The sequence below is a fragment of the Desulfonatronum sp. SC1 genome, assembly GCF_003046795.1.
Classification (GTDB): Bacteria; Desulfobacterota; Desulfovibrionia; order Desulfovibrionales; family Desulfonatronaceae; genus Desulfonatronum.
The window spans coordinates 1-94992 of the sequence record NZ_PZKN01000016.1; the positions used below are offsets into that span (position 1 = coordinate 1).

Annotated in this window: 82 protein-coding genes; 47 read left to right on the forward strand and 35 right to left on the reverse strand. The window is 58.5% G+C overall.

Going from position 1 to position 94992, the window contains the following annotated elements; all coding sequences use genetic code 11:
- Nucleotides 1-456 precede the first annotated feature (456 nt).
- The 8 genes from C6366_RS09985 to glpA form a co-directional block, all read right to left on the reverse strand.
- The gene (locus C6366_RS09985; RefSeq protein WP_107737555.1) at nucleotides 457-696 is read right to left on the reverse strand and encodes a hypothetical protein; all 240 of its coding nucleotides are present in this window, start codon (nucleotides 694-696) and stop codon (nucleotides 457-459) included.
- Nucleotides 696-1262, reverse strand: a complete 567-nt coding sequence (locus C6366_RS09990; RefSeq protein ID WP_107737557.1) for a winged helix-turn-helix transcriptional regulator — start codon at nucleotides 1260-1262, stop codon at nucleotides 696-698. The genes C6366_RS09985 and C6366_RS09990 overlap by 1 nt, the downstream gene beginning before the upstream one ends.
- Before the next feature lie 32 nt (nucleotides 1263-1294).
- Nucleotides 1295-2464, reverse strand: a complete 1170-nt coding sequence (locus C6366_RS09995; protein WP_107737560.1) for a Fic family protein — start codon at nucleotides 2462-2464, stop codon at nucleotides 1295-1297.
- A gap of 255 nt (nucleotides 2465-2719) precedes the next feature.
- The gene (glpK, locus tag C6366_RS10000; RefSeq protein ID WP_107737562.1) at nucleotides 2720-4231 is read right to left on the reverse strand and encodes a glycerol kinase GlpK; all 1512 of its coding nucleotides are present in this window, start codon (nucleotides 4229-4231) and stop codon (nucleotides 2720-2722) included.
- Nucleotides 4232-4324: 93 nt separating this feature from the next.
- A complete protein-coding gene (locus C6366_RS10005; protein WP_107737687.1) occupies nucleotides 4325-5170 on the reverse strand; it encodes a CoB--CoM heterodisulfide reductase iron-sulfur subunit B family protein in 846 nt (281 codons plus the stop codon).
- A 48-nt stretch (nucleotides 5171-5218) separates the two neighbouring features.
- Nucleotides 5219-6898 (reverse strand): 4Fe-4S dicluster domain-containing protein, encoded by a 1680-nt coding sequence (locus tag C6366_RS10010; protein WP_107737564.1) that lies wholly within the window; start codon nucleotides 6896-6898, stop codon nucleotides 5219-5221.
- 67 nt (nucleotides 6899-6965) lie between these two features.
- On the reverse strand, nucleotides 6966-8231 hold the full coding sequence (glpB, locus tag C6366_RS10015) for a glycerol-3-phosphate dehydrogenase subunit GlpB (RefSeq protein ID WP_107737566.1): 1266 nt from the start codon (nucleotides 8229-8231) through the stop codon (nucleotides 6966-6968).
- Nucleotides 8232-8235: 4 nt separating this feature from the next.
- Complete coding sequence (gene glpA, locus C6366_RS10020) at nucleotides 8236-9804, reverse strand: anaerobic glycerol-3-phosphate dehydrogenase subunit A (RefSeq protein ID WP_107737567.1); 1569 nt, start codon at nucleotides 9802-9804, stop codon at nucleotides 8236-8238.
- A 513-nt stretch (nucleotides 9805-10317) separates the two neighbouring features.
- Between glpA and C6366_RS10025 the strand changes: the two genes are divergently transcribed.
- The 7 genes from C6366_RS10025 (at nucleotide 10318) to C6366_RS10055 (ending at nucleotide 17424) form a co-directional block, all read left to right on the forward strand.
- A complete protein-coding gene (locus C6366_RS10025; RefSeq protein WP_233248453.1) occupies nucleotides 10318-11073 on the forward strand; it encodes a DeoR/GlpR family transcriptional regulator in 756 nt (251 codons plus the stop codon).
- Nucleotides 11074-11208: 135 nt separating this feature from the next.
- Nucleotides 11209-12294, forward strand: a complete 1086-nt coding sequence (locus tag C6366_RS10030; protein ID WP_107737571.1) for an ABC transporter ATP-binding protein — start codon at nucleotides 11209-11211, stop codon at nucleotides 12292-12294.
- A 17-nt stretch (nucleotides 12295-12311) separates the two neighbouring features.
- On the forward strand, nucleotides 12312-13406 hold the full coding sequence (locus C6366_RS10035; protein WP_107737573.1) for an ABC transporter ATP-binding protein: 1095 nt from the start codon (nucleotides 12312-12314) through the stop codon (nucleotides 13404-13406).
- Nucleotides 13407-13408: 2 nt separating this feature from the next.
- Nucleotides 13409-14281: a carbohydrate ABC transporter permease gene (locus C6366_RS10040; protein ID WP_107737575.1), complete on the forward strand. Its 873-nt coding sequence runs from the start codon at nucleotides 13409-13411 to the stop codon at nucleotides 14279-14281.
- Nucleotides 14278-15081 carry a carbohydrate ABC transporter permease gene (locus C6366_RS10045; protein WP_107737577.1) on the forward strand — a complete coding sequence of 268 codons (804 nt, stop codon included), beginning with the start codon at nucleotides 14278-14280 and terminating at the stop codon, nucleotides 15079-15081. The genes C6366_RS10040 and C6366_RS10045 overlap by 4 nt, the downstream gene beginning before the upstream one ends.
- Before the next feature lie 168 nt (nucleotides 15082-15249).
- A complete protein-coding gene (locus C6366_RS10050; protein ID WP_233248454.1) occupies nucleotides 15250-15525 on the forward strand; it encodes a DUF2160 domain-containing protein in 276 nt (91 codons plus the stop codon).
- A gap of 144 nt (nucleotides 15526-15669) precedes the next feature.
- Entirely contained in the window at nucleotides 15670-17424 is a 1755-nt protein-coding gene (locus tag C6366_RS10055; RefSeq protein ID WP_107737579.1) for an ABC transporter substrate-binding protein, read from the forward strand.
- A gap of 119 nt (nucleotides 17425-17543) precedes the next feature.
- Here the strand turns inward: C6366_RS10055 and C6366_RS19295 are convergent, their stop codons facing one another.
- The 4 genes from C6366_RS19295 to C6366_RS10075 all read right to left on the reverse strand — a co-directional run bounded on the left by C6366_RS19295 (nucleotide 17544) and on the right by C6366_RS10075 (nucleotide 20282).
- Nucleotides 17544-17768, reverse strand: a complete 225-nt coding sequence (locus C6366_RS19295; RefSeq protein WP_146164819.1) for a hypothetical protein — start codon at nucleotides 17766-17768, stop codon at nucleotides 17544-17546.
- 93 nt (nucleotides 17769-17861) lie between these two features.
- Nucleotides 17862-18359 (reverse strand): DUF523 domain-containing protein, encoded by a 498-nt coding sequence (locus C6366_RS10060; protein WP_107737691.1) that lies wholly within the window; start codon nucleotides 18357-18359, stop codon nucleotides 17862-17864.
- A 283-nt stretch (nucleotides 18360-18642) separates the two neighbouring features.
- A complete protein-coding gene (locus tag C6366_RS10070) occupies nucleotides 18643-19413 on the reverse strand; it encodes a hypothetical protein (protein WP_146164820.1) in 771 nt (256 codons plus the stop codon).
- Nucleotides 19414-19520: 107 nt separating this feature from the next.
- Nucleotides 19521-20282 carry an FKBP-type peptidyl-prolyl cis-trans isomerase gene (locus tag C6366_RS10075; protein WP_107737582.1) on the reverse strand — a complete coding sequence of 254 codons (762 nt, stop codon included), beginning with the start codon at nucleotides 20280-20282 and terminating at the stop codon, nucleotides 19521-19523.
- A 426-nt stretch (nucleotides 20283-20708) separates the two neighbouring features.
- Here C6366_RS10075 and C6366_RS10080 point away from each other — a divergent pair, with 426 nt between their 5' ends.
- From C6366_RS10080 to C6366_RS10165, 17 genes are all read left to right on the forward strand, one after another.
- A complete protein-coding gene (locus C6366_RS10080; RefSeq protein WP_107737584.1) occupies nucleotides 20709-21863 on the forward strand; it encodes an ABC transporter substrate-binding protein in 1155 nt (384 codons plus the stop codon).
- 96 nt (nucleotides 21864-21959) lie between these two features.
- Nucleotides 21960-22847 (forward strand): branched-chain amino acid ABC transporter permease, encoded by an 888-nt coding sequence (locus C6366_RS10085; RefSeq protein WP_107737586.1) that lies wholly within the window; start codon nucleotides 21960-21962, stop codon nucleotides 22845-22847.
- Nucleotides 22848-23068: 221 nt separating this feature from the next.
- A complete protein-coding gene (locus tag C6366_RS10095) occupies nucleotides 23069-24121 on the forward strand; it encodes a branched-chain amino acid ABC transporter permease (protein ID WP_233248455.1) in 1053 nt (350 codons plus the stop codon).
- Nucleotides 24105-24890: an ABC transporter ATP-binding protein gene (locus C6366_RS10100; protein ID WP_107737590.1), complete on the forward strand. Its 786-nt coding sequence runs from the start codon at nucleotides 24105-24107 to the stop codon at nucleotides 24888-24890. The genes C6366_RS10095 and C6366_RS10100 overlap by 17 nt, the downstream gene beginning before the upstream one ends.
- On the forward strand, nucleotides 24883-25590 hold the full coding sequence (locus tag C6366_RS10105; protein WP_107737592.1) for an ABC transporter ATP-binding protein: 708 nt from the start codon (nucleotides 24883-24885) through the stop codon (nucleotides 25588-25590). The genes C6366_RS10100 and C6366_RS10105 overlap by 8 nt, the downstream gene beginning before the upstream one ends.
- 61 nt (nucleotides 25591-25651) lie before the next feature.
- Nucleotides 25652-27118, forward strand: a complete 1467-nt coding sequence (gene guaB, locus C6366_RS10110) for an IMP dehydrogenase (protein ID WP_107737593.1) — start codon at nucleotides 25652-25654, stop codon at nucleotides 27116-27118.
- Nucleotides 27118-28665, forward strand: coding sequence for a glutamine-hydrolyzing GMP synthase (gene guaA / locus C6366_RS10115; protein WP_107737595.1), 1548 nt, complete (start codon nucleotides 27118-27120; stop codon nucleotides 28663-28665). The genes guaB and guaA overlap by 1 nt, the downstream gene beginning before the upstream one ends.
- A gap of 4 nt (nucleotides 28666-28669) precedes the next feature.
- Nucleotides 28670-29191: a Sec-independent protein translocase protein TatB gene (gene tatB / locus C6366_RS10120; RefSeq protein ID WP_107737597.1), complete on the forward strand. Its 522-nt coding sequence runs from the start codon at nucleotides 28670-28672 to the stop codon at nucleotides 29189-29191.
- Nucleotides 29188-29994, forward strand: a complete 807-nt coding sequence (gene tatC, locus C6366_RS10125; protein WP_107737599.1) for a twin-arginine translocase subunit TatC — start codon at nucleotides 29188-29190, stop codon at nucleotides 29992-29994. Before tatB ends, tatC begins: the two co-directional genes overlap by 4 nt.
- A complete protein-coding gene (locus tag C6366_RS10130) occupies nucleotides 29991-30908 on the forward strand; it encodes a YicC/YloC family endoribonuclease (protein WP_107737601.1) in 918 nt (305 codons plus the stop codon). Before tatC ends, C6366_RS10130 begins: the two co-directional genes overlap by 4 nt.
- A gap of 37 nt (nucleotides 30909-30945) precedes the next feature.
- Nucleotides 30946-31215 carry a DUF370 domain-containing protein gene (locus tag C6366_RS10135; RefSeq protein WP_107737603.1) on the forward strand — a complete coding sequence of 90 codons (270 nt, stop codon included), beginning with the start codon at nucleotides 30946-30948 and terminating at the stop codon, nucleotides 31213-31215.
- 1 nt (nucleotide 31216) lies between these two features.
- The gene (gmk, locus tag C6366_RS10140; RefSeq protein WP_107737605.1) at nucleotides 31217-31843 is read left to right on the forward strand and encodes a guanylate kinase; all 627 of its coding nucleotides are present in this window, start codon (nucleotides 31217-31219) and stop codon (nucleotides 31841-31843) included.
- 62 nt (nucleotides 31844-31905) lie between these two features.
- Nucleotides 31906-32673 (forward strand): orotidine-5'-phosphate decarboxylase, encoded by a 768-nt coding sequence (gene pyrF / locus C6366_RS10145; protein ID WP_107737607.1) that lies wholly within the window; start codon nucleotides 31906-31908, stop codon nucleotides 32671-32673.
- Nucleotides 32655-33437: a lipopolysaccharide assembly protein LapB gene (locus C6366_RS10150; protein WP_107737608.1), complete on the forward strand. Its 783-nt coding sequence runs from the start codon at nucleotides 32655-32657 to the stop codon at nucleotides 33435-33437. Before pyrF ends, C6366_RS10150 begins: the two co-directional genes overlap by 19 nt.
- A gap of 68 nt (nucleotides 33438-33505) precedes the next feature.
- Nucleotides 33506-34384 (forward strand): HDOD domain-containing protein, encoded by an 879-nt coding sequence (locus tag C6366_RS10155; RefSeq protein ID WP_158269730.1) that lies wholly within the window; start codon nucleotides 33506-33508, stop codon nucleotides 34382-34384.
- A gap of 95 nt (nucleotides 34385-34479) precedes the next feature.
- Nucleotides 34480-36150, forward strand: a complete 1671-nt coding sequence (recJ, locus tag C6366_RS10160) for a single-stranded-DNA-specific exonuclease RecJ (protein WP_233248456.1) — start codon at nucleotides 34480-34482, stop codon at nucleotides 36148-36150.
- A gap of 4 nt (nucleotides 36151-36154) precedes the next feature.
- Nucleotides 36155-37324: a glycosyltransferase gene (locus C6366_RS10165; protein ID WP_107737614.1), complete on the forward strand. Its 1170-nt coding sequence runs from the start codon at nucleotides 36155-36157 to the stop codon at nucleotides 37322-37324.
- Here the strand turns inward: C6366_RS10165 and C6366_RS10170 are convergent.
- The 3 genes from C6366_RS10170 to C6366_RS10180 are packed head-to-tail and all read right to left on the reverse strand — an operon-like array spanning nucleotide 37261 to nucleotide 42309.
- Entirely contained in the window at nucleotides 37261-38526 is a 1266-nt protein-coding gene (locus tag C6366_RS10170) for a M48 family metallopeptidase (protein ID WP_107737616.1), read from the reverse strand. The genes C6366_RS10165 and C6366_RS10170 overlap by 64 nt on opposite strands.
- A 40-nt stretch (nucleotides 38527-38566) precedes the next feature.
- On the reverse strand, nucleotides 38567-40459 hold the full coding sequence (locus tag C6366_RS10175; RefSeq protein ID WP_107737618.1) for a GTPase: 1893 nt from the start codon (nucleotides 40457-40459) through the stop codon (nucleotides 38567-38569).
- Entirely contained in the window at nucleotides 40456-42309 is a 1854-nt protein-coding gene (locus C6366_RS10180) for a hypothetical protein (RefSeq protein WP_107737620.1), read from the reverse strand. The genes C6366_RS10175 and C6366_RS10180 overlap by 4 nt, the downstream gene beginning before the upstream one ends.
- A gap of 539 nt (nucleotides 42310-42848) precedes the next feature.
- On the opposite strand from C6366_RS10180, the gene C6366_RS10185 reads away from it, so the two are divergent.
- Entirely contained in the window at nucleotides 42849-43469 is a 621-nt protein-coding gene (locus tag C6366_RS10185; RefSeq protein WP_107737622.1) for a PilZ domain-containing protein, read from the forward strand.
- A gap of 14 nt (nucleotides 43470-43483) precedes the next feature.
- Nucleotides 43484-44770: an EAL and HDOD domain-containing protein gene (locus tag C6366_RS10190; RefSeq protein ID WP_107737624.1), complete on the forward strand. Its 1287-nt coding sequence runs from the start codon at nucleotides 43484-43486 to the stop codon at nucleotides 44768-44770.
- A 21-nt stretch (nucleotides 44771-44791) separates the two neighbouring features.
- Here C6366_RS10190 and C6366_RS10195 read toward each other — a convergent pair whose 3' ends face one another.
- On the reverse strand, nucleotides 44792-45955 hold the full coding sequence (locus C6366_RS10195; RefSeq protein ID WP_107737626.1) for a pyridoxal phosphate-dependent aminotransferase: 1164 nt from the start codon (nucleotides 45953-45955) through the stop codon (nucleotides 44792-44794).
- Between the two features lie 809 nt (nucleotides 45956-46764).
- Between C6366_RS10195 and dnaN the strand changes: the two genes are divergently transcribed.
- From dnaN to gyrA, 3 genes are all read left to right on the forward strand, one after another.
- Nucleotides 46765-47928 carry a DNA polymerase III subunit beta gene (gene dnaN / locus C6366_RS10200; protein WP_107737628.1) on the forward strand — a complete coding sequence of 388 codons (1164 nt, stop codon included), beginning with the start codon at nucleotides 46765-46767 and terminating at the stop codon, nucleotides 47926-47928.
- Between the two features lie 61 nt (nucleotides 47929-47989).
- Nucleotides 47990-50368, forward strand: a complete 2379-nt coding sequence (gene gyrB / locus C6366_RS10205) for a DNA topoisomerase (ATP-hydrolyzing) subunit B (RefSeq protein ID WP_107737630.1) — start codon at nucleotides 47990-47992, stop codon at nucleotides 50366-50368.
- 76 nt (nucleotides 50369-50444) lie between these two features.
- Complete coding sequence (gene gyrA, locus C6366_RS10210; RefSeq protein WP_107737631.1) at nucleotides 50445-52898, forward strand: DNA gyrase subunit A; 2454 nt, start codon at nucleotides 50445-50447, stop codon at nucleotides 52896-52898.
- A gap of 229 nt (nucleotides 52899-53127) precedes the next feature.
- Here gyrA and ilvD read toward each other — a convergent pair whose 3' ends face one another.
- The 6 genes from ilvD to thiL form a co-directional block, all read right to left on the reverse strand.
- Nucleotides 53128-54795, reverse strand: coding sequence for a dihydroxy-acid dehydratase (ilvD, locus tag C6366_RS10215; RefSeq protein ID WP_107737633.1), 1668 nt, complete (start codon nucleotides 54793-54795; stop codon nucleotides 53128-53130).
- 75 nt (nucleotides 54796-54870) lie between these two features.
- Entirely contained in the window at nucleotides 54871-55749 is an 879-nt protein-coding gene (locus C6366_RS10220; protein ID WP_107737634.1) for an ABC transporter permease, read from the reverse strand.
- A 19-nt stretch (nucleotides 55750-55768) separates the two neighbouring features.
- A complete protein-coding gene (gene ftsE / locus C6366_RS10225) occupies nucleotides 55769-56449 on the reverse strand; it encodes a cell division ATP-binding protein FtsE (protein ID WP_107737695.1) in 681 nt (226 codons plus the stop codon).
- Between the two features lie 13 nt (nucleotides 56450-56462).
- Entirely contained in the window at nucleotides 56463-58727 is a 2265-nt protein-coding gene (locus C6366_RS10230) for a vitamin B12-dependent ribonucleotide reductase (RefSeq protein ID WP_233248457.1), read from the reverse strand.
- A gap of 133 nt (nucleotides 58728-58860) precedes the next feature.
- Nucleotides 58861-60024, reverse strand: coding sequence for an ABC transporter substrate-binding protein (locus C6366_RS10235; RefSeq protein WP_107737636.1), 1164 nt, complete (start codon nucleotides 60022-60024; stop codon nucleotides 58861-58863).
- A gap of 114 nt (nucleotides 60025-60138) precedes the next feature.
- A complete protein-coding gene (thiL, locus tag C6366_RS10240; protein ID WP_107737638.1) occupies nucleotides 60139-61158 on the reverse strand; it encodes a thiamine-phosphate kinase in 1020 nt (339 codons plus the stop codon).
- 239 nt (nucleotides 61159-61397) lie between these two features.
- Between thiL and C6366_RS10245 the strand changes: the two genes are divergently transcribed.
- From C6366_RS10245 to C6366_RS10270, 7 genes are all read left to right on the forward strand, one after another.
- Nucleotides 61398-64130 (forward strand): UPF0182 family protein, encoded by a 2733-nt coding sequence (locus C6366_RS10245; RefSeq protein ID WP_107737640.1) that lies wholly within the window; start codon nucleotides 61398-61400, stop codon nucleotides 64128-64130.
- 358 nt (nucleotides 64131-64488) lie between these two features.
- On the forward strand, nucleotides 64489-65010 hold the full coding sequence (locus C6366_RS10250; protein WP_107737642.1) for a Spy/CpxP family protein refolding chaperone: 522 nt from the start codon (nucleotides 64489-64491) through the stop codon (nucleotides 65008-65010).
- Nucleotides 65011-65102: 92 nt separating this feature from the next.
- Nucleotides 65103-66857, forward strand: coding sequence for a nitrogen regulation protein NR(II) (locus C6366_RS10255; RefSeq protein ID WP_158269731.1), 1755 nt, complete (start codon nucleotides 65103-65105; stop codon nucleotides 66855-66857).
- Nucleotides 66858-67295: 438 nt separating this feature from the next.
- The gene (locus tag C6366_RS10260) at nucleotides 67296-67679 is read left to right on the forward strand and encodes a DUF1538 family protein (RefSeq protein WP_158269732.1); all 384 of its coding nucleotides are present in this window, start codon (nucleotides 67296-67298) and stop codon (nucleotides 67677-67679) included.
- Nucleotides 67680-67718: 39 nt separating this feature from the next.
- Nucleotides 67719-67883: a hypothetical protein gene (locus tag C6366_RS20255; RefSeq protein WP_233248458.1), complete on the forward strand. Its 165-nt coding sequence runs from the start codon at nucleotides 67719-67721 to the stop codon at nucleotides 67881-67883.
- 17 nt (nucleotides 67884-67900) lie between these two features.
- Nucleotides 67901-68044 carry a hypothetical protein gene (locus tag C6366_RS20260; RefSeq protein WP_233248459.1) on the forward strand — a complete coding sequence of 48 codons (144 nt, stop codon included), beginning with the start codon at nucleotides 67901-67903 and terminating at the stop codon, nucleotides 68042-68044.
- A gap of 100 nt (nucleotides 68045-68144) precedes the next feature.
- Nucleotides 68145-68495 carry a hypothetical protein gene (locus C6366_RS10270; protein ID WP_107737647.1) on the forward strand — a complete coding sequence of 117 codons (351 nt, stop codon included), beginning with the start codon at nucleotides 68145-68147 and terminating at the stop codon, nucleotides 68493-68495.
- A 98-nt stretch (nucleotides 68496-68593) separates the two neighbouring features.
- Here C6366_RS10270 and C6366_RS10275 read toward each other — a convergent pair whose 3' ends face one another.
- A complete protein-coding gene (locus tag C6366_RS10275) occupies nucleotides 68594-69826 on the reverse strand; it encodes a Xaa-Pro peptidase family protein (protein ID WP_107737649.1) in 1233 nt (410 codons plus the stop codon).
- A 173-nt stretch (nucleotides 69827-69999) separates the two neighbouring features.
- Here C6366_RS10275 and C6366_RS10280 point away from each other — a divergent pair, with 173 nt between their 5' ends.
- The gene (locus C6366_RS10280) at nucleotides 70000-70302 is read left to right on the forward strand and encodes a type II toxin-antitoxin system HigB family toxin (RefSeq protein ID WP_107737651.1); all 303 of its coding nucleotides are present in this window, start codon (nucleotides 70000-70002) and stop codon (nucleotides 70300-70302) included.
- A 10-nt stretch (nucleotides 70303-70312) separates the two neighbouring features.
- Nucleotides 70313-70687, forward strand: a complete 375-nt coding sequence (locus tag C6366_RS10285; RefSeq protein ID WP_107737653.1) for a type II toxin-antitoxin system HigA family antitoxin — start codon at nucleotides 70313-70315, stop codon at nucleotides 70685-70687.
- A 43-nt stretch (nucleotides 70688-70730) separates the two neighbouring features.
- Here the strand turns inward: C6366_RS10285 and mqnC are convergent, their stop codons facing one another.
- On the reverse strand, nucleotides 70731-71759 hold the full coding sequence (mqnC, locus tag C6366_RS10290; RefSeq protein WP_107737655.1) for a cyclic dehypoxanthinyl futalosine synthase: 1029 nt from the start codon (nucleotides 71757-71759) through the stop codon (nucleotides 70731-70733).
- A 124-nt stretch (nucleotides 71760-71883) separates the two neighbouring features.
- Here mqnC and C6366_RS10295 point away from each other — a divergent pair, with 124 nt between their 5' ends.
- Genes C6366_RS10295 through C6366_RS10305 form a run of 3 tightly spaced genes read left to right on the forward strand, consistent with a single transcriptional unit; the run spans nucleotide 71884 to nucleotide 73601 of the window.
- The gene (locus C6366_RS10295) at nucleotides 71884-72300 is read left to right on the forward strand and encodes a CoA-binding protein (RefSeq protein WP_107737657.1); all 417 of its coding nucleotides are present in this window, start codon (nucleotides 71884-71886) and stop codon (nucleotides 72298-72300) included.
- Entirely contained in the window at nucleotides 72293-72754 is a 462-nt protein-coding gene (locus C6366_RS10300; protein ID WP_107737659.1) for a YkgJ family cysteine cluster protein, read from the forward strand. The genes C6366_RS10295 and C6366_RS10300 overlap by 8 nt, the downstream gene beginning before the upstream one ends.
- Nucleotides 72755-72794: 40 nt before the next feature.
- A complete protein-coding gene (locus tag C6366_RS10305) occupies nucleotides 72795-73601 on the forward strand; it encodes a DnaJ domain-containing protein (protein ID WP_107737661.1) in 807 nt (268 codons plus the stop codon).
- Between the two features lie 22 nt (nucleotides 73602-73623).
- Here the strand turns inward: C6366_RS10305 and C6366_RS10310 are convergent, their stop codons facing one another.
- The 4 genes from C6366_RS10310 to C6366_RS10325 form a co-directional block, all read right to left on the reverse strand.
- Nucleotides 73624-75192 (reverse strand): sigma 54-interacting transcriptional regulator, encoded by a 1569-nt coding sequence (locus C6366_RS10310; RefSeq protein WP_107737662.1) that lies wholly within the window; start codon nucleotides 75190-75192, stop codon nucleotides 73624-73626.
- A 100-nt stretch (nucleotides 75193-75292) separates the two neighbouring features.
- Nucleotides 75293-75880, reverse strand: a complete 588-nt coding sequence (locus C6366_RS10315) for an indolepyruvate oxidoreductase subunit beta (RefSeq protein ID WP_107737664.1) — start codon at nucleotides 75878-75880, stop codon at nucleotides 75293-75295.
- 2 nt (nucleotides 75881-75882) lie between these two features.
- On the reverse strand, nucleotides 75883-77718 hold the full coding sequence (gene iorA, locus C6366_RS10320) for an indolepyruvate ferredoxin oxidoreductase subunit alpha (protein ID WP_107737666.1): 1836 nt from the start codon (nucleotides 77716-77718) through the stop codon (nucleotides 75883-75885).
- A 92-nt stretch (nucleotides 77719-77810) separates the two neighbouring features.
- Nucleotides 77811-78521 (reverse strand): tetratricopeptide repeat protein, encoded by a 711-nt coding sequence (locus C6366_RS10325; RefSeq protein WP_107737668.1) that lies wholly within the window; start codon nucleotides 78519-78521, stop codon nucleotides 77811-77813.
- Nucleotides 78522-78960: 439 nt separating this feature from the next.
- Between C6366_RS10325 and C6366_RS10330 the strand changes: the two genes are divergently transcribed.
- Entirely contained in the window at nucleotides 78961-80157 is a 1197-nt protein-coding gene (locus C6366_RS10330; RefSeq protein ID WP_146164821.1) for a hypothetical protein, read from the forward strand.
- Nucleotides 80158-80295: 138 nt separating this feature from the next.
- Here the strand turns inward: C6366_RS10330 and ygeW are convergent, their stop codons facing one another.
- The 5 genes from ygeW to C6366_RS10355 form a co-directional block, all read right to left on the reverse strand.
- Nucleotides 80296-81495: a knotted carbamoyltransferase YgeW gene (gene ygeW / locus C6366_RS10335; RefSeq protein ID WP_107737672.1), complete on the reverse strand. Its 1200-nt coding sequence runs from the start codon at nucleotides 81493-81495 to the stop codon at nucleotides 80296-80298.
- A 131-nt stretch (nucleotides 81496-81626) separates the two neighbouring features.
- Nucleotides 81627-82841: a YgeY family selenium metabolism-linked hydrolase gene (locus tag C6366_RS10340; RefSeq protein WP_107737674.1), complete on the reverse strand. Its 1215-nt coding sequence runs from the start codon at nucleotides 82839-82841 to the stop codon at nucleotides 81627-81629.
- Between the two features lie 96 nt (nucleotides 82842-82937).
- The gene (locus C6366_RS10345) at nucleotides 82938-83984 is read right to left on the reverse strand and encodes a DctP family TRAP transporter solute-binding subunit (RefSeq protein WP_107737676.1); all 1047 of its coding nucleotides are present in this window, start codon (nucleotides 83982-83984) and stop codon (nucleotides 82938-82940) included.
- Between the two features lie 113 nt (nucleotides 83985-84097).
- Nucleotides 84098-85381 carry a TRAP transporter large permease gene (locus tag C6366_RS10350; protein WP_199221481.1) on the reverse strand — a complete coding sequence of 428 codons (1284 nt, stop codon included), beginning with the start codon at nucleotides 85379-85381 and terminating at the stop codon, nucleotides 84098-84100.
- A complete protein-coding gene (locus C6366_RS10355) occupies nucleotides 85378-85920 on the reverse strand; it encodes a TRAP transporter small permease (protein WP_233248460.1) in 543 nt (180 codons plus the stop codon). The genes C6366_RS10350 and C6366_RS10355 overlap by 4 nt, the downstream gene beginning before the upstream one ends.
- Before the next feature lie 384 nt (nucleotides 85921-86304).
- Here C6366_RS10355 and C6366_RS10360 point away from each other — a divergent pair, with 384 nt between their 5' ends.
- Together C6366_RS10360 and C6366_RS10365 are read left to right on the forward strand one after the other, a co-directional pair.
- Complete coding sequence (locus tag C6366_RS10360; protein WP_107737679.1) at nucleotides 86305-87330, forward strand: trypsin-like serine protease; 1026 nt, start codon at nucleotides 86305-86307, stop codon at nucleotides 87328-87330.
- A gap of 36 nt (nucleotides 87331-87366) precedes the next feature.
- Nucleotides 87367-89217 carry a RiPP maturation radical SAM C-methyltransferase gene (locus C6366_RS10365; protein ID WP_146164822.1) on the forward strand — a complete coding sequence of 617 codons (1851 nt, stop codon included), beginning with the start codon at nucleotides 87367-87369 and terminating at the stop codon, nucleotides 89215-89217.
- Between the two features lie 344 nt (nucleotides 89218-89561).
- Here C6366_RS10365 and C6366_RS10370 read toward each other — a convergent pair whose 3' ends face one another.
- Together C6366_RS10370 and corA are read right to left on the reverse strand one after the other, a co-directional pair.
- Nucleotides 89562-90581: a hypothetical protein gene (locus tag C6366_RS10370; RefSeq protein WP_107737683.1), complete on the reverse strand. Its 1020-nt coding sequence runs from the start codon at nucleotides 90579-90581 to the stop codon at nucleotides 89562-89564.
- A gap of 152 nt (nucleotides 90582-90733) precedes the next feature.
- Nucleotides 90734-91786: a magnesium/cobalt transporter CorA gene (corA, locus tag C6366_RS10375; RefSeq protein WP_107737701.1), complete on the reverse strand. Its 1053-nt coding sequence runs from the start codon at nucleotides 91784-91786 to the stop codon at nucleotides 90734-90736.
- 152 nt (nucleotides 91787-91938) lie between these two features.
- Here corA and C6366_RS20040 point away from each other — a divergent pair, with 152 nt between their 5' ends.
- From C6366_RS20040 to C6366_RS19300, 3 genes are all read left to right on the forward strand, one after another.
- Nucleotides 91939-92370, forward strand: coding sequence for a hypothetical protein (locus C6366_RS20040; protein WP_199221482.1), 432 nt, complete (start codon nucleotides 91939-91941; stop codon nucleotides 92368-92370).
- A 695-nt stretch (nucleotides 92371-93065) separates the two neighbouring features.
- Entirely contained in the window at nucleotides 93066-94040 is a 975-nt protein-coding gene (locus C6366_RS10385; RefSeq protein ID WP_107737685.1) for a hypothetical protein, read from the forward strand.
- A 250-nt stretch (nucleotides 94041-94290) separates the two neighbouring features.
- Nucleotides 94291-94911, forward strand: coding sequence for a hypothetical protein (locus C6366_RS19300; RefSeq protein ID WP_146164823.1), 621 nt, complete (start codon nucleotides 94291-94293; stop codon nucleotides 94909-94911).
- The last annotated feature ends 81 nt before the right edge of the window (nucleotides 94912-94992 follow it).

The window sequence follows — 94992 nt, forward strand, 5'->3', positions numbered from 1 at the left end:
ACAATGCAGCAGATGCGCACACTCCATTCATGTCTTTGTTGGAATGCCGGGGCACGAAAAGCGACCCGCAAGCTTGAGGAACCAAGCGACGCCCAGGCCCAGATACTGAAGGCCATGGGCTACGGAGTGAGCAGTGGGGTCTTACAGGAATTGGCGACTTAACACACCGAAATCACTTGCGTTTCCAAAAAAAAATGACGTTCAATCTGTTAAACTCCTGATTAACTGAAACCACCAGCTCTACGACGTCTTCCTTTCAGGCAGGATGACAAACTGCCGACAAAGGTCGCCGTCGCCCCTTCCAAGCTGATAATGCCTTCTTCCGCGGAAGGATCGTCAACCGATCGCCCAAAAACCTGGATCTGGGTGAGCGCGAAGAATATCATGCTCATCCTCAATAGAGGATCGGCAGGATCGGGGTCAGGTCTTGTAGGGATCGGGGTCAGGTCTTGTATTTTAGTATTTTCCCTTCAAGATACTGCTCACTGTGCTTTTGTGCAGCCCAAGGCAGCCGATGATTTCCTTCCGGCTGCGTCCATGTCCCAAGTGAGCGGCCCGCTTGGCCTCGATCACGCCGACCGGCTCGTCCCGGAGTATCTTCGCGACCTGTTTCATGCCCTGCTCGGTATCGCTGTAACCGAGCAGGCTGAACAGCCATTCATTGAGTACCAGTCGTTTATCAAGTCGTTCCGCCATCAGTCCAGTACCTCCCAGTGGCCACCCTTGTCTGAGCCCACGCGGGCCAGCCGTCCACCGTCCTGTAGTTTCCTGATATTTCGCTCGACAGAACGGGTCGAAACGCCGATGGATACAGCCAACTCTGCGATTGTGATGCCAGGATTTTCCCGCGCTGCTCGTAAAATCTTCTCCGACGTTTTCTCCGACGTTTTTCCGGTTTCACCCGCTTCGGGAACGCTGACTATCATCCGGAAAGCATCTCCCTCGACAAGTTGCGGATCGGCTCCGCCGTACAACTTGCCGTATTTCATCATGTTGCGCATGCCGGAGCCGAGTTCGTCCGCCCGGTCGATTTCGCGAAAAAAGGCGCCGATCACCGGGTTCTTGGGATATGGAGCGAAGGTGTCGGGATCAAGGGTGCCAAAGCCATGAGCATGGTTGGCATTGTAGGTTGTCACCTTTCCGCGCTCGATGACAAGCCGGGCGGGAACGCCGCTGGCATATTCCCGATGGATCAGCAGAGTTGGATGCCACTTCCAGGAAGATAGCATCCCGGACTTGACGAAATAAATCAGCCCGTACAAATTTGCGGTCGAATAGGCGTTAGCGCGGTCAACTACCTCTCAGGCAATTCCGTACCACGACTCATGATCTCAATATACCCCGCATAGCTGAACAGGCGGTTGCGTTTTTGGGCGGTCAGCTCCTGGACGATGCCGAGCTGTTCCAGGTGGGCGAGCGCTTTGTTGACGGTGGCCGGGGTGATGCGAGTTTTCTTCACCAGTGAACCCGAGGTGGCGATGGGATGTTCCATCAGCTCCCGGTGAACCCGCAGGGTTGATGTCGCGGCCCGACCGAGGCCGCTGATTCTGCCGCGATCCCTGTTTGACAGGTCGAGGAGCTGCCGGGCGGTTTCCACGGCCTGGGTAGCGGTGACGATCACCGCCTCGGCGAAGAAGTCGAGCCAGGCTTCCCAGTCGCCGGTCAGGCGCACGGTGTTCAGCAGCTCGTAGTAATACCGACGGTGCGTCTTGAAGTAGAGGCTGAGATAGAGCATCGGCGTCTTCAGCACCTTCTGTTCACATAACAGCAAAGTGATCAACAAACGTCCCAGACGGCCGTTCCCATCCAAAAACGGGTGGATCGTTTCGAACTGGACATGGGCCAGCGCCGCCTTGAGCAGCACTGGGGTCGGCTCCGGCTGGTCGTGGAGGAAGAGTTCCAGCTTGCTCATGCAATCCAGGACCTCCGCGGCCGGAGGCGGAACAAAGGCCGCATTGCCCGGTCTCGTGCCGCCGATCCAGTTCTGGCTGCGCCTGAACTCACCAGGGGCTTGGCTGTCGCCGCGCCCCTTGGCCAGCAGAACGGCATGGATTTCGCGAAACAGCCGAAGCGAAAGAGGCAACCCTTTTTCCAGCAGGTGCAGGCCGCGATCCAGGGCGGCGACATAGTTGCTGACCTCCCGCACGTCATCCAGTGGGACGCCGGGCACTTGATCCAGCTCGTACAAAAGAAGGTCGGACAGGGACGACTGCGTGCCCTCGATCATGGAGGAGAGCACCGCCTCCTTACGGACGTACATGTAGAGGAAAAGTGATGTGTCCGGAAGCAAGGTCGATACGCTGTCCAGCCGCCCGAGTGCCAGTAGCGCCTGATCGAACTTGCCGCGCAGCTCTGGCGTCCAGTCGATGGGCGGACGCGGTGGCAGCGGCGCGGGTACGAAGGCCTGAGCCTTCTCACCCACCGTCGAAATGGTCACGTATCTGCCTTGAAGTTCTCGCTGCATCCGCCTGCCTCAAACCTAAAACACAATCCGTCTTTATTTTAACTTAATGATATATTCTAAAATAAAGTCCCTGGAAGAAATAATCAAGACAACTTGGCTTCCTCGCTATACAGCGAATAGCCCCTTGAAATCCGTCGCGTGCCTTGCGTGATCAGTATACTGTCCCCAAGGTTGCTTCAAGAGCATTCTAATGGTCACTATCTGGAGCACTGCGTCCTATCAAACCACAGTGCAATGGGTCGTGGCTTACCGGGTTCATTCCACCCAATTATAGGTCCGCTCCACGGCTTTCAGCCAGCCTTTATACCCGGCTTCGCGGTCCGTTGCCGACATCCCGGGCTCCCAGACCTTGTCCACGGACCAGTTCCGGCACAGCTCCTCCTTGCTCTGCCAGTAGCCCACGGCCAATCCGGCGGCGTAGGCCGCGCCGAGGCAGGTGGTTTCCGTGACCATGGGCCTGACCACCGGGACGTCCAGGACGTCGGCCTGGAACTGCATGAGCTGCTCGTTGGCGACCATGCCGCCGTCCACCTTGAGTTTTTTCAGGTCCACCCCGGAGTCCTTGTTCATGGCCTGGACGATGTCCTTGGTCTGGTAGGCGCAGGCTTCAAGCACGGCCCGGGCCAGGTGATTCTTGTTCACGTATCGGGTCAGGCCAACGATGGCTCCCCGGGCGTCGGGCCGCCAATAGGGAGCGAACAGGCCGGAAAAGGCCGGGACGATGTACACCCCGCCGTTGTCCACGGCGAGCTTGGCCAGCCGCTCGATATCCCGGGCCTGCTCGATCAGCCCCAGATTGTCCCGAAACCACTGGACCAGGGATCCGGCCACGGCAATAGAGCCTTCCAGGCAGTACACCGGCTTCTCCGCGCCGATCTGGTAGGCCAGGGTCGTCACCAGGCCGTGCTTGGACGGCATGGGGGTCTGTCCGGTATTCAGCAGCAAAAAGCACCCCGTGCCGTAGGTGTTCTTGGCCTCGCCGATTTCAAAGCAGGCCTGTCCCACCAGGGCGGCCTGCTGATCCCCCAGGGCCCCGCAGACCGGCACCCTGTCCCCCAACGGCCCGTCTTCCATGGTCGGCCCCCAGGACTCGGCCGCGCTGCTGGGCACGATCCTGGGCAGGCCCCGGCGGGGAATGCCCAGGATGCTCAGGATTTCGTCGTCCCATTCCAAGGTGGCCAGGTCCATGAGCATGGTCCGGGAGGCATTGGTCACGTCGGTGACGTGCGCCCCGCCCATGGGCCCCCCGGTCAACCACCAGATGACCCAGGTCTCCATGGTTCCGAACATGATCCGGTCATGATCCGCTGCCTCGCGGGCCTCGGGCACGTTGTCCAGGATCCATTTGATCTTCGGGCCGCTGAAATACGTGGCCACGGGCAAACCGGTCTTGCTCCGAAACCGATCCACGCCGCCGTCCGCGGAGAGTTCCTTGCAGATCTCGTGCGACCTGGTGCACTGCCAGACAATGGCGTTGGAAAAGGGCTTGCCGGTTCGTCGATCCCAGGCCACCACGGTTTCGCGTTGATTGGTGATGCCCAGGCCGGCAAGATCCCTGCCCCGGATTCCGGCCTTGCGCAGCGCCCCGGCGATAACTTCCTGGGTATTGGTCCAGATCTCCAGGGGATCATGCTCCACCCATCCCGGCTTGGGAAAAATTTGGGCGTGCTCCTTCTGATCCATGGCCACGATTTCCCCATTCCTGTTGAAAATGATGAACCTGGATGACGTGGTCCCCTGATCCACGGCGCCGATGTATGTGCTCATTGCGGACTCCTTTTGCCGTTGGCAACGTTCGCCGTCATTCGTCCCCGAATTCCGTGCTCCGGAACGGATCCAGGGCCGTACCTTGTTAAACCCCTACCCCATTTGGTCGAGAAACCATCTCTCCCGGTTAGCGTCAAGCCCGAGGGATTCCGGCGGGCAGCCCAGGGCCAGGCCCAGCAACTGGGTAAAAAGCACGGCTGGAACGCGCCTTCCCGGAAGCATGCGCTGCTCGTCCCGGAACTGCGTCTGGCAATAGGTGCAGGCCGTACACAGGACATCCGCCCCGGACTCGCGGACGCTTTGGATCTTCTTGTGCATCAAGGCGTCCGAGACCCTGTCGTTGCGCCCTCGCAGCGGCGCCCCGCAGCACTCCAGGCGCAAGGGCCAGGCAACGGGCTCGGCCCCCAGGGCCAACAGCAGATCCTCGAAAACGCGGGGCGACCCGGGATCGTCGAACCCGGTCACCGCGGACGGTCGCAGGGCGTGGCAGCCGTAGTGGGCCGCCACCTTCAGCCCGGACAGGGGCCTGGTCACCGCGCGACGGATCGCTTCCGGCCCGATCTCCCGTTTCAAGGCGGACAGAATGTGATCAACACTGATCGTCCCGGAAAAGGCCAGCCCTTCTTCGGCCAGCAGCGCGTTGGCCCTGTCCAGGAGCACTGGACTGCGCTGAAAAACATGCAGCGCGTGTTTCAATGCCCCGAAGCAGCATTTGCACGGAGTCAGGATGTCCAGTCCGGCATTTTGGGCCAGGGCGAAATTCCTGGCCGCCGAGACCAGGGCCGCTTCCGCGTCGTGATGGCGGATCGGGTATCCGCAGCAGTTGAACTCCACGTCCCGCACGGCCATGCCCAAAGCCCGCAGCGCCGCACGCGACGAACTCAAGTATTCAGGCAAATGAAACGGCGCCTTGCACCCCGGAAACCACGCATACTGCATCACAGCCCTCCACCGCAAAAACGAAAACCCCAAAACCCCCATCAGGTTTCATCCCTCATCCTTCTCTTTCGCCTCCCGGTGGGCCAAATCCCGCAGCTCATACAGAATATCCGCCACCTTGATCCCGTCGGGGCAGTGCTCCTGGCACTGGTAACAGGTCGTGCAGTTCCAGAGCATCCTGGATGCGCAGGCTTCGCGGATCATGCCCTGACGGACGAGGTTCATGAGCTGGTGCGGGGAGACGTCTCGGTCCCGGTCCGGAATGTCCAGGGCCGAGACCACGGGGCAGACTCCGGTGCAGACGGAACAATTCAGGCAGGCCTGAAAGGTCCGGGACCGGTCCGACAACAGGGGGTGGCGCGGGGAGGAGATGGGCGGGGTCCAGGCCGGCTCGCCCGACGGTTTCAATTGGTGACCGGTCTCGCTCAAGGAACGGCGCAAACGCACGTAGCGTTCCGGTTGTCCCTGATCCGCCGCGAACTGCTTGGACACCAGCCAGAGATCCTGCAGATTGATCCGTGCGGGGCAAACTTCGGTGCAGCGCATGCACTCGGTGCAGATGAACCCGCCTTCGGAAAAGGCCTCCAGATCCGGCCCAGCCGCGTTTCGCGCCGCGAGTAAACGCCGCATGGCCCCCACCTTTTCCGACGGCAGGATGTTCGGGTTGCCCATGGCCAGGTAGGCCGGGAGCACGCTGCAATGGCGGCTGCAAATTCCGCAATGCACGCAGGCGTCCAACCCCACGGCGCGCTTCACTCCGGAGACGGGTCGCGGCGCGGCGGCCTCTCGGGCCGGATCAGGAGAGCGGATCAGCAGCCCCAGGGGCGTGGAGACGATATGGAAAAGCTTGCCAAAGGGCAGCCAGGCCAGGGCCGCGAACACGGACAACACATGCACCCACCAGACGACCACGTCCCCGCTGTTCGTCTCAAGTGGCCGTCCCATCGGCCGCAACGCCCTGGACAAGGGATAGGAGACAAAGGCCGAAGCCGGGGGAGCGTGGCAATACATGCAGAAGAGTTCATGCACTTCTTTGCCCGGTTCGATCCGCTCGGCCGAGATTTCCCGGTCGGTGAAGACCACGCCGAAACGCAGCCCCCAGAAATCGCCAAGGGCGTCGATATCCTCCTGGTCGCGCAGGGGGTAGTACTGTTCGACCATCCGGTCGAATGACCGCGGGGACATGATCTTCAAGGCCTCATGGGCGAAGCCGGAAACAATGATCACGATCAGCAGCCCCAGGGTAAACACGTCTTCGAAGGTGGTTGTCCTGCGGATGTCCCGCAGAATTATCCGCCTGTAACAGGCAATGAGCAGCCCGCCCAGGGCCAGAGCTCCAAAGAGGTTGCGCAGCAAGCGGTACGGATTGAGGGTGGGCTGATAGTCCGGAAAAAACGGTTCGGAGATGAATCCCTCCAGGGCGTGCATCACGATCAGCCCCGTGAACCCGGCGAAGATGCAGAAATGCATGGCCCATCGTCTCGGGCTGCCTTCCCGGAGCAGGTGCCCCTGGAACAGGATGTCCAGGACCAGGGTCCGAATCATGCGCGCGGCGCCGGGCAGGATGGAAGCCGGAGCGGATCGCGAGGGCTTTTTGGCATGCGACCCGGACGGAGGCGGGAGGGGCCGCAGTCCGGCCCGCGGAACCACCCAGCGCGCCGCCTTGGCCAGAATCCCCCCGGCGCACAGCGCCAGGGCCGTAGAGAGCAGGAACAGGTAGAGGGTCATGGGCGCAAACCTCTTGTGGGTTTGGTATCGATCAAGGGCCAACGGGTCCGGACAAGACCACCGGCCGTCACTGTGCGAGCATGTCCCGGACAGCGGCGTAGGCGGTGGCGACGGCCAGGCCGGAACCGCATTTCTGGCGCGCCCAGTCCTGGCCCGCCAGGATGGAGCCCACGGCGTACAGGCGCTCATGCGCGGGGAGGCCATCGTTGTTCAGCGGTCTGAACCGGGAATCAACGCGCAGCCCGGCCCGGTTGATCGCATGGCCGTTGCCGGACAAAAACGCCTCGTCATGCCACGCCGTCCGGTCCCCGGGCTGCTCCACGGGCAGGCCGAACACCGTCTCAACGACGCCCGTGCGCCGCGCCAGCAAGCCTTTTCCAAAAAACCGCCCGGTGGCGAGAATGGCAAAACGTGCCCGGACGGACGTTTCCGACTCCCGGGTGCCGATGTCCGCCTGGAACCAGTCTTTGTCCCGGACAACATTCCGGACCAGTTTCTGGTTCATAACCCGGATTCCCAAGCCTGGCGCGGCTGCCTCGAAGGCCGCTTTCAGGCGCAAACCGGTCACGGACGGGGGCATTGTCGGCACTTCGAACACCCGCGCGCCCAGCAGGCGCTCCATGTCCTCATGGACGGTCCCGGGATCGGCAATGCCGAGTATCGCAGGAAAACCCACCATTTCAACGCCCCGGAGGCGCCTTGCCAGCATCCCGGCCAAGGTTGCCCGGTGCGCCCCGACCTCCAGGGCCGCGGCCATATGCTCCGGATACAGGGGGCCGGGCAGGGGGAAGGAGAGGCGGACAGGCGTAAGGTTCGGCCAGCGAGGGGCCAGGGTCTGGGTGATCCGCGCCGCGCTGAAGCCCTTGAGCCCGGTGAAATCGACCATCAGGGCTGCGGGGTTGTCCCGCAGACCGCGTTCCGCGTTCCACATCCAGGCCGGGACCCGGAAGGTCCTCTTGACCGTGCCCAAAGTGGTGATCACGGAGGCGTTGCGGTCGGCATGGCCTGTATAGGGCAGGCCCAGGTCCTTCAACATATCGCAGAATAAGGCAAAAGACCGACGAACGGTCTCCGAGCCCAGCAGGGCGTAGGGATGGTCCGGGTCGTCGCTGATCAAGGCTTCCAGGGCCTGAAACGGATCGTCCCAGACCTTGCCCTCGGCAACCGGATGCACGGCCAGCAAATCCAGCAGGCCGCTGGAAAAATGGGACTGACCGGACGAGCCCGCCAGCACGACCCGCAGCCCCTTCCGACCGGCAAAGGCCGCGGCGGCCATCCCGGCCATGCCCGAACCAATGACCAGGAGGTCGTACGCATCCACGGAAGACGTCATGGCTTCAGCCCCTCCCGGCCGTGTTCGTGTTCAGCTCCAGATCTAACAGACCGCAATGCAACGCTTCCTGAAACTCGGCCTGAATCTCCTGATACCCCCAGACAATGGGCCGAATGCCCCGCCAGCGCTCTTCCAGAAAGGCGCGCATTTCTTCCAGCCCTTGATCCCGCGCGAGCACGCCCCGGTCATATAAATACCCGGACAGCCTGATGGCGCAGAACCCGCCCTGGCAGGGCCCCTTGCCCACCCGGCTTCGCAATCCGACGGAAAGCAGCGTGGTTCCGGAAGACGCCGCGGGCATCCCGGCAAGGATTTCGTCGATCACGCTTTGCGGGACTATCTCGCATTCGCAAATCACCTTTTCGTCCGTATCCTTGCGGCGCATCCACTCCCGGGGAGCCGACCCCGGTTCGGTCCACTTCCCGCTGGAAAAGGACGGCAGGGCGACGTTTCTGGTTTGACAGGGGCCGCCCCGACCAAGTTTGGCGCAGAGCAGGTCGGCGGTTTTTTCGGCCATCAAGCGAAAGGTGCTCAGTTTCCCGCCGGTGATGGTCAGAAAATTGTCCAGCCCCTGGGCTTCGTGATCCAGCAGGGCGAATCCCCGGCTGACGCCCCGGTCGTCCTGGTTCGAGGAACTGCCGAAAAGCGGACGAATGCGGGCATAGGCCCGGATGTAGCGAGTCGTGTCCAGGACCGGGATCATGGCCTTGGCGTCGTCGATGATCGCGTCCACCTCCGCAACGGTGGGCCGAAAGTCTTCCGGATGCGCGGCCCGGAGCGAAGTAGTGCCCAGAATGGACACGGTTCCGCCGGGCACCAGGATGTCGGAATCCGCGGCGGGCCGCAGCCTGTTGATCACCCGGCGGCTGATCCTGTCGCTGGTCACCAGCAGCGTACCTTTGGAGAAGACCAAGTCGATCTCTCGGCCCACCAGGGCCAGAATTTCACCGGCCCAGGCCCCGGCGGCGTTGACCACCTGCTCCACCTTGATGTCCGCGACCTCCCCGGTGACGACATGTTGAACCTGGACCGAAACGATCCGGCCCTTTGCGACGCGAAGGGCGACGACTCGGGTCATGGGCATGAACCGGGCCCCCAGTTGTTCGGCATGGGCCATATTGTCCAGGGAGAGACGGAACGGGTCCACGGAAGCGTCCGGGACTTCAAAGGCGGCGATGATCCCGTCCGAGAGAACCGGTTCCATTTCCCTGGCCGTCCCGGCGTCCACTTCCCGGCAGGGCACTCCGGCCTTTCGGCAGTTCAAGGCGAAATCCGCGACGTATCGTTCATCATCTCCGGCCACGGCGACAAAAAGACCGCCGGTGTCCTCAATGCAATGCGGAGCCAGATTCTTCAGTATTCCGCCTTCTTCCCGGCACTCCACGGCAGCCATGACATCCCCGCCGACGTAGCGCGCCCCGCTGTGCAACAGGCCGTGATTCCCGCCCGAGGCTCCGGCATTGATGTCGGTTTTATCCACCACGATGGACGAAATTCCGCGCAAGGCCAGGTCCCGGGCCAAACCGGTCCCGGTGACGCCCGCCCCGATGATCAGCACGGTTGTTGCCGACATGGACTCTCCTGGGTTCAAGCCTCTGGAACCGGTTTTTCGCAAGAAACAAACCGACTCAAACCAAAGGCGTGCAGGTCATTTTTTCGGAAGAACAACTTGTATTGCCTCTTTCCTGGTGATACGAAAGACCGCACACTTGGAAACGATCACGACAACGAAAATATTCGTACTTTGTTTCAGCATGGCTTTTCTCATAAACACAGTGCCCCACAACAAAGAGACAACTCTTAGAATATTTTTGTTTTTTTATACAAGCCGTGCCCTGTGATCCTTCCTGACGGACACTTTTCAATCGTTACCCAGGTTAGCTTTCAGCCCTCACCATGCCACTTTGCAATTCAGAAAACAACATAATTTTAATTATTCTTTCAAAAACGAAAAAAAGCCATGTCCAATGCTCAAGAAAAAAAAAGTGCCGGGGATCGGCGAAACAGTTTCGCTGCGTGCTCCCAAACCCCACGGAAATCATCAGCGGTCGGCGATGCTGGGTTGAGCGAGGGGAAATCCAAGGGCGTGGCCGCTCGCCATCGAAAGATCCTGAAGGTTGTTCAGGGCAAAGGCTACGTCACCATCGACGACCTGGCCCGAGAGTTCAAGGTCACCCCCCAGACCATCCGCCGGGATATCAACGACCTGAGCGACGCCGGCCTGATCCACCGCTACCATGGCGGCGCGGGAACGCTCTCCAGCACGGAAAATTTCGCCTACTCGGATCGAAAAATCCTCTGCCTCCAAGAAAAGGAGCGGATAGCCGCCCTGGTTGCCAGACACATTCCCGATCATGCATCGCTGTTCATCAACATCGGCACGACCACCGAGGAGGTGGCCAAGGCCCTGTGCAACCACCAACGATTGCGCGTGATCACCAACAACCTCAATGTGGCCTCGATCCTCAGCAATTTCGACCACATCGACATCATCGTCGCCGGAGGGCTCATCCGCCACCGGGATTGCGGGATCATCGGCGAAGCGACCATCGACTTCATTCAGCAATTCAAGGTTGATTACGGGATCATCGGCATCAGCGGAATCGACATGGACGGGACCCTGCTGGATTTCGACTATCGCGAGGTTCGCGCGGCACGGGCCATCATCGACAACTCCCGCCGGACTTTTCTCGTGGCCGATCACACCAAGTTCGGACGCAACGCCATGGTCAGGCTGGGGGGGATCGCCGAAATCGACGCCCTGTTTACCGACCAAGCGCCCCCCGCGAGCCTGATGGAAATTCTGGCGACCCAGGACGTGAAACTCCATGTCGCCACATGATTCTTTTTCATTTCTTTCATTTCTACTTGTTTTTTTATTTCCTGGATGATAATTAAAACACTCATTTTTTTAACAAGCTGTGATTAATTGCTTTTTTTCTTAGCGCCGCGCGTACCGCCGGGATGGAGTCGACACATGGGATTTTCGATTTCGAATGTCGATAAATTTGTGGGCCAGGAAGTCCATCTGCAAGACATCAACCTTGATCTGCGTTCAGGAACGCAAAACATCATCCTGGGCCGGACCCTGGCCGGCAAGACCTCCCTGCTCCGGATCATGGCCGGGCTGGATCGCCCAACGAAAGGCGTCATCCGGGAAAACGACGTCGACGTGACCGGCGTCTCGGTCCGCAAGCGCAGCGTGGCCATGGTTTATCAGCAGTTCGTGAACTACCCCTCCCTGACGGTGTACGATAATATTGCCTCAGCGTTGCGCATCAGCGGCATGTCCAAGGCGGACGTGGACGCCAGGGTCATGGAGGCCGCGAAAATGCTCCACCTGGAACCCATGCTGACCAGGCTCCCCCAGGAACTCTCCGGCGGACAGCAGCAACGCACTGCCATAGCCAGGGCACTGGTCAAGGACGCAGCCCTGCTCCTGCTGGACGAACCGCTGGTCAACCTGGACTACAAGCTACGGGAGGAACTGCGGGCGGAACTCCAGGAAATCTTCCGACAGCGGGAATCCATCGTCCTCTACACCACCACCGAGCCCAGCGAAGCCCTGATGCTTGGCGGGAACATCGTGATCATGCATGAAGGTCGCGTACTCCAGACCGGCCCCACCGAAGAAGTTTACCGACGGCCTTCCACGATCCAGGTGGCGGATATTTTCAGCGACCCGCCCATCAACAAGATCAAGGCCGTGGTGGACGGAACGCACGCCCGTCTTGGCGAGGATCTGTCGACGCCTCTGGACGGCCATCTGACCGGCCTGCCCCTCGGCGAATACCTCTTCGGCATCCGCCCGCACCACCTGAACATGTCCCGGCTGCACGAGCGCGACCTGGAACTTACCTGTACCGTGGAGCTGTCCGAAATCAGCGGCTCGGAGACCTTTATCCACGTCGATTACGGCGGCTTGGCGCTTGTCGTCCAGGAGAGAGGCATCCACCGCTATCCGTTGGGCAGCCGCATCCCCGTTTTTGTCCGCCCACGGAAAATCTACATTTTCAGTATTGACGGTGAGCTGGTGCGCGCTCCCAATCTTCAGGAATCCTGATCCCGCGTGAGGAAACCATGGCCCGGATCGAACTGCGAGAAATTGCCCACAGCTATCTTCCCTCTCCTCGAAACGCCGAGGACTATGCTCTGAAGCGCGTCCAGACCGTGTGGGAAGATGGGGGGGCCTACGCCCTGCTTGGCCCTTCGGGGTGCGGAAAAACGACGCTTCTAAACATCATCTCCGGCCTGCTGACTCCCAGCGAGGGCCAAGTGCTTTACGACGGAAAAGATGTTACGGCCCTGCCGCCCGAGCAGCGGAATATCGCCCAGGTCTTTCAGTTTCCGGTTCTCTACGACACCATGACCGTCTACGACAACCTGGCCTTTCCCTTGCGCAACCGCGGCGTTCCCGCCGCGGAAGTCGACCAGCGGGTTCATGAAGTGGCTGAAGCCCTGGACCTGTCCATTTTTTTGAAAAAGCGCGCGGCCCGTCTGGATGCGGACGCAAAGCAGAAGATCTCCCTGGGTCGGGGGCTGGTCCGCAAGGACGTGGCCGCGATCCTGTTCGACGAACCCCTGACGGTCATCGACCCGCATCTGAAATGGCAATTGCGCCGGAAACTCAAGGAAATCCACGCCCAGTTTCACTTGACCCTGATCTATGTGACCCATGACCAGGTCGAGGCACTGACCTTCGCCGACCAGGTTGTGGTCATGTCCGACGGCGCCATCCTCCAGGCGGGCACCCCGGAAGATCTTTTCGAAAACCCCGAGCATGCCTATGTCGGCTATTTCATCGGCAGCCCGGGCATGAACATCCTGCCCGTGACCCTTGTCGGCAACGACATCCGCATCAACGACAACTCCATTTCCCTGCCACAGGAGTTGGCAAAGGCGGCACGGACAACGTCAAAACGCCTATCCCTGGGAATCAGGCCCTTGTATGTCCAGGTCCATGCCGAGCCCGGGCCGGATCGAGTCCAGGCCGAGGTGGTCCTGGTGGAGGACCAGGGCAGTTGCAAGGTGCTCACGCTCCGTCTTGGCGAGCATGTCCTCAAGGGTTTGCTTCGGGAGGACCGCGAAGCTCGCCGGGGTGCTTGCTGGCTGCACTTTCCGCCGGAACGGATCAAACTTTACGCCGACGACCAACTCATCAAGCTGGGGGATTGATCATGCAGAAATGGGAAAACAACAAGGCCTGGTTTCTGATCCTCCCGGTTTTCGCCGTGGTCGCCTTCAGCGCCATCATCCCTCTGATGACCGTGGTCAACTACTCGGTGCAGGACATCTTTGGACCGGGGCAAAGCATTTTCGTGGGCACGGAATGGTTCAAGGAAGTCCTGCACGACCAGCGTCTGCGCGACGCGCTGTGGCGACAGCTTCTGTTTTCCAGCCTGGTCCTGCTGATCGAGATTCCGTTGGGCGTACTCATCGCCCTGGCCCTGCCCAGAAAAGGGTGGACCGTTTCGGCCTGCCTGGTCTTGCTGGCCCTGCCTCTGCTCATTCCCTGGAACGTCATCGGCACGACCTGGGTGGTCTTCACCAGGCCGGACATCGGCCTGTTCGGTGCGACGCTGAACGCCCTGGGCATTGCCTTTGACCATACGTCCTCCCCGCTGCACGCCTGGATCACGGTGATGCTCATGGAGGTCTGGCACTGGACTCCGTTGGTGGTCCTGCTGGCCTATGCCGGGCTGCGCGCCATCCCGGACGCCTACTATCAGGCGGCCAAAATCGACGGAGCCACGAACTGGGCTATTTTTCGCTTCATCCAGCTGCCCAAGATGCGCGGCGTCCTGACCATTGCCGTCCTGTTGCGGTTCATGGACAGCTTTCTGATCTATGCCGAGCCGTTTGTGCTCACCGGCGGCGGACCGGGCAACTCGACCACCTTCTTGTCCATCTATCTGGTCAAGGTCGCGGTGGGCCAGTTCGATCTCGGTCCCGCGGCGGCCTTTTCCCTGATCTACTTTTTGATCGTGCTCCTCTTTTGTTACATCTTTTTCCAGGCCCTGCTCAACGTGGGCACGGGAGAAAAACGATGAAGATTCAAAAACGATACATCGGGCTGGCTTTTTACTTTCTCCTGCTGCTCCTGCCCATCTACTGGATGCTGAACATGTCCCTGCGGACCAACGCGGATATTCTGAGCACCTTTGCCCTGTATCCGCATAACCCGACCCTGGCCAACTACATCAAGATTTTCACTGATCCGGCCTGGTATTCGGGGTACATCAACTCCATTACCTACGTGACCATGAACACGGTCTTCTCCCTGCTGGTTGCCCTGCCCGCGGCTTACGCCTTTTCCAGGTATCGGTTCATCGGCGACAAGCACGTCTTTTTCTGGCTGTTGACCAACCGCATGGCCCCCCCGGCCGTGTTCCTGCTGCCGTTTTTCCAGCTCTATTCCACGTTCGGACTGATCGACACCCATCTGGCCGTGGCTTTGGCCCACTGTCTGTTCAACGTCCCTCTGGCGGTCTGGATCCTGGAAGGATTCATGTCCGGAGTGCCCAGGGAAATCGACGAAACCGCCTTTATTGACGGGTATAGCTTCCCCCGCTTCTTCATCACCATCTTCATCCCGCTAATCCGGGCCGGAATCGGCGTGACCGCCTTTTTCTGCTTCATGTTCTCCTGGGTCGAACTGCTTCTGGCCCGCACCCTGACCACGACCGTGGCCAAGCCCATCGCCGCGACGATGACCCGGACCGTCAGCGCCACGGGCCTGGATTGGGGGCTGCTGGCCGCCGCCGGGATTCTGACCATCATTCCCGGGGCCTTGGTGATCTGGTTTGTGCGCAACCACCTGGCCAAGGGTTTTGCCCTGGGCCGCGTATAACTGTTTACTGAGATAGTCTTAATTCGACAGTCCGTTCAAAAACCCCAAGTGCAAGGAGCATGAAAAGTTCAAGGTCGAAGCGTATTTCTTTATACGTGAGAATTTGAACTTTTTGTAGCGACGCAGCAATTGGGTGTTTTTCAACGGACTGTCAGGGAGGCATGCGTCATGATTGAATGGATGGCCTGGACCACCGTCACCGCCAGCTTTTTCCTGACCATTTTCCTGATCCTGGCGGGCATGCTCGTCTGGGAACTCAAGTCACCTTCCATGGAGCGCAAGGGCTTTTTGCCCATTGCCACTACCCGGGGTGACAGGCTGTTCATCGGACTTCTGGGAAGCGCCTACCTCACCTTGACGTGGGTCGGACTGACGGATTGGACGCTCTGGCTGGTATTGCCGGTCATCGTCGTCTTTATGTCCTTGGTGATGCGCTACGGTTGATCATGCTGATTCGTGTTCAGATCACATTTGAGGTCCATGCCCGGTGCTTCGTGCGCGGGGCATTTATCTGATTGGCAGTGGAGTTGGTGAGACTGTTGTCTGGTAAAAAGTGTGAATCTATCCCTGTAACAACACGGAGGAGTCATGAAGCGAACGGTCGGTAAACCCTTTTGGCAGCGAACCTTTTGTCTATGGTTCGTGCTTGCGGCGTTCCTTCTCGCCGCCCCGGCTTGGGCCACGTCAGCCTTTGAGCAGGCTGCGGAAAAATGGATCGAAACCGAGTTTCAGCCCTCAACCCTGTCCAAGGCTGAACAGCTGGAGGAGATGAAATGGTTCATCAAGGCCGCTGAACCCTTTCGGGGGATGTCCATCAAGGTGGTTTCCGAAACCATCCCCACGCACGAATATGAATCCAACGTGCTGGCCAAGGCCTTTGAAGAGATCACCGGCATCAAGGTCACCCACGACCTGATCCAGGAAGGAGACGTCATTGAAAAATTGCAGACCCAGTGGCAGTCCGGTGAAAACATCTATGATGCCTACATCAACGACGCCGACCTGATCGGCACCCACTGGCGGTATGATTTCGTCGTCAACCTGACCGACTGGATGGCCGGGGAAGGCCAGGACGTGACCCTGCCCACCCTGGATCTGGACGACTTTTTCGGCAAGGAGTTCGGCACCGGCCCGGACGGAAAGCTCTACCAGCTTCCGGCCCAGCAGTTCGCCAACCTGTACTGGTTCCGTTACGATTGGTTCAACCGTGAGGACTTCAAGAAGCAGTTCAAGGACATCTACGGTTACGAACTGGGCGTTCCGGTGAACTGGTCCGCCTACGAGGACATCGCCGAATTCTTCACGGAGCACGTCAAGGAAATCGACGGACAGAGAATCTACGGACACAACGACTACGGCAAGAAATCCCCGGATCTGGGCTGGCGCTTCACCGATGCCTGGTTGTCCATGGCCGGCGCCGGCGACAAGGGACTGCCCAACGGCAAGCCCGTGGACGAGTGGGGCATTCGCGTGGATGAGAATGACCGCCCGGTGGGCTCCTGCGTCAACCGCGGCGGCGCGACCAACAGCCCGGCGGCCAAGTATTCCCTGAACAAATACATGGAATGGCTGCGCAAATACGCCCCTCCGGGCGCCCTGGGCATGGACTTCTACCAGTACCTGCCCTTCCTGGCCAACGGCAACGTGGCCCAGCAGATCTTCTGGTACACGGCCTTCATCCCGGACATGGTCGCCCCCGGCCCCACGGTTAATGAGGACGGGACCCCCAAATGGCGCATGGCCCCATCCCCCCATGGTCCATACTGGGAAGAAGGCATGAAGGTCGGATACCAGGACTGCGGTTCCTGGACCCTGTTCAAAAGCACTCCGCTGGACCGGCGCAAGGCCGCCTGGCTCTACGCCCAGTTCACCGTGGCCAAGACCAGCTCGCTGAAAAAAGCCCATGTCGGTCTGACCCCGATCCGGGACAGCGACATCAACCACGTCTCCTTCACGGAGCGCGCGCCCAAGCTGGGCGGTCTGGTGGAATTCTACCGCAGCCCGGCCCGACACGTCTGGACCGATACCGGAACCAACGTCCCCGACTACCCCCGCCTGGCCCAGCTCTGGTGGCAGAATATCGGTGAGGCCGTTGCCGGCGAGGTCAGCGTGGACCAGGCCATGGACAACCTCTGCCGCGAGCAGGAGCGGATCATGGAACGCCTGGAACGCCAAGGCGTTCAGGGCGACAAGGGTCCGAAGCTGAATCCGGTTCAGGATGAAGCCTACTGGCTGAGCCAACCCGGCTCCCCCAAGCCCAAGCTGGAAAATGAAAAGCCCCAAGGCGTGACAGTGCCTTATGAGCAACTGCTCCAGGCCTGGGTCGAAGGCCGCGTGCGCTAACCACACCAATACCAAGCAGTAACGACAAAGGGGCCGGGAGAAGATTCTCCCGGCCCCTTTATTGTTACTAGCAGCAAAATTCGGGCTATGCAGACCGGAGGGGTTGGGGCCGGACCGAGCTAATATACTGAATTTTCTAAAGTTACGTTCAAAAACAGGCTGTTATTGTGGCTTAAAACCACAATTTCACTCTCAAAATGGGCATTGCAAGTGTCTGGTTCCTCACGCAACGCCGACTCAACGTTGGTGCTTTCCTCAATGATTTTCTCCCAACTGCCTTGAATTCCAGCTTCGCCTGAATGCTTTCCACAAATTTCCTGGTTCCCACGGCGATGCGGGAGCATGAGGTTGGCTCGGCCCGACCACGATCAACACCGATCAACCATCAAAGTATAGCACTGATCGTGACAGGCAATCGGCTTCGCTCCAGTGCTTTGTCAAGTAGAGTTTTCCGCACGTCTCAAGTATTCATCTGCATCTTCAATCTGAGAATCAGGAAAGACCTTAATGCCGTTCTTTTCGAGAAGCGCTGTTGTAACTCCTATTCCCTTCTTCTTTTTTCCTGTGAAGCTACCGTCATAAATATACGACGATCCGCATGAAGGGCTTCCATCAGTGAGCAGAGCAACTTTAACATTGTGCCTGACAGCGAGCTGCAAGGCCATCTCCGCGCCATGAATATAAAGCTTTGTAACATCGGCCTCAGTAGCCTCAATAACCATAGCGGCTTCTGACAGAACATCGACTCCGTCTCCATTCGTTATCTCAGCAGGTGGCCTCGGGGTGTTAAAACCAGCGGACACTTCAGGGCAAATATGAACGAGTCGGTCTTCATTACGCCAGCGTGAAACAATTTCCGCGTTCGTCGGTTTGTCTCTTCCGTTGTAGCGAATCGGTAATCCGACAAGGCAAGAACTGACTAGTATTTTATGCATTTGTATTTTCTGCCTAACAAAAAGCTGTCGAGCACATGGTCTTCGCCGTCCCGACCAGCGACAGGTCAAACCTGTGTGCATATAAGAATTTTGCCTGTCACGGAAAAATTTGAGGAGAAACACCCCGCTTATGAGACCGATGTGTAATGTGCCAGACATGGCCTGGAAAGAAGTATCGACTGGCTCTTGGCATTGGCAGCAATTTCAGTTTTCGAATTACCCGATGTTAAAGCGCCCTCCACCCCGTCAGGGCACAGCTCGGCAATCAATTGATCAATTCGGTTCATGGTTTTTCTGAATTTGTCAGCCGGACAAATTCAACACTTTTCCCCATGCGTCGATACGGCTCCAGGTCCGTAAGCTCGTAATCATCTGGAGCCAGCACATCCCGCACGCCAAACTTTGCCATGTCTTCAACGGAAAGCAGAAAAAAACTCCTGACACCGTACTCCTCGTTTCCCACTCGGCAGATATACTCGTCTACGTCGATTTTTTCAAAAAACCGAGCTTGATTGGCCTTGCTGTTCTCCATGTATTCGCGCAACTGTTGGATGCCTTGCGCGAGCAGTACTTCCAGATCGAGTTTGTTTCTCGCCTGTTCATCAAGCTGATCGTAGGCTTGGATTATCTCCGCCCGCACGTCCGCGTCGGTCATTCCTTTGTTCTGCAACGCATTGCCATGCCACCCCACAATGGCGTTCGCGCGGATGATTTTGCGCCGCCCTGCAGTGAAGACATAATTGGCGCAGGAAGACATACACATCGTCTCGACCACGACATCCGCCTGATTGTCGAAGACCCATTCTCCCAGCCGCATGCCCGCATTGATCTCGCCGCCCCCGGAAGCGACGACCAGCGTTTCCACCACGCGTCCTTCGACCGAATCCAAAAATTTCGTCACATTCAGGTCGGAAATACTTCCGGCAAAGGTCGCCGTCGTCCCTTCCAAGCTGATATAGGCTTCTTCCGCGGAAGGATCGTAAACCGATCGTCCAAAAACCTGGGTCTGGCTGAACGCGAATAAAATCAAGCTCATCGTCAAAATACTTCTCATGGTTCATATTCCTTCATTTGGATCAAATGAAAAAAGCCCTCGCCACGTACGTGGCGAGGGCTTTCTCGTTATCAGCTTGCGCGAACAGCCTACTCCGCGCCCTGCGCCTATTCGGAAGCCTCGGCCCGGATGACGTCCAGTAGTTCGATCTCAAAGACAAGCGTGGAGTTGGGCTCGATCATCGGTCCGGCCTGCTGTTGCCCATAGGCCAGTGCGGGAGGGATGACCACTTCCCATTTCGCGCCCTGGGGAATGAGTTGCAGGATTTCGGTCCACCCTGGAATCACGCCCTGCAAGGGAAAGGTGGCCGGTTCGCCGCGCTCCACGGAGCTGTCGAACACCGTCCCGTCCACCAGAGTGCCGGTATAGTGCACCGTGACGATGTCCTCGGCCTGCGGGTTTTCTCCCTCGCCGTCCGTGATGACTCGGTAGAGGATTCCGCTGTCCGTGGACTGGACACCGTCCCGCTCCCGGAACTCGGCCATGAAGGCCTCACCCTTGGCGATATTTTCAGCGGACTGCGCTTGGACCATTTCCATCTGTTTTTGCATCAGATCCTGCTGCAAGGTCATCAGCACCTGCTGCTGTTCCTCCTGGGTCATCAGCGGCTCGCCGCCCAAACCCAATCCGTCGCGCAGCCCCTGGGCCAGTGCGTCCACGTCCACCTCAAGCTCGCCCATGGCGATATTGGTCCCGATATCCAGACCAATGGCGTAACTGGTCTTTTGCACCTTCGTGTCCAAACTCCGCACGGCGGTGGGTTCGGAAGCAGTCTGGGGTGCCGGGGCCTGTTGCTGGCCGCAGCCCAGGATGACCAGAGTCAAACAAACACCAAGACAGGACGCGATTGTCGTTTTTCGGAAGCTCATGCAATCTCCTTGAATCAAAAGAAAGTTTGATGTTAAAAAGGCTACTATAGGACAGCCTTTCCTGGTTGTCCATGAATCCGACCAGGAATCCGGCTGATTTCGTTGGTGACGTAAGCATCGCCGACACCCTTCAAAATACGACAATTATTGCAATAAAATAAGGCTTTCCTTGCAAATTCCATTGACAGCGCCGTTTTGTTCATGGCATTGTTTTCTTTGTTCCATCCAAGGATTCGTTTTCTCCTCAAGGCGAATCCTTTCGCGGGCCACGTTTACCGAAAACGTCATTTCCGGTTTCATGATCAATCTAGAGGCTTGGTTGACTATGTCCGACATTCGGCAGGTGCTCGCGAACAGCTTTCTTGCTGTATTATCTCAAGGTGTCCGGCCCAAATCCCCAATTCAACGTCAACGTGGAGGAAAGCAATGAGTGCAAAAAATTGGATCAAGGCCGTCCTGGCCGCCTGTATGCTGACTCTCTTCTGCTCCCCGGCCTGGGCGCAGAAAATCAAGATCGCCGTGGCCGCTCCCCTGACCGGCCCCGCCGCCTCCTACGGCGAAAACATCAAGTCCGGCGTGGAAACCAAGATTGAGGAAATCAACGCCGCCGGCGGCATCAACGGCGTGATGGTCGAGGTCGCCTACTTCGACGAACTGTGCGAACCCCGCGAAGCCGCCGTCGTGGCCCCGCGGATCGTCGGGGACAAGGACATCGTCGGCGTGGTCGGCCACGTCTGCTCCTCGGCCCACCTGGCCGCCCTGCCCACCTACGTGCGCATGGGCATGCCGGTAATTTCCCCCACCGCCACCAACGTGACCATCAGCCAGCAGAACAAGGACAACGAGGGCCGGGTCTGGTCCTTCCGCAACGTCTATCTGGACGACTACCAGGGCTACTTCCTGGCCAACTACGTCAAGGACATCCTTGGCCTGGAACGCATCGCCGTGTTCTATGAAAACAACGACTACGGCATCGGCCTGAAGAACGCCTTCGTGGCCGAGGCCAAAAACATCGGCCTGACCCTGGTGGGCGAGGAAGGCTACGTCAAGGGCGCCACGGACTTCGCCCCGCAACTGACCCGCCTGCGTGGCGGCAACCCGGACGGCCTGTTCATCTCCGGGTACTACAATGAAGGGGCACTCATTGCGGCCCAAGCCGGAAATCTGGGCATGAACGTCGTCAAGTTTGGCGCCGATGGCCTGGACAACGTGGACTACATCAACCTGGGTGGGGACGCGGCAAACAACACTTACATGACCGTGCCCTTCCTGCCCGAGGCAGCTCCGGAACAGGCCCAGGACTTCATCAAGAAGTTCGAGGAGAAGTATCAGCGCGACCTGGATTGGATGAGCGCCAACGCCTATGACGCTGCAGGCAAATTTGTGGCCGCCGTAACCGCCGTGGGTACGGACCGGACAGCGATCCGCGACTACCTGGCCGGCATCAACTCCCTGGAAAACGCATACATCGGTATTACCGGAGCCACCTACTTCAGTGAAATCGGCGACCCGGAAAAGAGCGCCTTCGTGAAGATGGTCAAGGACGGCGCCTTCACCGCCGCCCCCAAGCAGATGCAATAAAGACCAAAACAACAACCAAACGGAAACAGGCCGGGGTGCTCCCGGCCTGTTTCCGTTTCATCCAGCCTTTCCCCATCCTGCCGGCAGGAGTCCCACTTGCTTGAACAACAACTGATCAACGGTTTGACACTGGGCCTGATTTATGCCCTGATCGCCGTAGGCTACACCATGGTCTACGGAGTGATTCAGCTCATCAATTTCGCCCACGGTGAAATCTACATGCTCGGGGCCTTTTTCTGCGTGACCTTCATCACCGCGGCCGGCCTGCCCTTTTACGCGGCCATCCTGATGGCCATCCTCTGCTGCATGCTCTGCGGCATCCTGCTGGACATCATCGCCTACCGTCCTCTGCGCAAGGCGCCCCGCCTAGCCGCGCTGATCACGGCCATCGGCATGTCCATCTTTCTCCAAAACGTGGCCCTGATCATCTGGGGCAGCCGTTCCCGCCCCTTTCCCCAGTCGGCCCTGCCGCCCTTTTTTCGGGAAAAGGCCCTGATCATGGGCGACGTCAGCCTGACTTGGCTGCAACTGTTCATCTTCGCCGTGGCCATCATCATGATGATCGGCCTGTACCTGACCATCAACAAGACCCGGATCGGCACGGCCATGCGCGCCCTGGCCCAGAACAAGACCGCGGCTTCCTTAATGGGCATCAACGTCAACTACGTCATCTCCTTCACCTTTGCCCTGGGTTCGGCCATGGGCGCGGTGGCCGGGATTCTCGTCTCGGTCTACTACAACACCCTCTACCCGACCATGGGCTACACCGCCGGAGTCAAGGCCTTTGCCGCGGCCGTGCTCGGCGGCATCGGCTCGGTTCCCGGAGCCATGGTCGGCGGGGTGGTCCTGGGGGTTGCCGAGGCCCTGGGCGCGGGCTACGTCTCCTCCCTGTACCGCGACGGGGTGGCTTACGCGGTGATGATCGCCGTGATCATCTTCCGTCCCTCCGGCATCCTGGGACGATCCGTGGTGGACAAGGCGTAACTGTCCGTTGAAAAACTCCCAATTGCCGCGTCGCCGCAAAAAGCTCAAACTCTCACGTATCAATAAATACTCTTCGACCTTGAGCTTTTTTTGCTCCTTGCACTTGGGGTTTTTGAACGGACTGTCGAATGAAGACTTTTTCAACACTCAGGTAACCCTTGCCAACGTGTTTCTTTTCGCCAACAACGAACACCAGCACAGTTAATATTTCGGGGAATTTCGTGAATATCGGAAAATCGCTCACCCTCCTGATCGTCGCCGCTGCACTGACCTACCCCTTGGTGCCGCAGTCCAGCGACTACATCATCCACGTGATGACCCTGGCCATGGTCTACATGATCCTGGCCATGGGCCTGAACATCGTGCCCGGATTCTGCGGCCTGCTGGACCTGGGCTACGTCGGCTTCTACGGGATCGGAGCCTACACCGCCGGCCTGCTGACCATTCACTACGACATGTCCTTCTGGGTGATCGTCCCCCTGGCCGCCCTGAACGGGGCACTGTGGGGCGCGCTGCTGGGCGCGCCGACCCTGCGCCTGACCGGGGACTACTTCGCCATCGTCACCTTCGGTTTTTCCGAACTGGTGGTTCTCTTCCTGACCAATGAAATCTGGCTGACCCGCGGCCCCTTGGGGTTGCCCGGGATTCAGCCCATCACCGTGAACCTGACCTGGCTCAACGAGGCCTGGTATTTTCAGTTCTACGACAAGACTCCCAACTTCTACGTCGTGGCTCTCCTGGTGGGCTTGGTCTTCTTCATCATGCGCCGGATGGAGGACTCCCGCCTGGGCCGGGCCTGGTACGCCATTCGCGAGGATCCCCTGGCCGCGGCCAGTTGCGGGGTGAACATCCTCAACTACAAGGTCATCGCCTTCGCCATTTCCGCGGCCATCGGCGCGGTAGGCGGTTGCTTCTACGCCCGCTGGTCCATGTTCCTCTCCCCGGACATGTTCAAGTTCTGGGAATCCTTCCTGGTCCTGTGCATGGTCGTGTTGGGAGGCTTGGGCAACATTAAGGGAGCCTTGCTCGGTGCGGTCATCCTGGTCTGTCTGGGTGAAGTGCTCCGGGAAGTACTCACCTCCCTCGGCCTGCCCCCGGAGACCCGGTTCATGGCCTACGGCCTGATCATGGTCCTGATCATGCGCTTCAAGCCGGCAGGTTTTTTTCCGGCCATCGCCTCCAGCGGCCGATCCAACCCGTTGCTGCTCGACCTGCAAAAGCGTCTGACCGCCCGAAACGCTCCCAAGGAAGAAACCCGTGACGCCGCTGCTTGAAATCGACGGAATCAGCAAACGCTTCGGCGGCCTTCTGGCCCTGACGGACGTTTCGTTCAACGTGATCGAAGGTGAAATCCTCGGTCTGATCGGTCCCAACGGGGCCGGAAAGACGACCATGTTCAACTGTATCGCCGGAGTGTACAAGCCCACGTCCGGCAATCTGGTCTTCACCCGGGATGAAAAATCCGTGCGCGTCAACGGCCGCAAACCGGAAAAAATGACGGAGCTGGGCATTGCCCGCACCTTCCAGAACATCCGTTTGTTCAGCGCACTGACAGTCCTGGACAACGTGCGCATCGCCCGCCACTGCCGGACCACGTCCAACTTTTTTCGCTCCGTATTACGGACAAAATTTCAACAAGCCGAAGAAAAGGAAATCGTCGACGCATCCATGCGCTGGCTGGATTTCGTCGGCCTGGGCCATCACGCCCTGGCCGATGCCAGCAGCCTGTCCTACGGGGATCAACGCCGCCTGGAAATCGCACGGGCCCTGGCCACGGAGCCGAAGCTGCTCCTGCTCGACGAACCTGCCGCGGGCATGAACCCCAGGGAAACCCGGATGCTCGTGGACCTGATCCATGCCATTCTGGACGTCGGGGTCACCGTGATGCTCATCGAGCACGACATGAGGCTGGTGATGACCATCTGTAAACGGCTTGTGGTCCTGGATCACGGCACCCTGATCGCCGAGGGCGGCCCCAAGGAAGTCCGGGAGAATCCCCAGGTCATCGAGGCGTATCTGGGAAGGGGGGCGGCCCATGCTTGAGTTGCGGGACGTACAGGCCTACTATGGCAACATCCAGGCCCTGAAAGGCATCAGCCTGAATGTCCAGGCCGGCGAGATCGTCACCCTGGTCGGGTCCAACGGCGCGGGAAAATCCACGACTCTGATGACCATTTCCTCTGTGGTGCCCGTGCGCTCCGGGAGCATCACCTTCCTGGGCAAGGACATCACCAAGACGGCCACGGACAAGGTCGTGGCCATGGGCATCACCCAGGTTCCGGAAGGCAGAATGATCTTTCCGGCCTTGACGGTCCTGGAAAATCTGCGCATGGGCGGCTACTTGCGCAAGGACAAGGCCGGACTGAAAGAGGATGAAGAGCGGGCTTTCAAGATGTTTCCAATCCTCAAAGAACGTCGCAAGCAATACGGAGGCACGCTTTCCGGAGGCGAGCAGCAGATGCTGGCCATCGCCCGCGCCTTGATGGCCCGGCCCAAACTGCTCCTGCTGGACGAGCCATCCCTGGGACTGGCACCCATCGTGGTGGAAAACATCTTCGACGTCATCGTCCAGATCAACAAGGAAGGCACCACGGTCCTCCTGGTTGAACAAAATGCCCAAATGGCCCTCCAAATCGCACATCGCGGCTACGTCCTGGAAACCGGCCTGGTTACCATGTCCGGAGAAGCCTCGGACCTTTTGGAGGATCCAAAGGTCCAGGCCGCGTACTTGGGGATGGATTGATTTTCAAGCATCAAATCGCACATAAAATGAGAATACGCCCAAAAACAAGGATACCTTTTCCATGGACCATGAATCAGAAATCCCTTTCGGCCTGACGTTTGACGACGTGTTGCTGGTTCCGAGCTATTCGGAAGTTTTGCCGGACAAGGCGGATGTGCGGACCCGGATCACGCCGGAGATTGAGTTGAATATTCCGTTGGTCAGCGCGGCCATGGACACGGTTACGGACGCGCGGATGGCCATCTCCATGGCCCGGTCCGGGGGCATGGGCATCATTCACAAGAACATGCCTATCGAGCGACAAAAGATCGAGGTGGAGAAGGTCAAGAAGTCCGAAAGCGGGATGATCATCGACCCGGTGACCATCCATCCGGAGGACAGCGTGGCCAAGGTTCTGGAAATGATGTCCGACTACCGGATCTCCGGCCTGCCGGTGGTGGAAAACGATCACCTAGTGGGTATCGTCACCAACCGGGACGTGCGGTTTGTCACGGACATGGAGACCAAGGCTCGGGAAATCATGACCAGCGAGGATCTGGTCACCGTGCCCGTGGGAACGACCCTGGACCAGGCCAAGAACCTGCTGCACGAAAACCGGATCGAGAAACTGCTGGTGGTGGACCACAACCAGAAGCTGCGCGGTCTCATCACCATCAAGGACATTGAGAAGGTCAAGAAATACCCCAATTCCTGCAAGGACTCCGTGGGACGGCTGCGAGTTGGCTGCGCCGTGGGCGTGGGCGCGGACGGCGAGGCCCGTGTGGCTGCCCTGCTCCAATCCGGGGCGGATCTGTTCGTCGTGGATTCGGCTCACGGGCACACGAAGAACATCCTTGAGGCCGTCCGGAGAATCAAGGGCAGCTTTCCCCATTGCCAGCTCGTGGCCGGCAACGTGGCCACCTACGAGGGCGCCCGGGATCTGATCCGGGCCGGGGCCGACGCGGTCAAAGTGGGCATTGGTCCGGGCTCCATCTGCACCACCCGGATCGTGGCCGGAGTGGGCGTGCCCCAGGTTACGGCGATCATGGAGGCGGTCCGGGCATGCCGTGAGGCTGACAAATGCCTGGTGGCGGACGGCGGGATCAAATTCTCCGGCGACATCGTCAAGGCCATTGCCGCCGGCGGGGACTGCGTGATGATCGGCAGCCTGTTTGCAGGGACAGAGGAAAGTCCGGGAGAGACCATCCTATACCAGGGCCGTTCCTACAAAATCTACCGAGGCATGGGCTCCATTGATGCCATGCGCGATGGCAGTTGCGACCGGTATTTCCAGGAAAAGTCCTCCAAGCTGGTTCCCGAAGGAATTGTCGGCAGAGTGCCGTACAAGGGCCCGGTCACGGAAAGCATCTACCAACTCGTGGGCGGCCTGCGCTCCGGCATGGGCTATCTGGGCAGCCCGGATCTGAAGGCCCTCCAAACCCAGGCCAAGTTCGTGCGCATCTCCCCGGCCGGGCTGCGGGAAAGCCATGTGCACGACGTGATCATCACCAAGGAAGCACCCAACTATCGCGTGGAGAATTTCTCATAATGCAAACAGACAACGTCATCATTCTGGATTTCGGCTCCCAGTATACCCAGTTGATCGCCCGCCGGGTGCGCGAGGCCGGGGTCTATTCGGAAATCCACCCCTGCACCATCACCACCGAGGAACTGCGGGCCCTGAACCCCAAGGCGCTGATTCTCTCCGGCGGCCCGGCCAGCGTGATCAACAACGAGGCCCCGTCCCTGGATCCGCGCATCCTGGATTGGGGCCTGCCTATTCTCGGCATCTGCTACGGCATGCAGCTTCTAGCGCATATCGGCGGCGGGGAGGTCGTTCCGTCCCAAGACAGGGAATACGGCCGGGCCGAGTTGTTCATCTCCGGGGAATGTCCTCTTTGGCAGGGATTGGCGATCACCGAGGGGCTCAAGGTCTGGATGTCCCACGGAGACAAGGTCTTGACCCCGCCGCCTGGATTCATTCCCCTGGCCCGGACCAGCCGGGTGGACGTGGCGGCCATGGCCGACGCTTCCCGTAAGATCTACGCCTTACAGTTCCACCCAGAAGTCGTCCATACCGAGGACGGCGACACGATTCTGCGCAACTTTTTGTTCCGGGTGGCCGGTCTGAACCCGAACTGGAACATGGCCTCCTTTCTGGAAGAAAACCTGGCCCGACTGCGCGACCAAATCGGGGAACAGGAGCAGGTGATCTGCGCACTGAGCGGCGGCGTGGACTCCACCGTGGTGGCCGTGATGCTGCACAAGGCCATCGGGCGCCGACTGCACTGCGTCTTGGTGGACAATGGCCTGCTGCGCCTGGGCGAAGGCGAGGAAATTGTAGCCTATCTGCGCCAGCATTTCGATCTGAACCTGCAGTACGCCCAATCCCAGGACCTGTTCCTCTCCCGGCTCAAGGGCGTTGAGGATCCGGAACAAAAACGCAAGATCATCGGCCACACCTTCATCGAAGTTTTTGAACAGGAAGCCAAATCCCTGACCGGCATCAAGTACCTGGCCCAGGGCACCCTGTACCCGGACGTCATTGAAAGCATCTCCTTCAAGGGCCCTTCCGCGGTGATCAAAAGCCACCACAACGTGGGCGGACTGCCGGAGACGATGGACCTGGACCTGATCGAACCCTTGCGGGAACTGTTCAAGGACGAAGTACGCAAAGTGGCTGTGGAACTCGGCCTGCCCGACTTCATCGTCTGGCGGCATCCGTTCCCGGGGCCGGGGTTGGCCATCCGCATCCTGGGAGAAGTCACCCCGGAGCGGCTGGACATCCTGCGCCAGGCCGACAAGATCGTCCACAGCGAACTCATGGCCGCCGGCTGGTACTACAAGGTCTGGCAGGGCTTCGCCGTGCTCCTGCCCCTGAAGACCGTGGGCGTGATGGGCGACGAACGGACCTACGAGCATGTCATCGCCCTGCGCATTGTGGACAGCATCGACGCCATGACCGCGGACTGGTCCCGGGTGCCCTCGGAAATCCTGGCCCAGATATCCAACCGGATCATAAATGAAGTCAAGGGCGTAAACAGGGTCGTCCTGGACATCTCCTCCAAACCGCCCAGCACAATTGAGTGGGAGTAGGCACATGTTCGGCATCGGCACAACGGAACTGCTCATCATCATGCTCGTGGCCCTGATCGTCCTGGGTCCAAAGCAGCTTCCCGGCATCGCCCGTTCCCTGGGCAAGGCCCTGGGAGAATTTCGGCGCGTGACCACGGATGTTCAGCGGACCTTGAATCTGGAAGCGGCGAAGATCGAAGAGGACGAGCGGGAGCAGAAAAAGGCCGCTGCGGTTGCCAAGAAGGCTGAGAAACCTCAACCCGCCGCGAAACCGGAACCTTCTTCACCGCCCCCTTCGGCTGCAGGCGAGGAGAGCGCCCCACCTCCGGAACACGCGGATTCAAATCCCTATGTCGCCGCGCAGGACGAAACTTCACCGGATGCAAGCCAACCCCAGCCAATGGCTTCGCACGCTCCGCCCCAGGAATCGACTGCCTTTACACAGGACTCCTCTTCTTCCGGAGCGAGGGACGCCTCCCCCGCCGAGGAACTTGAAAAAGAGACCTCCGATCCGTCCGAATCATCACAGTCCAGGGTCCAGACATGAACGAGACGACCCAGAATACGGATCAGCAAAAGGAAGACGCCGGAGAGCTGAAGGAAATGACCCTCATGGACCACCTGGGGGAATTGCGGTCCCGATTGACCCGGTCCGCGGTGGCCGTCGTAGTGGGTTTTCTGATCTGTTACGCATTTTCCAAACAGCTCTTCGGGATCATGATGCTGCCGCTGATGGAGGTCATGCCACCGGAAAGCACCCTGATTTTCACGGGTCTGCCCGAAGCTTTTTTCACCTACGTCAAGACCGCCTTCGTGGCCGGCCTGTTTTTGGTCAGTCCCTATATTTTCTATCAGATCTGGCAATTCATCGCCCCAGGACTGTACGAGAACGAGCGCAAGTACATGATCCCCATCGCCGCGATTTCCGCCTTGTTTTTCATCAGCGGCGCGTTGTTCGGGTATTACGTCGTTTTTCCCTTCGGCTTCGAATTCTTCATGGGTTATGCGGACGAAATGATCCGACCCATGCCCAGCCTTAAGGAATATTTCAGTTTTTCTCTGAAACTGCTTTTGGCCTTTGGGGTGATTTTCGAGCTGCCCCTGTTCATCTTCTTTCTGGCCCGGCTAGGCCTGGTCACTCCCGCGTGGCTGCGCAAGCAACGCAAATACGCAATCCTGCTCTCCTTCGTGGTGGCCGCGATCCTCACTCCTCCGGACGGAATCACCCAGATCCTGATGTCCGGCCCGTTGATCATTCTCTATGAGGTCAGCATCTACGTGGCGCATTTTTTCGGCAAGAAAAAGAAGCCCAAGCCCACGGACGACGAAGGGGAGGAGGCGAATCCATGACCGCCCCAGGGCAGGCCAGAAGCATGACCGGCTTTGGAACGAGCCAAGTCCATGACGACCATGGACGGCAAAGCTGGGAGATTCGCACGGTCAATTCCCGCTATCTGGAAGTGAAATGGCGGATTCCGGGTTATTGTCGCCGTCTGGAGGGCACTTGGGAAAGAATCGTCCGCGAGCATCTGGCCAGAGGCCGGGTGGAGATCAGCCTGGATCTTCGGCTCAACCGCCCGGACAGCGTTTGCCCAACCCTGGACATGGCCCAGGCCCAGGGCATGCTGGACCAGATGCACGCCTTGGCGGACCGGACCGGACTTGCTTTTGAGCCCGACCTGAATCAGTTGCTGCATCACGGCGGCCTGTGGCGGGAACCTTCCGGAGACTTGCCGGAACCCCTGGTCGGTTCTCTGGTCGCCGGACTGCGGACCGCGCTGAGGGATGTCCAGGAAACCCGCTCCAGGGAAGGGCGAACCTTGAGCGTGGACATTCTTGAACGCCTGGATCACCTGACACGGATTTCGGCCACCATCCGCGACAAGGTTTCCCTGCTCGCTCCGAAACGCATGGAAACGTTACGCGAGCGGGTCGATGCGCTGCTTCAAGGATGCAACCAGCACAAGAATTCGGCCCCGCTGGTGCTGGACGAACCCCGACTTTTGCAGGAGTTCGCCCAGCTTGCGGATCGACTGGACGTCAGCGAGGAACTCACCCGTTTGTCCGCGCATCTGGAAGAGGCGGTCAGAATTCTGACCACGCTCCCTGATCCCGGTCGGCGACTGGATTTTCTGTTTCAGGAATGTCTGCGGGAGATCACCACCTGCGGCAACAAGACCCAGGACGCGGATATCAGCCGCGACGTCGTGGCATTCAAGGCGGAACTGGAAAAGAGTCGAGAACAGGTCCAAAACCTGGAATAGCCGCTCCATCAACTTTCAGCCGAGGAGGAAGATTTCCATGTCCAAAACAAGCCTGTTGAACATCGGGTACGGCAATTTCGTCGTCAGCTCCAGAATCATCACCATCGTCAGCCCGACCTCCTCCCCCATGCGCCGACTGCGTGAAGAGGCCAAGGCAGACAAGCGGTTAATCGACGCCACACAGGGCCGCAAAACACGCTCCATCATCATCACGGACTCCAATCACGTCATTCTCTCCGCCATTCAAGCCGAAACCATCGGACAGCGCTACACCGTCCGCGACGACGGCCCGGACGAGGACAAGTAGCATGGACGGGGAACCAGAACGGTCCCGCCAGGGCATCCTTTTGGTAATCAGCGCCCCCTCGGGTACGGGTAAAAGCACGCTGATCAACCGGTTACGCGTCGAATTTCCCCGCCTGGCCTTTTCGGTGTCCTACACGACCCGCGCCCCCAGGGCCGGAGAACTAAACGGCCGGGAATATCATTTCGTCGATTCGGAGACATTCAACGGCCTCCGTGACTCGGGCAAGCTAGCCGAATGGGCGGAGGTCCACGGCAATTTCTACGGGACCTCCAGGCCGGCGGTCCAGGCGATGCTGGACCAGGGCCGGGACGTGCTCTTCGACATCGACGTCCAAGGTTCCCGACAATTGCGCCAGGCATTCGCCCAAGGCGCGTTCATCTTTCTCTTCCCCCCCTCCATGCGGGTTCTGGAACAACGGTTGCGAGGCAGAGGCACCGAAACCGAGGAATCCCTGGCCAAACGAATGGCCAACGCCCGCCGGGAGCTGGAACAGGCGGATTTTTTCGACTACTGGATCGTGAACGACGACCTTGACCGAGCCTACCAGAATCTGCGCGGCGTATATCAGGCCGAAGGTCTGCGCAAATCGTGCAACCCGGGACTCGTGGAGCAGATCTTGGCCGGGTGAGTCGCTTATTTTGAGCCGAACCGGCTCAAGCGATCCGAAAACCGACTTGTCGTGAAAATCTCATGGCCCAATTGATCATCGCCCTGGATACGCCGGACCTGGAATCGGCCCTGCTACTCGTCGACCGGTTGCATCAGCACACGCGTTGGTTCAAGGTCGGCTTGGAATTGTTCTCCGCGGTCGGCCCCCGAGTAGTGGAAGCCGTGCGATCCAGGGACTGCAATGTTTTTCTGGACCTGAAATTTCTGGACATCCCGAACACGGTCCAATCCGCGGTCCGGGCCGTATCGAGTCTGGGCGTGAACATGCTCACCGTCCACTTGTCCGGAGGCCGACGGATGGTCCAGGCAGCTCTGGAGGGTGTCCACCAGGGAACTCCCTCCGCCGTGTCCCCTCCCCTGGTTGTAGGGGTGACGATGCTCACCAGTTTGAACCAGGAAGACCTTTCCTGGATGACAAAACCCGGTGAAAAAGCCGTTCCCGACCCGGGCGACCTGGCCATTGTCCTGGCCGAACACGGACGCCGATGGGGCGTGGACGGCGTGGTCTGTTCGCCCTTGGAGGTCTCCAGGATCAAGTCCCTTACCGACCCCCTCTGCATCTGCGTCACCCCGGGCATCCGCATGCCGTCCGACGGGACTCCCGAACTCGCGAAGGACGATCAATCCCGGACCCTTACTCCGGCCGAAGCCGTAGCCGTCGGCAGTGACTATCTGGTGGTGGGCCGCCCCATTACCCGGGCGAGCGACCCGGCCCGTGCCGCGGAATTCTTTTTGCAATCCATGGCAGCGACTATCGCAAGGAGGCATCCATGGCCGAACGTTCCGTGACAACTCCACAGAAGGAACACGCCCAGAAAACCAAGGAACGGATCAAAGGCGTTTTTTCGTCCCAGGTGCTGACCAAAATCGGCACCGGCTCGACGCTGCGCAAAAGCATCCAGAAAAGTTATTTTTTCGTCAAGGAGTTGGATGACGGGAGCATTGAAGTCCAACCGCTGAACGTGAACTACGTGCCTTCCGGTCCGAAACAGGTTATTCTAATAGATGAGTTTCTGGAAAAATTTTCGCCGGAGCCGGAATTTTACACCATTACGGTCATGCCCAAAATGCGGGAGTTGGAGAAGACCATTGCCCGAGGCGACCGCCACCGCAAGCGCGGCGAGACGTTCAGCGCGGAAATGGAATACGGCAATGCCGTCAGGGTCGACGAGGAAAACGTTCGCGCCAATTTCGGACTGGGATTGACCTACCTTGAGCGTGGGGCCACGGACAAGGCCCAGGATATTTTCGAAAGGCTGGTCAAGATGGAGTCGGCTTACGAGGCGGAGCACAAACACCTGTTCAACGAGTTCGGCATCAACCTACGGAAAAACAAGATGATCGACCAAGCTTTGGATTACTATGCCCGGGCTCTGGAGCTTTCGGAGAACGATGAGAACCTTTGCTACAATATCGCTCGGGTCCATCTTGAACGCAAGGACATTCCAAAAACCGTCGAAATGCTGACCAAAGCCCTGGATATCAACCCGGAAATGCCGGAATCCATCAAATTTATGGATTTTCTCAAAAGCAAAGGCTTGGTCAAAACGTAACACGTCCGCGTATCGATGACCCGCTCCATCGGCGCGTCATATTTCGGAAAAACCTAAGGGAGTTATGGGTGGCTTTTCACGCCAGAGGGCAAGATTTTTTGAACGAACTACCGGAAATTCATCAAGATCTTCCGGTTTCCCCGCAACTTTTTCAGACGCTGTTTTCGCTGACCAGCGACCAATCCAGTTCGTCGCTGGTGGACATCGCCAAGGTCATCGAGAAAGATCAGGGATTGACCGTCCGTGTTCTGACCATGGCCAATTCGGCCTATTATGGATTGCAGTCCCAAGTCGGTTCCGTGCATCGGGCCGTGATGATCCTGGGGCTCCAGGAAGTCCGTAAACTGCTTCTGCTCTTGAACATCCGCTCCCTGGAGCAGCGCCTGGATGCGGATATCTTTGACGTTTCGAGCCACTGGCGACACCAGGTGGATGTGGCCCATGCCGTCAAAATCATGGCCGGCCACGCTCCGGGGACGGACCCCGAAGAACTGTTCACCATCGGCCTGCTCCATGACCTGGGCAAGATGATCACCGCCCTCTACCGCCCCGACGATTGGAAAGCCATCCTTGCTTTGTGCGCGGCCAAAAATGTTCCGCTCTTTGTCGCCGAAGACGCCTATTGGGGGCTGGATCACGCCCTGATAGGGGCGATGACCCTGAAATCCTGGTTTCTCCCGGCTTCCCTGACCGAACCCATCAATTGGCATCACGCCCCTGGGCTGGCCAAGGATTTCGAGGTACAAGCCAGGATGATCCGGCTGGCGGACGTTCTGGTTCGCCATCAGCTTGACCAGCATTCCCGCGATTGGCCCGAGAAAAACCTCCCCGCCAAGGACATCCGCGACCTTCGGCTTCCAGAAGACCTCGAACAGAATTTAATTCCCGAAATGCGGGCCTCGGGCCGGACCGACCAGTTTCTACGAAGCCTGGGAATCGCGGCATAAAGCCCAAAAATGTCCTTCTGATCAGCACCAGTCCTTTTCCCATCATGCACACACTCCCCACCTTCCCCGAAAAAACGTGGAGGTTTCGCTCCGCTTTGCCCGATCGGCATCATGTCCAAAACCTGGCCGCCAACCTGGATATTTCTCCGCTTCTGGTCACTCTTCTCTGGAGCCGCGGCGTGCGCACGGCCGAGGAAATGGATTTGTTCTTGTCTCCCGGACTGCGGCATCTGGCCCAACCGGAACAATGGTGCGGCCTGAACGCCGCCGGACAAACCATCGCCAAAGCCATCGCCCAGGGCAGGAAGCCGGCCGTCTGGGGCGACTACGACGTGGACGGCATCACCAGCACCGCGCTCCTGCTGCTTTTTTTCCAGGCCCGAGGCGTCGAAGCGGATCATCATATCCCCCATCGCCAGACCGAAGGCTACGGGTTGAACAATACCGGCATCGAGGACCTGGCCCGGCGGGGGATCGGCCTGCTGATCACCGTGGATTGCGGCATCAGCCACCTCCCGGAAGTGACCAGGGCAAAGGAACTGGGCATGACCGTGGTGATCTCCGACCACCATCTGCCCGGTCCCGACCTTCCGGCCGCGGACGCGATCATGAACCCCAAGATCGGCGACTGCCCGTGCCCCAACCTGGCCGGGGTGGGGGTGGCCTTTCTCCTGGCCGCGGTGCTCAACCGGATGCTCCCCGGCGACCCCCTGGACATGCGTCAATTCCTGGACTTGGTAGCCCTGGGCACGATAGCGGACATCGTCGAGCTGACCGGACAAAACCGGATACTGGCCAAGAACGGCCTGTCCATGCTCAAGGAAGGGAAACGTCCGGGCATCGTGGCCCTGAAGGAAGTCTGCGGATACAAACCGGGCGCGGTGCTGGACGAGGATCGGGTGGGGTTTGGTCTGGCCCCCCGGATCAATGCCGCCGGTCGACTGGGCCACGCCGAAACCGCCCTGCGCCTGTTACTGACCCGGGACATGACCGAGGCCAGGGAACTGGCCAAGGAACTGGACGGCTACAACACCCACAGGCGAGGCATTGGCAAGGAAATCCAGGAAGAAGCCCTGCGCCTGGCACTGGAGCAGAAAGGCCGCTTCGGGCTGGTGCTGCACGCCCCGCACTGGCACGAGGGTGTCATCGGGATCATTGCCTCCAAGGTTGCGGAAACCCATTACCGCCCGGCCATCATCCTCACGGACCACGAATCCGGCCACCTCAAGGGGTCCGGGCGAAGCATCCCGGAATTCTCGCTCTACGAGGGACTCACGGCCTGCCAGCATCTGCTCCAGGGGTTCGGCGGCCACAGCCAGGCCGCCGGACTGCGGCTACGCCGGGACGACTTCGCTGCCTTCCAGGAAGCCTTCAATACTGTGGTAGCCCAGGCCCTGAACAATACCCCTCCCACCCCCACCCTGATCCTGGACGCTCCCCTGGGTTTCGGGGAAATCGACTACGACCTGCTCAAAGAGCTGGAACTCCTGGCTCCTTTCGGCGCGGACAACCCAAAGCCGCTGTTTCTCTCCCCCCAGGTGGTCGTGCGCAACCGCAAACCGGTGGGCGCGGATCACGTGTTCCTGGACCTGCGCGACGACGAAGCCGAGGTGACCATGCGGGCCAAGGCCTGGAACCAGGCCGCAAACCTGCCCCGAAGCGTCACCGGAAAGTCCATGCTCCTGGCCTACACCCCGAAGTTCAACGAATTCAACGGCGTGACCAGCATCGAGCTGGCCTTGCGGGATTGGTCGGTTCAAGAGTGACGCCGTGCACGTTCATCACCACACAACCTTGCAATCCCAGGGCGGCACGGCCCAGTTCGCCCACAACCTCATGGCCTGGCTTGCGCGGCACGACGTCACCGGCTCCCACACCTACGAGATCCAGGATAACGCCTCCACCGGACAATGCCTTTCACCCTTTGCCGTGGCCGAGCATGTCCGCAACCCAGGTAACCTCGCGGACGACACAGCCATTGTACACCTCCACGGTTCAGCCGACTGGCCGACCTGCCTGGACGGATTCGCCGCCACGTCGCACCGGCTGGTGCTGACCCTCCACGACTGTCGCCTGCTCACCGGAGGCTGCGCCTATCCCCTGCATTGCGGGGCCTGGAAAACCGGTTGCCAACAGGACTGCCCCCAAAACCTAGCCGCTCACGCCGACCACAGCCGGGCAGTATTCCGGCTGCTGGAAACGCTCCGTCCGCTGCTGATCTCCCCCTCTGCCTGGCTGAGCCGCATGGTCCGGGAAATCCATCCCCAGGCCCGAATCCACACCATCCCCAACGCCGTGCCGGAGAGCCTTGGCCCCCCGGCAAGCAAATCTTCCGAGGAAAAACGGATCGTCAAACGGGAGCTGGGCATCGACGCGGCGGGGAAAGTCGTGCTTTTCGTGGCCCATGGCGGCAAGCAGGCCATGTACAAGGGCGGGCATCTGTGGGAGCGGCTCTGGAAGCGCGTCAAGCAGGGCGAACCCCGGGCCGTGGCCGTGGCCGTGGGCGGAAATGCGATCCACCGCAGCGGGGACTTCCTGGAGCTGCCCTATCTGGACCAGGAACGCCTCCTCCGCTGCATGGACGCCGCGGATGTGCTGGTCTATCCCAGCCTGGCGGACAACCATCCCCTGATCATTCTCGAAGCCATGTGCAGGGGCCTGCCCTGCGCGGCCTTTGCCAGCGGCGGCATTCCCGAGCAGGTCATCCATGAACAAAGCGGGTTGCTGTCGCCTCCGGGCGACATGGTCAGCCTGGCCGCCTCGGTCCTGGAGATCCTGGGCAACCCCCGCCTGGGCAGGCAGCTCGCCCAGGCGGGCCGAGACCGGTTTATCCGCCTGTTCCAAATGGACCACATGGGCCGCCGCCACCTTCGGCTTTACGCCGAATCGCCTCTATCTCGACCAGACAGGGCCGCCTCGCGTTCCAGCAACGTGGGATGAGAGTAGTGAAAAGCGCTGTACCGGGGATGGGGGGTCAGGTTGGAGAGATTTTTTTCACTGAGCTTGCGCAGGGCGCTGATCATCGGGCCCGCGCCCAGGCCGTTTTTCCGGGCGAAGCGATCCGCCTGATATTCATGTTTGCGGGAAAGGCGATTCATCAGCGGTGAAAGCCAGAACGTGAACAGACCGGCCAGCAGAGCAAAAAGCAGAAAGGCCGGGCCCGGGCCACTATCCGCGAAACGGAATCCAAACGCCTCGATGAACGTCGGGCTTTGCAGCAGCCAGGCCAGCAGCGCGAAGGAGGCCAGCCCGAAGCCGGCGGACAGAGTCAGCATTTTCGGAATATGGCCGAGCTTGTAGTGGCCGATTTCATGGGCCAGCACGGCTTCCAGCTCTTCCTCCGACAGCTGCTCGATCAGGGTGTCGAAGAGCACGATCCGCCGGAACCGCCCGAACCCGGTGAAAAAGGCGTTAGAATGGCCGGACCGCTTGCTGCCGTCCATGATCTGGATGGTCTTGGCCTTGAACCCGGTCCGATCCGCCAGGGCCATCAGCCGCTGCCGCAGTTCGCCCTCCGGCAGCGGAGTCAGCGTGTTGAACCAGGGCAGGATCAGCATGGGGTAGAGGACCATCATCACCAGTTGAAAGACGAAAAAGACCACGAAGGCCCAAACCCACCACCATGGTCCGATCCAGTCGATCAGGAACAGAATTGCGGCCAGCAGGGGCAGGGCGATGATCACGCCCAGAATCAGCCCCTTGATCTTGTCCGTGACCCACAGCCGCAAGGTGCTGTTGTTGAATCCAAACCGTTCTTCCAGCCGAAACTGGGCATGATGGTCCAAAGGCAAACCGGGCAGGGACAACAGGATCATCACGGCAACCAGATACAACCCTTCCCGCCAGACCGAAGCCGACAGCCCGCCGCCGAACAGATCGTACGCCCAGGGCAACATCCCGGAAAAAAGCACCACCGCCAGGACCACCGCTCCATACGCCTCCCCGAACAGCCCGAACCGGCTTTTGGCAAGGGTGTATTCCACGGACTTCCGATACGTCACCTCGTCCATCACCTCGCGCAAGGCTTTTGGCGGCGCATCCCGCCGCCTAACTTCGCGCATGTTCAAAAGAATCAGCCAGACTTCGGTGATGACCTTGGCGACCAGGGCGGCCACAACCACGATGAGAATCAAGGTTTGCATATTTTTTCAAACTTACATCAGGAGTTACAGTTATATATAATTATTTGTCGTTTTTCGCTTCGTGAACGACAGCCCCAAAACGCGACGGGTCCAATTCCTGTTGCAGAACTTCCGTGCTTACCCGCAACGCGTCTTCCATATCCCGAACCCGATCCAGCAACTCCTCGACATCCTGGCGCACCCGGCGCAGGGATTCGGTTTCCGCCGGAGCGTCCAGGGCCTGGACTAGTTGTTCCGGCGGGGGCAGATCGCCGGAGCGGGTCAAGGCGACGGAAACGAGCAGGTATCCTGGAAAAAGGCTGATCAGGAACACCGCCATAGCGGTCAGATAGAAATCAAAGGGCAGCCAGTCCCCGGCCAACCAGCCGGAAACCAAGCGCAGGGCGGCATGGCCAAAGACCAGCACTGGCAGAAGATTGCCTGCCAGGGTGTGCGCGAGGCCCAGGCGCCGGGCCGCCAGTTGGCCGGCACTGGCGAGCACGGCCTGTTCCAGACGCTCCTGAAAGAATTCCCGGGTGCGCTGATCCTGCTCGGAATGTTCCGACGTCCGGGGTAGCACGCCTTGGGAGCGCAGCACGTTCAGGCTTTGATGCAGAAGCCGGGTCGCCCAAAGCGCTTGCTCCGCTTCAGGAGTTGAAGCCGGTGGCTCAAAAGCTGATGGTTTCGCGCCGTCCAGCCGATCCAATCCGAGGTCTTGCAAGGTTCTTCGCGAATCCTGGACGATATCGGTCAACCGGCGTTCCTCTTCAGCGGAAAACCCTTGCAGGATGGTCCGTACGGGCAAAATCCCCTGCCAGGCGGCCTTTGCCGCGTGCCACCCGGCCCGGAGCATCCTGGTCAGGGACGGCCCGCCCGCGGACATCCTGGCCAGATGGTAGGCCAGGCCGGAAAAGGCCAGCCGCCCGCGCACCCAGACCGGCAGGGCCAAAAAGCCGCCCACACGGCCCGGAGCGGCCCGCCAGGCCTGTTCCCGAATGATCCGGCGCAGCATGTCTTGGCTGTGGGGCGTGGACAGGGCCTTGAGGAAAATTCCGCGCACTCGTCCGTCCAACTCCTGCTCATGGGCCGACAAGGTCCGGTGCAGGCTTTCCAGGTCTTGGCGGACCGAAACGGAAAGGGCATGGCGGACCTGATTGAAGACGTCCTCGGTTCGCAAGGCCTGGACCTGCTCCTTGGCCCGGTGGGCGAACAGGGCGGCGCGCAACCGTTCGAACCGCTCGTTCAATCCATCTTCTCCGTTTTGCGCCACAACCGCGCTGACCGCGAAAAAACCGCCCTGGTCCACGTCAAAACCCAAATCCCGAACCCGGCCCAGAAAATCCGCGCACACGGCCTCCCGGTCTTGGTCCGGAATCTGGTCCAGCTTGTTCAGGACGAAAAACCAGCGCTTGCGGGCCGCCCAGCGACGGACTTCATCTTGGATGCTGAAATTGGCCCTCTTGTCCGGACTGCCTACGTAAACCACAATGTCCGCCCGCTCCACCAATCGACGGGTGCGCTCTAGATGCACGGACTCCGTACTGTCCACATCCGGCGCGTCAATCAGGGCCGTTCCGGACAAGCGGTGATCGGTGATCACCACGTCCGCTTCGTCGAGAAATGTAAGATGCTGTTTATCCGCCGGGGCCACCGCGACATGGGCGCGGGTGGTCTTGGGACGAATAGTGGCCGAGGTTGGACTGAGGCCGGGCTTACCCAGCAGGGCGTTGAATAGCTCGGACTTGCCCACTCCGGTCCCACCCAAGAGCACGATGACGACCGGGCGGCCAAGACCGACATCCAAGCCTGTCCGGTCATCCAGAACGCCCAGAACCCGCTCCAGGCGCAGGGCCATGGCCTGGGCCGCGGGCAGGCGGTCGAAGCGCCGCGCCTTCTGGATCAATTCTTCAATCCTGGCGGTTATGCGATGGGGAAAAAATCGCGGAGCGGTCATGAGTGGACTCCTGAACCACTTTGTTTAGGCCACCTTGTCCGAATCGCCTCCACCGCGGCCAAGCAGGCCACAGGGTCGGCCTCATCCAAGGCGCGAATCCGTTTTCGCCAGTTTCTCCCAAAAAGTGGCTCCGCAAGATACTCACGCAAATGCGCCTCCAGTTCGTCCCGACGCTGGGCCCGCCATTTGGCATCGGCCTTTTCCAGGATATCCTTGAGTTTGAGTTCCTCGAACATTTTCAACACCGTTCCCGCGCCCAGACTCCCGGCTCCGGCGGCCCCGGCCACCCCAAGCTGGCCCACCGCGCCGAATACCCCTCCGGACACGGCCAAATCCAAAACCAGGGCCGCGCCGCCCAGTAACACCAGCATTTCCGACAACGTCCCCACCAGGGAGCCGTACCAGGGATGCTGTCGCGACCAATTCCGCACGTCGGCCCGCAGCGCTTCCTTCCAGTCGTCGCGCACCGGGGGGGGCTCATGCTCCTGAAGATGCCGGGTCGCTTCCCGGCATCTTTCAGCGGAAAACAATGTAGTCTCCGAGGAATTATCCCGCCGCCACGCCTCCAGGAGCACGACCACGGCTTCTTCCAATCGTCGCCGCTCCAGTTCCCGGCGATCCCGCAGCACGGCCCTTCGCTCGGTATCGCGAAATCTCGCGAATAACCCGCGCAAGGACAACAGCATGCCCGCGGCCCGGGCAACGGGCAGGGTGACCATCCGCAGCCACCCCGGACGACTTTCCTTGACCACGTCGATGATCAGCTCCACCAGTTCCCCGGCGGGAAACTGGGACCCGGCGATCCGTTCGCTGACCTCGACGATTCGCCGATCCGCGACAACCAATCGCTGGGTCAGCGACTCACGCAGGTCATGAGCTTCCCTTGCCACGGCCCCGGCAGAGGTCAATACTTGGTCCACGACCTCCAAAAGGTTGGACCAGTACACCTCAACGGCGTCTTGGCCCTTGATTAAGAACCAAAAATCCGGACCATTCGGGTTCAGCGGCCGGATATCCTCCAACTTCGGAGAAACGTCGCGCGGGGCATAGTACACCGCCGCCTGTTCCAGAAACGCGCCGATCCGCCGTCCATCCCATCGCAAATCCTGAAATTCCGGAGTCTGTCGGACATGCTTCAACACATCCTCCCAGATGTCCCGGGCCACTTCAGCCTCGTTGGGAGTGGACAGTTTGGTAATCACGTAGACCAGATGCCCGGCCCGTCTGGCCACGGCTCGGAGCTGCTCCATCACCGCGGCGTCCTTGTAGGCTTCGGGATAGACCATGAATATCACGGTCTCCGCCCGCCCGAGCATGGCTTCGGCCCGGGTCCGATTGCTCTGCTCCACGGTATTAAAGTCCGGTACGTCCACCAGGACCATCCAGGCTGACTCCGATTGCCGATCCGCTTGGTCATCCCGGTAATATTGAAAATAAAGGTTCTTCCCCGGTCGTCGTCCGTCCCGGAGCATGTCCATTTCCTGCAATGGATACAGCTCGTAGCCGGGAAAGATTTCTCCCAGGTCCAGAACGTCACGCAAGGGCTCCGGCACGGCAGCGGCGGGATTGGAGGTCATGGGCCGCCTCGTTTCACCGGCAGGAACGGGAATGCCGGTCAGTAGCCGAAAGACCGTGCTTTTCCCGGCCCCACTAGGACCGAAAAGTACACAGACCAAACAAATCCGTCCCTCATGGGCGATTATCCGCACCGGCTTGCCCACCAACTCGGACCATCCAGGCAGGTCGTTCAGTTCGCCATCATCCCGGTCCAAAGCCCGATGCAGCCTGGGCACCCATTCCAGAAGGCGGCTGATTTGTTGAATGATTGACGAAAAGTCGATTTTAGGCATGGATTATTTAGTGGATGGCGCAATATCGGATCAAAAATCGCAAAAGGAGCGAGAAAATGGAGCAAGGCTGCACTTCCGTGCTTGTTGATCTTGAAATTCAAGCTTGATAATTTTGTAATTTTTTGTCAATAAATCCAAAATTGAACTCCTCGTGGAGTTAATCGCTATTTTTGATATCTTCCCACAATATTGCTATTATATTTGAAAGGTGAAAAAGTATTCTTTGTAAAATTCCGCTTGTGACATCTATTTTACTCTTATATTTATTTACTTTATATTTCACTTCCAAAATATATTTCACTACAAATCTGCATCCATACTGTATTCTTCATAAAATCAATTCTTTCAAAATATATATTACATCGGAAAAGTTTTTTTAATATTTTTGCAAAGCAATTCTACTTTTTACATATTTAGAATTTTAAAATAATATTAGGAATAACTATAATGAGTGAAATTAATTCAAAAAAAAAAATAAGCAAAAACTTATCCAACCTATTAAGCCGCTTCCCATTCTGGAATGCGGATACAACCTATTAATGCGCGTAGGAGAGCGGCTTCATATAAAAATATGTAGTACAGGTGAGCGATTGTGGGGCGAATTAGTTGGATTTAAACAGGGTGAATTTCTTCTTGTTTGGTTGCATAATCTGATAACAAAACATAAAATTGTTACTGAAAATAACACTGTTACTGTAAGAGGAATGAATGTTGATTATCAGCTATGCGGATTCAAAACTACAGTATCTAAAATAATTATTAAACCTTATCCTCTTGTTTTTTTAAAATTCCCATCTTTTTTTGAGAAACTACACCTGAGACGTCACGACAGAATGGACTGCTTCCTCCCTGCTCAGATGTTACTCGATGGAAACGAATACAAAACCATGATCGTTAACCTTTCACAAGGTGGAGCGCGAATCGTTCTGGATCTGAATAATTCAGACATTTCCCCGGATCAATGCGAGGGACGCGAAGTATATCTTGTTTTCAAAACCGCAAATAATGACAAAGAGGTGTATGCTAAATCCTTCGTTCGCAGTGCCAATAACGAAGCAAGAATGGCCCTCGGACTTGAATTTATCGAACTTATCGGCGAATCACATGCAATTATCGATGAGTATGTCTCCAGCATCAAGGAATATTCCACCTTTAAATAGGAATTTCAAAACCAATGGATCAAGCTTCGTTGACACCTCCAAAGACAACATATCTGCCTATTTTTATCGGAAGACAGACAATTTACGATAATCGTTTGAATGTCTGGGGATATGAGCTTTTATTCAGATCCAGCGGAAACGATAATGTTGCTCAGTTTTCTGACCCGGAGCAGGCCACTGCCATGGTGATTACCGAAGGCTTCTCCATGGCGACCGAATCGATACCAAAAGGAAGGAAAATTTTCATAAACTACCCAACAGGATTACTTTTAAAAAACGCCCCTCTCGCCCTTCCTAAAGAAAATTGCGTCATCGAGGTCCTTGAAACCGTGAAACCCAATCCGGAGATCATCGCATCCTTGAGCACGCTCAAAGACAACGGATATACCATTGCTTTGGATGATTATGTCGGTCAGCCAGGATATGATCCCTTATTGGAGTTGGCGGATATCATCAAGGTTGAGTTTCTAGGTCGTCCCTGGACGGAACTCATTAAAATTGGACAAAAACTACATAAATATAGGTGTTTGCTTCTTGCAGAAAAAGTTGAAAACAGGCCGACTCTGGAACTGGCTGCCTCTCTGGGCTTTTCCTATTTTCAAGGTTTTTTCTTTTCTCGTCCTGAAATTATCACTGGAAGAACCATCCCAACAGCGGTCGTCAACAGAATCCGACTGATCCATGAAATAAACGCAAAAGACTTCGAAGTGTCCCAAGTGGCAAAAATAATCAGTCAAGATCCCGGGCTGAGTTTCCGGTTACTGAAACATATTAATTCCGTCTTTTATTCCTTTAGGCATAATGTTCGTTCCATTTCTCAAGCCGTAACATTGATGGGCTCTCGAGCCATTAAGCAATGGGCCATGTTGTCCATGCTTGCCGACATTGGCTCTGAGGGGAAAAATCAGGAACTCCTTTTCAGCAGTGTTCATCGAGCCCGTTTTCTTGAAATACTCGCCGTCGAGGCTAATCAACGTAAACATGACCCGGATACGATGTTCCTTCTTGGACTCTTTTCCAACCTCGATGCCATGCTCAATCTCCCTATGGAAGATATCCTCATTCATCTGCCGTTGGAAAAAGATATTGGAGCGGCATTACGTGGGGAAGATAACTTCATGCGCCAGTGGATCAAGATGACCATTGCAGTGGAAAGGGGTGATTGGACGAGTGTGGTTTCTATGATCGACTTCTTCCGGCTAGATGAACAAAAAACAGCCATGAATCACCTCCGTGCGGCTGATTGGGCTTATAAAATGCTCTTCGCTCAACAAGCTACGGAGAATCCTTCTTTGAAATGATTTTTTTATCAATAATAAAAATTACGCTGATAACTGCTCGATATACCCCTCCAATCGCCGCATACCCTCCTCTATATTTTCCAGGGAATTAGCGTAGGAAAAACGCAGGAAGCCCTCGGCGTTGGCGCCGAAGTCGATGCCTGGGGCCACGCCGATCTTGATCCTATCCAGGATGTCGAAGGCCAGTTTCAAGGAGTCCGTTCCCAAATGCCGGGCATTGGCCAGGACGTAGAAGGCGCCAGTGGGTTCCACGGCGACGCCCAGGCCGAGTTCCCGCAGTCGGCGGACCAAGTATTTACGTCGTTGATCGTAGACGGCCCGCATCCGGGCCACGTCCGGTCCGGCGGATTCCAAGGCCGCTATCCCGGCCCATTGGGCCATGGCGTTCGCGGAAATGAAAAAATTCTGATGCAGAATGCGCAGGGTGGGGATAAATTCCTTCGGGGCGATGACATAGCCAAGCCGCCATCCGGTCATTGCGTAGGCCTTGGAAAACCCGTTGAAGACGAAGGCCCGGTTCGTGAATTCGAGGATGCTTCGCTCCCGGCCCTCGTAGACCAAGCCGTGATATATCTCGTCGGAGAGAATCCAGGGATGCCCTTCCGATTCGGCGCAATTCCGGGCCAGGGTTTGCATCCGTTCAGCGGAGAGCAAGGTTCCGGTGGGATTGGACGGAGAATTGATCAGCAGCCCGCGGGTCTTGGGCGTTATTCTGGATCGCACGTCCTCGGGCCGGAACTGAAACCCGTCCTCTTCCAACGTGGGCACGCACACCGACACGCCGCCGACAAAGCGCACGAAATTCAGATAACAGGCATAATGAGGGTCCGAGACGATAATCTCCTCCCCCGCGGCCAGCAGGGCCGAAAAAACGAGAAACATAGCAGGTGAAGTACCGGCGGTGACAATGATCTGGTCCGGATGGACGTCGACTCCATAGGTCGCATGGTAGTGGCGGCAGATGGCCTCCCGAAGCTCAATAATCCCCTGGCTGTGGGTGTAGTGGGTGTGGCCGTCCATCAAGGCCTTGCAGGCGGCCTGTTTGATGCACTCCGGGGTGTCGAAGTCCGGTTCGCCGATCTGCATGTGGATCACGTCGTGCCCCTGGCAGGCGATGCTTTGACATTTCTCAAGAACTTCCATTACATAAAACGGCTTCATGCCGGTACAGCGATATCTACTCATAATGTGCGCTCCAATGCTATTTGATCGCGGGTTCCTATCGAGGATTCCGCCCGCGACCGCAATCCCAAACACTATGCCAGGACGAACGGAAAGAAAAGTTTGAGCGACCAGTTGCCCCTCCTTTCAGAATCCGATTTTGCCAGCCATCACCATCAGCACCTTTTCCACATCTCAGGAAAAGGATATTTCCTGACGTGGTTTGACCGAGATATGGAAATAATCCTGGATGAATCGTGGCGTTCTTCACCCAGCGTGGCTTTTGCCCTCCATCAACGGATAATCCAGCGGATAATGGAAAAGCTTGTCGTTCGAATTCCCCAGGTTCGCGAACACGGATGCGCTCCGCTGCCGCCCTGGACCCCGGTTTTAAATAGGGCCATGGTTCCGCTTGACGTCCGGTATCTTCCCGGCGGCCGATTCAACCTCACTTACGCGGTGTTGACCTTTTGGCCATGGCGAAACGGGTGTGCCGGATGTGCTTTGCGTCAAGGCGATCAAAGTTCTGGCCAGCGAGATTGTGAAGGAAGATTTTTCGATGTTCACAACTCCTTCTTAACATCGGGGTTTGAGCCCTATAATGGGGTCTAAAAATCTTATTATTTTAATATGATGACAAAGATAGAAAAAGCATGGTATATAACTCTGTTTTTTACGAACAGAAGATACCTCCAACCATGAGCCTCACCTAATAAAGAACAAAGGCCATCTTGTTCCGCACCCTTGAAGCAACTTTTTTTTCTTCTTAAAAATCATACAAATATATCAAATATCAACAAAGTGACAATGCTCATAACAAGAGGAGTATTCATATGAAATTTCTTATACAGAGAGAAGAAATTCTCCCCGCACTCCAACAAGCTGCCCAGATCACCAGCGTGAAGACAGGAGCCGTGTACCTCCGTTCAACGTGGCTCAAAGTGGAAAACGACCAATTGCGGATCATGGCCACGGATTCAAATATTGAGTTTTTCGGTGTCTTTTCCCCAGAGGTCAAAGAAGACGGGCTCGTGGGCGTCAATGGGCGCCATCTGTACGATTTGATCCGTAAACTGCACCCCGGAGAGCTGCAATTTCTCGTGGATGAAAAAGCCAATAATTTGGTGGTCAAGCAAAACAAGCGCAAATATGTCCTACCCATCAATGAGAACTACTGGTTTCAACCCCTCTCCGTGTTTCCTGAGGAGAACGCCATCTCCTTGTCCGGGGAGACTCTCTCGACGATCATCGACAAGGTTTCCTACTCCGTCAGCGACGACGACACGTTGCAGGCCTTCAACTGCATGCTCCTGAAGTACGCTGCCAAGGATCAAAAAGTCGACTTTTGTGGTCTGAACGGCCATCAGCTAGCCCTGTGCAAACTGGAGCACGAAGGACTGCAAAACCTGTTGCCGGAACAGGGCATTTTGATAAGCAAGAAGTATCTCCTCGAACTGAAGCGCATGATTCCCCTGAAGAAAATTGAACTGAATATCCAGAATAACAGATTATATTGCCGTTCCTGGGATTTCAAGGAGAACATCAGTCTTCCTCTTTCCTTGTACGACTACCCGGACTACAATCAGTTGCTGGCCAAACACGCCTCGTCGTATCCCAGCGGGATGGACGTGGATAGACGGGGTTTAGTGGACGCCTTGGACCGGATTCTGATCTTCAATACGGATAACAGTATGTGCACTTTTTTTGAGTTCAGTGAGGGCATGGTGCAGATGGATGTGCAATCCGAGGAAAAAGGCGAAGCTAAGGAATTTCTTGATGTCGTATTTCAGGGCAATTTGAAGAAGATCGCCTTTCCAACACGTGATCTGATAGGAATTCTCTCTCACTTCGATTCGGACCAAATCCATTTTCACTTTACCAGTTCGGATGGACCGTGCTTTATCGAAGACGTCAATGATCCGGATTACAAAGTTTTGATCATGCCGATGCAGATATCCGACGAAGTGATATACACGGATACTGACACGGAAGCATAGCGATCAGACTTAATCATGACCTGCTCGCCAGGAAAGAAAGCAACAGAAGGATTTTTCCGCAATGGAACATGAAAAAAAATATACCGCCAGCAACATAACGGTACTGGAGGGCCTTTCCGCAGTCCGGAAACGTCCGTCCATGTACATCGGAAGCACCAGCGCCCAGGGGTTGCACCATCTGGTTTATGAAGTCGTGGACAACAGTATCGACGAATCCATGGCCGGGTATTGCTCCAAGATTCAGGTGCAGCTCCATCTGGACAACAGCATCACGGTCAGCGACGACGGTCGAGGCATTCCGGTGGACATCCATCCCAAGGAGAAAAAGCCGGCTGTGGAAGTGGTCATGACCGTACTGCACGCTGGCGGCAAGTTCGACAAGGACACTTATAAGGTTTCAGGCGGCCTGCATGGCGTGGGCGTCTCCGTGGTCAACGCCCTGTCCTCCTCCCTGGAAGTGATAATTAAGCGCGACGGGAAAAAATATTTTCAGCGCTACGAGCGAGGCGTTCCGGTCACGCAACTAAAGGAAATCGGCACGTCTCAGAACACCGGGACAATCATCCGCTTTCATCCGGACGAAGATATTTTCGAAACCGTGGAATTTAATCCGAACACCCTTAAAAAGCGGTTCGACGAACTGGCTTATCTGAACAGCAAAATTGAAATCGAATTCATAGACGACCTGAATAACGAGGTTAGCACCTTCAAGCATGAAGGCGGTATAGTCTCCTTTATAGCGGACCTCAACGCCAACGAACAGACCATCGGGCAGATCATTTCCGGGACCAGCGAAGCCAGCGGCGTGATCACGGAATTCGCCCTGCAGTACAACACCAATTACAAGGAAATCGTTTACACCTTCGTGAACAATATCTGCACCCATGAAGGCGGTTCTCATTTGGCGGGCTTCAAGTCCGCCCTGACAAGGGCCATCAACAACTATGCTTCCAACTCGGAAGCGGCCAAAAAAAGCAAGGTTAAGATATCCGGGGACGACGTACGCGAGGGGCTGACCGCGGTGATCAGTCTGAAGCATCCCGATCCCCAGTTCGAGGGCCAGACCAAGACCAAGCTGGGCAACAGCGAGGTTGCCGGGATCGTTTCCTCCTCGGTCTACGAAACGTTGAATCGTTATCTTGAGGAAAATCCCAAGGACGCCAAGGCGATCATCGAGAAAATCGTTGACACGGCCCGGGCTCGGGAGGCCGCACGCAAGGCCAAAGAACTGGTCCGCAAAGGACCCCTGGCCGGTTTTTCCCTGCCCGGAAAACTGGCGGACTGTCAGACTAAAAATCCCGCAGAGAGTGAACTGTTCATCGTTGAGGGCGATAGCGCCGGCGGCTCGGCTAAACAGGGCCGCAATCCGAAGTTTCAGGCTATTTTGCCCTTGCGCGGCAAGATATTGAACGTGGAAAAAACACGGATGGACAAGATTTTGTCTAACAAGGAAATTCAGGCCCTGATCACCGCCATGGGCGTGGGCACCGGGGAAGAAGACGTGGATTTGAGCCGCCTGCGCTACCACAAGGTGATCATCATGACCGACGCGGACGTGGATGGCTCACATATTCGTACCTTGCTGCTGACCTTTTTTTTCCGCAAATTCCGCTCCCTGATCGATCAGGGGCATGTCTATATCGGACAGCCACCCTTGTTTCGTATCCACAAGGCCAATTTCGAGAAGTACATCCACGACGCGGATGGAATGGACACCTTCCTTTTGGAAAAGACCGCGAACCAATTTGTCTTACAGGGCGAGGAGGATCAGCGTATCGAAAACAGCAAGATGCTATCCCTGCTCAAGACCGTGAAACGCATCCAGGCCTTTGCCGCGGATTCGCGCAGCCTGGGATTGACCGCGGAGCTCTTTTTTCGCCTGGTGTCCTACCGGCTGCGTCTGGATGAAGATTTGCGGGATATCAATTTACCGGCCTTTCAGGAATACATGAAGCTGCACGGCTATTTCGTGGACGTGATCCACGAAACGTCGGAGATTGAAACCATCGCCTTCATGCGTTTCACCCATGAAAACGGCTATTATGTCAAACTTAAAAGCGAGTTTTTCAAGTCCAAAGGCTATGTTAAATCCTTCGACCAGATCAGCAAGATAGTGGAGGAGCACGGAACGCTGTTTTTTAAGGTGTTCAAAGGGGAGGACAAGGTAGCGGAGATGGATCTGCTCGAACTGTACGCCTTTTTGTTGGCCGAGACCCAGAAAGTGTTCAATATTCAGCGGTATAAGGGCCTGGGGGAAATGAACCCCGAGCAGCTCTGGTCCACGACCATGAATCCCGAGGCCCGGACTCTGCTCCAGGTCAAGGTGGAGGACGCCGTCGAGGCGGATCAGATTTTCTCCCGACTAATGGGCGACAATGTGGAGCAGCGACGGATTTTCATCGAAAAGAACGCCCTGTTCGTGGACCAACTCGACATCTAGTTTTTTTGGCTATTTATCAGGCCATTCGTTCAGAACGGTTGATTAATGATCAGCCGATTATTTTTTCGGAGCCATAGTGAAGAACAACATATTCATCGAAGAGGAAATGCAGCGCTCCTATTTGGAGTACGCCCTGAGCGTGATCATCGGCCGGGCCATTCCCGATGTCCGGGACGGGCTCAAGCCGGTGCATCGGCGAATTCTGTTCGCCATGCACGACCTGGGGAACACCTACAACCGGGCGTACAAGAAATCGGCTCGCATCGTCGGCGACGTGATAGGTAAGTATCACCCCCACGGCGACAGCGCGGTGTACGACGCCATGGTCCGCATGGCCCAGGATTTTTCAATGCGCGAACCCCTGGTGGATGGGCAGGGCAATTTCGGGTCCCTGGACGGAGACGCTCCGGCGGCCATGCGGTACACGGAAGTGCGCATGGCCAGGCTGACGTCGGAATTTTTACAGGACATCGACAAGGAAACCGTTCCCTTCCGGCCCAACTACGACAACACCTTGCAGGAGCCGGAAGTCCTACCCACCAAGGTACCCAATCTACTGCTCAACGGTTCGTCCGGGATCGCGGTGGGCATGGCTACGAACATTCCGCCGCACAATCTCGGCGAGTTGATTGACGGTCTGCTGTTGTTGCTCAGCAAGCCCGAAGCCGAGGTGGCGGATCTGCTGGAATGCATCAAGGGTCCGGACTTTCCGACCAGCGGATTCATCTACGGTCGGCATGGGATCATCGACGCCTACAAGACCGGCAAGGGCTCCATCAAGGTGCGGGGCAAGGTCGAGATCGAGGAGCGCTCCAAGCAGGCTGAGTCCATTGTCATCACCGAAATCCCCTATGCCCTGAACAAGGCCAGCCTCGTGGAGAAGATCGCACAGATAGTCCATGAAAAAAAGGTGGAGGGGATAAGCGATCTGCGCGACGAATCCGATCGCAACGGGATTCGGATAGTCATGGATCTGAAGAGAAATGCCATTCCGGAAGTGGTTATCAATTCTTTGTATAAATTTACTCCTTTGGAATCATGGTACCACATCAATACCCTGGCGGTGGTTCATAACAGGCCCCAGCTTCTGAAGTTGAAAGACGTTTTGGAACTGTTCATCGAACATCGCAAGGAAGTGGTCCTGAATCGGACCCGCTTTGACCTGAACAAAGCCGAACAGCGGGCGCACATTTTGGAAGGGCTGAAGATAGCCCTGGAGAACATCGACGAGGTCATCGAGCTGATCAAGTCCTCCAAGACGCCCGCGGAGGCCAAACAGAAATTGATATCCCGCTTCGCCTTTACGGACCTTCAGAGCCAAGCCATCCTGGACATGCGTTTACAGCGCCTGACGAATCTGGAGCGTGACAAACTTTTGGCCGAGTACCAGGAACTGCTTAAGCGGATCGATTATTTGCTGAGCATTCTGCGGAACGTGGAGGTTTTAATCCAGGTTATCCGCGAAGAGCTGGTGGAAATCAAAAAATTATACGCCACGCCGCGACGATCGGTGATAGTGGAGGAAGACGCAAGCAGCATCAACATGGAAGATTTGGTGGGCGACACGGAAGTGGTGATCACCCTGTCCCAACGCGGCTACATCAAACGTACGCCCATGGATACCTATCAGCAGCAGAAGCGCGGCGGCCGCGGCATCTACGGGGCCTCCACTATTTCCGAGGACATCATTTCCCAGATGTTCACCACCACGAACCACAACTTTATCCTGCTGTTCACCAACAAGGGCCGGATGTACAAGATCAAGGCTTACAACATCCCCGAGGGTTCACGCACGGCCCGGGGTATTCACGCCTCCAACCTGCTGCCCCTGGACAAGGACGAATTCATCGCCACGGCCATGACGATCAAGGATTTCGCCACGGACAAGAACTTTTTGTTCGCCACCAAGCGGGGCGTCGTGAAGCGCTCTCAGGCTCAACTTTACGTCAACTGCCGCCAAAGCGGCCTGAAGGCGGTCAATCTCCATCCGGAAGACGAACTGATCACCGTGCGGGAGATTTCCTCCACGGCGGAAGTAGTCCTGATCAGCCGGGACGGGAAATCCATCCGCTTTTCCTGCTCGGATATTCGTTCCACTGGTCGGGCCACGGCAGGGGTCAAGGGTATGGATTTAAACTACGGTGATCAGGTGGTGTCCTGCGTTGTCACGGACGACGATCAGCGCCAGGAAGTGCTGACCGTTTCGGCCAACGGCTTTGGCAAGCGCACTCTGCTGGAGAACTACCGCAGCCAATCCCGCGGCGGAAAAGGGGTGATCAACATGCGCGTGACGCCCAAAACAGGACACGTAATCGGATCAGTGCTGGTCGAATCCGAAGACGATTTGCTGATCCTGACCAGCGCAGGAAAGATCATCCGGATGAACGTGGCCGGAATCAGCCGCGTAGGCCGCGACGCCCAGGGCGTGACCCTGGTGCGCATGGATCCGGACACCCTGGTGGTTGGCTTCGACCGCGTCGACGCTGACGAGAAGGCGTTGCTGGACAACGGCACGGAGGATGAGCAATGATCAGCTCAGCATCGTCTCTTGCATCCAGTCCGATAAAATAGTTTTTGATTGCGTGGCACCGCGAAAAAATCGAGCTCTCAAGGTTAACCTTGAGAGCTCGATTTTTTCATTTTCGCGATCGGAAAAATCCTCCCCCGTAGGGGCACGGCGCGCCGTGCCCCTACGGGGGAGGATTATCCGTAAAACAAATTGTCAACCTATTTTCCAAGCGCGGGAAGAACGATGCGGTTTATCTGGCAAACACCGCGCCCTTGGCCGCGGAAGCCGCCAAGCGGGCGTAGCGGCGCAGGAAGGGGGAGGTGATCTCTCGCTGCAGCGGCTTCCATGCCGCGCGCCGCGATGCCAGTTCCCGGTCGTCCACCAGCAGGTTCAGTTTTCTGCCGGGGATGTCGATTTCGATGCGGTCGCCTTCCTGAACCAGCCCGATAGGGCCGCCTTCCACGGCCTCTGGGGAAACATGGCCGATGGCCGCGCCCCGGGTGCCGCCGCTGAACCGGCCATCGGTGATCAGGGCCACGTCCTTGTCCAGGCCCATCCCGGCGATGGCCGATGTGGGGGTGAGCATTTCGCGCATTCCGGGGCCGCCTTTAGGGCCCTCATTGCGGATGATCAGCGCGTCGCCGGGGTTGATCCGCCCTTCGAGAATGGCCGCCACGGCTTCTTCCTCGCCCTCGAAGACCCGGGCCGTGGAGTTGCGGACCAGCATCTCCGGGGCCACGGCGGACTGCTTGACCACTGCGCCATCCGGGGCCAGGGATCCCTTGAGAATGGCGATGCCGCCTTCGGGGCTGTAGGGCGCGGTGATCGGGCGAATGACTTGATCGTCCAGCACCGCGGCCTTCAAGGCCCGCAGATTGTCTCCGAGACTGGCGCCGGTGACGGTCTGGACCGAGAGATCCAACAGTTCGGCCTTGGCCAGTTCGGCCAACACCGCCTGGATGCCTCCGGCCCGGTGCAGGTCCTCGATGTGGTCGCTGCCCGCCGGGGAAAGCCGGCACAGGTTCGGCGTGGAGCGGCTCAGTTCATCGAAAATGCCCAGATTAAGATCCAGGTCCGCCTCGGCGAAAATGGCCGGCAGGTGGAGCACGGTATTGGTGGAGCAGCCCAGGGCCATGTCCGCGGTCACGGCGTTGCGCACCGCCGCCGGGGTGACGATGTCCCGAGGCCGGATGTTCTTTTCCAGCAGCTTCATGACCTGGGCCCCGGCCTGCTTGGCCAGCCGGATACGAGCCGCGGTCACCGCCGGGATGGTCCCGTTGCCGGGCAGGGCCAGGCCGATGGCCTCGGACAGACAGTTCATGGAATTGGCCGTGAACATCCCCGAGCAGGAGCCGCAGCCGGGACAGGCGCAGGTTTCCAACTCATCCAGTTCTTCCTGGGTCATCTGACCCTTGCGCACCTTGCCCACGCCTTCGAAGACGGAGATCAGGTCCACGGCCTTGCCCTGCCACGCTCCGGCCAGCATGGGCCCCCCGCTGACCAGGATGGATGGGATGTTCAACCGGAGCATGGCCATGAGCATGGCCGGAACCACCTTGTCGCAGTTGGGGATGCAGACCAGGGCGTCGAAGGGATGGCCCATGGCCATGGCCTCGATGGAGTCCGCGATGATCTCCCGGCTGGGCAGGCTGTAATGCATACCCGGATGATTCATGGCCAGCCCGTCGCAGATCCCGATCACCGGAAACTCCATGGGGGTGCCCCCGGCTGACCGGATGCCGTCCTTGACCGCTTGGGAGATGGTGTGCAGGTGGATGTGGCCTGGAACCACCTCGTTGGCCGAGTTGACCACGCCGATCAGGGGTCGACGCATTTCATCCCTGGTCATGCCCAGGGCGTGCAAAAGGGAGCGGTGGGGGGCTTTTTCCAGGCCTTTGGTCATGATTTCACTGCGCATAGGAACTCCTTAAGCGGGTTTGATACGGCAAAACTTACGTTGATAAGATCGGTCACTGGGGATTATTCTCGGTCATCATTTCTCCCGCAACGCCACCCAGCTGCTCAAGAAGCCCATGACCACGAGAACGGTCAGAAAGGTCAGGGTCTGGGAGGAGGGCAGGTAGTCCAGACGCAGCCAAAGGGGTGGAAAGTGCAGCAGGTCTCGCAGGCTGAGCTGAACGCCTTTGAGCATCAGCAGGGCCAGAATGCCGCCCAGCAGGCCGAGCACCGCCCCGGAAACAAGCATGGGTAACTGGATGTACCACCGGGCCGCTCCTACCAAACGGAGAATTTCAACTTCGTTTCGGCGGTGCAGTTGGGAGAGCTTGATGGTGTTACCTACAACCAGGGCCAGAACCACCCCAAGGAAGAGGATTAGCGGCCAGATCACCTGATTGCTGAATCGGGCCCAGCCTCGGGCCAGGTCCAATTGCAGAGGATTGAAGCTGACCTTCTCCACCCCTTCCAGGGTTTCCAGGTGCAGATAGGTGGCCTTGGCCCAGGTTTGCTGGTCGTCGTCCCGGACCGAGAAGGTCAGCAGAGCCGTGGCTGGAAGAGGATTATGGCCTTGCAGCCAGACGAAGTCCCCGGTCCCGCCGAGTCGCTGCATGAGCAGTTCCAGGGCCTGGTCTCCGGAAAAGGTCTTGATTTCCGCGAGGTGCTCCAGCTCCCGCAAGGCGTCCCACTGGGTCCGGACCAGTTCCTGTTCTGCCTCCGGCTGCCAGTAGATCTGAAACTGGATATCCCCACCGGCGCGTTGCAACTCCAGATCCAGATTATGCAGCACGAGTAGGAACAACCCGCCCAGAAAGGCGACCAAAGTTACGGCGGCCAGAGTGAGCACCTGGATCCAGGGATGACGACGGATATCCGTCACTCCCTGGAGCATCAGCTTGAGCACGATACGGAACATCAACGTTCACTCCGGACGGTCATGTCGGAACGTCCATGTCCCAGTTGGTCCAGTTCACGGCCCCGTCCTCAAGGTGCAGAATCTTGGCGTCCGGCACACAGGCCAGGATTTCCTGATTGTGGGTGGCCAGGACGATGGTCGTGCCGTGGGCGTGAAACTGGAGGAAAATGCTCATCAGGCGCATGGCCAACTCCCGGTCCAGGTTGCCGGTGGGCTCGTCGGCCAGGAGCAGTTGCGGTCCCACCACCACGGCCCGGGCGATGGCCACCCGCTGTTGCTCGCCGCCGGACAGTTGAGCGCAGAGGACGTTGGCCTTGGCTTCCAGGTCCAGGCCTCGGAGGACAGCTCGGACCCTTCTCTCTGTATGTGTGCGGGGCATGTTGCGTACTTCCAGAGCCAGGGCCACGTTGGCGAACACAGTACGTTCCGGCAGAATCTTGAAGTCCTGAAAGACCACGCTTACCTCCCGGCGCAAGAGGTGAATATGCCGTGCCTTGAGGGCATGGAGATCGAACCCTGCCACGGTCGCCTGACCCCGCTTCAGCGGTATCGCGCCGTGGAGCAGGCGGAGCAGGGTGGTCTTGCCCGCGCCGCTGGGCCCCACCAGGAACAGGAAATCGCCCTTGCGAACCTCCAGGGAGATGTTCTTCAGGGCCCACTGGGTCCCGAAGCTGTAAGAAACGTGGCGCAGGCTGATCATCACTTTCGCGGGGTTATCCGCACTTGGTGTAGCCGCATTCCTGGCAGACGAAGCAGCCTTCCTGGAAGATCAGCTCCTTGCCGCAGTCCGGGCATTCCGGTTTGACCAGTGAATTGCTCATCTCCGCTTTGCGACCCTGAAGATAGCGGCTCTCCAGTATCCAGGACACGGCGTCCGGGATAGACAGCAGCATGTCCTTTTTCTGGAAGACCGGATGCTCGCCGCCGATGCCCTTGAGCTGACTGACGATGTCCTCCACCCCCACCCCGGAGCGCAGGGCCAGGGAAACCAGGCGGCCGATGGCCTCGGCCTTGGCCGTGATCGACCTCCCGGACTTGCCGATGGTGGCGAAGACCTCGAAGGGCCGTCCGTCCACCTCGTTCACTGTAAGATACAGGAAGCCGTAGCCGGTCTTGACCTTCTGGGTGAAACCGTAGACCACGTCCGGCCGATTCCGAACCACGCGCTGGGATTTTTCCGGGTCCTTGGGCTTTCCGCCGTCGCCGGTGCAGAGCACCTGGGTGCTCTTGCAGCCGTCCCGATAGACCGTGACGCCCTTGCAGCCCATTTCATAGGCCATCCAGTATATCTTCCAGATATCGTCCTGGGTGGCCGAGTGGGGCAGGTTCACTGTCTTGGACACGGCATTGTCCGTGAACTTCTGGAAGGCCGCCTGCATCTTCAGGTGCCAGATAGGCTCGATGTCGTGGGCCGTGACGAACACCTTGCGGACATCCTCCGGAAGGTAGTCGATGTGATGGATGGTGCCCTTGGCCGCCACCTCCTCCATCAGCTTGGGACTGTAGCACTGGGCCTCATGCAGGGCCTGCTCGAACCAGGGATTGGCCTCCAGCAGCCGTTCCCCGTCCATGACCTGGCGGACGAAGCTCAAGGCGAAGAGCGGCTCCACCCCGGAGGAGCAGCCTGCCAGGATGGACAGGGTGCCCGTGGGCGCGATGGTCGTGGTGGTGGCGTTACGAAACGGCCCCTGATTGTGTTCGGCGAAGGTTGACTCCGCGAAGGCGGGGAAAGGGCCGCGTTCCTCGGCCAATTTCTTGGAAGCGCTCTGGGCCTCGAACTGGACGAAGTGCATGATCTTTTCAGCCAGGTTCAAGGCTTCCTGGCTGTTGTAGGGAATATACAGCCGGAACAGTAAATCGGCCCAACCCATCACTCCCAGCCCGATCTTGCGGTTATTCCGGACGGTTTCGGTGATTTTCTCCAGTGGATAGCGCGAGGCGTCGATGACGTTGTCCAGGAAACGGACGCAAAGATGAATATCCCTCTTCAGGTCGTCCCAAAGGATGTCATCCTTGCCGGAGTTCTGGATATACCTGGAAAGATTGATGGATCCAAGGTTGCAGGCCTCGTAGGGGAGCAGAGGTTGCTCCCCGCAGGGATTCGTACTCTCGATTTCGCCCTGCTTGGGCGTGGGGTTGTCGCGGTTGATGCGGTCCAGAAAGATGATGCCGGGGTCGCCGCTTTCCCAGGCTTTTTGAACCAGCAGTCCGAACACCTCGCGGGCGTTGAGCCGGGCCTTGACCTGTATGGTGTGCGGCGCGACGAGGTCGTATTCCTCGTCCTTTTCCACGGCCTGCATGAACACTTCGGTCAAACCGATGGAAAGATTGAAGTTGTTCAGATCCCCGTCCCGTTCCTTGGCCCGGATGAAATCCAGGATATCCGGGTGGTCCACACGGAGGATGCCCATGTTCGCCCCGCGCCGGGTGCCGCCCTGTTTGACCTGCTCCGTGGCCGTGTTGAAGATCCGCAGAAAGGAAATCGGCCCGGAGGCTATGCCGCCGGTGGAGCCGACCCGGCTCTTTTGAGGTCGCAGACGGGAAAAGGAAAAGCCCGTGCCGCCGCCGGATTTGTGGATCAGGGCCGCGTACTTGATGGCGTCGAAAATCTCCTCCATGGAGTCGCCCACTGGGAGCACGAAACAGGCGGCTAGTTGTCCGAGGTCCGTGCCCGCGTTCATCAGGGTCGGCGAGTTGGGCAGGAAACGGTACGTGGTCATCAGCTCGTAGAACCGGCGGGCCAACTCGTCCACGGAATACGAAGAAGCCGGGTATTTGGCCTCTTCCTCGGCAATGGCCCAGGCCACGCGCCAATAGAGTTCCTGGGGCGTTTCCAGAATTTCCCCCTGGCCTCCCTTGCGCAGATAGCGCTTGTTCAGAACGACTTCGGCGTTGGGCGGCAGAACGGGTTGGGGAAGGTCATCGGGAACCGTCGTTGGTTCCGAAACAATGCCGTCGGCAATGGAGGTTGACGTCACAAGCGGTCTCCTGATGCAAAAGCCTGATCACCGTTCTTTATGGCGATCAGGCGCGGGTTAAGATAAGGAAAGTCAGTGAATAGGCCGGAGAGGAGACAACCTCTCCGAACAGCCGAGGCCGGGAGAACCGGTCTTACTGCATCACCCAGCGGCCCTGATCCACCTTGACGATGATCAGGGAGTCGGTGTCCAGTCCGTTGTGGTCTTCCTCGGACAAGGTGAAGATGCCGCTGACTCCGACAAAGCCGGAGGTTTGGCGGATGGCGTCCCGGATGGCCGCGGGATTGTCCGGGCCGACCTCGCGCAGGGCGTTGGCGATGAGCATGAGCGCGTCCCAGGCGTAGCCGGAATGGGTGTTCAGGGGATACTGGCGTTCGAAATCGTAAACGTCGCGATAAAGCCGGATAAACTCGTTGACCACGGCCTTCTGCGGATCGTCGTCCGGAAGCTGGTCGGCGGCCATCAGCTTGGTGGACGGCATGTAGGTGCCCTCGGCGGCGTCACCGGCAAGCTCAAGATACTTGGGGTCCGGAATTCCGTGGCAGTGCATCAGGGGGATGGTCAGCCCAAGTTGCTGGACGTTCTTACTGACCAGGGCCGCGGCCGGGCCGATGGTCCAGCAGATGATGAATTCCGGATTCGTGGCCCGGATTTTGACCAGTTGGGTGGTCATGTCCGTATCCGTGGGGGCGAACTGCTCGTCGGCCGTGATGGTGATCCCGAATTCCTCGGCCAGACTGGTCAACCAGGTCAGCCCGTCCCGACCGAAGCCGTCGCTGGCCGTGAGCAGGCCGACCTTGGTCACGCCCTGGCTTTGCAAATACTCATAAACCCGGCTCACGGCCACGGAGGAGCGTTGCGGGCTTTTGAATATCCAGTCGAAGTCCCCGAAACGTCCGCCCATGATCACCGGATCCCCGCCCACGGTCATCACTGTGGGCATTTGACGCTGATGCAGATAGGCCTTGACCGCCATGCCGGTGTCCGTGCGGGTCGGTCCGACCAGGGCCGTGACCCGCTCCCGCTCCACCAGTCGGCGGGCGGCCAGCAGGGCCTTCTGGGGATCGCTCTCCGTATCCGCGATGACCAGTTCCAGGGGTCGGCCGTTGATCCCTCCGGCCTGGTTGATCTGATCCACCGCCATTTCCGCCACCAGCTTGGTGGGGGTTCCGATGAACGCCGCCGGTCCGGAGAGGGCGAAGAACGCGCCGATCTTGATGGGCTGTCCGGCGGAAGCGGCCCCGGTAACGCAGAGCAGAGCCAGGGTCGCGATAAAGGCAACAAGCTGTTTTTTCATGAAAAAAACCTCCAGTTTGGGGCATGAAAGACAAACTAGAAATGTTTAATTGATCGTTTTGGGAAAGTACACCTTTATAAAGAGGCGATTCAGCGGGAAACGGTCTAATATCGGTTAGCGTGAGAAATGGTCAAAGCCTTGAGATCGCAATTGTTTTTCATTCAGGTGGATTCCTGGCTTCTTTGTTACGTCTCCCAAACGCCGCACGGCGGGATTTTTTTCTCGCAGCATGTCCCAATCCCGTGCTGCGACTACGCCTAGGAGCGCATAGTCCTCTCCGCCCAATACGGCCCATTCGGCCGCGTCCATTCCGCTTTTCCGGGCAAACAGCCGCAATTCCGGGTGCAGTGTTTCCAGCGGCAGACTCAGGGCGCACCCTAGTTCCGGCCCCAGGAAGCGCGGCAGGTCCCGGGCCAGCCCGTCGGAAACGTCCATCATACCGCGTACCTCGGGTGTCCTGCTCAACGCCGTGGCCGTCGAGACCTGCATGAAGGGTCGCAAATGAGCCTGGACCGCGATGGGGTAATCCGCCGGAGTCGAGTCGTTCTTAGACGTCTTTGGATTCACGCCGCCTTCGAGAAGGGTCAAGCCCAGCCTGGCCAAGCCTATTTCGCCCACCAGGAAAAGCACGTCTCCGGGCCGAGCCTGAACCCGGCGCAGCAACCTGCCGCCCTCAAGGCGTTCCCCCCAGATGGTCACGACCACGCCCAGATACGGCGCCACGGACAGATCCCCCCCAGCCAGATACAAGTCATGTTCCGCGGCCAGCTCGGCCATGCCGCGAAAAAAGGCTTCCCAGAATCCACGTTCCAGGTGTCCGGGGGCCATCAGGTTCAGGACGAACCCCAGCGGCTTGGCCCCCATGGCAGCGATGTCGCTGATGTTCACGGCCAGGGCCTTGTAGCCGATATCCTCCGGCGCGAAGTAGGCCATCCGGAAATGGACGTCTTGCAGGAAAAGATCCGAGGATACGCAGAGGGATTCCTTGCAGTTGATCACGGCGCAGTCGTCCCCCCGGCCCAGCGGCAGTCTGTGGTGGGAGTTGGGGAAAAAGCTGTCGATCAGCTCCAGAAAGGCGTCTTCGGAACGAAGGTCGCCAAGATGGGGCGGTCCGGGAGTGGTTGCTGTGCTCATGGGGTGAAGAAGTGGTTTGATGTGGGCAAATTGCGATTCGGCGATCCGCTACGTCCTTTTCGCTTGAGACGCTCGAAAATGCAACGAGTCTTTTTTTCATACATCATTCCGACGGTTGACCTTTTGTTCACAAGAAGGGATAAGAATGTTTGCGCCATGCGGATTCGCGTTCCAAGCCTTGTGGCTTTTTTTCGTGATTTTGGCCCCTGTTTTCACCCCCCGTCAAGGAGGTTGTCTTGATGCTGTTTTCTTTTGGCCCCGGTCCCCAAGGCCCATACGACCCGCGGGATCCGTTTCCGCAGTTCAAGGTCGAGGAGATGGATTTTTCCAAGTTTCATCGCTTCCTGCGGTTGGGTCTGCTTGGTTTGGCGTTGATCATCCTGTGGTCCGGACTGAACTGGGCCCAGGGATTTTACACTGACTGGCTGTGGTACAGTTCCCTGGATCACCAAGGCGTGCTTTGGAAGGTCGTGACCACCAAAATATGGCTGTACCTGGGCGCGGTTCTCGTCTTTCTGGCCCTGGCCGTTCCCAACCTGGTCGCGGTGGTGCGGACTACCGGACGGATGTTTCCAAGGGCCGGTCACAAACTCCCCCCTGGGATCTACGACTCCGCCCGGAGCGTGCTGGTCTGGCTCTCCGGAGGCGTGGTGGCCCTGGGGGCTTTTTTGTTGGCCTCCGGACCGGCTGGTGAGTGGAACGTCGTCCTGCGCTACCTGCACCAGGTGCCTTTCGGCGAGACCGATCCGATCTTCAACAACGACTATTCCTTTTACATCTTCGCCTTGCCGGCCCTGGAGTTTTTCCGGTCATGGCTGGTGGGCCTGACCGTGCTCGTGGCGATCATCGTCGCGGCCTTCTATTACCTGAACAGCATCCTGCGCGGCGAGGCCTTCGCCTTCCGGGGTCCGATTCTCTCGCATTTGGCCGTCCTGGGCGCGTTCCTTTTCGTGCTTATCGCCGCGGGCCATTGGCTCTCCAGGTACGACCTGCTCTATTCGACCATGGGCGCGGTCTACGGCGTGGGCTATACGGACAATCTTTTCAACATGCCCTCCAGGGCGTTCATGGCCGTGGTGGCCTTGGTCGCCGCGGGGGCGCTCCTGGCCGCGGCCAAGACCGGGCGCAAGGAATTGGCCGTCTGGTCCGTGGGCGCGTGGTTCGGCCTGAATATCGTCCTGGGCAGCCTGGTTCCCGGGCTGATCCAGCGCTTGGTCGTGGAGCCCAGCGAGCTGGCGCGGGAAACTTCCTACCTGGCCAACAACATCAGCCACACCCGTCAGGCCTTTGGTCTGGAGGGTCTGCGGTCCATGAGCCATCCGGCCCTGGGCGAGGTGGACCATGCCACGGTGGAGGCCAACCAGGGCACCATCCAGAACATCCGGCTCTGGGATGAAGGTCCGCTGATGCAGAGCTACAACCAGATCCAGTTCTTCCGCCTGTACTACGACTTCCTGGCCGTGCATACCGATCGCTACATGGTAAACGATGAGCTGCGCCAGGTCATGCTGGCCACCCGCGAGCTTTCGGCGGAAAAACTGCCCACCGAGGCCCAGCGCTGGGTCAACCGGCACCTCCAGTTCACCCACGGCTATGGCGTGGCCATGAGCCCGGTGACCGAGGTCCAGTCCGGCGGCCGTCCGGACTTTTTCATCCGTGACCTCCCGCCCTCCGGGGAGATTCCCCTGGACCGCCCGGAACTCTACTACGGCCTGAAGAGCCTGGATTATGTGATCGTGAACAGCCGGATGCAGGAGTTCAATTTCCCTGGCCCGGATGGCCCGGTGTACACCCACTACGAGGGCGACGGCGGGGTCCAGCTCGGCTCCTTCTTCCGCCGCCTGATGTACGCCTGGCAGTTCAAGGACGTGAACATCCTGATTTCCGGAGAGGTCACGCCGGAAAGCCGGATCCAGTACCGGCGCACAGTTCAGGAGCGCTTCACCACCGTGACCCCGTTCCTGCTGCGCGACCGGGAAGCCTATTCCGTGGTGGCCGACGGCCGGTTGTTCTGGATCCAGGACGCCTACACCACCACCAGCCGCTATCCCTATTCCACTCCCTGGGAGCGGCGGTTCAACTACATCCGCAACAGCGTCAAGGCCGTGGTGGACGCCTATCACGGGACTCTCACCTATTATGTCTTTGACGAGAGCGATCCGTTGATCCGCACCTACCAGGCCATGTTCCCCGAGTTGTTCAAGCCCCAGGAGGAGATGCCGGAGTATCTCCGGGCCCATGTCCGCTATCCCCAGGATATGTTCACGGTTCAGACCCAGATGCTGCTTCAGTACCACATGGAAGATCCGGTGGTCTTCTACAACAAGGAAGATCAGTGGTCCGTGCCCATGCAGCATTCCTTCGGCCAGACGGAAATCCTGCGGCCCTACTACATCGTGGCCCGGCTGCCCGGCGAAGAGAAGGAAGAATTCCTGCTCATCCAGCCCTTCACGCCCATCAACCGGCACAATCTGGTGGGCTGGATGGCCGCGCGCAGCGACGGGGAGAATTACGGCGACATGATCCTGTTCCGCTTCCCCACCGGCCGCCACGTGGACGGTCCCAGCCAGGTGGAGGCGCGCATCGACAACGACGCCGTCATATCCGAGCAGTTCACCTTGTGGGGCCAGGTCGGCTCCGAGGTCTTCCGGGGCATTCTTCTGGTCATCCCCATCGGGGATTCCATCCTCTACGCCGAACCGGTCTTCCTGCGCCCGGAAACCATTGATTTTCCGGAGCTGCGGCGGATCATCCTGGCCGACTCCCGGCAGGTGGTCATGCACCAGACCCTGGACGCCTCCATCAGCGCCCTGGTGGGCGACCTTCCGCCCGTGGCTCCGGTGGTGGAGACCGCGGAAGAAGAGGATGCGCGGAGGCCGCTGCTTCAGCTTCCGGACTTCAACCAGGGCTTGCGCGACGCCGTGGACAAGCTCCAGGAAGTGGTAGACCAGTTGCGTCGGTTGATGCAGTAAGCGTTTCCAAATAGGCCTCTCCAAAGAGACTACCGGGAGGCCTTCCTGACGGACCTTTCCGGTAACGAACCCGAGACCGCGCCCGTTTTGCGTCGTCCACGCGACGACCAAACGGGCGCGGTCTTTTCTCTCCGTGACATTATCCGCGGTCGTCACGGCCAGCGCGAATTTCTCTGATGCTTGTGCAGTTTTTTGCATGCTTGTGCAATCATGTTTGTGCAGTTTTTTGCATATCCATGGTGAGGTTAGATGGTATCTACATCTTAGCTTTGATATTGTTGATTTTTATTTTTTGGCATGCCCTTTGTAGTATGATAAGCATTCATTCACCATAACCACCTGAAGCAGGAGGCAATTTATGCGACGTTTTCTTTCCACCAGTGCGATACTTCTTGTGTTTGCCCTGATCTCCGTACCCGTTCTGGCGCAACACCAGCACGGTCCCGGTCAACCCGGCAAGCCAGGGGCTGAGGTGCAACAGCGTCAGCACGGCGCCGGACATCCGGTGCTCGGCAACCTCTCCGAGGAGCAACAGGAAGCAATGGTCGCGCTGTTCGCGGAGCACCGCAAGCACATGATGCAGCACAACCTGCACCTGCGTGCCAAGCAGGCCGAACTGGACGTGCTCCTGGCCGCCCCGGAGTTCCAGCAGGCCCAGATTGACACCGTGACTGCCGAAATCATCACCCTGAAGGGCGAAGCCATGAAGCTCAGGAACGATCTGCGGCGCAAGGTTTTCGAGGAAACCGGGCACCTGATGCAGGGCGGCACGGGCGGCAGAGGTCACGGTATGTCGGACCGCGGCAAGATGTCCGGCAAGAAAGGCCGGATGGGAAACTGCCCGATGATGTCCGGGCACGGAGCGCGATCGGCTGAATAACATCTTAAAAAACAAAAATGCCGCCCGGAAGACGGGCGGCATTTTTGTTTATGTTCATAACACCACTCAATAACGCTTCACAATGCTTCGCCATGCACATCCTGCCGGCCATCCACCGCGAAACGCGCTACCTTATGCCCTTGTTGGCCATGGTTCTGCTCGGGTTGAGCCTGATCTTCGTCACCTGGCAGAACCTGCGGCATCAGCGACAGGCCGTTGAGCAGCACATGGTGCTGGCGGCCCGGGCCGTGGCCATGGGCATCGAGGGCAACATGGCTTGGCGGATGCGCGGGCCTTCGCGGACGGCCACGCCCAGGGTTTCGGGCAAGGAATTTCTTCAGGAACTACTGACCTCCCCGGACCTGGTTCTTGTCGGCGTCGTGGGGCCTTCCGGGCAGATGGTGCTCGCTTCCGAAGACCCGGAGAGCTTTCCGACGCTTCCTCCAGCCGCTTTGGAAACCCTGCGGGACGAACGGCAGTGGCACGGATTCGCCCGTCACCAGGGCCAGGATATCCTGCTCTACGTCCATCAACTCCGGCAGCCCGCCGCCCGGCACATGCATGAAACCTTTCTCTCCCCGGGCCATCACGCCCCGGGCCATGCCTCTTATCTCGTCCTCGGCCTGGACATGAGCGAGCATCTGGTCATGTACCATGACGCGCGGCGCGCGGCGCTCTGGCAGGGCGGCTACGTGCTGGCCACGGTGGTCCTGTTGTGGATCGGGGCGATGAAGCTGTTGCAGCGCCGGGAACAAAGCGCCAAAGTCAAGGAATTGGAGCAGTTTCAGGCCAAGCTGGTGGACAACCTGCCGGACGGCTTGCTGACCGTGGACACCGAAGGCGTGATCCGCGGGGCCAATCCTTCGGCCGTGGCCTTGCTGGGCGGAGACGGGCCGTTGCCCGGCCGTCGCTGGATTGATCTCGCTCTCAACCAACAGTCTGGCTGGGAGTCAAACCGGCCCGGTGAGCCGCGAGCGGAACCAGGGGCCGCGCCGAGCCCGAATGCGGGTCCCGCGTCAGGGCCGCCGGGGATGTTCTGGCGGAACTACTCCTTCGCGGATCGCCATCTGGAAATTCTGGCCGTGCCCTTGCGGGCGGATGAGCGGGAGTTGGGCGAACGTCTGGTGCTGGTCCGAGATCGGACCGAAATCAAAAAGCTGGAAGACAGCCTGCAGGAGTCCGAACGGCTGGCGGCCATCGGCAGGTTGGCCGCGGCCGTGGCCCATGAAATCCGCAATCCGCTCAGTGCCCTGCGCGGATTCGCTCAGTTTTTCGCCGGCAAGCTGGCTGGTCGCGAACCCGAGGAAACCTACGCCCGGACCATGGTCGCCGAGGCCGACCGCCTGAACCGGGTGATTACGGACCTGCTCTTCCTGGCCAAGCCCAAGCCGCCTCAAAAAAACGCGGTCCGACTGACCGAATTGCTGGAGAGCGTCGAAGATCTGCTGCGCACCGACCTTGATCGCCACGGAATCGAGGTTCGCCGCCATTTTGGCGAGGAGCGAACCGTCTGGGCCGACCCGGACCTACTCAAGCAGTGCCTGCTTAATCTGCTCATGAACGCAATCCAGGCCGTGGCGGAAAACAAGGGCGACACAACGGGCGTCATCGACGTTCACATGGAGCCGGGGAGCGAGGGGCTCTGGGTTGTGGTACGGGACAACGGCCCGGGCATGGACGCCCAACAACGCCAACGCGCCCTGGAGCCGTTCTACACCACGCGCAAGGACGGCTCCGGATTGGGGCTGGCCATTGTGCACAAAATCGTGCGCGACCACGGAGGGCGGCTGGAAATATCCTCATCGCCCGGCCAAGGTGCTCGAATCAGCCTGTTCTTTCCGGAATAATCCATTATAGGTTCAATCGACTGTTTTTTTTCATAACAACCTGTTCCCGCGACGCATCCGCGTCGCGGGAACGGGCCGGGGCTGACTGCGTCCAGTCGGTTGCCCTCGCCGCGGATGCCGCGTCGAGAACAACCGACTGGACCGGACTTCGGCCTGTCCTTCCGCAAGCGAGCTTGCTCCAGTACAGGCCGAAGCCGGTCAGCCCCGGCCCGTTATGGTTTGATCATCTCCGTCGACACCAATTATCTACTTCCATTCTCTACTTCCCGCGCAACTTCATCAAGCGACCGCTGTTGCTGAACAATTCCGGTTTGTTTTCAAAACCGTCCTGCCCTTGTTGCTCATTCTCTTTTTGCTGGAGCCGGCATTCGGCTATCTTGGGATGGACGGACTGCTGGATCTGCTGGTTGGGTCAATCATGGTCATGGCCGGATTGCTTTGTTCCTTCAGGGGGTCAATGTTGCCGTCACTCCTCTGGGGAGGGCCATCGGCTCCCAACTGCCCCAGAAAACGTCCACGGCCATCCTTGTCATGATCGCCTTTTTCCTGGCCTTGGTGATCAACGCCTCCGACCCGGCGGTGCATATCCTGGCCGGACATGTCGACACCATAACACCCGACGACTCCGTGTCTCCCTGGCTGTTGATCGCCTGTATCGCCTTGGGCATCGGCAGTTTCCTCTGTCTGGCCCTGTTCCGGGTGCTGCTTGGGATTCGAAACTCCATCATTTTCGCCGTAGGTTACGGACTGGTCCTGGTATTGGCGTTTTTCACCCCCGAGGCATTCGTGCCTCTGGACGCGGTTACCGGTCTGGACATCTAGCGACCCTTCCACATAGAATGGTTTCTCAAGGAGTTAAGCATGGACGCCGAGTTGTCTTTTGACATGATCGTGACCATCGTGAACAAAGGCGGAAGCGAAAAGATCGTCAACGCCTCCAAATCCGCTGGGGCCGAAGGCGGCACTGTCATGCCCGGCCGCGGCGCGGGGATTCGAGAAAAAAGAAGTTTTGGGGCATTCCCATAGAACCGGAAAAAGACATTGTGCTGACCATCGCCCCGCAGGATAAAACGCAGGCTATTCTTGATTCCATCGTGAAACAGGGTAGCCTGAACACGCCGGGCGCCGGCATCGCCTTTGTCGTGGATTTGAAAAAAGTCACCGGCAGCTGCCATTTATGTCAATAATCGGCTTCAGAATTGGTGTTTGGTAAGTGATAGTCGGTATGTTGAGCGAAACGTCACTTTTGGAATGCATAGAGAGATACCACCAGTCAGGGGAATATACGTGCGACTTCTGTTTTTATTGCTCGTTTTTTTCTCGTTGCCGGTTTACGCTGCGGACTGGGAAAAGGCTGGCAGCAGGGGAATGATGGAGTTTGTCGTGGTCAATCAAGAGAAAACCGCGGAAAAAGAGGTGTATCTCGAGGCAATAAACATCATCTGCGCTCCGGACCAATTCTGCCATGTCATGTTCTGGTCAGACAAGAGTCATGTCCCAACGTCATGGCCCATGACCGAAAAGCAATGGCGAACAATGACCTTGGACTATTTTTTCAATCCAAAATCAAAAGAGAAGACGTTTACTTGGAATTGTGATTTTTTTGATGAGCAAAACTGTGGAGACGACACTGATTGACGAAATAGGCGTCGTCACAAGTGGATGATTTGCCCGGCTTTGCGGCAAATGCGCGGTCGCCTTTTCCGATGTTCCGAAGCCATTATCCGCGAAAAACCTCACCCCGGTTCGACGCAGATCATGGAAAAATCGCTTCCAGTTAGGCACCGCCCGCCGTCCGGGGTGACCTCGAAGGTGTTTTCCACCCCGACCATGCCCAGTCCGGGCAGGCCGATCTTCGGTTCCAGGGCCAGGACCATGCCCTGTTCCAGCGGGGCTTCGAAACCCTTGGCCAGGGCCGGCCATTCGTCGATGGCCAGGCCGATGCCGTGGCCCAGAAAGCGGACCTTGTTCCCGCCCAGGGCCATGAACCCTTCGCCCCAGCCGTCTTGTTCGGCCCAGTCCCAGCAATGCTGGAACAACTGGCTCGGAACGGCTCCGGGTCGCAGGTTCTCAGCCAACCACCCCTGGACGGCGATGCAGAAGTCATGGGCGCGGTGCGCCTGCTCGGGAATATCCTCGCAAGCTCCCGCCCAATAGACCTGGGTCTTGTCCGTCTGGTAGCCTTCCAGGCCGAAGCCCACGTCCAGGGTCAGTGGGGTCCCGGCTTTCCAGACCGTTCCGGCATATCCCATGTGGGTCACGGCCGGGTGGGCCCCGCGCAGCCCCACCGGGCCGTCGAACACGCTGGGATAGTTGGCGCTGTCACCAGCGGACACGTGGCCCAGGAAAATTTCCTCCCCATGGTTTTGCATCCGTAACAGCCCGTGATGTCCCTGGCTGAAAAACACCTCCCAGATTCGGATCGAGATTTCCCGCTCGGTCATGCCCGGGGCAATCCGCTCCGCCAGCAACTCCCGCAGGCAATGGTCATGCCGAGCGCCGACCAGGCGCATCTTGGCCAGCTCCCACGGGGTCTTGACGGCCCTGGTCTGGTTCAGCACGCCATCGGCGGAACGCAGGTCATGTCCGCTCAGGTGCCTGGCCAAGCCCTGACCCAGAGCCCAGGTCAATCCGGACATCTCCACGCCGACCGATTCGGACAGGGGTGAACCAGCTTCCGCAGCAAGACCGGGCAATTCCCGAAACGACCGGTAAACCGCCACCTGCTCCACCGCGGACTCCAGCCTGACCCGCTCGATGCCTTTGCGCACCAGCAACACCGGCCGCCCTTCCAGCGGCAGCCAGAACACCCCGTTGACCCAGGTTCCGGTGAAGTAATAGATGTTCATCCGCGAAAAAACGAACACGCCTCCCGCGTCGGGCAACTGGGTCCGCAACAGGGACCGACATCGCTCCCAACGCCGAACCAACTCTTCTTCCGGGATGCGCTCCAAGGCCTCAAAACTCATTATCTACCTCCATTTCAGTACTGATGGCCAACAGCTGAAATATGCCTCGGCCTCCCCCAGTGCGGAAGAGGGCCGTTGATCATCAAGGGGTTGTAGGGTGTGGAAGCCGGATTGCTCCAAGCCTTTTCGTGAAAAACTTGCTTTGGTCCCATAATGGGACTAAAAGAGGGGGCATGCGTGTCATCGCCCTGTCCACCTTGAAAAGCTTCTGGGAGCAAAATTCCGAGCGTATTGACGCAAAAGAACCGGTATTGGCTTGGTACCGCCATGTTTCCAGGGCCGACTGGGCCTCTCCGGCCGAGTTAAAGGCGGACTTCGACAGCGCCAGTATTTTGCGCGACGGCAGGGTGGTTTTCAACATCGCGGGAAATAAATACCGTTTGGTAACTTGGATCAACTACCCTTATCGGGTTGTCTATATCAGGTTTATCGGCACTCACGCGGAATATGACGCCATCGACGCACAAACGATTTGAGGACATCGCCATGGATATCAAGCCGCTTCGCACGGAGCACGATTACCGTTCAACCCTCGAACGAATTGAAGGCCTCATGACGGCTGAAGCGAATACGCCGGATGGCGATCTTCTCGACATTCTGGTTACGCTGGTCGAAGCGTATGAGCGGAAGTATTTCCCCATGGAGCTTCCAGATCCGGTGGAAGCAATCAAATTCCGTATGGATCAATTGGGGCTTCGGCCAAAAGACCTGGAACCCATGATCGGACGCAGCAACCGAGTTTATGAGATACTCAACCGCAAGCGACCATTGACCTTGAAAATGGTCTGGCAGTTGCACAAAAATCTGGGCATACCCGCTGAAAGCCTGGTCAAGCAGCCGGAAAACGTCTGTGTCAGATAGAAAGCGCTGTTTGAAATCCCCCCATCTCTGGCAACGATGAATCTCACGCCGGAGAATAATCCATCCTCCGACGCATGGGGGTGAATCCCGCGCCTTCCACGATGGCCCGCAGATCCTCCTCGGGGAGCAGGAAGCGGACCCCGGCGGCGGCGACGACGTTTTCCTCGATCATGGTCGACCCCATGTCGTCCGCGCCCCAGTGCAGGGCCATCTGGCCCACCAGGGGCCCCTGGGTGACCCAGGAAGCCTGGATGTGTGGGACGTTGTCCAGATAGAGGCGGCTGAGGGCCAGAAACTTCAGGTATTCCACGGAAGAGGCTTCGGGGACGTCGATCTGGGTGTTGCGGGGCTGAAAGGTCCAGGGGATGAACGCGGTGAATCCGCCGGTTTGGTCTTGCAGATGGCGCAGCTTTTCCAGGTGCTCCAACCGATCTTCGATCCGCTCTCCATGGCCGAACATCATGGTCGCCGTGGTTTTCAATCCCTGACGGTGGGCGCATTCCATGACTTCCAGCCATTTGGCGGAGGAGCATTTGTGGGGCGAGATCCGGGTGCGGACGTGGTCTACCAGAATTTCCGCGCCTCCGCCGGGAATGGAGTCCAGGCCGGCGGAGGCAAGACGGGCCACCACTTCGGCCACGCTCATGCCGGATGTCTCGGACAGAAACACGATCTCCGGGGGGGAGAAGCCGTGTACGGCCACTTCCGGAAATTCCCGCTTCAGAAACGTGAGCATGATCCGGTAGAAATCCAGGCTCAATTCCGGGTTCATTCCGCCCTGGAGCAGGATCTGTCGCCCGCCGAGCTCGATTGTTTCCCGAACCTTCACGCCCAGTTCGTCCAGTCCCAGAACATAGCCCTCGGCATGGCCCGGCGGTCGAAAGAAGGCGCAAAATCGGCACCCGGACACGCAGATGTTGGTGTAGTTGATGTTTCTATCCACGATATACGTGACCACGGCCTGGGGATGCAGGGCCATCCTTTCGGCATGGGCCAGGGCCCCGATTTCGATGACGTTCAAATCGTTCCAGAGTTCCAGGGCATCCGCCGCGCTGATGCGTTGTTCCGCCATTTCAATTCCCGCCCTCGTGCTGCTGATTCGCAACAACCATAACTGTTTACTTGCCCAAAATCGTGGGGTAGACCTCAATCGATTCAACGCCGCCCAGCGGCTTGCCCCTCGAAGGAGTCCGAACATGCTCAATCTCGCTGAGCTAGCCGCCCGTCTGGCTCAGGTCAAGACCATCGCCGTGCTCGGGGCCAAGGACGTCCCAGGGCGTCCCGTGGACCGGGTCGGCCGCTACCTGATCACCAGCGGTTTCACCATTTTCCCCGTGCACCCCGTTCGCAAGGACGTCTGGGGATTGCCCACCTATGCCCACCTTCGGGACATTCCCGAACCCATCGACCTCGTGGACGTTTTTCGCGCTCCCCAGTTCTGCGCGGATCATGCCCGGGAATGCCTGGAACTGTCTCCTTTGCCCGGAATATTCTGGATGCAGACCGGTATCGCCAACCTCGAAGCCCGCGAATTGCTTCAGGCGGCCGGCGTACATGTGGTTGAGGATCTGTGTCTGATGATCGAACACCAACGCCTTGCCGAACATGGATAATCCAAAAGAAAACACCGCATTCATCTGCCTGCGCTGTGGCGGCTGCTGCCAGGGCGAAGGGGGCATCGTGCTCACCGAAACCGACGTGGACCGTCTTTGCGGCCATTTGGGCATGGAACGCCCGGCCTTTGTCGCCGCCTACGTGGAGACGGTTAGCGGCAAGAATCGGTTGCGGACCGACGCCAAAGGATGGTGCATCTTCTTTGCCGAGGGCTGCACCGTGCATCCGGCCAAACCCACGATCTGTCGGGCCTGGCCTTTTTTTCGGGGCAACATGGTAGACGAGACCAGTTGGCAAATGGCCCAGGACGCCTGCCCGGGCATCAATCCCGAACCGGGGCATGTCGAGTTTGTCGCCCAGGGAGAGACGTATCTGCGAAGCCTGGAGGTGGAACCGTCCTCGGATGTCAGCCCGAATGCCCTGCGCGGGAGGGATGCGCAAGACGCCCCCTGACCACATGACCTGAAGTCACTCTTCCCGGACCGGTTAAGCCATGTCCTTGAATCGCAGCTACAAAATTCTGGGCATCGCGCCCAGCGCCACCTTGGAAGACGTCAAAAAGGCCTTCCGCAAGCTGGCCTTTGCCTACCATCCGGACCTGCATCCGGACATGCCCGACGCATCCCGCCGCTTCCAGGAACTGAACGAGGCCTACATCACGGTTTCCCGCCACCTGGAAACCCAATCCGAAGCCGCTGGTCAACCGCCTCCGGGTCCGAAAGGCGGAGGTCCACAAGCCGACGGCCCGCGACCCAAGGACGCTCAAGGAACGCCGGGGGGCGCCTCGGAAAGCGATTGGTTCTCCAGTTCCCGTTACGCCAAGACGGCCCACTCCCGCTATCGTCGCCAGGCGGCGTACCAGCGGGAGGATCTGCTCAAGGATCTGCTCAAGGATCCCTTCGCCCGCCAGGTCTATGAAGACATCTACAGCCAAGTCCGGGGAACGGGACGCGGAAAGCCCGCGGCGTCCGCCGAGGAACACGCCAAGAAGGTGCTGCGCGTGGAATGGGGGGATCGCAAGCTGGAGCTGGACTTTTCCCGAAGCCTTAAGGACCGCGTTGGAAGCTGGTTGCGCCGCCAGCTGGACGACGAACAGACGGTCTCCTTTCCCCGCCGTCAGCTTCTCCCCGGCAAACATGTCCGCATCCAGATCCAACAAGGCTGGCGTGGCCCCGCCACCACCCTGGACGTGGCCCTGCCGCCGGACTTCATCCCCGGCCAACCCGTCCGGCTCAAAGGCAGAGGCCGCAAGATCGGCCCCTGGCAAGGCGACCTCTACCTGCGCATCCTGCCCAAGTAGGGGCTGGTTTCAAACCCGCCCCCTACTTGCCTGCGACCTTGGTGGCGAATTTTTTTGGGTCGATGCCGTATTTCTTGATTTTATAGTTCACGATCCGGTAGCTGATGCGCAGCTCGCGAGCCGCCTGGAGCATGTTGCCTCGTGCTTTTTTCAGGGCGTCAACGATAATTTCCTGCTCGAACTTGGCCACGGCCTCGCCGAAGGAGAGGTCCATGTCCGTGGCCGAGCTTTCGGCTGTCTGGAGGGTCGGGGGGAGGTGGTAGGTGCGGATGACTTCCTCGGTGCAGAGCAACACGGCCCTTTCCAGGCAGTTACGCAGTTCCCGGGCGTTTCCGGGCCAATGGTATTGGGTCAGCAAATCCAGGGCCGGAGTGGAGATGCGTTTGATCTCTTTGCCGTATTCCTTGGCGTAGGCACTCAGAAAATGCTCGGCCATGGGCAGGATGTCCTCCCGGCGTTCCCGCAGGGGTTGGACGTAAATGGGGAAGACGTTGATCCGGTAAAACAGGTCCTCGCGGAATTGCCCCGCGGCGATCAGATCTTCCAGAGGGCGGTTGGTGGCGCAGACCAGCCGGGTGTCCACGATGATGGTCTGCTCGCTGCCCAAGCGCTGGATTTCCTTTTCCTGGATGGCCCGGAGCACCTTGGCCTGGGCGTCCAGACTGAGTTCGCCGATTTCATCCAGGAACAACGTCCCCTGATGGGCCAGTTCGAAGCGGCCCTTTTTGCTTTGGACCGCTCCGGTGAAGGCCCCCTTTTCATGGCCGAACAGTTCGCTTTCCACCAGTTCCGCGGGCAGGGCCGCGCAGTTCAGGCGGATCAGCGGCTGACCAGCCCTGGGGCTGGCCGTGTGGATGGCCTCGGCCAGGAGTTCCTTGCCCGTGCCGGATTCGCCGCGCAGCAGGACCGTGGCCCGGCTGGGGGCCACCTGGGAAATCTGCTGCAAGACCAAGCGCATGCTCTTTGAGGCATGGACGATATTCTTGGGCGAAAAACCGGGATCGTAGATGGCCAGCCCTTGTTCCAGAAAGTGCTGCTGCCGGGCCATGTCCTCCTGGAGCCGGGCCACCCGATGGGCGATGATTCGGGCCACAACCTCCAAAAAGCGGCAGTGGGTTTGTAAGACCTGGAGCGGTGCCGTGGGCAGATCCACGCTGAGTACGCCGAGGATTTCCCGCTCCTTGTTTTCACCGCCTTCCTGCACCACGGGGACGCAGATAAAGGCTAACGCGTCCATCTCCTCCTTGCCCCGGCCAAAGGCCCAGTTCAGAAAATCCGGGTGCTCCCCGATCACCGGGACGATGATCGCCTCGCCCTTGGCCAGCACCTGTCCGGTAACGCCCTGGCCTTCCCCGTAGGAAACTTGAGACGGTTTCTGGGGTCCGTGGGTCAGACTCAGCTTCAGACTGCGGGTTTCGGAATCGTAAATGGCCAAAAAATTGCGCACGTACCCCAGGTTGTGGGACAAAACCTGGAGCACGGACTTCAGGCTGGTTTCCAGGTGCACGTCCGGCTGCATCTGATCCAGAATTTCCTTCAGGGTATCCAGACTCAGGGAGAGGTTGTCCAGTGTGACGGCTCGGGAAGGCATGGGGTCCTTGTTCGACGATGGGTCGATTTCGATGAAAAGAACAAAGGCGCGGCGACCGTGTGAGACGAACCGCCGCGCCTTCAAGAGGCTTTGGGGTAGATCAGGCTACGGCCGCGGCGCCGAGACGCAAGGCCTTGACGTTGGCGTCCACCAGTTTGGGCGCCAGAGAAGCCGTGATGGTCTTCTCCATGCGCTCCATGCCGAATGGCAGGCGGCCCAGGGCGCAAAGGGCTCCAAGCAGGGCCAGGTTGCCGGCCTGTAATGCCCCTGCCTCCAGGCCCAGGCGCTGGCAGGGCAGGAAGTGCACATGCGGGGTGCATTCCCGAACCATGCGTTCCATCTCCTCGAAGGGCGGAGACTGCTCCCGCCCGCAGCAGACGCTGACCGGGGGCATCTGCTCGCTGCTGCTCAGGATCAGGCCCTCCGGGGCGAGATAGGGCAGGGCGCGCAGGGTCTCCAGCGGTTCGAATCCCAGCAACACGTCGGCCTCGCCCGGGCTGATCCGGGGATTGACGTACCCGCCCATGAGCACCGTGGATTCCACGATGCCGCCGCGCTGGGCCATGCCGTGAACTTCCCCGGCTACCACGGGAATGCCTTCATCCAAAGCGGCCTGGGCCAGCAGACGAGTCGCCGTGACCGTGCCCTGTCCACCCACGCCGGTGAAGAAAATACGCAAACGGGACATGGTCAGCTCCTTTTCCGGGGTTTGATATGTTCGCAGATCTGCACGCAGAACATGCAGCCGTTGCACTGGGCGGGGTTGATGGCCATCTTGCCGTCCTGAGTGAAGAAGGCCGGACAGGCGAGATGGTCCATGCACTCGTTGCACCCGTCGCAGCCCTCCTCAACCACGGCCGTGGCCGGGCGCTTCCGGCCCATGACCCGCCTGGCGAAGAGCGGGCAGGGCTCCTCGGCGATGAGCACCCGGACTCCGGACAGGGCCTTGAGCTCCTCCAGCACTTCCTTGGTGGCTTTCATGTTCAGCGGGTTCTGAACCCGGACGTGCTCCACCCCGCAGGCCTTGACCAGGGCCAGAATGTCCACCCGGGCCGTGTTCGGCCCCTTGGACGTGTGCTCCACCCCGGGATGGGGCTGTTGGCCGGTCATGGCCGTGGTCTTGTTGTCCAGGATGATCACCAGGATATCGTGGTGGTTGAACACGGCGTTGGCCAAGCCGGTGATTCCGGAATGAAAGAAGGTGGAATCCCCGATATAGGCCACGACCGTACGACCGCTAACCTTGGACAGCCCGGTCCCCGTGGAGATGGAGGCGCCCATGCATACGCAGGTGTCAGCGGCCCGCAGCGGCGGCAGAACGCCCAGGGTGTAGCAGCCGATGTCCGAGGAATAGAGGGCCTCGTCGCCGAAGACCTGGCGCACGCTGTAAAATGCGGCCCGGTGCGGACAGCCGGGACACATGTTCGGCGGACGCATGGGCAGGCCTTGCGGTGCGGGACAGGGCTTCGCCGTGGCTTGAGGCAACCCCAGGGCCGCGCTCAAACCCTGCTTGACGATCAGCGAGGAGTACTCGTCAAAATGGGGCAGGTGCTCACTCTTGCCGTGGATCTTCACGTCGATTCCCAGGCGCTGGGCCAGGGCGCGGATCTCGGTTTCCAGAATCGGCTCACCCTCTTCCACGATGATCACCTTGGACAGCCCACGCAAAAAGCCTTCGATCATTTTTTCCGGCAGCGGGTAGGAAAAGCCCAGTTCCAGCATTCGGACCTTGTCCAGCAGGTCCAAGTCCGTCAGGGCGTCCTTGAGGTAGGTCCGGCTGATGCCCGAGCTGATACAGCCCACGTCGCCCTGGCCGGAGACCTTGTTCAGTGGAGATTTTTCCGCTTCTTCCCGCAATTCGGCCAGCTTTTGCAGCAGAATCTTATGTCTGGCCCGGGCCACGGCCGGGACGATCACGAACCGTCGGGGATCGGAGACAAAAGGCGCGCCATGTACCGGCGGTTGCATTTCACCGAAGACCACTTCGCCGCGCTGGTGGTTGACCCGGGTGCTGGTGCGCAACATGACCGGCTGCTCAAACTGCCGGGACAAGTCCATGGCCGCTTTGGTCATGTCCTTCATTTCCTGGGCGCTGGAAGGCTCCAGGCAAGGCATGCCCGCCAGCCGGGCATAGTAGCGGTTGTCCTGCTCGTTCTGGCTGGAGTGGCAGCCCGGGTCGTCCGCGCTGAGCAGCACCAACCCTCCGGGAGCCCCGAAATAGGCCACGCTCATCAGCGGGTCCGCGGCAACGTTCACGCCTACATGCTTCATGGTCACCAGAGTCGACGCCCCGCCCAACGTGGCACCGATGCCGACCTCCAGGGCGACCTTTTCGTTGGCCGAGTATTCGAAGCCGTAGCCGCCTTTGTCGCTGAGTCGAAAAAAGGTGTCCGGAACCTCGGACGACGGCGTGCCCGGATAGCAGGACACAAAACTGACTCCGGCCTCCAGCGCTCCGCGAACGATGGCCTCGTTGCCCAACAGCAGGTGTTTTTCACCGGCTTGTCCTGAAAGAAGAATATCCATACGTCGTAGTACCCCTATCAATATCGGTTGAAGTTGGCCGAGCGGCGAACCGCCCGGTCGAAATCAAATCTGAAAACCGTGCGTCACGGCTCCTATGAAGATTCCCCGGCCATGCGCTGACGAATTTGGTTCGCCTTGAAGGCCAGGTAGTCCGACTGCCGCCCATCCTCACGGGCCTGCAACTCTTCAAAAGTCCGCAAGGCCAGTTCCCAGTTTCCAGCGGCTTCTGCGGCTTCGGCCAGTTGCAGCAGCACGATGGGCAGAAATTCCTCGGAAGCCCGGGTGCGCAGGGCTGTCAGTTCCGTCACGGCCTCATCGGCCTGGCCCAGGTGTAGCAGGGCCGTCGCCCGCCCCATCCGGGCCAAGGACTTCCAGTTGTCCGGTCCGACCTCGACCAACAGCTTCCAATACTCCAGGGCCGTGGCCCAGTCTCCGACATCCTGGGCCGCCTTGGCCGCTTCCAGGTGGTGGCGGGGCAGCAGGGGCTTGGCCAGCTCGCCCCGCAGTCGCATCAACGCCTCCAGCCGCTCCGTGCCTTGATTTTCCAGCAGCGCTTGGCTCAAGGCCTGTTCGCTGTTGGTCAGCTGGCGTTCCTGATAGGCGTTGAACCCGGCGTATCCGGCAACCAGAACCACGAACACCCCGGCGGCCGCGGCGATCTTCTGCCAATGCTCCACGAGCTTTTCAAAAAAAGCGCGGGACTGCGTGCCGATCTCCGCCTCGAACCGTTCTCCAAAACCTTTTTCTACCGGCGTTTCCTGCTCCGGAAGCGACTCGCGGGAATGCTTTTCTTTTGCCGACATTAACGACTCCCTTTGGAAAAATGTAGAGTGTACAGAATTGTGACTGGACGTCCTGCTACACAGAAATGTAAAAAAGGTAAAGCCGAAAAAGTCCTTGAAATGATAAGTTTTTGTAATTATCTGGTATCGTGGGTTTTTTGTGGCCTGCGAAAATGCATCGCGTATGCCATGATCTTGTTTCGTCTACCCTCCTTTTCCGAGAAATTCCATTGTCCACCTCACTCAAACCGTCTTGCTGAACGTTTTTGTTCTCCCCGCGACCTTTTATTTTGCAAAAGATGTTGTTACGAATCAAAACGCGACAGGCGACTCCGACGGGCGGCCTGTCGATCGTCGTGTTTTTGCGAACGGAAAATCCTTGTCATCAGCGAACCGAACGCAAATCATCCTTTTGCAGCCCGCCCCTTTTGATTCTCAAGCCATTTTTCGGAGCCACGCCATGCCCAAATCCACCCGCCGTCCAACGGCGCATCTTTATGTGTCCGTAGCGGCCGTTTTCCTGGCGACCACGATCCTTTTCGCCACCGCGTCCATCATTCGCGCAGGCGACGCCCATGACCTTCCGGAGCCTGCGACCCAGGCCATGTCCACGCTGATCGAGCGCATCCAGGACCGTGGTCCCATCGAGACGCAAGATTTGCTTCCTCTTCTGCGCTTCGCCCGGGACACCGCCTTCACCCGGGACGACTGGGACGTTCCCAGCCTGTTGAACGCCACCGGGGGCTATTACGGATACGGCATTTCCTCTCCAATGGACCGGATCGTGGAGCATATCTATCATCCAGACCTGCCGCCTTCCTTTTTTCATCCTTCTGTGGTCCGCGTCGGCAAATGGTCCGAAGAGCCGGAAGAAAATATACCAGACCTTTGGAATAACCTGGAAGAGGGGCGAATTGTCGTGATCCGGGGCCAGGAACTTGAGGAGAATACTCCGGATGTGAACACCGGTGGGTACTATACGTATCAAACGGATCGCATGATCGTGATGGTCAACCATGAAGGGGAGAAGTACCTGCTGTCCGTCAGCAAGCAGGCGGACCAGTCCAACGTTGGCCGCAAGGGCGTGGTCATCGGCGACGACCAGGATTGGAACTACTTTTACACGGATGAGGAGGGGCTGACCACCGGCGGGCTGGGGTGGGTCAATTCGTACATGTTCGACTCCTTTTCCGTGACCGTGTTGTCGGCGGATCCGACCGCTCCGGACCGCTCCCGCCACGCCATGTTCAAATGGGTCCGGGCCGGCTGGTCCGGGATGAACATGGTCCGCCCCAATCACGTGCGCAACGGATGTCAACGCTTCGCCCAGAGTCTGGTCCGGTTGATGGAGTCGGACGAACTGCCGGAACTTGGTGTCTTGGTGGCCATGAGCAAGCGCGTCCGGGCCATGGACGAACTGGAAATCCTGCGCACCCTTCAGCCGTACATCGAAAGCCTCCGGGAAACCGCCCCCGAGGATTCCATCCTCTCACGCAGATCCTTCCAACGTATTCTGAACCAGGACAATCCCTTGGAGCACTACAGTCTGTACGCAAAGCAAAGCTTGGTCATGAAGGAATTTCTGAAGGCCAGCGTCGGGCTTCCGGCCTTGCTGGCCGTGAACCAGGACGAGGCCCTGGTCTCGTTTCTGCGCTAGCCACGTCTTTTCCGACCAGTAGGTCGCTCTTCCCGTGGGGGCGGTCGTCCTTAATGCGAAAAAACGGCCGGAGCGTCTCAGACGCTCCGGCCGTTTTGTATGTAGCGGAGAAAGTCCGCATCTTGTCGTGATCTCTTCTTAGCGGACGCAGCGCTTGCGTTCCCCCTCAAGAATATTCATCAGAACGTCCGCGGGGTGTTTCAGGCGGGAGAGCAGGATCATGGCGGCCACCACGTAGGGCTTGTAACCGGCCTCCTTGTAGGTGTCGATACGGTACCGCTCGAAGACCGATGCCTGGACCTCGCCCTGGGCGCAACTGACCCCGGAGATGTCCGCGGGCAGGCAGTGCATGTACAGGGCGCTTTGGTCCCTGGTCAGCTTCATCATCTCTTCGGTGCATTCCCAGTCCACGAAGCGCTTGTTGTTTTCCAGGCAGCGTTTTTCCAGATCTTTCAGGCCCTCGGTGTCGCGCTGGTTGAGCAGCCTGGTGCGCTCCTCCATCACGGCGAAGGGGGCCCAGCTCTTGGGGTAGACGATGTCCGCGCCCGTGAAGGCCTCGGCCATGGAGTTGACCACCTGGAAGGAGCCGCCGGACTCGGCGGCCTGCTTGCGGGCCAGGTCTTCCACCTCGGGCAGCACGGTATAGCCCTCGGGATGGCCCAGGACCACGTCCATGCCCAGCCGGGTCATCAGACCGACCACGCCCTGGGCCACGGACAGCGGCTTGCCGTAGGAGGGCGAGTAGGCCCAGGTCATGGCGATCTTCTTGCCCCTGAGCTTGTCCTGGCCGCCGAAGTGGTTGATCAGGTGCAGGGCGTCGGCCATGGTCTGGGTGGGGTGGTCCAGGTCGCATTGCAAATTGACCACGCTGGGTCGGGTGGGCAGCACGCCCTGGCGAAAGCCGTCGTCCAGGGAAGCGGCCACTTCCCGCATGTAGGCGTTGCCCTGACCCAGGAAGATGTCGTCCCGGATGCCGATGACCTCGGCCATGAAGGAGACCATGTTCGCGGTCTCGCGCACCGTCTCGCCATGGGCGATCTGGGATTTTTCCTCGTCCATGTCCTGTACTGTCAGGCCCAAAAGGTTGGCCGCGGCGGCGAAGCTGAATCTGGTCCGGGTGGAATTGTCCCGGAAGATGGAGATGGCCAGGCCGGAGTCGTAAAGCCTGGGGGAGACGTCCAAGTCCCGCATGGCCCGCAGGATTTCGGCCACGTCGAACACCGCGGCCAGTTCCTCGGCGGTCTTTTCCCAGGTCAACAGAAAGTCGTTGTGATGCATGCCCTCGATCCGACGGCCAGCCAGCCGCCGGATCGCCTCGCGAATGCCTGTTTTGTCCATGATGGGAGTTCCTTATTTGGTAAATTGGAGGGGAGTATTCAGGAGTCAGAGGTAAAAAGTAGGAGATTAAAGATTAAGGTAGTTGACAAAAACCAGACTTGCTCTAGCCTCTAGCCTCTAGCCTCTAGCCTCTAGCCTCTCGTCCGTTCCACGTACACCGCCGGGATCAGGGCGTACATGGCCGCGGCCTGGACCAGTTCGGATTTCCAGGTTTTCTCATTGGGCGCGTGGGCCTGGTCTTCGTGGCCCGGGCCGAAGCCGACGCAGGGAATGCCCAGGCGGCCCATGATGGAGACGCCGTTGGTGGAGAAAGTCCATTTGTCCACCAACGGCTGCTTCCCGAACAACCGTGAATAGGTGTCCACCAGGGTTTCGCAGACCGGGTGGCTCTCTTCCAGCACCCAGGCCGGGAAATAGCATTCCGTGGGATAGACCAAGCCGGTGTAGGACGGCTTGTCGTAGTTGTACATGGTCACTTCCGCTCCGGCCGTGCGCACCGCGGGCAGATTGCGGATCTGTTGCAAAGCCTCTTCCCAGGTCTCGCCCCAGGTCAGGCGACGGTCCACGGAAATCCAGCAGCCGTCGGCCACGGCGCAGCGCGAGGGCGAGCAGTGGCCGATCTCGGAGACCGTCAGGCTGCCTTTGCCCAGAAAGGGGTCGTTGCGCAGGTTCGTATGCAGGGCCTGGAGTTCATTGAGGATCGGTCCCATCTTGAAAATGGCGTTGTCCCCGCGCTCCGGGGCCGAGCCGTGGCAGCTCACGCCCTTGGTTCCCACCTGGATCTCCATCCGGCCGCGTTGGCCGCGATAGACGTTGCAGGAGGTGGGCTCGGTGGAGACCACGAATTCCGGGCGCAGCTTGCCCTCGTTGATGATGTACAGCCAGCACAGACCGTCGCAGTCCTCTTCCTGGACCGTTCCGGCCATCATCAGAGTCACGTCCTTGGGCAGCAGGTCCAAATCCTTGATGATCTTCCCGGCATAAACCATGGAGGCCATGCCGCCCTCCTGGTCGCTGGCCCCGCGGCCGGTGATGGTCTCCTCGTCCTCATGGCCGAGAAAGGGATCATGGTTCCACTGCGAACGGTCCCCCACGCCCACGGTGTCCACGTGGGCGTCCAGGGCGATCAGCCGGGGGCCGTTGCCGATGAACCCCAGAACGTTGCCCATGGGGTCGATCTCCACCCGGTCGAACCCGACCTTTTCCATTTCCTTCTTGATCAGGGCGCACACGGCCTCTTCCTGGCACGACTCGCTGGGAATGGCGATCATCTCCCGCAAAAACCGACTGATCTCCGGCTTGTACTGTTCCGCTAGTTTTAAAATGCTTTTTGGATCAACTGACATGACTGCCTCATTACTGTGTTTAAGTTTGATCTTGCAAAAAAACAGGGCGCACCCCAGTTCCGGGGGTACACCCTTGTGAAAATCTGACAGAAGAACTTACTTGCCGGCCTGCTCAATGGCTTCCAGAAAAGCGTTCATCATGGCCACGCCTTCCTCGCCGTGTTTGTCCGCGATGATCTGCTTCACCGCGGGCATGGCCTGGGCCTGGAATTCGGCTTTTTGAACGGGGGTCAGGGCGTTGACTTCCATCTTCTTGGACAGGGCGGGCAGGCCGCGGTCCGAGGCTTCGATGATCCGGGAGATGCCGCGACCGGCCACGATGGCGGAGGTGGCGGCGTTCTGGACGATGGTCTGCTCCTGCTCGGAGAGAGAGTTCCAGAAGTTCATGTTCACGGCCCAGACGTAGGGGGCGAAGAGGTGGCCGGTCAGGCTGAGATACTTCTGCACTTCGTCGAACTTGGCAAAGGCGATAATCGGGATGGGGTTCATCTGGCCGTCGGCCACGCCGGTCTGCAAGGCGGTGTACAGTTCGGCCCAGGCGATGGGCGCGGGCTGTCCGCCCAGGGAATTGATCAGTGCCTGGTGGGTGTCCAGGGTCATGGTCCGGATCTTCAGGCCCTGCATGTCCGCCGGAGAGGTGATGGGCCGACGGGAGTTGGAGAAGTGAAAGAAGCCCCCGGAATCGCCGAAGCCGAGAATCTTCAATCCGGTCTTGGCTTCCATGTCCGCGGCGTATTTCTTACCAAAGGAGCCGTCGAAGACTTCGTACGTGGTGGCGATGTCCGGAAAGGCGAAGGGCACGTCGATGATGCCCATCATCGGATAAATGGAGGCAAATCCGCCCACGGAGTGGATGCCCATCTCAATGACCCCGGCGCGGACCTGCTGGAGCACTTCGTTGTCCTTGCCCAACTGGCCGTTGGGAAAGGTCTGGACCTTTATCTCGCCGTTGGTCCCTGCTTCCACCAGGCTCTTGAACACCGTGGCCATGGCTCCGGTGGCGTTGTCCAGCGGATCGTCGTTGTTCAGGTGATGCAGCTTGATGGTCTTCTGGGCCTCGGCCTGGGGCGCGACTCCAAGGATCAGCGCCAGGGCCAAAAACGGTGCCAATACAGCCATGAACAAATTCGTCCTCGTTTTCATCTCGTCTCCTCCATTCAGATTAGGTTATGCCAAACTTCGTCTCTCCAGCAATTTACTCCATCCACGTCCACTCACGACTTCTGACTCCTGAATTCTGACCTCTCTCTTCCTTCCTACATGCCCAGCAACAAGCGCGGAATGAACATGGTCAGCTTCTCAAAATAGGCCACGCAGAACAAGATCCCCACCTGCAAGAGCAGAAAGGGCCACAGGGCCATGGCGATCCGTTCGATCTTCTCCCCGGTGATCGAGGAGAGCACGAACAGACACGCTCCAACGGGCGGGGTCATCAGGGAGATGTTCAAGGCCAGAATGATCATTATCCCGGCATGCACCGGGTGCATGCCGATGGCCTGGGTCAGCGGAACAAGGACCGGGGCCAGGATGATCAGGGCCGCGTTGATGTCCATGAACATCCCGATGATCAGGAGCAGGCCCAGGATCATGGCGATGATCACGTACGGCTCCGAGGACACGGTCAGGAAGAAGGCGGCGATGGCCTGGGGGATCTGCATGAAGGTCATCCACCAGCTCAGGATCGAGGCCGAGGCGATGATCAGGAAGACCACCCCGGTGATCCGGGCCGTGCGGATGAGCATTTCCAGGATGTCCTGCATACTCAGGGAGCGATAGACGACGATGGCGATGAACAAGGCGTAGAACACGGCGATGGCCGCGGCCTCGGTGGGCGTGACGATCCCGCCCAGGATGCCGCCCAGGATGATGGCCGGCATGAGCAGGGCCAGGATGCTGTCCTTGAAGGCCCGCAGGATGTTCCACAAACTCGGCCCGCCCTCGCCCTTGGGCAGGTTCCAGCGCTTGCCCATGGCCGCGATCAAGGCCATGCACAGCAGGCAGATCAACAGGCCCGGAAGGATCCCGGCGGCGAACAGACCGGCGATGGACACGCCCATCAGCGAGCCGTAGATGACCATCAGGTTGGACGGCGGGATGGTCGGCCCGATGATCGATCCGGCCACGGTCACGGCGCAAGCGAAGGGCCGCGTATAGCCCTTCTTGACCATGGCCGGAACCAGGGTGTTGCCGAAGGCCGCGGTGTCGGACACGGCGGCCCCGGTCATCCCGGCAAAGAGCACGGACGCGACCATGTTTGAATGGGCCAGCCCGCCGCGCAGATAACCCACCAGGGCGTCGGCGAAGTGCGCCAGCCGTTCCGTGATCCCGGAGCGGTTCATGATCTCCCCGGCCAGGATGAAAAAGGGCATGGCCATGAAGGTGAACAGGTCCAGCCCCTCGAAGAACCGTTTGGGCGCCATGGTCAGAAACGCTTCCCCGCCGATCTGGAGCAGCCCGACCACTCCGGCGATGCCGAGGGTGAAGCCGATGGGCAGGCCCAGCAGGAGCAGGCCGAAAAACACCGTGGCCACGAGGATCATGGTTTTTCCTCCGCGGCCATGTTCGGGGCGGACATGGAAAACAGCGGGGGCGGAAGATCAGCCAGTTCCCTGACCATGGCCACCACGATCTGGACGCAGGTCAAGCCCGCGCTGACCGGGACCGAGGCAAAGGGAAAAAACATGGTCATCCCGAAGATCGTGGCGAACTGGGAGGCCCCGGCCTGGGTCATGCCGATGCCGTAGACGGTCAGGAACAGAAAAAAGCTGAAGCCCACCATGTCCAGCAGGACCCGGAAGGGCTTTTGCATTTTTCGCGGAAAAAAGCGGAACAGGATGTCCAGGCCGATGTGCTCCCGGCGGTAGGCCCCCACGGGCACGGCCAACAGCGCGGCCCAGATCATCACGTAGCGGGACAGCTCCTCGGTCCAGATGCCGCCGGAGCCGATGAAGTACCGGGTGACCACCCCCCACCAGATGATCACCACCATCACCGCCACCAACAATGCGCAAACCCGCTCCGTGACCCAGTTCAACACGGCTCCGAAACGATCGATGGCAACGGCGGTTTGGTGGAGCATGTTCAAAAAAGCGGCCTTCATTCAACGCATGGAGGGAAATGTGTCCCCCCGCCCGTGACCATGACGGCCATGACGGCGGGCAAATTTTCTTTGCCCGATTTACTGCCTCGTTGCAATGGCGTCATTGAACTCGGGCCGCCGTTCGGCTGGCCCGGAAAGACCCTCGGTTCGATCCTGAAATAGCCCATCATTCGGCGGTTCATGCGAAAACGGACATTTTGAGTAGAGAACGCCCGTGCGCATTTCCACAAGAGCATTTCAGGTCCATGCCGGCACGGCGACACGCCAACCGGGAGCCTTCAATCGCTGGACGGCCTTGTTGCGCTGTTCATTTACTTCAACTATCCGTCAGGCAACCATCAACTTTTAAGCAGGGCTTGTCGTATGCACCGCTATTCAGCCTATTGTGTTCTCGCGCTCGGCGTAATCGTTTTCCTCGCGGCTGGGGTCCCGTCGGCTCACGCTGGGGAGAGTGATCTCCAAGGTCAGCGCATCCCCAAAATCATCGGCGGGGAGCCCGTGTATGATCCAGCCAAGTATCCGTGGACGGCGGCCTTGGTGTTTACGGACAGCCCGGATCAAATCAGATGCGGCGGAACCCTGGTCAGCGCGGAATGGGTGCTCACCGCGGCCCATTGTCTGGACCAGGAGTATCCATGGGATTCAGGCCTGCCTTTATCTCCGGAGATCGTGGACGTCCTCGTGGGCACGGTGTTTCTGGATCAGCCTTCTCCCGGGCATGACCGGATCAGGGCCTCCGCTTTTTACATTCACCCTGAGTACAATCAGCCTACCCTCGGAAACAACGATATCGCCTTGATCAGGCTGTCGCGGCCCGTCACGCCGCGGAGTTTCGCCATATTGGCGAACAGCGAGGAGGACGTCTGGCCGGGCATGTGGAGCACGGTCCTCGGGTGGGGCAATACGGTGCCTCAGCCCAGGGAGCGGGAATATCTCCCTTCCAATCAGCTTCAGAGCGTGGACGTGCCCATCGTTTCCAACGAAGTGTGTCAAGCCTCCATGATCTATCCGGAAAGCGTGATCACGGAGAACATGATTTGCGCCGGTTTCGCCGAAGGCGGCAAGGACGCCTGCCAGGGGGACAGCGGGGGGCCGCTTGTGCGAACCGTCATGCCCGGCTGGCACATGTTGATCGGCGTGGTCATCTACGGCGAGGGCTGCGCGCAACCCGACGCCTACGGGGTGTACACCAAGGTATCGGCGTATTGCGATTGGCTTAAGGAAACCACCGGGCAAGGCGTCTGCCGTCCCCAAGGCTCGGGCGGAGGATGCGTCGTCGCCGGCGTCGGGGGCCACGATTGGATGTTGCTGGTCCTGACCGCGGCCTTGGCCGTCTGCTACGCGGGCCGACGAGCAACGGCAAAGCGCCGTGCCGCGATGACGGCTTGATTGGCGGCTGATGGCAATAACGGGGTTGGCTTTGCCATGAACAAGCCTGAAGCCGGGATAATCTCCCCCCGTCCGGTCATACTCGTTTCCGCGCCCTGGGCCATGTACAACCGGCCCTCCATCCAGCTCGGCGCGCTCAAGGCCCATCTTCGCCGCCGGTTTCCCGACGTGCCGGTCCGGGCGGAGCATCTTCATCTTCAGGCGGCCGCCGAGGTCGGCTATTCCGCGTATCAGGCCGTGTCCGAACGGACCTGGGTCGCGGAGAGCGTGGCCGCGGCCTTGCTCTTTCCGGACCAAGCCCCGGCCATTCAGCGGCTCTTCCAGCGGGAAAGCAGGCAAAATCCGGTCCTCCGCGCCGCGGGGTTGCCGGCCTTGGCCCAGGCCTTGGACAGGGTCTGCGACCGGTTCATCGCCGACATCGACTGGTCCGTGTTCGGCCTGGCCGGGTTCAGCGTCTCCCTGTGCCAATTGACCTGTTCCCTGGTCCTGATCCGGCGCATCAAGCGACAATATCCGGAATTGCCCGTGGTGGTCGGCGGGGCCAGTTTTTCCGGAGAATCCCTCGCGGCCCTGACCGCCGCGTTTCCGGAGATCGATCATCTGGTCCAGGGAGAGGGGGAAACGGCCCTGGCCGAGCTGACGGACGCCCTGTGCCGAGGTGGGAAGTTTTTGCCAGACGCCTCAAACCGACAAATCCAGGACCTGGACGAGCTGCCCGCTCCGGATTTCGACGACTACTTCGCCCAACTGCAACGCCTCGGGCCGGCGAGGCGGTTCCATCCCGTGCTTCCGGTGGAGGCCTCCCGGGGCTGCTGGTGGATCAGAAAGCCCAGGCCGGATCGTCCGGCCCAAGGCTGCGCGTTCTGCAACCTGAACCGGCACTGGACCGGATACCGGTCCAAGTCTCCGCGCAAGGTCGCGGAGGAAATCACCGCCCTGAGCACCCGGCACAAGGTGCTGGGCTTTTCGTTCATGGACAACCTGCTGCCCCGCAAGGGCGCGACGGAACTGTTCACCGCGCTGGTTGAATCCGGCAGGGACTACCGGCTGTTCGGCGAAATCCGGGCCGACACGCCCCCGGCCCAGCTCGCGGCCATGCGCCGGGCCGGGATGCGCGAAGTCCAGGTGGGCGTCGAGGCCTTGAGCAGCGCCCTGCTGGCCAGGATGAACAAGGGCACCGGCGCCCTGGACAACATCGAGGCCATGCGCCACTGCGAAGCCCTGGGCATCCACCACGGCGGCAACCTGCTGATGCGCTTTCCGGGCTCCACGGCCGAGGAGGTCGAGGAAACCCTGATCAACATGGAATTTGCCGCTCCCTACCTGCCCCTGAACCCGGTGTCCTTCTGGCTGGGCCTGGAAAGCCCGGTGTTCCGCGATCCGCGCGGTCACGGAATCCGCCTGACGGGCAACGACCCGCGCTGGAGCGTCCTGTTTCCTCCCCAAATTGCCCGGACCCTGCGCTTCATGGTGCAAGGGTACGTCGGCGGCAAGCTGGAACAGCGCCGACTATGGCGACCGGTGGAACACCGGGCAAGCCAATGGGCCAAGGAATACGCCCAATCCATGCGCGGCCCGAACCCCGCCCCGATCCTGGGCTACCAGGACGGCGCGGACTTCCTGATCATCACCCGCCGCCGCCCGGACAAAACCCACGACGTCCACCGCCTGCCCCAAACCTCGCGCCGCATCTATCTCTTCTGCCGAAAAAGCCGCACCAGAAACCAAATCCAAACCCTGCTCCCCCACCTGGTCGCGGACAAACTGGACGGATTTTTGCGGATGATGGTGGACAAACGGCTGATGTTCTCGGAATCCGACAGATTCCTTAGCCTGGCCGTACCCATGGACCGATGCGCGGAGGATTTTGAGCGGCCAATGGCGTGAATTCGGACTGAATGCGTCACCGAGGCCTCAATCTGTTACATCAATGCGATATTTTTACTAAAAGTGTTCAGCACGCTTCACGCCCGTCGAAAAATCTCATGCGTCCGTCATGGCCGCTGAGGTCGGCCTTATGCAGGACTTTTTTCGTGATTCTTCAGACACCGCATAGTGCTGATTTCGAGAGAAAGTAAAAAAGCTGACCTCGACGGAGAGAGAAATGTGTCGCTGAGTTGCAAATGTCTTTGAAAACAACATGTTGCCGGCAGTTGAGCTTTTCTTCGAAAACAGACTTGTCTGTCCGTATAATTGAGTCTGTTAGGCTGGCCTCGTAGAAGATGATTTTTTTATGAGGTTCTATGCCATCCAGGCCAGCGCCCGAGCAATGCGACGATTCCGTGCCCGATTGCCCCAAAAACGAGGACGTGAACCAGCAAAGACAACACGATATAGAGGCTGGTCGTGACCGGCACAGGGATCACCGCAACCACCGCACCGACAGGAATCGCAAGTACCATCGTGTAGAACCCCTGCAACGGAATTTCCATCAGGAAGTAGCCGCCCACCATCCAGCCGATCATCGCGATCGACAATGCCGGCCAGTAAGGCAAGGCCTTTGGCCCGAATCGCCGCATCTGCCGATACGATACGAGCGCCACGCCGCCAATCGTGGCTAACCCGGCAAACAGAAACAAAATCAGTCGATCGTAGGCAGCCTCCTTCGCATTTTGCTCATGCAGGCTTTCGGCCGCCTGGGCACGTTTGATGAGGCTGTTAAAGCGGTGTTCGGCTTCTTCCCTGTCGATCTCGCTCAGGAATCGCCGTTCGGTGTAACCGACCTGCCTATCTCCTTTGGTCACCTTACGCTCGAGCACAATGCCAGTGAGATCATCCACACGGTATAAATCGGTCTCGTTGTGAGCATTATGAAGACGGAACACCCACTCGCCGCCCTCGGTCGTCGATATCGCCTCGACCCAGGCGGTCGTGCCGAGAATGAACACATGGCCCATCGCGCGCGAGTGCAACGACGAGTCCCGCCGCCGCCGTATGCCGTCGTCCCGGTAGCCCACATATCCACCGTCCTCAAGCCGGAGTTCCAGGTACTCGCGAACGCCGTCACGCCCCCCTAAGTCAGGATAGGCGTGATAACGTCGGTCACCCGAAAGAATGAAAACGTCTTCGCGCCATGCCATTTCATCCCCAAGCAACTGACCCACGCGCAGGTCGATCCGGATGTCGGTCACGTTCTCTCTGAGTTCAGCCCAGTTTTCGACCCGCTCAGCGATGAGCGCCGAGACGCCTTGCGGGATCGCGGCGAACATCGCCAAGATCAAAGCCACGGCAATACAGGTCTTCCAGTGCATGGGCGATCTCATTGCGTATGATCCTTCGGGAAAAAGTTCCGCGCTCACGCACGGGATGAGGAGGGCGTATCCCCTCCCTGACAACGTGCCCGCGCCCCCTGCGCCTAAATCCCCGAAATCCGGGAAACCCTGGCAGCCCTGGGCGCGGAAAGCTACAGCCAGTGTTTGCGCTTGAAGTAAAGGAGCATCGTCACCGCCACGCCCAGCATGAAGAGCAGGACGAGGGGGTAGCCCCATGACCAGCGCAGTTCGGGCATGAATTCGAAATTCATGCCGTAGACCCCGGCGATGAAGGTCAGAGGGATGAAGATCGTGGCGATCAGGGTGAGGACCTTGATGGTCTCGTTCATGCGCTGGCTGTTTCTGGACAGGTGCAGCTCCAAAAGGCTGGACGCCAGGTCCCGGAGGCTTTCCACGATGTCCATGGCCTGAACGGCGTGGTCGTGGACGTCGCGAAAAAAGACCCGGGTCTCGGGGTTGATCAGGGCGGAGTCGTCGCGCGTCATCCCGGCAAGGGCCTCTCGGACCGGCCAGATGATCCGGCGCAAAAGGATAGCCTCCCGTCGCAGGCTGTGGAAACGGTGCAGGTCGCTCGGACCGGGGGCGGTGAGCAGGGCTTCCTCCAGGTGCTCCAATTCCGTGCTGATGCTTTCCAGGACCAGAAAGTAGTTGTCCACCACGGCGTCCAGCAGGGCATAGGCCAGGTAGTCGGGGCCACTCTGGCGGATGCGACCTTTCCCGATGGTGATGCGCTGGCGCACCGCATCGAAGACGTCCCTTTCCGACTCCTGGAAGGAGAGCAGGTAGGTGTCGCCCAGGATCAGGCTGAGCTGTTCGACACGGAAGGAATCGCGGGCTGGTTCGGGGACCAGCATTTTGACGACGATGAACAGAAAGTCGTCGTGGACCTCCAGTTTGGGCCGGTGGTCGGTGTTCAGGATATCCTCCAAAACCAGGGCGGACAGGTTGAATTCACGGCCCAGGGCCGTGACCACGTCAACCTGGTGCAGGCCGTCCACGTTGATCCACGTGACCCCCTGCCCAATGGATTCGGCAATGCCCTCGGCGCTGTCGCGAAGAGGCCACGTCTTCACCTTCGCCGCGTTGTACGTCACCACCCGCAAAGAGGTCTTGTCGGCCATCCGCTCCCCCACATGCACCATGGTACCCGGAGCGGCCCCGACCTTGGCTTGTCGACTCTTCATGAATCTGCTTTTCATCCGTTCACCAATCCATTGCCTGATACGTCCACGAGGAAGAAAGCAACTTGTGACAAAACCCCACGCAAACATCAAGAAAGCGCGGCACTCTTCAGCAGATCCGCGCAAAAGCGAACAGGGTACCCTTCTTCGCGGTCATGACTGATTCGGATGCGGCGTGGGATCGGCGAAGAGCTTCGCCCACCCGCCCCCATCCAACCACGGGCCGCGAAGTGCCCGACGAGACGGCCCGGGCTCCGGTCCTGCGCTGCGTCAATCTCCGCCCGGCGGTCTGGCCAGAGTATCAGAACCTGGGCGGGATCAGCGGGGAGCGGGCGGCCCTGGGCGTCAGCGCCGCGCCGGAGGCTGTTGTCGCCAAGGGCAAAAAATCCCCCTGGCCCGCCACCATGCCCGAACAGGTCCAGGCCGTCCGCGCCATCCTGACCGCCTCCCCCTCACCAGCCACGGCCGACGCCATCGCCAAATCCTTCACCCGCGCCCCCCGCGCCAGAATCGCAGAAATCCTGGAAACCCTGGCCGCCCTGGGCACGGCCCGTGAGGTGGAGGAGGGGCGGTTTATCGGGCAGTAAGCCGCGCGGTAACTCAGAATGCGCCCACCTGGATTTCAATGGTCACTGGTTCGCTGATGTAGGCTCGGATGTAGCCTTTACGTAATTGTTCCATGGTTTACGGCATACGATTGCTTCCACTCCAAATGTCGTTTAATGGCTTCAACATTTGGTACGTTGGTTTCCCGAAGCCAGGGATGATTCAGAACCTGTTGACATTTCCAGAGTTGAACCGCCCGCTTCGCTCAGGGCATGAAGGTCGCGAAGAAGATTCCCCCCGTCGGTGAGGGGCAATGTTTTTTGAAAGCAGCTTTTTCCCTGCTTTCAAAGATCTTTTCCTTGCCTGCCCGGTGAAACCGGGTACCCTTTCAGGGTGTTTCACTGGGGCGTACCCAGCGCCTTGAGTGACCAAACGGGAGCGGGCGGTTCGTTTCTTCATCCGAGGTTGGCTATATGTCCCGCTCTTTTGGTGATCACATTGGCTGCCGCATAAAGCCAACCTCAGTACAACGCATAATGCTGACCTCGGCGTTTAGAAGGACCTGGTGGATGCTTCTTAATAGCCTGAAATAGTAGTATGAGTGCGGGTTTTTATTTCGGAAAATGCTTGCCAAATCAGCAGGTGGTAAAGCCGGGAATTTTGGGGGACGGAATTTTGTGAGTTCCGCATAATAACACTGTTCGGCGGAAAATATCAAAAAGGGGATAATAATAATATGGAAGCGATCACCTTGAAACTTTGCTGCGAAAAAGAAGAAGAGCAAAATATGCTGCAATCATTCAAGGATAAATTGAATGCAGACATTTTGTTTCTAAATGCAGAGGTGAGTCCTGAGTCATGTGAATCTTTTATATCTTTCACGAAGCAAATAAGAAAATCAGAAAACGTAACAGTCATTTTAGCCACTAACGGAGGGGATGCTGACTCTGCTTATCGCATGGCACGTTTTCTTAAAAAAGCATATAAAATGTTCTCTCTATATATTTACGGGTTTTGCAAAAGTGCTGGAACGCTATTCGCGTTAGGGGCAGATGAAATCATTATGGGACCACGGGGTGAGTTTGGGCCATTGGACGTCCAGGTTTTTAGCCCCGATGAATTTATGCAACGTTCGTCAGGACTTTCGATATATCAATCACTAGAATCTGTAGCCCAAAAATCGTTTGAATTATTCGAGGAGATTTTTCTTAGTATTCGTCGGAGAAGTGGAGGAGTAATAACAACTCAAACTGCATCAGAAATCGCCTGCAAAATGGCAATAGGTTTGTATGCGCCAATTACCAGCCAGATTGACTCTTCTCGGATTGGAGAATTGCAACGTTTTTTGGATATAGCTATTCACTATGGCATCCGGCTTGGTGCGAGTGAAAAGATAGTTCGTCATCTTGCTACACAATATCCAAGCCATTCTTTTGTCATTGACCGTGACGAAGCAAGTCAACTCTTTCCGTGTGTGCGCCCACCAGAAGAATTTGAGTGGCTTTTAAGAAACAATATCAAGGCATATTCCATAGAAAATTACGGCACAGACTTAACACGTTTTCCTGTTTCGCAGAACGTAATGGGTACAATCATTTTGGAGGATAATACAAATGAAGATACAGTTGATCAAGAAGGAGCAGCTGAAGAACAGTCAAAAACGTCAACAAGAAAAAAAACAAAGCCTAAAAAAAAAGCGCCAGCAGAGTAGCTCTGCAATATGTATCCAAACAGTTTCGTGCGAAGCAAACACAGCTAGTCTACAAAGTCACTGCCTAATAGAGGTAAGTAAAGTGAAATATTAATTACGCGGCTTCGCCGAACAATTGTATTCAGCAGACGGCGAGAAGCGCGGCGGCGTTGACGCGGCAAGTTTGGGTGGCGCCGCTGCTGATACATAGCGTTCCCGCGACGCTTCCGCGTCGCAGTCAGCCCCGGCACGTTACACCAAAAGTATCCAAATGAAAATAAATGTTGATCTAGATTTCAGATTACTTGATGTGTCCTTAGAGCTTAATGTCCTTGAAGATCATTACGAACTCATAGAAAAACAAATAGCTCATCTCAGCGAAATTGAGAAAACATCGCTCGAAGAATTAAGAAAAAAAGAGAGTCTAACGCCAGATGATCCAGAATGGGATATAGCTAGATATGAATGCGATCAAAAAATTGAATTTCTTTTGCCTCGATTTTTCTGGGGCGCATTTATAGTCTCTTTGTATGCAGTCCTTGAAGCAAGCATAATAGAAATAGCACGTTTACTGCAAAAAGCTCAAAACCAAGGAATCTCAATCACTGACCTCAGAGGTGATTTCCTTGAAAGGGCAAAAAAATACTATAAACATGTGCTTAATTTTGAATTATGTAGTGATGACAAGACTTGGCAACTCATAAAACACCTTGCCTCGGTTCGACATTCAATAGCTCATGCAAATGGTCGTATAGATATGTTGAATGAAAATAATAGAAAGACAATAGAAACATTAGAAAAGCAAAATATAGGAATCTCATCATACAACGATTATGTATTGTTAGACAGGACTTTAACCGCATCGCGCCAAATCCAGCCTTTTCCGCAATAATTTCTGCATGTTAACCTGGCCCTTTGCGTAAGACCCTACTGATATCTCTGCTTTTTTGTCAAAAAAACGTTTAATTTTATA

Excerpts from the sequence above, each read along its gene's own strand:
- C6366_RS09985 (WP_107737555.1), bottom strand. The coding sequence starts at position 696 with ATGGCGGAACGACTTGATAAACGACTGGTACTCAATGAATGGCTGTTC.
- C6366_RS09995 (WP_107737560.1), bottom strand. The coding sequence starts at position 2,464 with ATGCAGCGAGAACTTCAAGGCAGATACGTGACCATTTCGACGGTGGGT.
- glpK (WP_107737562.1), bottom strand. The coding sequence starts at position 4,231 with ATGAGCACATACATCGGCGCCGTGGATCAGGGGACCACGTCATCCAGG.
- C6366_RS10005 (WP_107737687.1), bottom strand. The coding sequence starts at position 5,170 with ATGCAGTATGCGTGGTTTCCGGGGTGCAAGGCGCCGTTTCATTTGCCT.
- C6366_RS10010 (WP_107737564.1), bottom strand. The coding sequence starts at position 6,898 with ATGACCCTCTACCTGTTCCTGCTCTCTACGGCCCTGGCGCTGTGCGCC.
- glpB (WP_107737566.1), bottom strand. The coding sequence starts at position 8,231 with ATGACGTCTTCCGTGGATGCGTACGACCTCCTGGTCATTGGTTCGGGC.
- glpA (WP_107737567.1), bottom strand. The coding sequence starts at position 9,804 with ATGTCGGCAACAACCGTGCTGATCATCGGGGCGGGCGTCACCGGGACC.
- C6366_RS10030 (WP_107737571.1), top strand. The coding sequence starts at position 11,209 with ATGGGATTTTCGATTTCGAATGTCGATAAATTTGTGGGCCAGGAAGTC.
- C6366_RS10035 (WP_107737573.1), top strand. The coding sequence starts at position 12,312 with ATGGCCCGGATCGAACTGCGAGAAATTGCCCACAGCTATCTTCCCTCT.
- C6366_RS10040 (WP_107737575.1), top strand. The coding sequence starts at position 13,409 with ATGCAGAAATGGGAAAACAACAAGGCCTGGTTTCTGATCCTCCCGGTT.
- C6366_RS10045 (WP_107737577.1), top strand. The coding sequence starts at position 14,278 with ATGAAGATTCAAAAACGATACATCGGGCTGGCTTTTTACTTTCTCCTG.
- C6366_RS10050 (WP_233248454.1), top strand. The coding sequence starts at position 15,250 with ATGATTGAATGGATGGCCTGGACCACCGTCACCGCCAGCTTTTTCCTG.
- C6366_RS10055 (WP_107737579.1), top strand. The coding sequence starts at position 15,670 with ATGAAGCGAACGGTCGGTAAACCCTTTTGGCAGCGAACCTTTTGTCTA.
- C6366_RS19295 (WP_146164819.1), bottom strand. The coding sequence starts at position 17,768 with ATGCTCCCGCATCGCCGTGGGAACCAGGAAATTTGTGGAAAGCATTCA.
- C6366_RS10060 (WP_107737691.1), bottom strand. The coding sequence starts at position 18,359 with ATGCATAAAATACTAGTCAGTTCTTGCCTTGTCGGATTACCGATTCGC.
- C6366_RS10070 (WP_146164820.1), bottom strand. The coding sequence starts at position 19,413 with ATGAGAAGTATTTTGACGATGAGCTTGATTTTATTCGCGTTCAGCCAG.
- C6366_RS10075 (WP_107737582.1), bottom strand. The coding sequence starts at position 20,282 with ATGAGCTTCCGAAAAACGACAATCGCGTCCTGTCTTGGTGTTTGTTTG.
- C6366_RS10080 (WP_107737584.1), top strand. The coding sequence starts at position 20,709 with ATGAGTGCAAAAAATTGGATCAAGGCCGTCCTGGCCGCCTGTATGCTG.
- C6366_RS10105 (WP_107737592.1), top strand. The coding sequence starts at position 24,883 with ATGCTTGAGTTGCGGGACGTACAGGCCTACTATGGCAACATCCAGGCC.
- guaB (WP_107737593.1), top strand. The coding sequence starts at position 25,652 with ATGGACCATGAATCAGAAATCCCTTTCGGCCTGACGTTTGACGACGTG.
- guaA (WP_107737595.1), top strand. The coding sequence starts at position 27,118 with ATGCAAACAGACAACGTCATCATTCTGGATTTCGGCTCCCAGTATACC.
- tatB (WP_107737597.1), top strand. The coding sequence starts at position 28,670 with ATGTTCGGCATCGGCACAACGGAACTGCTCATCATCATGCTCGTGGCC.
- tatC (WP_107737599.1), top strand. The coding sequence starts at position 29,188 with ATGAACGAGACGACCCAGAATACGGATCAGCAAAAGGAAGACGCCGGA.
- C6366_RS10130 (WP_107737601.1), top strand. The coding sequence starts at position 29,991 with ATGACCGCCCCAGGGCAGGCCAGAAGCATGACCGGCTTTGGAACGAGC.
- C6366_RS10135 (WP_107737603.1), top strand. The coding sequence starts at position 30,946 with ATGTCCAAAACAAGCCTGTTGAACATCGGGTACGGCAATTTCGTCGTC.
- gmk (WP_107737605.1), top strand. The coding sequence starts at position 31,217 with ATGGACGGGGAACCAGAACGGTCCCGCCAGGGCATCCTTTTGGTAATC.
- pyrF (WP_107737607.1), top strand. The coding sequence starts at position 31,906 with ATGGCCCAATTGATCATCGCCCTGGATACGCCGGACCTGGAATCGGCC.
- C6366_RS10150 (WP_107737608.1), top strand. The coding sequence starts at position 32,655 with ATGGCCGAACGTTCCGTGACAACTCCACAGAAGGAACACGCCCAGAAA.
- C6366_RS10170 (WP_107737616.1), bottom strand. The coding sequence starts at position 38,526 with ATGCAAACCTTGATTCTCATCGTGGTTGTGGCCGCCCTGGTCGCCAAG.
- C6366_RS10175 (WP_107737618.1), bottom strand. The coding sequence starts at position 40,459 with ATGACCGCTCCGCGATTTTTTCCCCATCGCATAACCGCCAGGATTGAA.
- C6366_RS10180 (WP_107737620.1), bottom strand. The coding sequence starts at position 42,309 with ATGCCTAAAATCGACTTTTCGTCAATCATTCAACAAATCAGCCGCCTT.
- C6366_RS10185 (WP_107737622.1), top strand. The coding sequence starts at position 42,849 with ATGCGCGTAGGAGAGCGGCTTCATATAAAAATATGTAGTACAGGTGAG.
- C6366_RS10190 (WP_107737624.1), top strand. The coding sequence starts at position 43,484 with ATGGATCAAGCTTCGTTGACACCTCCAAAGACAACATATCTGCCTATT.
- C6366_RS10195 (WP_107737626.1), bottom strand. The coding sequence starts at position 45,955 with ATGAGTAGATATCGCTGTACCGGCATGAAGCCGTTTTATGTAATGGAA.
- dnaN (WP_107737628.1), top strand. The coding sequence starts at position 46,765 with ATGAAATTTCTTATACAGAGAGAAGAAATTCTCCCCGCACTCCAACAA.
- gyrB (WP_107737630.1), top strand. The coding sequence starts at position 47,990 with ATGGAACATGAAAAAAAATATACCGCCAGCAACATAACGGTACTGGAG.
- ilvD (WP_107737633.1), bottom strand. The coding sequence starts at position 54,795 with ATGCGCAGTGAAATCATGACCAAAGGCCTGGAAAAAGCCCCCCACCGC.
- C6366_RS10220 (WP_107737634.1), bottom strand. The coding sequence starts at position 55,749 with ATGTTCCGTATCGTGCTCAAGCTGATGCTCCAGGGAGTGACGGATATC.
- ftsE (WP_107737695.1), bottom strand. The coding sequence starts at position 56,449 with ATGATCAGCCTGCGCCACGTTTCTTACAGCTTCGGGACCCAGTGGGCC.
- C6366_RS10235 (WP_107737636.1), bottom strand. The coding sequence starts at position 60,024 with ATGAAAAAACAGCTTGTTGCCTTTATCGCGACCCTGGCTCTGCTCTGC.
- thiL (WP_107737638.1), bottom strand. The coding sequence starts at position 61,158 with ATGAGCACAGCAACCACTCCCGGACCGCCCCATCTTGGCGACCTTCGT.
- C6366_RS10245 (WP_107737640.1), top strand. The coding sequence starts at position 61,398 with ATGCTGTTTTCTTTTGGCCCCGGTCCCCAAGGCCCATACGACCCGCGG.
- C6366_RS10250 (WP_107737642.1), top strand. The coding sequence starts at position 64,489 with ATGCGACGTTTTCTTTCCACCAGTGCGATACTTCTTGTGTTTGCCCTG.
- C6366_RS10255 (WP_158269731.1), top strand. The coding sequence starts at position 65,103 with ATGCACATCCTGCCGGCCATCCACCGCGAAACGCGCTACCTTATGCCC.
- C6366_RS20255 (WP_233248458.1), top strand. The coding sequence starts at position 67,719 with ATGGACGCCGAGTTGTCTTTTGACATGATCGTGACCATCGTGAACAAA.
- C6366_RS10275 (WP_107737649.1), bottom strand. The coding sequence starts at position 69,826 with ATGAGTTTTGAGGCCTTGGAGCGCATCCCGGAAGAAGAGTTGGTTCGG.
- C6366_RS10280 (WP_107737651.1), top strand. The coding sequence starts at position 70,000 with ATGCGTGTCATCGCCCTGTCCACCTTGAAAAGCTTCTGGGAGCAAAAT.
- C6366_RS10285 (WP_107737653.1), top strand. The coding sequence starts at position 70,313 with ATGGATATCAAGCCGCTTCGCACGGAGCACGATTACCGTTCAACCCTC.
- mqnC (WP_107737655.1), bottom strand. The coding sequence starts at position 71,759 with ATGGCGGAACAACGCATCAGCGCGGCGGATGCCCTGGAACTCTGGAAC.
- C6366_RS10295 (WP_107737657.1), top strand. The coding sequence starts at position 71,884 with ATGCTCAATCTCGCTGAGCTAGCCGCCCGTCTGGCTCAGGTCAAGACC.
- C6366_RS10300 (WP_107737659.1), top strand. The coding sequence starts at position 72,293 with ATGGATAATCCAAAAGAAAACACCGCATTCATCTGCCTGCGCTGTGGC.
- C6366_RS10305 (WP_107737661.1), top strand. The coding sequence starts at position 72,795 with ATGTCCTTGAATCGCAGCTACAAAATTCTGGGCATCGCGCCCAGCGCC.
- C6366_RS10310 (WP_107737662.1), bottom strand. The coding sequence starts at position 75,192 with ATGCCTTCCCGAGCCGTCACACTGGACAACCTCTCCCTGAGTCTGGAT.
- C6366_RS10315 (WP_107737664.1), bottom strand. The coding sequence starts at position 75,880 with ATGTCCCGTTTGCGTATTTTCTTCACCGGCGTGGGTGGACAGGGCACG.
- iorA (WP_107737666.1), bottom strand. The coding sequence starts at position 77,718 with ATGGATATTCTTCTTTCAGGACAAGCCGGTGAAAAACACCTGCTGTTG.
- C6366_RS10325 (WP_107737668.1), bottom strand. The coding sequence starts at position 78,521 with ATGTCGGCAAAAGAAAAGCATTCCCGCGAGTCGCTTCCGGAGCAGGAA.
- C6366_RS10330 (WP_146164821.1), top strand. The coding sequence starts at position 78,961 with ATGCCCAAATCCACCCGCCGTCCAACGGCGCATCTTTATGTGTCCGTA.
- ygeW (WP_107737672.1), bottom strand. The coding sequence starts at position 81,495 with ATGGACAAAACAGGCATTCGCGAGGCGATCCGGCGGCTGGCTGGCCGT.
- C6366_RS10340 (WP_107737674.1), bottom strand. The coding sequence starts at position 82,841 with ATGTCAGTTGATCCAAAAAGCATTTTAAAACTAGCGGAACAGTACAAG.
- C6366_RS10345 (WP_107737676.1), bottom strand. The coding sequence starts at position 83,984 with ATGAAAACGAGGACGAATTTGTTCATGGCTGTATTGGCACCGTTTTTG.
- C6366_RS10350 (WP_199221481.1), bottom strand. The coding sequence starts at position 85,381 with ATGATCCTCGTGGCCACGGTGTTTTTCGGCCTGCTCCTGCTGGGCCTG.
- C6366_RS10355 (WP_233248460.1), bottom strand. The coding sequence starts at position 85,920 with ATGCTCCACCAAACCGCCGTTGCCATCGATCGTTTCGGAGCCGTGTTG.
- C6366_RS10360 (WP_107737679.1), top strand. The coding sequence starts at position 86,305 with ATGCACCGCTATTCAGCCTATTGTGTTCTCGCGCTCGGCGTAATCGTT.
- C6366_RS10365 (WP_146164822.1), top strand. The coding sequence starts at position 87,367 with ATGAACAAGCCTGAAGCCGGGATAATCTCCCCCCGTCCGGTCATACTC.
- C6366_RS10370 (WP_107737683.1), bottom strand. The coding sequence starts at position 90,581 with ATGCACTGGAAGACCTGTATTGCCGTGGCTTTGATCTTGGCGATGTTC.
- corA (WP_107737701.1), bottom strand. The coding sequence starts at position 91,786 with ATGAAGAGTCGACAAGCCAAGGTCGGGGCCGCTCCGGGTACCATGGTG.
- C6366_RS20040 (WP_199221482.1), top strand. The coding sequence starts at position 91,939 with ATGACTGATTCGGATGCGGCGTGGGATCGGCGAAGAGCTTCGCCCACC.
- C6366_RS10385 (WP_107737685.1), top strand. The coding sequence starts at position 93,066 with ATGGAAGCGATCACCTTGAAACTTTGCTGCGAAAAAGAAGAAGAGCAA.
- C6366_RS19300 (WP_146164823.1), top strand. The coding sequence starts at position 94,291 with ATGAAAATAAATGTTGATCTAGATTTCAGATTACTTGATGTGTCCTTA.